This is a genomic window from Actinomyces slackii (genome assembly GCF_900637295.1).
Classification (GTDB): Bacteria; Actinomycetota; Actinomycetes; order Actinomycetales; family Actinomycetaceae; genus Actinomyces; species Actinomyces slackii.
This window is the reverse complement of the sequence record NZ_LR134363.1, coordinates 2,936,146-3,049,382: the sequence shown is the minus strand read 5'-3', so window position 1 is coordinate 3,049,382 and position 113,237 is coordinate 2,936,146. Positions and strand designations below refer to the sequence as shown.

Here is a 113,237-nt window from a genome sequence, read left to right as displayed (position 1 = left end):
AGCCCTTGGCCGGATCGCCGGTCAGGAAGGTGCGGTCCAGGCCCAGCTCGCAGGCCAGACGCAGGGCCTCGAACTCGACCTCCCGGTTGATGATCTTGTCCGTGCCGATGCCGGGGTGGCGGTAGAGGTACTCCTTGTCGCCCACCGTGAAGTGGCAGGACAGGTTGGTGATCCCCTGCTTGAGCGGGTAGAGGTCGCGGATCTCCGTCTTGGGGCAGCCCAGGGCCGAGGCGATGTTGTCCAGGGACTCGGAGTCCACGTTCTCCAAGAACAGGGGGTCGAACCCGCGCAGCTCGTCCAGGGAGTCGAACTCGTTGATGACGCCGTCGGGGTAGCGGCGGATGACCATGTCGAGCTCCTTGACATGGTCGATGTAGATCGCCTCCCAGAGCTTGGGCGGGGTCTCGGGAAGGTGGTAGACCTCCTCCAGGATGCGCCGGAAGGTCGCGGAGAAGGCGCGGTCGAAGTAGACGTGCCCGAGCATGGTCCAGGCGTCGCGCCCGCCGATCTGGGCGCCGGTGATGCGCCCGCCCGCCCCGGTGATCAGGCACCACTCCTCGGTGGGGCCCTCGACGTACTGGGCCGAGTAGTAGGCCTTGTGGACGTGGGAGTCGAAGGGGTTGACCGTGAAGTAGTCATCCGAGGAGCACACGTAGGTGTTGCCCAGGGCCTGGCGCACCACCCACAGCGAGCCGTTGTTGTTGCGGTTGGTGTAGTCGTCATTGACCACGATCCTCACGCCGAGCCTCTCGGCCAGGTAGAAGAAGTACTCCTTCTTGTAGCCCACCACGACGGTGATGTCGGTGATCCCGGCCTCCTGGAGCTGGCGGATCTGCCGCTCGACCAGGACCTCGCCGCGCACGCGCAGGATGCCCTTGGGGCGCTCGTAGGAGATGGGGGCGAATCGCTGGGACAGGCCGGCGGCCATGATGATGGCGTTGTCGACCCGGTAGGGCTCCAGCGCGGCCCGACCGGCCTCGGTCAGCCGGCGCTCGGCGAGATGGCCCAGGGCCTCGCACTCGCGCACCGCGGTGTTGACCGCTCCCAGGGACATCCCGGTGGCGGTGTGGAGCTCGCGCTGGGTCAGGGCGCTCCCGGCCCTCAGCAGGGCGTAGAGGATGTCGAATTGGGGCTGGGTCAACTGGGGTGTCTGGGCAGGCTGAGTCGGCTGGGCCGGCTGGGCCGGCTGGGCCGGCTGGGCCGGCTGGGCCGGCACGGTGGGCTCAGCCGCGGACCCTGAGGGGGCGGCTGCGGGCATGTCGGGCATGGGATCATCGCCTGTTCACTGAAGATGCCTTCACGGTCGTGTTCGAGAATAGCACCAAGCGGTCGTTGCGTGAACATGTGGGGATGTGTCCTGCCCCTCCCTCGAGGGATCAGTCCGCATCGGGGGGCCGGGGACCGGCCTGCGGCGACGGGGCGTCGTCGTCGGGGCCCCGGGTCAGGCCGGCCGAGTCGACGACGAGGTTGAGGAGGGCGACCTCCTCGGCCAGCGTGCGCGTCTCATCCTCCAGGCGGCTGATCTCCATGGACAGGTGGAGCGTCACCCCCAGCAGCAGGAAGATCGCCAGGACGAAGAGCAGGTTGGAGGGGACCTCGAAGCCCAGGAGGGCCGCGGCCATGCCCAGCAGCTGGGGCACCGCCGCCAGGAGGGTGATCGTCAGCCCGATGACGACCCACAGGGCCGCGTACTTCTCCCGCAGCCGGCCCGAGCGCAGCAGGGCGACGATGAGGATCATGGAGGCGACCATGACCGCAAGGATGAACAGGGTGGTGGGCATCGCTCAGCCTTCGTCGGTGGTGGGCGGGACGGGGTCGGCGGCCTGCCGCCTGGAGGCCGGTCGGCGTGTCAGGGAGACCAGCAGGGCGAACATGGAGCGCACCAGGTAGACCGCGGCCTTGACCGGGTTGTTCGAGGGCGTGCCCGCCTGGCGCGCGCGCATGGAGACCCCCACCTGCCTGACGCGCAGCCCCGAGCGCACGGCGATGACCAGGGAGTCGATGGTGTCGCCCAGGTACTCGGCCGGGTAGTGCAGGCAGTACTGGTCGATGGCCCGACGGTCGGCCGCCCGGAACCCGCTGGTGACATCCGTCAGGCGCGTGCCGCTGATGCGCCCCACGATCGCGGCCACCATGACCATGGCCCACCGGCGCGGGCCGCGCACCCGGTAGGCGCCGGCCTCGGCGAAGCGCGCCCCGATGGAGATATTGGCATGCTCCAGCCCCGCCAGGACCCGCTCGATGTCCCGCGGATCGTGCTGGCCGTCGGCGTCGACCTGGATGGCGCGGTCATAGCCGAAGCGCTGGGCGTACTTGTAGCCCGCGCGCATCGCCCCGCCCACGCCCAGGTTGTAGGGCAGGACCAGCACCAGGGCCCCGGCGGCGCGGGCCCGCGCCGCCGTGGCGTCGCGCGAGCCGTCGTCGACCACGAGCAGGTCGAAGCCCGGGACCGTGGCTCGCAGCTCCTCGATGGTGCCGGCGATCGCCGCCTCCTCGTTCCAGGCAGGCATGATGACCAGTGTCCTGGGCGGCGTGGAGGCCATGGTGCTCCTCGGGTTGACGACGGGGACATCATAGGGCGGCACAGCGCCCCCTCAGCGCTCCCTCAGCGTCTGCCTCGTTCCAGCAGGCCCAGGAGGTACTGGCCGTAACCGGACTTGACCAGGGGCTCGGCGCGCTGGCGCAGGCCGTCGTCGTCGATGAAGCCCATGCGCCAGGCCACCTCCTCGGGGGCCCCGATCTTCATCCCCTGACGGGCCTCGACCGTGCGCACGAAGCTCGTGGCATCCGCCAGGGAGTCGAAGGTCCCGGTGTCCAGCCACGCCGTGCCCCGGGGCAGGACCTCGACACTCAGGCGGCCTGCCTCCAGGTAGGTGCGGTTGACGTCGGTGATCTCGTACTCCCCCCGGGCCGAGGGCTCCAGGTTCTTGGCGATCTCGACGACGTCGTTGTCGTAGAAGTACAGGCCGGGCACGGCGTAGTCGGACTTGGGGCGGGCCGGCTTCTCCTCGATGGAGATGGCCTTGAAGTCCGCATCGAACTCCACCACGCCGTAGGCGGTGGGATCGGCCACCTGGTAGGCGTAGACCACGCCTCCCTCGGGGCTGGTGTGGCGGCGCAGCTGGGTGCCCATGCCCGGGCCGTAGAAGATGTTGTCGCCCAGGACCAGGGCGGCGGACTCCTCGCCGATGAAATCGGCCCCCAGCACGAAGGCCTGGGCCAGGCCGTTGGGCACCTCCTGGACGGTGTAGGACAGGGACACCCCCAGCTGTGAGCCATCGCCCAGCAGCCGGTGGAAGCTGGGGGCGTCATGGGGGGTGGTGATGACGAGGACGTCCTGGATGCCCGCCAGCATGAGCGTGGACAGCGGGTAGTAGATCATCGGCTTGTCGTAGACCGGCACCAGCTGCTTGGAGGTGCCCAGGGTGATCGGGTTGAGTCGCGTGCCGGAGCCCCCGGCCAGGATGATGCCTCGCATGGGCCATAGTGTGACGCATGCGGCCTCATAACGTGAATCGTGGGATCTCACCATGGGGCGCCGCAGGGGCGGGCTGTACGGTGAGAGCCCATGAGGCGCCTCGACCCGGCCCGTCAGCGCTATGACTGGGGCTCGACCACCGCAATCCCCGACTTCATCGGGATCGCCGGGGACGGTGAGCCCTGGGCGGAGGCCTGGTACGGGGCGCATCCCGCCGGCCCCACCCGGGTCCTGCCCGGGCCCGACGACGCCGGCCCGGGGGCCGCCCCGACCCTGGCCGCCATGCTGGATCGCGATCCCCAGCGCCTCCTGGGCGAGGACGTCATCCGCCGCTTCGGGGCCCAGCTGCCCTTCCTGCTCAAGATCATCGCCCCTCGCCAGGCCCTGTCCCTCCAGGTCCACCCCAGCCTGGAGCAGGCCATGGAGGGCTACGCCCTGGAGAGCGCCTCGGGCATCCCCCTGGACAGCGCCGAGCGCAACTACAAGGACCCCAATCACAAGCCCGAGATGGTCATGGCCCTGACCCGCTTCGACGCCGTGGCCGGGTTCCGGGCCCCGCGCCGCGTGGCCGAGGTGCTGGGGGAGCTGCACTCGCCCCTGGCCCGGCGCATGCGCCGCACCCTGCGCCTCAACCCCACCCGCTTCGGCATCCGGCAGGTCTTCACCGACCTGGTCTCCCACGCCACCCGCCCCACCGCCGAGGAGATCGACTCGCTGGTCCTGGAGATCGCCGCCCGCCATGAGGCCGGGGCCTCGCCCTCGCCGCGCGCCGACGCCAACGCCCTGGAGATGGCGCGCACCTTCCCCGGGGACCCGGGCGTGGCCGCAGGACTGCTGCTCAACCCGGTCACCCTCCATCCCGGCGAGGTGCTCTTCGCGCCCGCGGGCTGCGTGCACGCCTACATCTCCGGCCTGGGGGTGGAGGTGATGGCATCGTCTGACAATGTGCTGCGCGCGGGGCTGACCACCAAGCGCATCGATGTCCCCGAGATGCTCGCCTGCGTGGACTACGTGGCCGCGCCGCCCGTCAGGCCCGCGCCGGAGTACCTGGCGCATGGCACGCGGGCCTACTACGCGCCGGTGGACGACTTCGAGCTCATGGTCACCTCGGTGGCGCCCCAGGACGGCTCGCTGACCATTCCCGGCCGCGGGCCGCGCATCATCCTCGCCGTGGAGGGGGCGGCGGTCCTGTCCACCTCGGAGGGCGGCCTGGAGCTGGCCCAGGGCCAGGCGGTCTTCGTCGGCGCCCACGAGCGCCTCGTCACCGCCTCCGGCCACGGCACCCTCATCCAGGCCGACGTGCCCTGACCCCCGAACCCCAGCGCCCTGACTCCACGCTCATGCCCCGGGCTGGGGAGGCGGGCGCGCGCGGGGGAGTCGGGGCGCTCAGCAGCCCTCCTGGCGGGCGGCCAGGGCCGCGCGCTCGCGGCTGGTGCCCGGCGCCAGGATGACGGCGCAGCGGCCCTGGCCCCATGCGCCCAGCACCTCGCGCAGTGCCCCGGCGCGGTCCTGGCGGCGCACCAGGACCGCGCGGGCGCGGCCGGCATGCTCGGCGCGTCCGGCTGGTCCGGCTGGTCCGGCTGGTCCGGCTGGTCCGGCTGGTCCGGCTGGTCCGGCACTGCCGGCCGGATCGGCTGCTCGGGCCGCATCGGCCCCGCCGGCATCCACCAGGCCGTCCAGCAGCTCCGCCCGCGTGAGCGAGCTGAGGCTCCCATCCGGGGCGAGGCGGGTCAGGGCCCGGTCATGGGGCTGGGCCGGGGCGGGGGAGTAGGAGTCGGGCTGGGACATGAGGTCGGCTGCGCCGTCGAGCACCAGAGGGGGCAGCCGGCCGGGCCAGCGCACGGCCAGGGAGTCCTGCGGGCACAGGGCCTGGGCCTCGGCGCTGGGGCAGAGCTCCTCGGGCGTGAAGGCCATGGACAGGCCCGGGACGATCCCCGCCTCGGCGAGCAGGGGCCCGCTGCCGAGGATCACCTCCCGGCCCGCCAGCCAGGCGCCGCAGGCCCAGGCCACGGTGCGCCAGTGGAGCGGGGCTCCCAGGTGCAGGCCCTGCGGAGGTTGCGACTCGGTGTCGATGAGCCCTGCTGTCTTGGACAGCCACATCGCCAGCACGTGGCCGGTCAGCTCGATGCGCTCGGAGTCGCTATACCACACCAGGCGCGGGCGATGAGAATCATCGGCGCCCAGCAGGCGGGTGAGGGGGTCGGTGGGCATGCGGGAATTGAACCAGATCGACAGAAATCACGGAGCCGACCGGCCGGTCGCCGCGCGCGCCACGGGGTCCTGGGACACGTCTCACATCGGTGTAATTATGCCGGAATCCCGTGATTCCAAGGGTTGTCAGGTTCACTGCGGCCTCCTCCCAGCAGATTTGTAGGAAGTTGCCATATGGTCTGATCCAGACCGAGATCTCCGCGGAATGTCAAGGAACGGTGTCGATGATCACGAGAGGGTCAACTTTCCCTCTCCGGCTTGACTGGGCGGTCTCACACGCATGTAATTCTTCTGGTAATAACGTCGAACTGAAGGGAGGCCGATATGTGGAACATCCTCGGCGAGGGACCACTGACGCGCCCCGAGGAGCCTGACACCGACGCGCTGCTCCTCCTCTTCGGCGGTGGCGACGACCTCGATGAGGGCCCTCTGGCATGGCAGGAGCGCGCCCTGTGCGCCCAGACCGACCCGGAGGCATTCTTCCCCGAGAAGGGCGGCTCGACCCGTGAGGCCAAGCGGGTCTGCGCCACCTGCGAGGTCCGCGAGGAGTGCTTGGAGTACGCCCTGGCCAACGATGAGCGCTTCGGCATCTGGGGCGGTCTGTCGGAGCGTGAGCGCCGCAAGCTCAAGCGTCGCGCCGTATGAATCGTGCAGGCTCCATCGGGGGAGTCGATCACATCGGAGCCCTGGCTGTTGTCGTGACAGCCGGGGCTACCCCATTTCTGGCTGACACTCTGCGCGGCCTGGCCGCCCAGAGCCGGGCCCCGGAGGTCGTCCTCATCGTCGACGTCGCCTCACGGGCCAACGGCCTGGGCGACGGCACGCCCATCGAGGAGCTGGTCGAGGCCGCCGGGCTGGACGCCGTCAGCGCCGTGCGCATCGTGCGCTCGGGCGAGGCCTCGACCTTCGGCGACGCCGTGGCCAGGGGCCTGGAGTCCTACTCCGCCCTCATCGCCTCGGGCAACAGGCATCGCGCAGCCGATGGCCCCGCCGGCATGGCGACCCGTAGGCGCCGCAGCAGCGGGCCGGGCCCCATCACCGGCCCCACCGGGGCCATGTCCCCGATCACCACCCACGAGCGCCAGCTGGTGGCCGAGATCGTCGACGGCGCCGAGGCCACCGGCCAGGGGCTGTGGCTCTGGCTCCTCCACGACGACTCCGCCCCCGAGCCCGACTGTCTCCAGGCGCTGCTGACCGCGGCGGCCAACGCCCGCTCGGTGGGCATCGTGGGGCCCAAGCAGGTGGACTGGGACAACCCCTCCCAGCTCCTGGAGGTGGGGCTGCGCGCCACCTCCTCGGCCCGGCGGGCCAATGACATCGTCCCCGGCGAGGTCGACCAGGGCCAGTACGACGACCGCAGCGACGTCCTGGCCGTGGGCACCGCGGGCGCCCTCATCGCGCGCTCGGTGTGGGAGGAGCTGGGCGGAACCGCGCCCTGGCTGGGGCCCTTCGGCGATGGGCTGGAGCTCTCCCGGGCGGCGCGCCTGGCCGGCTACCGCGTCGTCGTCGAGCCGGGGGCCGTGATCCGCCACCGCCGCGCCGGCTACCTGGGCCTGCGCGCCGCGCGCCACCAGGACGCCCAGGGCGAGGCCGCCCCGGCCACCCGCCTGCCCAGCCCCGACCCCGAGCGCTCCTACCGCGCCCGCCGGGTGGCCCAGCTGACCAACTGGGCGGCCTTCTCCACGCGCCCCGTGGCCATGCTCCTGGGCTGGTTCCTCGTGCTCGGCGTCGCCCGGGCGACCTGGCGGCTGGCCTCCAAGGCGGCCGGACTGGCGAGCGACGAGATGTCGGCGGCCCTGGCCCTGGCCGGCCGCTCCTCCCTCATCCGTGCCGGCAGGCGGCGCCTGGCCCAGCACACCGGGGCTCCGCGCTCAGCGCTGAGCCGCCTCTACGTCTCCGCCTCGGAGATCCGCGCCGTGCGGCGAGACCGGGTGCGCCAGGAGCGCGAGCGCATCGCCCGGGCCAAGGCCCCCAGCGAGCTGGAGCTGCGCGAGCTGGCGGGACTGGCCCGATCCCGGCGCCGCACCCTGGCCGGACTCATGGTCCTGGCCCTGATCGTGGCCGGCGCCGGCATGTCCCACCTCATCCTGACCCGCAGCGTCGCCGGCGGGGCCCTGACCGAGCTGGGCACCTGGCACCAGTCCTGGTCGGCCGCCTGGAGCAGCTGGCTGCCCACCGGTGACGGCCGCCCCGGCGGGCCCACGCCCCTGCTGGCGATCCTGGCCGGCCTCATGGCCCTGGCGGCGCTGGTGGGCATGGGCTCGACCACCCTGGTCAAGATCCTCCTGCTCGCCGCCATCCCACTGGCCGTTCTGGGCGCCTGGTTCGCCGCGGGGACCATCACCCGGCGCGTGGCGCTGCGAGCCTGGGCGGCCCTGGCCTGGGGCCTGGCCCCCACCGGCCTGCTGGCCCTGGGGCAGGGGCGCCTGGCCCCGCTCCTGGTGCACCTCGTCCTGCCCTGGGCGCTGCTGGCCCTGGCCAGGGCCCAGGGCGTCGACCGCCGCGACGTCGTGGTCTCCGGTCTCGTGGGTGCCCACCTGCTCACCGACGCCGAGCGCGCCGAGCTGGACCGCTTCGCCGACGACCGCATCGAGGACCTCGCCCACCTGGACGAGGAGCCGGATGAGGACGTCGAGAGCGGCGAGCAGGCTGGCAGTGCTGACAGTGCCGGCAGTGCTGGCAGGGCCGCCGCCAAGGCCTCCCCGGCGCCGGACTCGCCCGCCCCGGCTGACCCGGCTGACTCAGCTGACTCAGCTGACTCAGCTGAGGCTGCCGACCAGGCCCCGGAGGAGACGGCTGGCGCCTCCCCGGCCTCGGGGACGCACCGGAGCCCCGCCGAGCACGGCGCGCCGAACGCCTCCCAGCCGAGCCACGGCCCCGGCTCGGCGGCCGCGGCCGCCCTGGCAGGACTGCTCCTGTCCGTCGTCGTGGCCGCCGCCCCCGCCACGGCGCCCATCCTCCTGCTGGTCCTGGCCGCCGTGGCCCTGCTCTCGCGACGCAGGCTGCGGCTGGTGCTGACCGCGGCACCGATCCTGGCCACCGCCGCCCCCGCCTGGTCCCAGGCCGCGGTGCTGGCGCGCCAGCACGGCTGGGTCGACGCCCTGCGCCTGATCCTGGCCGACGCCGGTGCGCCCCTGGCCGCCTCCACGCCCTCCAGCATCGACCTGCTCCTGGGGTCCCCGGGGGACCTGGACGCGCTTATCCCCGGGGGCACCATCGTGGCCGTGATCGCCAAGGCACTCCTGGTGCTCGTGCCCCTGGTGGGGCTGGCCGGCCTGCTCATCCCCGGCTCCGCGGGCGCGCGCGCCCGCACCGGCATCCTCCTGGCCCTGGGCGGACTGGCCCTGGCTGCGCTGAGCGTCCGGGTGGTCACGGCCGTGGGCACCGCCGTCGACGGCGCGGGCACCGTCCTGGTCACCGGCTGGGCCGGCACCGGCCTGTCCCTGAGCATCGCCGGCTTCCTCCTGGCCGCCCTGGCCGCCGCCGACGCCGCCCTGGCCCAGTCCTACCGGCTGCCCTCGCGGCTGCGGCGCCCCGTCCTGGCGGCGGCCTGCGCCGTGGCCCTCCTGGGGCCCGGGCTGATCGGAGCCACCTGGGCGGCCCAGGCCTCCCCGCAGGGCGATCCCCAGATCATGGCCCTGAGGCCGGGGACCCAGCAGATCCCGCTGATCGGCTCCCAGATCCAGTCCTCGCCCGCCCAGGGCAGGGTCCTCATCCTCGCCTCCACGCCCCAGGGCCTGAGCGTGTCGGTGTGGCGGGGCGCAGGCGTCCAGATGAGCGACGCCCTGCCGGCCGTCCACCACGCCCAACTGCTCGATCGGGCCGGCGCAGCCCTGCGAGGCCTCAACCCACCCAGCGCGCCGGCAGCCCTGGAGCTCCAGGACGAGGCCGACGCCTCGCTCACCGGCCTGGTCGGCCGGGTCACCGCGGGGCAGGACGAGGACGCCGCCCAGGCCCTGGCCGAGCACGGCATCGCCGTCATCGTGCTGCGCAACGCCTCCGGTGACGAGGTCACCGCCGATGCGCGAGCGGCCCTGGCCTCCACCCCCGGCCTGGAGCAGCTGGCCCGCACCGGCACCGGCACCGCCTGGCGCGTGGTGCCCGCCAACGGGGCCATCCGCGAGCCCGCGAGGCTGCGCCTCGTTGAGGACGGCGCCAGCACCACCCTGGCCTGGACCGGTCAGTCCTCCACCACCGTCACCATCCCCGCGGGCGGCCAGGGGCGCAGCCTCGTCCTGGCCGAGCGCGCCGATCGCGGCTGGCGGGCCACCCTCAACGGCCGGCCCCTGGAGCCGGCCACGGCCCAGGACCTGGACGGCACGTGGAAGCAGGCCTTCACCCTGCCCGCCCAGGGTGGAGAGCTTCGGATCACTCACGCCTCGACCAGCGCCGTCGTCCACACGCGAGTGATCTGGGCCGTCTGGGCGCTGACGCTCATCGCGGCCCTGCCACTGCGCCGCGGGAAGGATGCCGCATGACCCGGTCCCACGAGCACGCCGCTGAGCCCGCCGACTCCGCCGAGACTGCCGGCCCCGTCCCCCGGGCGCCGCAGACCGGCCAGGGGCCTGCCGGCTCCCAGGCGGATGAGGCGCAGGCCGCGGCTGCGCCCTCGGACGGTGAGCAGGGCATCGGGCGCGGAGACGCACCCGCCCCCGGGGATGACCCTGACCTCGAGCTCGGAGCCGGCGACCATGAGGGGACCGAAGACCCTGAGCACGGCGGGACGGGAGTCCCGGCCGCTGACCTGGAGCTCTCCGCGCCGGCCGATGAGGGCGCCGAGGCGGACGGTCCGGATCGTGCCGCAGCCGATTCGCCGGATGAGGGTCCCGGGGACGAGCAGGCCAGTCAGCCCGAGCCCGGCGCCTCCGGTGACACCGGAGCCTCCCGGAGCCGGGGCCCGCGCAGGCCCCGCCGGCGCCCGTCGCGCCCCCGCACCTGGCGGTCCCTGGCTCGCCGATCCACCGCGGTGACCACCGCCCTGCTTCTGACAGCCGCTGCCACCGGACTGGTCCTGTGGGGCAGGAGCGCCCCGGCCGCCCCCGCCGCGCCGGTCGAGGCGCTCAGCGTCGTGGAGTCCGGGGGCACCGCTGTCTACGCCTGTCAGGCCGCGCCCAAGAACACCCTGGCCGTCGTCGATGCGGGCGAGACGACCTCGCACACGGTCATCACCCCGGTCGGGCAGGCCGCAGAGGCCACATGGGGGCAGGAGGCGCTGGATGCGGGCGCCACCACCTCCATGGACACGGCCTCCGGCGGCGTGCTGACCATCGAGTCGGCGGGGGAGCGGGCCGCCAGCGCCGCCGGGGTCGTCACCTCCCTGACCCCGGGCGGTGAGCTGCGGGGCCTGAGCGCCGCGCCCTGCACCCAGCCCCAGTCCGTGGCCTGGATCGTCGGCGGATCAGCGGCCCTGGGCGCCTCGGCCGAGTTGCGCCTGGAGAACCCCGGGGTGACCTCGGTGACCGTCAAGGTCGCCCTCTACGGCTCCTCGGGCCGCCTGTCACTGCCGAGCAACGGCGAGGTGACGATCTCCGCGGGCAAGGCCGCCTCCATGCTGCTGGAGAGCGGCGACAGCCAGGATGAGCGCCTGGCCCTGTCCATCGAGGCTGAGGGCGGCTCCGTGGTCCCCGCGCTGGCGACCGAGTCCCTGGAGGGCGAGACGCCCGCCGGGGTGGACCTCATCACCCCGGGGGCGGGCCCGTCCACCGACAGCCTCATCCCCGGCGTCGAGATCGTCGAGGGCGGGGCCCAGGGCGATGCGACCTCCGGGACCGGGGCCGCCTCGGGGGAGGCCTCGGTGGTGCGCGTGGCCAACCCCCACTCCGAGGCCGCCACGGTGAGCGTGACCATGGTGGGGCCCGACGGCGCCTCCCCCCTTCCCGGCGCCCAGGACGTCGCCATCGACCCCGGCTCGGTCTTCGACATCTCCCTGCGGGGCGTGGCCCCGGGGGCCTATGGCGTGCGGGTGACCTCCGATATGCCGGTGGCCTCAGGCGTGCGCCTGGTGCGCACCGCCGCGGAGTACCCCGCCCGCTCCGGCGTCCTCATGCGCGACAAGGCCTGGATCCAGCCGGCGGCCCCTGACGCGGTTGCCCACGGCGTCCTGTCCATCCCCCGATCCGGGGGGCTGACCTCGACGGTGTCGCTGTCCAACAGCGGCGCCAGGCGCACCGTGAGGCTCGCCGATGTTGCCGGGTCCTGGCACCAGGATGTCGTGGTGCCCGCCTCCAGGACGGTCGCCGTCGAGGTGCCCACGCAGGTCAGCGCGGTGACCCTGAGCGCCGAGGGCGGGACCGAGGGCCTGGGCGCAGCCACTGTGGTGACGGCCCAGGCCGCGCAGGCCACGGCCGGCACGCTCATCTCCGTGGTCCCAGCCGTGCCCGACGCCTCCTCGGGGGAGCGCAAGCAGATCATCCTGAACTGAGTCCCATCCCGCAGGCGCGTCGGCCTTGGGCGGCAGTGGGGGCCTGGCCGCTCAGGGGCGGGAGTCGGGGTCGATCTCCTCGGGACGGCGGCCCAGCATGAGGGCCACCTGCTCAATCACCACGTGGCGCACCAGCTCGGAGAGCTCCTGGGCGTCAGCGGCGCGGGAGGTCACGGGACGGCGGTAGATGATGACCCGGGCAGGCAGACCCGCCCGGGGCTCGGCGGCGAATCCCCGCCCCAGCACCACGGACCCCTCCCACGGGGCCGGATCGGAGGGGGGCACCTCCTCCACGGCGAACTGGACCTCCTCGACCTGCGGCCAGTGAAGCGCCAGATCCTGGGCGGTGGCCACGACCATGTCGTCGAAGCGCTCGGCCCGGGTGCGCCAGCCGGGCAGGCTCGGGGGCAGGACCGGCCCTCGCAGGCCCCTGCCGTGCCGATCCCGCCTGCGCCGTCTGGGAGCGCCCCGCCCCGAGGCGGCGGAATGGTACAGGTCGGTCACAGTGGCCAGCGTAGGCCGACTTTGCCCACGTGAGGAGCAGCGGCACGGTAGCCTGCGGGCGTGAGAAGAGTCCGACACTGCCGCAGGCCCGGTTGCGAGCTGCCCGCCGTGGCCACCCTGACCTCCGTGTACGCGGACTCCACGATCGTGCTGGGGCCGCTGGCCACCGAGGCCCAGCCCGAGGCCTATGACCTGTGCGAGAAGCATGTCAACTCCTTCACCGCCCCGCGCGGCTGGCAGATCATCCGCCTGGCCACGGACTTCGCCCCGGCGCCGCCCAGCGAGGATGACCTGCTCGCCCTGGCCGACGCCGTGCGCGAGGCCTCCCGCGCCCCCCGGCCGGCCCCCATGCCGGCGGAGCACCGGCCCCGCCCCGGCGGGGTCATGCCCGGCCCGGTCACGGCCCCGCTTCCGCCGCCCCCCGAGATCGCCGAGGGCGAGGTCCTTCGCCGCGGGCACCTGCGCGTCCTCAAGGGCGACAAGGAGTAGCGCCCCGCGCCCCTGACGCCGAGGTAGACATCTTCCGCCGAGGTAGACGGTGAATGCGTCTACCTCGGCGGAAAACGTCTACCTCGGCAGGTGGGGGGGAGGCGGGTGCTGCGGCGGGTGCGTCGACGGGGGCTAGGCGCGGATGCGGGTGCTCTCGGCGCGCACGGCGTCCTCCAACTGGCGATCCCGGAGCTCTAGGAGCAGCTCCCGGTTGCGGCGCTCGACCATGACGGCGGCCAGGAAGCGCTCGGGATGCGTGCCCGCCGGAGGCGGGGGAGAGACGTACTCGGCCATGTAGGACGCCAGCTCGGCCCCCAGGCGCTGGCGATGGACCGGCGCCATGGATGAGGTCCGCTGCAGGAAGGTGCGCACGTGCAGGGACAGGGCGCCGGGCATGCGGCGCAGATCCGACTCCTTCGCCCAGGCGGCGAGCTCGGGGGGCATGATGAGGGGGATGCTCCTGGCAGCGCCATGGCGGATCCTCACCACATAGGTCCCTGCCAGGAGATCCCCCAGGCGCTTGCCGCGCTTGGTCACTGCGCACACCAGGAGAGCCAGCGCCGGGCTGATGATCCAGATCTCGACCAGGCCCACCAGGACGCGCACCAGGCAATGGCGCAGGTTGACCGTCCCGCCATCATCGCGCACCACCCGGGTGCCGGTCACCAGGCGCCCGGCACTGCGGCCCTTGCTGAAGTACTCCACCGCCAGGGGGATCAGCAGGAACCATGCCAGGGCGCACAGAGCCATGAGGGTGGCGCCCTCGGCGTCGTTCAGGCCCAGCCTGATTCCCACAACCATGGCGGTGATGCCGGCGAGGTAGAGACCGGTGCCGTAGATGCTGTAGTCGATGATCCCTGACAGCAGGCGCGAGGCCACGGTGGCCGGCACCACGTCCAAGGCGACGGCCTCGCCGGTGATCATGAGGTCCCTCTCGATCCTCCGCTCGGAGGAGGGGGGTGCGTGTGTCACCATGGCAAACTCCCTGTGTGGATCTTGATGCTTTCTCCGCGGCTCATCGCGATCAGTGGGACCGCCTGGACCGGCTGGCCTCGCAGCGACGACTGACCGGCGAGCAGGCCGATGAGCTCGTGGTCCTCTACCGCGCCTGCGCCAGGCACCTGTCGCGGGTGCGCACAGCGGCTCCCGATCCGCAGCTGGTGGCCGAACTCTCCACGCGTGTGGCGGGCGCCCGGGCCAGGCTGACGGGGAGCAGGGAGACGAGCCTGGGAAGCGGGCTGCGCTTCATCACTCACGCCATGCCTGCGGCGCTGTATCGGATCCGCTGGTGGACGGTGGGAGTCATGGTGGCCGAGATCGCCCTGGCCGTGGTGGTGGGGGTGTGGACCCTGCACCATCCTGCGGCCATGGCGGCGCTGGGCAGTCCCAGCCAGCTCGAGGAGTACGCCAACGAGGCCTTCGAGGCCTACTACTCCACCTATGACGCCCCCGACTTCGCCGCCCAGGTGTGGACCAACAATGCCCGCATCGCCGCGCTGTGCGTGGCCAGCGGCATCACCGGCATCCTGCCGGTCTACATCCTGGTGCAGAACGCCGTCGTACTGGGGCAGGCCGGCGCCATCATGGCCCACCACGGGCTCTTCGGCCACTTCCTGGCCCTCATCTCCCCCCACGGACTGCTGGAGCTGACCTGCATCTTCGTTGCCGGCGCGGCGGGCCTGCGACTGTTCTGGACCATGCTCGTGCCCGGCCCCCGCTCCCGCGGCGCCGCCCTGGCCACCGAGGGCCGCGCCCTGATCACCGTGGCCGCCTCCCTGACAGGAGCGCTGGCACTGGCCGGGATCATCGAGGCCTTCATCACCCCGGCCCCCATCCCGTGGGCGGTCAAGATCGTCGTCGGCGCCCTGGCCCTGGCGCTGCTGTGGGCCTACACCCTGATCCTGGGGGGCCGCGCCGTGCGCGAGGGCGAGACCGGTGACCTGTCCGAGGAGGAGGCCGGATACACCGCCCCCGAGGCCGGCTAGGCCCCCGGGATGGCACAGGCGATCGGCGCCGCGGCTGCCTCCGCTCACAGTCGACCCGCCGCCTTGAGATCGAGATAGGCATCGGCCAGCGCCGGGGCCAGGCCCTGATCATTGGCCTCAACCACCTCCACGCCGTTGCGGCGCAGCCGACTGCGCAGCGCGTCGACCTCCACCCGCTCGCGCTCGGCAGCAGCCGCCACATACACCGATTCCGCGTTGTCGCGCCGGGCGCGCAGATCATCCAGCTCCGAGTCCAGGGCCGAGGCCAGCACCACGGTGTGGCGGCGGGCCAGCGCCGACAGGCTGCGCAGCATGGCAGCATCAGCGCCTCCGCCGTCCAGGGCCGAGATCACCACCACCAGCGCGCGCTGGGAGAGCTGCGAGTGGGTCAGGGAGGCCACCTGCGTCCAGTCCAGCTCCACCAGGCGGGGCTCGAGAGGCGCCAAGGAGTCTGCCAGGGCGCTCATCAGCGCCGGGCCGGACTGGCCGCGGACCTGGGCCCGGACCTCGTAGTCCAGGGCCAGCACATCGACCCGGTCACCGGCGTGGGAGGCCAGAGCGCTCAGCAGGAGGGTCGCCTCGATCTGGGAGTCCAGTCGGGGCGCCTGTCCCAGGCGGGCCGCGGCCAGGCGCCCGGTGTCCATGATGATCAGCACCCGCCTGTCGCGCTCAGGGCGCCAGGTGCGCACCACCACCTCCCCGCGCCGGGCGCTGGAGCGCCAGTCGATGGAGCGCACGTCATCGCCCACCACGTACTCGCGCAGGGAGTCGAACTCCGTCCCGGCACCGCGCACCATGACGGCGCTGCGCCCATCCATCTCCCGGAGTCGGGCCAGGCGCGAGGGCAGGTGGCGACGCGAGTGGAAGGGCGGCAGAACGCGCACATGCGCCGGCGCCCAGACATTGGCCTGGCGCCCGGCCAGGCCCAGGGGGCCCAGTGAGCGCAGCGTCACCGGGCCGGCACTGCGGTCCCCGCGCCTCCAGGGCCTCAAGGTGGTGCTGTGCCGCCGTCGCTGCCCCGGCGGCAGGGTCAGGGAGCCGCGCTCGCCGCTGGCCCCCGCGCTCGGCGGCCAGGCATCGCGCAGCACCAGGCGGGCCGTGCGCCTGCCGGCATTGGTCACAGTGAGGGTCGTGGTGGTCGACTCGCCCAAGCGCACGGACCGGGCCACCCGGCGCTCGGCCTGCATGCTGCGCACGGAGGGCGCCGCCAGGGCATCGCCCACCGCGAGCAGGACCACCACCCCCGTCCAGGCCATGACTGTTGAGGGCCGGGGGACCAGCATGACCAGGGGGATGCCGGCGAGCATCACCCATAGGATGCGCATGGTCGCGAACATGCAGTGCCTCTCAGGGAATGACCGCGCCTCAGCGCGGCACCGGCACCGAGCGCAGAACCGACTCGATGATCGACTGGGTGGTGATGCCCTCCATCTCGGCCTCGGCCCGCAGCTGGATCCGATGGCGCAGGGCCGGCAGGGCCAGTGCCTTGATGTCATCGGGCGTGACGAAGGAGCGGCCCGCCAGCCAGGCCCAGGCTCGTGCCGTGGCCAGCAGGGCGGTGGCGCCTCGCGGTGAGACCCCCAGGGCCACCGAGGGCATCGAGCGCGTGGCCCGCACCAGGTCGACCACATAGGCCAGTACCTCAGGGGAGGCCCCCACGGTGCGCACCTGGGCGCGGGCGGCGGCCAGGTCCTGGGGGCCGGCCACGGCAGCCAGTCCCGCCGCGGGCAGATCCCGAGGGTCGAATCCCCCAGCATGGCGGGACAGGACCTCGATCTCCTGGGCCCGCTCGGGCAGCGGCAGGACCAGCTTGAGCAGGAAGCGGTCCAGCTGGGCCTCGGGCAGCGGATAGGTGCCCTCGTACTCCACCGGGTTCTGGGTGGCGATGACCATGAAGGGCTCTGGCAGCGGGAGCGGCTGCCCGTCGACCGACACCTGGCGCTCCTCCATGGCCTCCAGCAGGGCGGCCTGCGTCTTGGGCGGGGTGCGGTTGATCTCGTCGGCCAGGAGCAGGTTGGTGAAGACCGGCCCCTCCTTGAAGGAGAACTCCGCCGTGCGCGCGTCGTAGACCAGGGAGCCGGTCAGATCGCCGGGCATGAGGTCGGGAGTGAACTGGACCCGCTTGGTCTCCACGTTCAGGGCGGTGGCCAGGGAGCGCACCAGGAGCGTCTTGGCCACGCCCGGCACGCCCTCCAGGAGCGCGTGCCCGCCCGCCAGCATGGCGATGACCAGGCCGGTGACCGCCGCATCCTGACCGACGACGGACTTGCCCACCTCCGAGCGCACCGCGACCAGGCGCTCGCGGGGATCGACGGCGGGGCCGGCGGTGGCCTCGGGGCCGCCCCCGGGCGCGCCGGGGGCGAAGGAGCCTGCCGGCGCCGCGGTGCCGGCAGCCGCCCCGGGCTCGGGCCCGGGGTGATGCCCGACGGCGTGGCCGGCGTGCCCGCCCGGGCCTGGCTGGTGCGCCTGGGGCTGGTCGGCGGTGCTGCGTTCATCCATGGGCGTGAACCTCGCTCTCGAGTTGGTCGAGTTCAACGGCCAGTGCCGCCAGGGCATGGTCGTTGGGTGGAATGGGGCCATCCAGAACAGCCGCGACGGCGGGCCGGGGTCGGCCCGAGGCGGAGGCCACGGCGTTGAGCAGATCGTCCCTGCTCGCCGCCGATCCCATGCCCAGGGTGCGCGCCAGGCGGATGGCGGTGGCCCGGCGCAGGGCCTGGGCGGCGCGCTCGCGGTCGGCGGCACGGCGGTAGAGGCGGCCGCGGGCGATCGTGGTCTCCGAGGATCGCACGACGGTGGGCAGCGGCTCGGTGATGATCGGGCCGAACCTGCGCCCCCGGATGATGGCGGTCACCAGGGCGGCCAGGCACAGGTGGAGCATGAGCACCGGCAGCCATGGCGGGGTGAGGGGGCTGTTCCACACACTCTCCGCCGAGGAGGCCCGTGCGGCGTCGAGCCAGACGAGCTCCTCGTGGTGCCCCAGCGCCCTGATGGCCAGGGCGGCGTGACCCTCGTCCGCGAGGCGCTCATTGGTCACCAGGGTGGCATCGGCGATGACCCGCAGGGTCCCTCCGCCGGGAAGGGGCTCGACGGCGTAGGCGTAGCTGCCCGCGGGCAGCGGGAAGCATCCGATGGCCTCAGGGGACTGGTCGGTGGACAGCGAGCCCCGGCTGGAGGCGATGGTCTGGGCCGCTGAGGCGTCCTCATCGGCGCACTGCGCCTCGGTGGGGGTGGACTCCGGGAGGGAGGAGCCGGTTGGGGAGAGCCGGGACAGTCCCGTGAGATCCGAGTAGAGCGTCCCCACGACGGTCACGTCGCCCTTGGCTTCGGCCAGGCGCTCGCGATCGGTCTGGCTGAGCGCGGAGGGGTTGATCACCGCCACGCTGGAGCCGCGCTTCGCCGCCTGGATGGCCTGGTCGACACTGCTGGCGCTTGAGACCGAGATGCCCTCGTGGCCGAGGAGCTCGGCCACGGCCATGGCGCCGTCGCTCTTGGGGTTGTCAATGGCCATCGGGATGCTCGAGGTCCGAGGGGTCGCCCAAATGCCGATGAGCGCGCTGATCAGAAGGGCGAGAAGGGCCAGTGCCGTGGGGCGCCAGGAGCGCAGGCGGCTTCTCAGGCGCCCACCGGCGGCCTGGGCGGTGCTCATGCCCCGGCCCTCGCGGACAGGTGGTGCCGGGAGGCGGACCGGGCGGCCCGGGTCACGCGCTGGGCCAGGTCTCGCATCCACTCATCCTGCTCGTGCCCGGCGAGCACATCGCCGTAGCGCACGGAGTCGAAGAGCGCGGCGGCCTGGCGCAGGTCGAGGATGACCTCGCCCGCCGGCAGGCCCTCAGCGGCCAGGCCAACCGACTCCAGGGCGGTCATGCCCGGGTACTCCTCGATGATCCCGTGCTCGTCCAGGGAGCGGATGATGGCGCGGAAGCGCTCGATCACGGCCGTGGCGTAGTCCTGGCGCTGAGCCGCCTGATCCGCGGCCAGGGCCAGAGCGGCGGCGTCCCTATCATCGGAGAAGAGCTCGTCGCCGGGGCGCGCGGCCCGCCTGGGGACGGTCAGGCGGCGCAGAAGGAGGACCAGGGCGGCGATGATGAGGGTTGCGCTCAGCGTGACGATCACCACCGAGACCCAGGGCGAGACCCCGGGGATCGCGGTGCTGGCATCGGCGTGCTTGAGGATCCACTCCCACAGGCGCTCCAGCAGATTGGGCGGCTCGCGGTAGATCGGACGGGCCAGCTCCTCGCGCGCGGCCCTGCGCGCCTCATCCGCCCCTGGCGTGGCAGGGGCCTCCAGGGCGGGCATGCGGCTGAGCGTGATCACCATGCCTTCAGGCCCCGGCCGCCCTGCGCAGCTCGATGTCCAGGCCCTCGGAGCGCATGCGCACGTCGGTGTAGGTCAGGGCGACAACCGCCGCCGAGAAGGGCAGGACGAAGGCGGAGATCACGGAGCCGACGAAGGCGGCCAGGGCGTAGCCCGCCGCCGCGAACTCGGGCTGGATGGCGGTGATCACGCCGATGACTCCTCCGATCATCCCGCTGAGCAGGCTCAGGGTGAAGGACACGATGAGCCAGGCCAGGATCTGGATGCCCAGCACGCGCCAGAAGTATCCCCGGGTCAGTGCCCACGAGCGGCGGATCCCCTCGATCACGCCGATGTTCTCCAGGATGAGGGCCGCCGGGGCCAGGCACAGCCTGCAGGTCACGGCCAGGATGGCGATGGAGCCCAGGGCGATGCCCAGCAGCAGGATGAGCAGGAAGCCCACCAGGGAGTCGGCCTCCCCGGCGAGCATCGCCAGCGGGATCATGACCGCCGCGGCGCCCGCCATGATGAGGAGCTGGATGAGGGTGATGAGCAGTGTCTGGCCGATCAGCGCTGGGACCCGACTGCGGGTGCGCTCCCAGATCTCCCCGGCGGAGGCCACGCGGCCGAGAATCATGCGGGACACGGCCACGATGAGCAGGCCGGTGAGGATCGCGGCGGCCAGTCCGTTGAGCAGCCCCGACGCGAAGTTGGCCGCGCCCTGGTCCACGAGGAGGCTCTGCAGCTCCCGGAGTGACTCCGCCTCTGAGGTGCCGCCGGCGGGGTAATCGATCAGGGGGTTCGAGCGGCTGGTCAGGAGGTAGGTGATGAGCGCGGAGGCCATGCCCATGGCCGCCATGACCACCAGCGAGGGGAGGAACATGGCGCGCGGGTTGGCGCGCATGGCCTCGAAGGCGCCCGCGATGATCTCCCCGATGCTCAGGGGGCGCAGCGGGATGATCCCCGGGCGCGGGTCGCCCAGGACGCCCGGGCCGTAGGGCCGGAAGCCCGCGCCGGGGTACGGACCCGGCGATGGCTGCTGCGCCCCGGGCGGCGGGTACTGGCCGGGGGGTGGCGTGCCGTAGGCGCCGTACTGCGGCTGATGCTGCGGTGAGGGGACCTCGTGGGCGCCGGGGGCGCTGCCCTCACTGGGGGGCTGCCAGCCAGTACTCTCGTTGCTCATGGGGCCATGCTGGCATGAGCGTGGGGGCCCCTCCTCCCTCTGCGGGAGGAGAATCGCGTGGGCCTGGGCGTGGAGGAGGGGTGCCGAGCAGTGCTGCTCAGCATATTTTCAGATATCACATAGTCTCCGTCGAGGAAACTATGGGACCCTGACAAAGGGCCGTTAGAAATTGTGAACGCCACCCCAGTGTCAAAGTGGACCCCCAAAGCGCCTTCTCGTGCCAAGATATGCCCATGAGCACGCGCATTCTTGTCGTCGATGACGATGCATCCCTGGCCGAGATGATCGGCATCATGCTGGAGTCGGAGAACTACACCCCGACCCTGTGTCATGACGGGGCCCAGGCACTGGAGACCTTCCGCGGGGTCAACCCCGACCTGGTCCTGCTGGACCTCATGCTTCCCGGACTCGACGGCGTCGAGATCTGCAAGCTCATCCGAGCCGAGTCCGATGTGCCGATCATCATGCTCACCGCGCGCACCGACACCCAGGATGTGGTGGCCGGGCTGGAGGCCGGGGCGGATGACTACGTCACCAAGCCCTTCAAGTCCAAGGAGCTGCTGGCCCGCGTCTCGACGCGACTGCGCCGCACCAACCCCGGGGCCGCTGAGCACGTGCGAGCCGGCGATCTGGACATCGACGTCGCCGGTCACCAGGTCAAGCGCGGCGAGACCTCCATCGCCCTGACCCCCCTGGAGTTCGAGCTGCTGGTGACCCTGGCCCGCTCGCCGTGGAAGGTCTTCACCCGCGAGGAGCTGCTCAGCCAGGTCTGGGGCTACCAGCACCCGGCTGACACCCGCCTGGTCAACGTTCACGTCCAGCGCCTGCGGGCCAAGATTGAGAAGGACCCCGAGCGTCCCGCGATCGTCGTGACCGTGCGCGGCGTGGGCTACCGGGTCGGGGAGTCCTCCTGAGGCGCGGCGCCGCCTGCCTCGCCGTCGACCGGTGCTGACTCCTGAGTCGTGATGAGCCCGACGCGTGATCCTGTGGCCAGGGCGCAGAGACGGCTGGGCCGTCCCCTGCCCCTGCCCGGCTTCCTGCGCCGCAGCCTTGAGCTGCGCATGGTGTTCGCCGCCACGGTGATCGGCCTGCTGCTCGTCGCCCTGCTGCTGTTCTTCGTCACCAGCCGCATCAGCTCCGAGGTCTTCGAGGACCAGCGCGACGTCGTCCTGCGCGACGCCCAGTCGCGCTTCTCGGCGGCGCAAAGGGAGTTCGACGCCAATGCGGCCGTGACCGTCGATGAGGTCAATGCCGTGGCCCAGGCGCAGATCAACTCCATCAAGGACTCCATGGCGGGCTCCGGCGGGGTGGGGATCATCATGGAGCGCAGCCAGCGCGAGACCTCGCCCACGGTGGCCAACAACCTCAAGTCCGACACCGATCTCAACTACCTCATCACCCCCGAGCTGCGCGAGCGCGTCGAGACGGACAAGGGCGGGGGCCAGTACTGGCAGTCCGTGGCCGTGCCCGATTCCGAGGGGGGCACCGATCCGGGCATCGTGGTGGGCTCGCGCATGAACCTTCCCCGGGCGGGGGAGTACGAGGTCTACCTCATCTACTCCCTGGAGTCCCAGCAGAGCATCGTCTCCCTGTCCTCGCGCAACATCACCATCGGCAGCCTGGGATTCCTGGCCATGATCATCCTGGTGGTCTGGGCCATCACCCGCTGGGTGCTCTCGCCCGTGCGGCACACGGCCAGGGCGGCCGAGCGCCTGGCCTCGGGGGAGCTGGGGGAGCGCCTGAGCGTGCAGGGCGAGGATGAGATCTCCACCCTGGCCCAGTCCTTCAACCATATGGCGGCCTCCCTGGAGGACCAGATCGAGCGCCTGGAGTCCCTGTCCAAGGTCCAGCGGCTCTTCGTCTCCGACGTCTCCCACGAGCTGCGCACCCCGCTGGCATCGATCCGCCTGGCCGCCGAGCAGATCGACGACGCCCGCGAGGAGATCTCCGACCCCTTCGCCCTTCGCAGCATCGAGGTGCTCTCCAACTCCGTGGACCGCTTCGAGAAGATGCTCACCGACCTGCTCGACATCTCCCGGATCGACTCCGGCAATGTCAAGCTCCGCCTGGAGACCATCGACCTGGCGGAGGTGGTCGAGACCGTCATCGAGACCACCATGTTCCACTTCAAGGCCACCGGGACCACGCTGCGCCTGCATATGCCCGACACCCCCGCCGTCGCCGAGGTCGATGTCACCCGGGTGGAGAGGATCGTGCGCAACCTCGTGGTCAACGCCCTGGAGCACGGCGAGGGCAAGCCCCTGGACGTGACCCTGGCCGTCGACGAGGACGCCGTGGCCGTGCGGGTGCGCGATCATGGCATCGGCATGAGCCCGGACGTCGTGGCCAAGGTCTTCGACCGCTTCTACCGCGCCGACCCCTCGCGCCAGCGGAGCCTGGGCGGGACGGGCCTGGGGCTGTCGATCTCGATGGAGGACGCCATCCTTCACGGCGGCAGGCTGGCGGCCTGGGGGTGGCCGGCGGCAGGATCCTCCTTCCTGCTGGTGCTGCCGCGGGAGCAGGGGCCGGACGGCGCCCCGGGGAAGCTGCGCGGCCCCGGCCCCCTGGACCTCATTCCCGAGGATGCTCCCGCGGTCGCCCGAGCCGGGGCGGCCGACGCCCCCGGCGAGCACGGCACCGCCTCCCTGGTCAGTCCTCTGGGCCCGGCCCCGGCGACGCGCCGCGCGCGTCAGACGGTGGTGCTGGGCGACATCCCCCTGGCCGGCGAGGTCATCAGCCCGGCGGCCGCGGACAAGGAGCGCGAGACCGACCGCGTCGTCGTGCGCCTCCCTGGGGACAGATCCTCGACTCGGACCCCTGCCGAGGCCGCGGAGGAGGCGCGATGGCGATGAGACCGGCCGCTCATATGCCGCGCCGTCGTGCCCTGGGTCTGGCCTGCCTGGGAGCGGGGGCCGCCCTGCTGGGCGGGTGCACCGCCTTGCCCCGTTCGGGGGCGGTCCAGCAGTCGACCATCGCGCCCACCGACTCCGATGCCCTCATCGAGACCGCCCCGGGGCCGACCCCCAATGCCAGCCCCGAGCAGATCGTCTACGGCTTCCTGCGGGCGGTCAGCGCAGGCTTCTCCGATGACTTCGCCACCGCCCGCCAGTTCCTCACCGGTCAGGCGGTGGAGCAGTGGCAGCCCATGGCGGCCGTGCAGGTCTACTCCGGCACCAGTGAGCCCCAGGTCGTCAAATCCGCCGATGGCTCGGTGACGGTCTCGGCCGGCAGCATCGGCCGGCGCGATGCCGACGGCGTCTTCATCCTCTCGACCAAGGACGCCGTCCACGAGACCTCCTTCACCCTGGCCACCACGGCCGACTCTCAGTGGAGGATCGTGGGCCTGGATGCCGGCATCCTGCTGCCGCTGACGCAGCTGACTCAGCACTTCGCCTCCTACCGCCTGGCCTTCCTGTCGCGCGACCACGAGCGCTGCATCCCGGAGATCCGCTGGTATCCGCGCAAGAGCCCGGCGCGTGACCTGCTGGCCGGGCTCATCGGCGGGCCCTCGGAGTGGCTGGCCCCGGGCGTGACCACCGCCCTGTCCTCCTTCTCCTCCCTGGAGGGCGAGGGGGTGACCATTGACACCGCCTCGGCCGTGGCCACCGTTCGCCTCAGCGCCGATGCCGATCCCGGCAGCGCCAAGCGCGGCCTCCTGGTGGCCCAGATCAAGGAGACGCTGATCCAGCTCAATGAGGTCGAGGACGTCCGGGTCCTGGCCGGCGCCCAGGACCTGGGGCGTCCCGCCGACCTCGCCCCGCTGGTGCCGGAGATCGGCAGACCGGTGGGGATGGCCCAGGGCAACGTGGTGCGGGGCACCGGGACGACCCGCGACACCCTGGCCACGGCCCAGGCCCTGGGAACCGCTCAGTGCCGCCATCCCGCGCTGGGGGCCGATGGCAGCGTCTACACCCTGTCCGCCTCGAGCCTGCTGCACCTGGCCCCCGGGGGGACGGCGGCCAGCGCCATCCTGTCCGTGGGCGAGCCCACCGCCGATGCCGGGGGCCTGGGCGCACCGATCGTGGACCGTCACGGCTGGGCCTGGCTCATGGCCGAGGGCTGGCTGACAGCGGTTGATGCGGCGGGTCAGAAGGTCTACCCCACGGCATCGTGGCTCTCGGGCCAGGGCATCGAGGCCTTCGACCTGTCGGTGGAGTCCGAGCGGATCGTGGTGCGCATGGACGGCGGATCGGTGAGCCTGGCGGTGATCCTGCGCGACGACGACGGCCGGCCAACAGGGCTGGGCGTGGCCCGCGAGATGCGCCATGCCGGCGGTCCGGGGACCTCCGGGATCTTCTGGTGCTCGCCGAGCTCGGTGGGCACCCTGGCCGCGCCGGAGGAGGACGGGGGCATCCCCAGCGTTCGCATCGTCACGGTGGGCGGCATCGAGCCCAAGAAGAGCGTCGGGGTGCCCGGCGCTCAGACCGTCATCGCCAACCGATCGGACGGCACCTTCCTGCTGCACGACTCCTCGGGGCAGATCCTGCACAGCCCGGGCGCCACATGGAGGGTCCTGACCACAGAGGTCACCGACCTGTCCTTCCCCCTGCCCTGATCGCGACGCGTCGGGCATGACTCGTCCCGGCTCGCGGTCATCATGCGAGCCGGGACGCGCTCACGGGCCCTGGCGGCAGGCCTCAGATCACCTGGGCGTCCAGCCGGATCACGCCGTAGGTCCAGCCGTGGCGGTGGTAGACCGCGCAGGGCTGCTTGGTGGACTTCTCGATGAACAGGTAGAAGGGGTGCCCCACCAGCTCCATCTGGTAGAGGGCCTCATCGACCGTCATCTCGTGGGCCGTGTGGAGCTTCTGGCGCACGATGACGGGGGAGTCCCCGAGCTGGGACTCCACGGCGACGCCGTGCTGCGTCGGCGGGGCGGGGGAGTCCTCGATGGGGGCGTCGTCGGTGTCGGGGACAGGAGCGGGGGCGGGGGCGGCGGTGCCGGCCTGGTCAGCGGGGTCGGGCACGGTCACCGAGTAGCGGCGGTGATCCTTCTTGCGGTCCCGCGCCCGGCGCAGGCGCTCGGTCAGCTTGCCCATGGCGATGTCGAAGGCGGCGAAGCGATCGGAGGAGGATGCCTCCGCGCGGATGACCGGCCCCTTGGAGATCACGGTGATCTCCACGCGCTCGGCGGTGTCCGCCTGGCGCGGGTTGCGCTCGTGGGTGACCTCGACCTCGACGCGCTGGACGCGCGGGTCGTACTGCTCGACCTTGACTGCCTTGTCCTCGACGTAGTCACGCAGGCGGGAGCTGATCTCCGCGTTGCGGCCGACGACGGTGATGTCCATGGTGAACCTCATTTCTGGTGCTGGAACAGCCCTGGAACCGGGCTTGATGGGGGATGCGCCCGCCGCATCTGGCAGCGGAGCCTGGAAGGGTGGGGACCACCTCCTTAGCCTCCGTCTGGGTGCTGATGCGCCGGTGAGGACGACCTCGTCCTCTGGCGGCATCCGCTGTGCGTTGTACCACATAAGTTACACCATCAAGGCAGGTCACGCCCGTTTTGCGGGGGGACTGATCGCCGGTGGCGGACATGCCCGCTCACCTGATGCCCAACCGTTGTTCACGCCTCGATGCGAGCTCTCTGCCAGCCATGCGCGGTCGTGCGCCGGTCGTGCGCAGGCCGTGCGCCGGCGGGGTCGCGGCCAGGGCCAGGGCCCCCAGGACCGAGGCCCCCTGGCGGCGCAGCGCCTCATGGCAGGAGCCCAGCGTGGCGCCGGTGGTCACGACGTCGTCGACGATGAGCGCCTCCAGGCCCCGGACATCGGCCAGGACCCGGGGAGCGCGGGCTCGGTTGACCCGCCTGCCGCGCGCCGAGCGCCCGGACTGGTGCGCGCCGCCGGCCAGGGGTCGCCTGAGGATGTCCGCGCTGAGGACCAGGCGGGCCTGCGGGTGCTGCTCGCTCCACTGGGCCGCCACCGCGCGCGCGACGGCGTCGGCCAGGCGGGCGGCCACAAGCCGCCCGCGCAGGCGGCGCAGCGGGCCCGAGGGGGCCGGGACCACCAGGAGAGCGCCGGTGCTCCCCGACGGCTCGGGCACCGCGGCGGGAGGGTGGAGGCTCGCCCAGGCCCGGCCCAGCGCCTGACCGGCCTGGGACATGATGGCGTCGAGGTCCTCGCGCGCTCCGCTCTTCCAGGCCAGGACCAGGTGGCGCACCGCCCCGGCGTAGGTCGCGCCGGCCAGCACCGGCAGGTCGCCGGCGGCCTCGGCGTGGTCAACGGGGTGGGGATCGGCCCCCAGGGCGGCGCGGCACTGCGGGCAGATCGCGGTGTCCCAGCGCCCGCAACCCGCGCAGACCACCGGCAGGACCAGGCCCAGGGGGCCGGCCCCAGGGCGGGGCCGCGCTGCGCTGAACCCGCTGGGCTCGCCGAGCCCGATGAGCCCACTGAGTGCGCTGGGCTCGCTGGGCCCGGGGTGGTCGGGGGTCTGGGAGGGCTCAGTGGTCCGGGGGCGGGCGGTGCTCATGGGCCCAGGGTGGCCCCGGGGGCGCGTCCAGGCGCGTCGGAGGGGACCGCCGTCCACAGCCGGCGCCGCGTCGTCGTCCCATGGGCGGGCTGTGGGCACGGGCGGCACGCGTAAGCCCGGATGCGAGGCGGATCCGGGGAGGATGCGCCCGAGGCGCGGAGGAGGTCCTGCGCGCAGGGAGGAATCTCCGGGGCGGCGCGCCGGTGTCCACTAGAGTATGACGAGCCTGGGCTCGAATGAGCCCGGCCCATCATGACGGATGTCCCAAGGGAGTTAGCAGCGTGTCGATCGTCGACAGGATCCTTCGCATCGGCGAGGGGCGCACCCTCAAGAAGCTCGAGAACATCGCCAGGCGCGTGGAGTCCCTGGCCGATAACTACAGCGAGTTCACCGACGAGGAGCTCCGGGAGATGACCGATGAGCTCAAGGAGCGCTACGAGGACGGCGAGACCCTCGACCAGCTGCTGCCCGAGGCCTTCGCCACGGTGGTCGAGGCGGCCGATCGCGTCCTGGGCATGCGGCCCTATCACGTCCAGATCATGGGCGGGGCGGCCCTCCACCTGGGCAACATCGCCGAGATGAAGACCGGTGAGGGCAAGACCCTCGTGGCCACCATGCCCTCCTACCTGCGCGCCCTGACTGGCGATGGCGTCCATGTGGTCACCGTCAACGACTACCTGGCCGAGTACCAGTCCGACCTCATGGGGCGCGTCCATCGCTTCCTGGGCCTGACCACCGGCTGCATCCTGACCGGGCAGACCCCCGCCGAGCGCCGCAAGCAGTACGCCTGCGACATCACCTACGGCACCAACAACGAGTTCGGCTTCGACTACCTGCGCGACAACATGGCCCAGCGCACCGAGGACCTGGTCCAGCGCGGCCACGCCTTCGTCATCGTCGATGAGGTCGACTCCATCCTCATCGACGAGGCCCGCACGCCGCTCATCATCTCCGGGCCCGCCTCCGGGGACGTCAACAAGTGGTACAAGGAGTTCTCCACCATCGCCACGCGGCTGCGCCCCGGCAAGGACTACGAGGTCGACGAGAAGAAGCGCACCGTGGGCGTGCTGGCCCCCGGCATCGAGAGGGTCGAGGACTACCTGGGCATCGAGAACCTCTACGAGTCGGAGAACACCCCGCTCATCGGCTTCCTCAACAACGCCATCAAGGCCAAGGAGCTCTTCCACCTCGACAAGGACTACATCGTGCGCGACGGCGAGGTCCTCATCGTCGACGAGCACACCGGGCGCGTCCTGCCCGGGCGTCGCTACAACGAGGGCATGCACCAGGCAATCGAGGCCAAGGAGCGCGTGGAGATCAAGGCCGAGAACCAGACCCTGGCCACCATCACCCTGCAGAACTACTTCCGGCTCTACCCCGAGGGCTCGCGCTCGGGCATGACCGGCACGGCCGAGACCGAGGCCGCCGAGTTCGCAGGCACCTACAAGATCGGGGTCGTGCCCATCCCCACCAACCGGCCCATGATCCGCGTCGACCAGCCCGACCTGGTCTACACCACGGTCAAGGCCAAGCTGGAGGCGGTGGTCGACGACATCGCCGAGCGCCATGAGGCCGGCCAGCCCGTGCTGGTGGGAACCACCAGCGTGGAGAAGTCCGAGGTGCTCTCCGCCCTTCTCAATGAGCGCGGCATCCGCCACGAGGTCCTCAACGCCAAGCAGCACGCCCGTGAGGCGGCCGTGGTCGCCCTGGCCGGGCGCAAGGGGGCCGTGACCGTGGCCACCAACATGGCCGGTCGAGGCACCGACATCATGCTGGGCGGCAACGCCGAGCACATCGCCGTGACCGCCCTGAAGGAGGCCGGGCTGGACCCCGAGGAGGACGCCGAGGCCTACGACAGGGCCTGGCCCGAGGCCCTGGAGGCCGCCAAGGAGGCCTGCCGGGCCGAGCACGATGAGGTCGTCGAACTGGGCGGCCTCTACGTCCTGGGGACCGAGCGCCACGAGTCGCGCCGCATCGACAACCAGCTGCGAGGGCGCTCCGGGCGTCAGGGCGACCCGGGGGAGTCGCGCTTCTACCTGTCCATGGAGGACGACCTCATGCGCATGTTCGCCTCCGGGCTGGCCCAGCGCATCATGGCCTCGGGCGCCTACCCCGACGACGTCCCCCTGGAGTCCAAGATCGTCACCCGCGGCATCGCCAGCGCCCAGCGCCAGGTCGAGTCGCGCAACTACGACATCCGCAAGAACGTCCTGAAGTACGACGATGTCATGACCGAGCAGCGCGAGAAGGTCTACTCCGAGCGCCGCCGCGTGCTCGACGGCGAGGACCTGGAGCCCCAGATCGAGACCTTCCGCGCCCAGGCGGTGGCCTCCATCGTGGCCGCGCGCACCGCGGAGGGGCGCCCCGACCAGTGGGACCTGGACGCCCTGTGGGCGGACCTGGGCCACCTCTACCCGGTGGGCCTGGAGCAGGATGAGCTCGTCGAGGCCCTGGGAGGCCCCGACGCTCTGACCACCGACAGCCTGACCAGCGAGCTCAGCGAGGACGCGGCCGTGGCCTACGAGGAGGCCGAGGCCCGTATCGAGGCCAATGCCGTGGCCCGCGCCCAGCTCGGCGAGGAGCCCATGCGCACCCTGGAGCGGCGCATCCTGCTGGCGGTGGTGGACAAGCGCTGGCGCGAGCACCTCTACGAGATGGACTACCTCAAGGAGGGCATCGGCCTGCGGGCCATGGCCCAGCGCGACCCCCTCGTGGAGTACGCCAACGAGGGCGCCCACATGTTCAAGGCGATGATGGAGGGCATCCGCGAGGAGACCGTTGAGCAGATCTTCGCCAACGCCGCGCGATTCGACGACGCCGCCAAGCGCGCCGAGGACAGCGGCACCCAGGGAGCGGCCCAGGCCGTGACCGGGCGGGCCGATGGCACCGCCGCGGCCGGCATCCGCCCGGGCGCCGCCGCCGGTGGGTCGGTGCTCGGCGACACCGGCCAGGCCTCCCTGAGCCGGACCGCCGGGCGCATGCGCTACTCGGGTCCTGACCAGGACGGCGCGCCGGCCTCCGGCGATGCTCAGCGCGGCCGGGGCGCGGCTCAGGCCGATGCTCCCGCAGGCGCCAACCGGGCCGAGCGCCGCATGGCCAAGAAGCGCCGTCGCTGAGACGGCACTGCCGCTGACGGCCCGGCTCCTCTGAGCGACACGGCCCGCCACCGCACGGTGGCGGGCCGTGTCGCTCAGAGGAGCCGGGCCCGTCCTGGTGGCCGGAGCCCGCCGGCGGTGCGCAGGCCGTCGGCGGGCGGGCCGCTCAGGCGATATCGAGACTGGCCAGGACCCAGCGCCCGCGCACCTGCTCCAGGCGCGCCGCGGCCGCGCGAATGCGCCCGCCCGCCTCCATGAGGACGGTCGCCTCATAGGCGCCCGAGAGGGTCGGCTCGGCTCGCACCTTGCGCATCCTGGGGCGAGAGCCTCGGGGGCCGGGCCCCAGGATCCGGGCGGCGAGGCCGGCTCGCCTGGACAGTGCCTCGAACAGCGCGGGCGTGGTCCAGCGCGTGAGATGGTCCACCGGGCGAAGGCCGATCAGCACCTCGGCCGCCGCCAGGACGATCGTGCCGGCGCTGCGCGCCGGATCGGAGCCTTCCCGCGGGGCCGGGGCCGTCGTGGCCTGGGGGGAGCCCGACGACGCCCGGGCGGGCGCCCGCCGCGTCGCGCCATGGGCCGTATCGGCGGCGGTGCGGCGGGGCGGGGCCCCAGGCGCTGCCAGTCCGGGCGTGAAATGGAGACGATCGTCGTCCTGGCCGGCCGGGCGCGATGCCGCGGTGGCGGTGCGCCGATCCACGGGGCGCCCGCCCGCCCGCCGGCCCCGTCCCGCAGGCCCGGCGGGGGAGGGGCGGGAGGGACTGGGATGCGTGGTCGCGGACGGCCTGCGCGCAGTGCGCGGTCGTGAGGCTGCGGGGTCGGCGAGCGTGGTCATGTCTGCTCCTGAAGTCGGGTGTCTCGGTGATGGTCAGTGGTGGGCCTGGCTGCCCGGATCGGCGGTGGGGTCCTCGGCGAACCCGTCGGGGAGCCGCAGTGCGGTTCCCGGCTCGATGAGGCCGGGGTTGTCCCCGATGGTCTGGGAATTGGCCCGGTAGAGCTCGGGCCACGCCTGGGCGATCTCGGCATCGCCTACGCCGGGGGCCAGGTGCTCGGCCGTGATCGACCACAGCGACTCCCCGGGGCCAACGGTGTGGGAGGGCTGGGAGTGCGAGCGCCGCGGCTCGCCCGGCCCGCCCGACTCTGCCCCGGTGCGAGCGGGATCGGATTGGCCGGCGGGCGGCTGCTCCGGAGGCTGCTCCGGTGACTGAGCGACGGGAGGCTCGGACTGGGCCGAGGATGTGGGCTGCCATCCCAGATCGTCGTCGGCCCGCTGCTGAGCGGCCAGGGCCGGGGAGGAGGACAGGCCGATGACAAGGGCCCCGGCCACGATGCGGCGCACCAGCGGTGCGCCCCACTGCTCCAGGAGACGGCCGGTGGCCCCGTGGCGGTCTCGGCGGGGCAGGGCGCTGAGGGCCACAAGCGCGGAGATCAGATGCCACAGCGCCGCCAGGGCGCCGGCGCCACTGAGCAGGGCGACCACGGCGCTGGAGAGCTGTCCCATGCCCCACCAGGCGGTGGGCGTGGCCGCCAGGTCCCGGGCCGCTGCCTGAGCGGCCAGGCCGAGCACGGCACTGAGCGCGCCCGAGGCCAGGGCGATTCCCAGGAGGCAGGCCAGGGCCCGCCCCCGTGACGAAGGGCTAGATGCTGTCGATGATCCCATGCCAATCTCCATCGTCGTTGATGTTGTTTGGTGTCTATAGATGTACTACAGAAGGCGCGAGGCTGTCAACAGGTGCGGAAAGTGGTTCGAGTAGTCGTCCTGGTGCGCCGGGCAGGGACCCCGGCGCGGATGCGGGTGGACCGGTGGCGATGAGTGTGCTGGGCTTGCGCCATGGACTGGGAAGCGCTTCTGGCTGACGTTGAGAGCCGTTTCGAGGCTGAGCGCCGCGCTGAGCTCGTGGCCCACAGCGCCGAGCTCGCCGAGGCGGAGAGCGCCTCCGTGGCCGTGGGGGACCGCCTGCGGGCGGCCGTGGGCTCGCGCCTCCACCTGCGCACCCGTGCGGGAGTGCCGGTCGAGGGAGTGCTGCTGCGAGCCGAGCCCGCCTATGCGCTGATTGATGAGGGTGACGGGCTGCGGGCCATCGTGCCAGTGGGAGCGATCGCCACCCTCGCGGCGCTGCCCGGCCCGGCTCCCGCCGATCGGGGCCACCGACCCGGGATGGGGGCCCTGCTGCGCGAGCTGGCCCGACGAGGAGTGCGGGTCAGGCTCATTCTGGCGGCCGGGGAGGTGGTCGGGAGGATCGTGAGGGTCGGCTCGGACCATCTGGACGTCGTCGTCGGCGCTCAGGAGGACGCGCAGGGCCTGTACGGCGGCCGGGCGCGCAACTCCCGAGGTCGCGGCGCGATGGCCGCGACCGTCATGCTCGAGGCCATCGAGGCGATCAGGTCTCGATGACGCCGGGCTGGGGAGTCAGTCCTCCTCGGGGAGGCTGCCCGCAGCCACCATGGCGCGGGTCGAGGCGAGCTGGCGCTGGATGTACTCCTCCAGCGCCTGGTCCTCGATGCGCCAGAGCTTGCGAGCGCCGACCTGGATGGCTGGCAGGTCCCCGGAGCGGATGAGAGCGCGCACGGCCTGCGCGGAGAGCTGGAGCTGCTCGGAGACGTCGGCGATGGTGAGGAATCGTGCGGTCATGACACGATCATCCCACCGCTTCGCCAAAACCGCCATACCTAAACGAGTCTGTGGATAATCTTGTCTCTCCAAGTCGTACGGACCATGCCCTATGGTCCCTGACCTGTGGAGATCGAGGAGGATCCCCATGAGCACATCGCGTCGCGCCGCACCCAGGCGCTCCCAGTCCCCAGCACCGGCCTCTGCCCGCTGGCGCAGGCCGGCCTGGAAGGACCCCCGGCTCTCCGGCGGCATCGCACTGGTGGGGGCCGCGGTGGCCCTGGGCGGCTGGGCGGTCGCCGCCGCAGCTGACACCACCGACGTCTACGTCCTGAGCCAGGATGTGGCGCCCGGCACCGATCTGACCGCTGACGGGGTGCTCACCCTGGTCGCCTCCCACCCCGGCACAGGGGCCTACGTTGAGGCGGGCTCCCTGCCGCAGGGGGCCGTGGCCACGCGGTCGATGACCGCTGGCGAGCTGCTGCCCCGCTCGGCCATCGGCTCGGCGCAGGACCTGGGCCTGCGCGCCGTGGTGCTCGACGTCGCCGCCACCCTGCCCTCGACCACGGGGACCGGGGACTATGTGGACCTGTGGCTCCTGCCGGATGAGGGCGTCAGGGGCGATGAGGCGCAGTCCGGCGCGGTCATGGTGGCTCAGGGACTGGTCATCGCCAAGGTCGGTGAGGCCAGCACCGGGCTGCTGGGAGGCCCCAGCACCGGAGTGGAGGTGCGCGTCCCGCAGGACTCCCTCGATGAGGTGCTCGGCGCGGTGGCCAAGGATGGCGCCCTGGTGCTGGTGCCCACGGGGCAGGAGGCCCCCTGATGACCGGGGTCGGCATCCTGCTGGCGCTCAGCGGTGAGGACGCCCAGATCCTGCGGGCCCTCAACCAGCCGGGAAGCGGGATGAGCGTCGTGCGCAGATGCGCCGATCTTCCCGAGCTCCTCTCAGCGGGCATGGCCGGACTGGCCTCGATCGTCGTCATGGACACGGGCTTTGAGGAGATCGACCGCACCGTTCTGGAGCGCCTGGACAGGGCCGGCCTGCGCGGCCTGCTCCTGGTGGACAGCCATGACCAGGAGCGATGGCGCTCCACCGGATGGCCGGTGGAGCGTCGGGATGCTGACCCGGCGCGGATCCGCGCGGTGCTCCAGGCGCTCATCCGCCAGCCCCCTCAGGCCACCGGGCCCCGGTCTCATGCCCCCGAGGCTCCTCCGGCTCCCGGGTTCGGTGATCCCGGCCGGGCCGGGCCCATCGCCGGTGGGCCCGCCGAGCCGTGGCAGGCGCCGGCGCCCGGTCCCGAGCGCGGTCCGGCGGGGCCGGGGGCACCTGGCGGCGGGACGCCTGAGCCCGCTGGGGCCAGCACGGCCGAGCAGACCGCGTGGCTGGAGGAGCTGTGGCAGATGCCCGCCGCCGAGCCGGGCCTGCCGGGCTCCGGGGCCAGTCCGGTCGGCCCGGATGACCCGGCCGCTCCGGCTGCCCCGGCGATGGGCCCGGCTCATCTCGAGGATCGGTCTGCCGGGCCATGGCCCGCCCCTCAGGCACCGGGGGAGCCTGAGGGACGACTGGTCGTGGTGTGGGGAACTCACGGGGCGCCGGGGCGCTCGACCATCGCCGCCTCACTGGCTCACGGCCTGGCGCGCGTGGGCGGCGCCATCCTCGTGGATGCCGATATCGAGGCCCCCTGCCTGGTCCAGCTCCTCGGCCTGCCCGACGACTCCTCGGCCCTGGCCGGTGCCGCGCGCCTGGCCACCCACGGGCGCCTGGATCGCGAGGGCCTGGCCAAGCTGCTCATCCCGGTGGCCCAGGATGTCCACCTCCTGGCCGGGCTGGGGCGGGCGGGGCGCTGGCGCGAGCTGCCGCCGGCCTCCATGAAGGAGCTCTGGCTCCAGTGCCGGCGGATGACCGCCTGGACGGTGGTGGACGTGGCCGGGGGCCTGATCGACGACGATGTCGACGACTTCACCCTGGAGCCCGGGCGCGGGGCGGTGGCGGCCGAGCTGCTGGCGCATGCCGATGTCGTGGTCGTCGTCGGTGGGGCCGATCCCATCGGTGTGCGCCGGCTCCTCCAACTCGTGGGCGATCTGCATGCCGAGGCCGTCCCGCCTGGGCGCATGGAGGTGGTGGTCAACCGAGTGCGGGCCTCAGCGGCCGGGCCCTCGCCCCAGGAGGCTGTTCGCGAGGCCATGGGACGGTTCGGCGGGATCAGCGACATCACCCTGCTTCCCGAGGACTGGTCGGCTGCCGACCGCTGCCTGCTGGAGGGGGCGAGCGTCCTGGGGGCGGCGCCCACCAGTGCCCTGGGCCGGGCGCTGGCCGAGCTCGTCGACCGGATCGATCCGAGTGCCGCGGCGGTGGAGCTGACCCGCCGCAAGCGCCGTCGTCGCCAGAGGCGGGACGCGGCGCGGGACCGGCGCGCCAGGGGCTCCCAGCAGGGGCAGCCCGTCCAGCGCAGGGGACGGCGGGCCACGGCGGATCCGGGGCGCCACGGCAGGCGGGCCCGCCATGGCGCCGACGCGCCTCCTCCGCCCCCGCCGCCACCGGGCTGACCGCCGCCTTGCCCTGGCGCCGAGATCGACATTTCCCGCCGAGATCGACACCGACGACGTCGACCTCGGCGGAAAATGTCGATCTCGGCGCAGGTGGGGCGCACACTTGGGGCATGCGCATCTATCTGCCCGCCACGGCCGCCGATCTGCGTGCCGAGGCCATCTCCGCCCGCCACGCCCACGCCGCCACCCAGGCCCTGGCCAGGGCGCTGCCTGAGGAGGATGAGGAGGGCCTGGAGGTCTCGGCCTCCCTGTGCGCCGCCGACGCCTCCGTGATGCTGCTGGCCGAGCCCGGCGCTGAGGGGCTGGCGGACCGGCGCCTGGTGATCGCCGCCGATGTGGACGACCAGGTGGTGGGCGAGCTCGCCGTTGACGAGGAGACCCTGCCGGGGACTGTGGCGGTGGGCGCCCCGGTGGCCTGGGAGGAGGTGGCCGCGATCCTGGTTGACGATCCTCAGGCGGAGGAGGACGTGCGGGCGGCCCGTACCGGGGACGAGGAGGCCTTCGAGCGGGCCGCCGAGGCGGATCTGCTGTGGTACGACGTCGTCGAGCGCCAGGCCCTGGCCCACGAGCTGGGGGTCTGATGGGCCTCGACGGGCCTGCCTCGCCCGGCGCCGCCAGCGGCCCCGTCACGAGCCGGTGATGGCCAGGGTTGAGCCGCCCTGGTCGGTGCGGCGCACAGTGATGCGGTCCGGGATCTGCTCGCGCAGCTCGGCGACATGGGAGACGAGGCCGACGGTCCGTCCGCCTTGGCGCAGTTGGTCGATCTGCGCCATGACCGCGCTCAGGGTGGCGGGATCGAGAGTGCCGAAGCCCTCGTCGATGAACAGGGTGTCGAGACTGACCCCGCCGGACTCGGCGCTCACCACGTCGGCCAGCGCCAGTGCCAGCGACAGTGAGACGTAGAAGGTCTCCCCGCCGGACAGGGTCTTGGGGTCACGGGCGCGCCCCCGGCCGTGCTCGTCGAGGTGATCGACGACGGCGAGCCCCAGGCCCTTGCGGTGGGCGCGGGACCCGGACTCGTCATCGACTCGGATGAGCTCGTAGCGCCCCGAGGAGATCTGGGTCAGGCGCTCATTGGCGAAGACCAGGACCTCCTCGAAGCGGCTGAGCAGCACCCAGGAGGACAGTGGCGTGCTCGCCGGATTGTTGCCCCTGGCCAGGTCGGCCACGTTCAGGAGGGTCGCGGCATCTCCGATGACTGCTTCATAGTCCCCCGCCGCAGCGGCGACCGCGGCCGCCGCTGCCTCCACCTGGCGATGGGCCTCTTCGGCCCGGGATGCGACGTCGGCCGCCTGGCGGAGCGTGGTCGTGGCGGCATCATGGGCCTCGCGCGCCGCGGGCAGGGGGTCCTGGTGATCCTCCGACAGGGCGGCGATTCGTGGGGCGGCCAACTCCTGGGCGACGCGCGTGCGCTGCGCAGCGGCCTCGGTCACCGCCTTCCTCAGTGAGTCCAGCTCGCCCGCCGCAAGGGCGGCCTCGCGGGCCGCGCTCTGGCATGCGAATCCCTCGCTCCTCAGTGCGGACATCGCCTCGTGGAGGGCCTGCTCCGCATCCTCGAAGGCTCCTCGGGCCTTGGACACGGCGCCCGCGACGCTGTGGGCCTCGGCTGCTGCCAGGCGCAGGTCCTGGCGGCGCGCGGCGATTGACGGCCAGTGTCCGCGGGCATCCTGGCAGGCGGCGAGGTCGGCGTCGTGGGCCTCGCGCATGGCCTTGACCCGCTCGGCCACCTCCGCCATGCGGGCCTGAAGGCGGGACTGCTCCTCGCGCAGGGATCGCGCCCGGTCCTCATGCTGCCTCAGGAGTGCGCGCAGACTACTCAGCGAGGCGGCGCGCTCACGGGCCTGCCTCAGCGCGGCCCGCGCCTGGGCGAGAGCGGCGGCAGCCTCCTCGGGGGAGGCGCCCTCGGCCTCCCGCTCGGCCCGGTCTCGGGCGTGCTCGGCGGCGTCGTGCTCGCGGCGGGCGAGGTCCAGGGCGTCCGCCGCGGACCTGGAGGCCTCCTCGGCGGCCTCGATATCCGCCCGAGTGGTGGGCCCATCGCTCGCGATGGTGGCGGGGGAGGGGTGCTCGGTGGCGCCGCAGACCGGACAGGGCTCGCCGTCGCGGAGCTCACCTGCCAGGGTCCCGGAGGTGGAGGAGATCCAGGAGCTTCGGGTGGCCAGGACCCGCTGAGCGGCCTCGCGGGCGTGCTCGGCGGCTGCCAGCAGGGCATCCTTCCTGGCCGCCGCCTGCTTAAGGAGCGAGGGAACCGAGCGCGCCGCCTTATCACGGGAGGCAGCCGCCTCCTCGGCTGCGACAAGGCCATCGATCCGGGCTCCTGCCTCCTGCGCCCCCTCGACCTGTCCACGGAGGCGCTCCGCCTCCTGGGGCCAGGTGACGGTGAGCTCCTCGTCAATGGCCTTGACGCGTGCCTGCATCGGCCCCAGCGAGGCGTGAAGCTCCTCCGCCTCGGATCGCCGCTCGGACAGGCCCGCCTCGATGCGCGCCAGGGCGACCAGCTCCCCCTCCTCCTGGGCGAGGCCGGCGGCCAGCTCCTCCAGGGCGGTGGGCGCCTCGATGCCCGCTCCCGCCTCAGGGCCTCCTGGAGCGGACGGGCCATGCGGTACGGCACCTGCGCCCGGCGCTGGGGCGGGATCCGCCGGCCCGTGGGGCTCGTCGCTGCGCATCGCCTCCCCCAGTCGCTGCCATGCCGCCTCGGTCTGGGCGAGCAGGGGCGCTGCGGCGTCCGCGGTCCGCAGGTGCAGGGCTGCCACATGCGCGGGGGCATCGTCGTCGGGCCCGCCCAGGCGAGCCCGCAGTGCCTGCAGCGCCTTCCCGGCCGTGGAGGAGGCGCGGCAGGCCGCGTCCAGTGCGGGCACCACCCGGGCGGCGCGCTCGGCGACCTCCAGGCGCGCGGCGCTTTCGGCGTCCTGCTCCTGCCGCTTGGCGAGCTCGGCCTGCTCGGCCAGGAGCTCGGCCCGCCGCTCGAGCGCCGCATGCGTGCTGTGCGCGGCATCCAGCGCCTCTCGGGCGCCTCGCTCCTGCTCGGCGGCGGTCGCACGGCGCTGACCCGCCTCCTCCACGCGCGCGGCGGAGGCCTCCTGGAGGGCCTGCGCCGACTGGCGCATCGCGGTCGGGTCGGGCGCTGCCTGGCGCGGCATGAGCGCCTCGGTGGTCTCCCCGGCGAGTCCGACGGCCTGGGTCTGGGGCAGAGCGGCGAGCTGCGCGCCTGCCGAGGCCAGGGCGGCACGAGCCGCCTCGACCCGCTTGCGCTCGGCGCCCGCGTCCTCGGCGAGCTGCTGCTCGATCCGCTGGTAGAGGCCGGTGCCGAAGACGTCGCGCAGAAGCTCCTGGCGCTCGGCGGAGGGGGAGCGCAGGAAGCGGGCGAACTTCCCCTGGGGGAGCACCACGGTCTGCGTGAACTGCTCCCTGCTCAGGCCCACGGCGCGGGTGATCTCCGCCCCGGCCTCCTCGGCGCGCGTGACCGGATCATCGAGGGCATCGCCGTGGACTGAGGACAGGCGCCAGAGCTTGACGGTGGCTCCCTGGGTGGTGGTCCCGGTCCCGCGCTTCTTGGCGCGCTCGTAGGCGGGGGTGCGCCGCACGCGGTAGATGCCCGAGCCCGTGGAGAACACGAGCTCGACGACGCTGGCCACCTCCGGGGAGGCGAGGGTGGAGCGGATGCGGTCCTTGGAGGAGTCCTCCGAGTCCGCCACGGAGCCGTACAGGGCGAAGACGATGGCATCGATGATCGTGGTCTTCCCCGAGCCGGTTGGTCCGGTGAGCAGGAAGCGCCCCGAGTCGCCGAAGGCGTCGAAGTCGATCCGCTCGGTGCCCGGGTAGGGCCCGATCGCGGTCATGGTCAGCGAGTGGATCCTCATCGCGCGCTCCTTGTGGCCGCCCGGCGCCCGTGGTGGTCAGCGCGCGCGGCCTCGTAGGCGCGGCGCAGGACTGCCAGCTCATCCTCATGGGCGCGCCGGCCCGTGACGTCCTCCAGGAAGGCGGCGGTGACGCTCATGGGGTCGATGGCGGAGGTGACGGTGACCCGCTCGCGCTGCGGACGCGGGGGCGCCTCGTGGCTGAAGGCCAGAAGGGTGGGAAAGCGCTCCTTGAGCGTGGCCAGCGCGCCGGGTGGGCGCTCACCGGTGAGGATCACCCGCACCCAGGCCCCGACGGCCCCGTCATGAGCCGGGGACAGGAGCTCGTCCATGGTGCCCCGCACAGTGGTCACGCGATGGGTGAGAGGCACCGGCACGCGCTCCAGGGACTCCACGCCGCTGGGCCCGAGACTCACGATGGTGGAGGACTTGGCCCCGGTGTCATCGAAGGAGAAGGGCAGAGGGGAGCCGCTGTAGACCAGGCGCGGTCCGGGCGCGCCGCCTGGACCGGCGGGGCGCGCGAGCTCCTGGGGACGGTGGAGGTGGCCCAGGGCGACGTAGTCCAGGCCGCCGCTGGCCCCGGCATGCTCCGATCCGCCGAGGCTCGTGAACACGCCCGCCGGCACGGAGTCGACGCCCCCCACGCGGATGTCGCGCTCGGAATCGCTGGCCTGACCGCCGACGACGAAGGCGTGGGCCATGAGCAGGCTGGGCAGGCGGGTGGTCCGGCCCGTCCGCAGCCGCACCAGGTCCGGTGCCACGAGCCGCAGCGCGGCTGAGACGACGGCCTCGTGGGAGCGGGGCAGTGGGGCGGTGCGGCCGGGGAGGTCGTCAGCCTGAGCGCCGTCGAGACCCTCGCCGTCGGCCTCAGGGGTGATCCGCTCACCGAGGCGCTGGGCGAGCAGGGGAGGGAGGGACTCCCGTGCGGCATCCGGATCCAGGTAGGGCAGGGCGTGGACGATGAGGGCATCGCGGCCATCGGCGTCGGGCAGGAGGATGCCGCGGTCCAGGCTCTGCACGCGGGCCCGAATGGTCAGTCCCTCGCGCAGCAGGTCCGCGCCGAACCCCAGGCGCCGGGCGGAGTCGTGATTGCCGGGGGTCAGGACCACGCGGGTGCGATCGGACAGGCGCCGCAGCGTGTCATCCAGGAGCCGGACGGACTCGGTGGGCGGGATGGCACGGTCGTACACATCCCCGGAGATGACCACCGCGTCGATGCTCTCCGCGGCGACCAGCTCGACGAGGTGGTCGGCGAAGGCGGCGTGGGCGTCGTCGAGCACCCGGCCGTGGAAGGTCCGGCCCAGGTGCCAGTCCGAGGTGTGCAGGATCCGCATGGCCTCACCCTCTCACAGGGCGCCGACACGAATTCCGCCCCGTGACGCCGCGCCCTGAGGCTCGCGCCAGGGAACCGCGCACGGCGCGCGGGAGTCAGGCGGCGATGGTGCCCGAGGCCACCAGGCCGACGATGACCAGGCCCAGGATGACGCGATAGATGAGGAAGGAGGTGAACTTGTTGGAGGAGACGAACTTCAGCAGCCAGGCGATGGTCGCGTAGGCCACGATGCCCGAGACCACGGTGGCGATGATCGTGGCCGACCATCCCACGGTGGCGCCGATCTCGTCGGCGGAGGTCACCGCCTGCTGGAGGCCGGCGGCCACCAGGGCGGGGATGCCCATGAAGAAGGACAGGCGCGTGGCCGTCACGCGGTCGAAGCGCAGGAACAGTCCCGCTGAGATCGTGGCCCCCGAGCGGGAGATGCCGGGAAGGACCGGGGCCAGGGCCTGGAAGCAGCCGATGATGAGGGCGTCCTTGATCGTCACGTCCCGCATGCCCTTGGTCAGGTTGGTCTGACGGTCGGCCAGCCACATGACGGCCGACCAGATGATGAGGGCGCCGGCGATGATCCACAGGGACCGGGCGGTGACCTCGATGAAGTCCTCCAGGAGCAGGCCCACCACGGCCACGGGGATCGAGCCCAGGATCACGCCCCAGCCCAGGGTGTAGTCCGGGTCGCTGCGCTCGGGCTTGGAGACCAGGCCCTTGCACCAGGCCACGGCGATCCGCACGATGTCGCCCCAGAAGTAGATGACGGCCGCCAGGATCGCGCCGATCTGGATGACCGCCGTGAAGGCGGTCATCCCCGCCGAGTCGATCTCATAGCCCAGGAGCTTCTCCACGATGTTGAGATGGCCGGTGGAGGACACGGGCAGGAACTCGGTGATGCCCTCGACGATGCCGAGGATGACGGCGTGCAGCCAGTTCAATGGAACTCCCAGAGGTTGAGCGGGACGGGTGGGGCGGGTGGCCCGGGTGGCAGGCTACCGGCGCCGGGGTCGCCAGAACATGCCGGTGGAGCATCCTCGGCTGTGGCACCGCCCTCAGAGCATGGCGCGGCGGCAGGTGGGAGGGTCGGGCACAACCAGACGCAGTCAGTCCGTCAGTCCGTCTCCGTGCCCAGGTGCTCCATGACAGCGCCGTGCAGCAGGGTGTTGGAGGCCACCGCATTGCCGCCGAAGGGCCCGGCCTGCCAGCTCAGCGAGGTGAAGGTGCCGCCCGCCTCGGTGACGATGGGAACCAGTGCCGCCATGTCGTAGAGCTCCAGCTCGGGCTCGGCGGCCAGGTCGACGGCGCCCTCGGCCAGGAGCATGTAGGACCAGAAGTCGCCATAGGCGCGGGTGCGCCAGCAGGCCTGCATGAGGCCCAGCATCCCGCGCAGCCGCTTGGCCGTGGCCCAGCCCGACAGGGAGGAGTAGGACAGGGAGGCATCGGCCAGGTGGGAGACCCGGGAGACCGACAGGCGGCGCGCGGAGCTCAGGGAGCGGCCCGTCCAGGCGCCGCCGCCCTTGACCGCCCACCAGCGGCGCGTCATCGCCGGGGCGGAGACCAGGCCGACGACGACCTGGCCGTCCTCGACCAGCGCGATGAGCGTGGCCCACACCGGGACTCCCCGCACGAAGTTCTTGGTGCCGTCGATCGGGTCGATGACCCACTGCCTGGGGGAGCGGCCAGTGGTGGGCATCTCCTCGCCCAGTACTGAGTCGCGGCCCCGGGCCCGCCCCAGGTGCTCGCGGATGGCGCGCTCGGCCTCCCGGTCCGCCTCGGTGACCGGGGTCAGGTCCGGCTTCGTCTCCACGGTGAAGTCCCGGGCGTCGAATCGGGCCTGGGTCAGGCGATCCACCTGGTCGGCGATCATGTGGGCCAGGTGGAGGTCGTCGCGCCACCGGCGCTCGGTGACCGGGGGCGTGGGGGCGGCGGTGTCGCTCATGACACCACGGTAGCGGGCGGGGGTGAGGCTGGCCCGCAGCCCGGGCGCAGATGGTGACCTGTTCTGTGTCCTTGTGTCCTTGCGTGTACAGGGGTACCCCGCGCTCGCCTGACTGATCGCCGTCGACCTCAGGAAGCAGCCATTGAGTAGGTCTCGCGTCCCAGCCAGCGGATCGTGCGCGACGTCGACGTCGATGAGAGCGCTGTCTCCGGCGAGCGAGGAGAGGGGCTCATCGGTGGGGCGGTCGAGGTCGGCCAGCGCTTCGCCGGTGGTCACTCCGGCAGGCGGTCCTCAGTAGGGTATCGCCCATGGTCAGCATGTCTGACGGGGCTGGATCGCCCTGCTCGATGAACTGCGTGTGCATGGGTCTACTCGCGGCCTGGGCTTTGCATGACGCCGAGGAGCTGGTGACGATGTCGCCCGCCTCTGCGCGCACGCTGCGGCGCCTGCCCCGGGCGGTTCCCATGACCGAGGGCTTGCGCGAGCGCGGCGTCTCCCAGGAGCATGTGACCCTGAGCATCGGCATCATGGCGGTGATCGTCACAGCAGTCAGCCGTCGGGGCATCCGCAGTGGCGGTGCTTCGCCCCTATTCCGGGGCGCTGTGCTCGCCTTCGGGGTTCACGGGCTGCTCCATATGGCTGGAGCCGCGGCTCTGCGCGGATATGCCACCGGCGTGGCAACCAGTCCCACCATCGTTCTGCCCTACTGGATCTGGGCGCGCCGTGGACTGTCCGATATCGACCGGAGTGCGGTTCTCGCCGCTCTGAGCGTGGTTCCACTGCTGTCCGTGGTTCACGGCGCAGCGCTGGCGGTCCTGGGAGAGCGCTCGGTACGCGGATGGCGGCAGGCCGGGGCGTGACGTTGGCCCGCTGTGCCCAACCCCACCATTACTGGAGGGGCCGGTGAGGAGGAAGGCGGTGGTCGGCGTCGTGCCTGACCCAAAGCGGGTTTGACGATCCGCGCGGGGTCAGCACTCAGGGTCGCGGGTGGCCGCAAGGCCGTCCCGCATGGAGTTTCCGAAGGGACTCACCGAAGTTGGCGCACCTGTTACCGCTTCGTTATTGTGGTGACCATGACACAGGACTGGGAAGATGACGAGCCCTCCGGCGGCATAAAGCGGGATGACGTCGTCGCCGCAGCCCTGGAGATCGGCGTGGACGCCTTCACCATGGGGAAGGTGGCCAAGCGACTGGGAGTGCAGCCCGCCGACCTGCGCCGGGCGGTGGCCTCTCGCGACGATCTCCTGGCCGCCTGCATGGAGCGCGTGGCCGCCGGCCTGCGGCTGCCTCGTACGGGGCTGGACTGGGCCGATCACCTGCGCTACCTGGCCGACTCCATCTGGACGATGCTGGAGCACTACCCCGGCCTGGACCACACGCTCATCGACATTCCCTGGGCCGGGGTCCCCTTCGCGCCCGCGGTCAAGCGCTCCCATACCGCGTTGGTTGAAGCGGGCCTGGCCGAGGCGGACGCCTACCTGGCCCTCGACCACCTGGTGGGCATCGTCCTGACCGCCCACCGCTCGGCGGCCGCCCTGCGCGGCCCCGCCGGACCCGGGCAGCGCGGCATCGATGCGGCGACCCAGGTGTGGGACGAGTACTACGGGCAGGACGGGGCGACCTTCGGGGTCGAGGGGGTCCAGGGCTTCGGCCCGCGCAGCAGCGATCTTGCCGCCCTCAGGCCCCAGGAGTCCTGGGCGGATGCGGCCTCCCTGGGAACCAAGATCGAGATTCTCATCGAGGGGCTGCGCGCCAGCACCGCGGTGATGGCCGCCGGCCCGGGCGCACACGGCGCCGCCTCAGCAGACTCCCCGCACGCAGCACAGGAAACGGAGCCACCTATGAACACCCTCGTCCTCGTCTTCCACCCCGACATCGAGAACTCTCGGGTCAACAAGGCCCTGGCGGCTCGGGCGGAGACTCTCGGCGGCGACATCACCGTGCGGTACATGTACGACATCTACCCCGACTTCACCATCGATGTGGAGGCCGAGCAGCAGGCGCTGCTGGCCGCCGACCGCATCGTGCTGCAGTACCCCATGTACTGGCTGTCCACCACCCCGCTGCTCAAGAAGTGGCTCGACGACGTGCTGACCTTCGGGTGGGCCTACGGGTCCACCGGCACCGCCCTTCACGGCAAGGAGCTCCTCCTGGCCGTCTCAGTGGGCGGGTCCGGCAGCGCCTACGGCCGTGAGGGCGCGCATATCTTCACGGTTCACGAGTTCCTGCGCCCCATGCAGGGCACCTCCCGGGTCATCGGCACCAAGTACATGGTGCCCTTCTTGTCGGTGGGCGCCCTGGAGATCACCGACGAGGCCATCGCCCAGCGCGCCGAGGACTACGCCGCCGTGCTCTCGGCGAGCAAGTTGCCGGTTCTCGATATCTTCGGCTGAGCGCCCGGCGCTCACGGGCGCGGATCAGGGTGCATCCCGCTCAACGGCAGCGGTCAAGGAGTTATTGGCGGCCACGCGCGAGTGCAGGGTGCGCCATGCCTCCGGGACCCTGGCCAGGTCCATCTCCAGGACTGCGCGCTCCCCGCCCAGTTCCATGGCGCGCTCGTAGTACCAGGACTTGTACTCCACAATCTCCAGGGCGCTGCGGAGCCGGTCGATCTGCTCCAGAATGTCCTGGCGTCGCTGCCTGAAGAGGACCAGGCGCTGGGGCAGCGTGGCATCACCCTCGGAGAGCCAGGACATGTACTGACGGATTCCCCTAATCGGCAAACCGGAGGTCTTGAGACAGACGATCATCTCCAGGGCCCCCAGATCCTCATCGGTCAGCCGCCTGTTTCCTCCGGTTGTGCGCGACAGCGTGGGCAGGAGGCCCTCCTTGTCGTAGTAGCGGATGGTGGAGGTGGCGATGCCCATTCTGCTGGCCGCCTCTCCGATGGTGTAGGTCATGCGCTTTCTCCGATCCTGGGGCTGCGCGGATGGGCGGATACGGGATCCTGTGAGGGAGGTCATGCGATCGCATATCGATTTGAACCTCACTTCAACGTTAATGATGGTCCCGCGGCGGGACAAGCACGCCCGGCACCAGTTGCGCTCATCGCGCTCCTGCGCCGCCTGCCACCGACCTATCGAGAGGATCCCTCATGGCCCAGGACGGCAACTACATCTTCGATCTCGACCCCTCCGTTGAGCGCCGCCACGTTAGCTTCGCCAACCGCTACGGCATCACCCTGGCAGCGGACCTCTATGTGCCTCGAGGAATCGGCGAAGAGGCCTCGCTCACCGGGGTCCTGGTCGGTTCCCCCTATGGTGCGGTCAAGGAGCAGGCCGCCGGCATCTACGCCAACGAGCTGGCCCGTCGGGGGTATGCCGCCCTGGCCTTCGACACCTCCTACAACGGCTACTCCGAGGGCAGCCCCCGGCACGTCTCGTCCACCGACGTCTTCGTGGAGGACTTCCACGCCGGCATCGACTACTTGGGCACCAGGTCCTTCGTGGACCGCCAGCGCCTGGGCGTGGTGGGCGTGTGCGCCTCCGGTGCCTTCGGCCTGACCGCCGCCCAGGTGGACCCGCGCATCAGGGCCGTGGTCAGCGTGTCCATGATCGACATCTCCGCCAACTTCCTGCCCCTGTACTCCGACGCCGAGGCCAGGCGCGCCGCTCTGGCCGACCTGGCCGAGCAGCGCTACCTGGACTTCGGCTCCCCCAGTCCGGCGATGGCCGCCATGGGCTCGCCCATGACCTTGAGCGAGGACAACCCCATGAGCGAGTTCGGCGCCTTCTACTGGAGGGAGACGGGGCATCATCACAACTCCACGACTCAGTTCACGGCCACCTCGAACCTGTCCTTCATGAACTTCCCCGAGCTGTCCCACCCCGACTGGATCGAGGTGCCGGTGCTCACCGTGGTGGGCGAGCAGGCCGCGACCCGTCCCCTGTCCGAGGCGATCCACGAGCGCCTGACCACCGACAAGCGCCTGCTCGTCGCCCCCGGGGCGGGGCACGTGGACCTCTACCACCGCATGGATCTCATCCCATTCGAGCAGATCGACGCCTTCCTGTCGGAGTCGCTGTCCCGGTGAGGCCGCTGGTCCGGGCCGGCGCCTCCTGCGGAGACCGCCCCGGACCTCGCCGTGCGGCACCAGGAGAGGCGAAGGAGTCATGAGAGCGATGGGACTCAAGGAGACATCCACCATCACCGTCCCGCCCACCCGGTCGAGGGGCATCCTGGTCGCGCTCATCGTGTTCAGCATGCTCATCGCCGCCTGCGTACCGCAGTCTCGACCGACCAACACCGATGAAAGACCTCAAGGGAGCACGATGACATCCTCGCCGTCGGGTACCTATGCCCCCGGAGCCTCCGGCGATCAGAGCGCAGAGGCAGGCGATATCCCCTACACCACTGAGGAGATCACTGCGAGCAGTGAGGGCCGCACCATCTGGGGCCGCGCCTATATCCCCGACACCCCGGGACCGCACCGCCTCGTCATCTTCGCCCATGAGTTGGGCACCAGTCATCGCACGGGGGAGGGGTACGCGGAGTACTTCGCCTCGCGGGGCATCGCCTACTACGTCTTCGACTTCCCCGGCGGCTCCATCTCGGGAAGTCGTTCCCAGGGCTCGACGACCGAGATGTCGGTGCTCACCGAGGCCCGGGACCTGGAGGCCGTCGTGCATGAGGCCCAGGGCTGGTCATGGGTGGACCAGGATCGAATCCTGCTGCATGGAGGGAGCCAGGGGGGCTTGGTGGCGGCCGTGACCGCCACCCGGATCCCCGATGAGATCGCCGGGATGGTTCTGGCCTATCCGGCCTTCATCATCCCCGATCAGTTGCACAGCGACTTCGCCAGCCTTGACGATGTGCCCCAGACCTTCCGCTATATCGACTGGATCGACGTCGGTCGCATCTACGCCGAGGACATGTGGGATTACGACGTCTACTCCGAGATCGGTGCCTACAGCGGCCCCGTACTGCTCCTCCACGGTGACCGCGACACCACGGTCCCGGCCAGTTACTCCGAGCGCGCTCACGAGGTCTACCCCAACTCGACCTACGAGGTGGTCCCGGGAGGCGGGCACGAGTTCTTCGGAGATGCCTTCGTGACAGCCGTCAAGGACATGGACGGATTCTTCGCCGACCTCGACCTCTATCAGCACTGATCCTGCCGGGTCGACCCTGGCCCTGCGAGGCGACGCCGAGCGGCGATGCTGTCATCGCACCGCACCGCGAGCGATTTGAATCAATCAACAACCCCGACTACAGGAGGAATGATGAAGACACTCGTCATCCTGGCCCACCCGCGCTTTGAGTCATCGCGCGTCAACCGGGCGCTGGCTGAAGCCGCCGAGGGCGAGCAGGGCGTCACCGTCCGCCGCCTTTACGAGCTCTACCCCGACGGCGTCATCGACGTCGAGGCCGAGCAGACTGCCGTGGAGGCCGCCGACCGGATCGTCCTGCAGTTCCCCATGTACTGGTACTCCTCGCCCTCCCTGCTCAAGCAGTGGCAGGACGACGTGCTCACCCACGGATGGGCCTACGGCTCGAAGGGCAAGGCCCTGGTGGGCAAGGCCCTGGTGGGCAAGGAGCTGCTCATCGCCGTGTCCCCGGGTGCCGAGGAGTACGGCCGCGAGGGCGCCTTCACCTACACGGTGACCGAGCTCCTGCGACCCTTCCAGGCCACGGCCAACCGGTGCAACCTCACCTACGTCGAGCCCTTCGCCACGATCGGCTCCATGAGGATCTCGGATGAGCAGCTCGCCGAGCGCGCCCGGCAGTACGCCGCCGCGCTCACCGCACCCCGCCCCGCACTGGATCGCCTGGGCTGAGACGGGCCCCAAGGGCCCGATGAAGGCTCGTCGGGGACGGCGATGGCCAACGATAGGCTGCCGGCGTGCTTGAGATCGTTGCCTATCAGGCGGGCTGGCGCCGTGAGCTCCTGGAGTTGTCGCTCAGGGCATGGGAGCCCGTCTTCCCGCAGACTGAGGCCGCAGTTCCCACCTTCGTCTTTCGCTCGTTCTATCCGGAGGGCTGGAGGGCGCGCCAGAGGGCCGACCTGTCCGCAGTGCTGGACCAGGAGAGTCAGGGCGTGGACGTGGCCGTGCTCGACGGCAGGCCAGTGGGCTGGGTCTGCACCCGTCTTCATCCCGAAGACCGCATGGCCGAGGTCTACGTCGTGGTCGTGGACCCCGCCTTCCAAGGCCAGGGGATCGGCCGCGCGCTCATGGAGCGCTCCATGGAGCGGGCGCGCAGCGCCGGGATGAGCATGGTCATGGTGGAGACCGGAGGCGATCCGGGGCACGCGCCTGCACGGGCCTCGTATGAGGCCCTCGGATTCCAGCGCTGGCCGGTGGCCCGCTACTTCAAGGACCTCTCTGAGGGATGACCGAGAGCGGAGAACAAGGACACGGTTCCCAGGAGATTAGGGAGCACGTCCACGCGACAGTTGATCAGGGGCGCAGGAAGACCTTGATGTCCTTGCGCTCATCCATCGCCCGGTAGCCTGCTCCGGCCTCCTCCAGGGGCAGGCGGGAGGTGAAGACCTTGCCGGGATTGATCTCCCCGGCCAGGATCCGCTCGATGAGATCGGGCAGGAAGCGGCGCACCGGGGCAGGCCCGCCCAGCAGACTCACCTCGGCGAAGAAGAGCGACTGCCCGTCCAGACTCACGCCATGGGAGACCCCCACATAGCCCACATGGCCGCCGGGTCGGCAGCTGGCGATGGCCTGCTCCATGGAGACCTGATTGCCCACGGCCTCGACCACGCCGTGGGCGCCGTATCCGCCGGTGAGCTCGCGCACTGTGGCGGCGCCCTCCTCGCCGCGCTCGGCGATGACGACGTCGGCCCCGAACTCGCGGGCCAGGGCCGCTCGGTCCTCGTGCCGGGAGAAGGCGATGACCTGCTCGGCGCCCAGCGCCTTGGCGGCCAGGACGGCCGACAGCCCCACGGCGCCGTCGCCGACCACCGCGATGGTCTTGCCGGGGCCCGCCTGGGCGGCCACCGCGCCGAACCAGCCGGTGCCCAGGACATCGGAGGCGGCCAGGAGGGAGGCGATGACATCCTCATCCTCGGGCTTACCGCCGGGAACCACGACGAGCGTGCCGTCGGCCTGGGGCACGCGCGTGTACTGGGCCTGGGTGTCGCCCATGAAGCCGCCGTTGGCGCAGCGCGACTGGAAGCCGTCCACGCAGATCTCGCAGGTGTTGTCGCTCAGGCAGAAGGAGCCGACGACGAAGTCCCCGGGCCTGACGTTGGTGACATCCCGGCCGACCTCGACGACGGTGCCCACGTACTCGTGGCCCATAGGGCGGCCGCCCTCGGGGAAGTCGGCGTCGATGCCCCGGTAGGGCCACAGGTCGGAGCCGCAGATGCAGGCGGCCTCGACCTTGAGGATGGCGTCGCCGGGATCCACGATGCTGGGGACCTGGCGGTCCTCGACGCGCACATCGCCAGGGCCGTGCATGACGACGCCGCGCATGGTGGTGGGTAGAGCAGGAGCAGAAGCGGCCACGGGACTTCCTCTCATCAGGATTCGTTGATGCGTGCCTGTGCATCCAGCCTACGCTCGGGCGGCACCGCCGCCCAGGCCCCGACAGCGCTCCGCGTCGGTGTTCTCCACGCGCTGAGCCTCGACGGGTCGCGCCGCGGGTCCGGCTCCTCGGCGCTCGTGCCCGGGCCGCGCCCCTCCCATCAGTGCCGATGAGAGGGGTCTCAGCCCCGGCCCCTCCGCCGGATCGCCTCCGGCTCAGTCTCGGTTCGCCTGGCCCGCCTCGTGAAGGGCGCGCATGCCCCCTGCGAGGTTGATGAGCTCGCCGCGGTAGCCGACGGCGCGCAGGGCCTCGATCGCCCGACGCGAGCGGACCCCGGCCGCGCAGACGACGACGGTGGGCCGCCCCTCATCCAGCTCGTCGGCGCGCTGGATGACCTCGCCCAGGGGGATGTGCCGGGCTCCGGGCAGCGGATCGAGCGCCACCTCGACCTCCTCGCGCACATCGAGCAGCGCCGGGGCGTGGGGACCGGCCAGCAGTGTTGCCAGCTCGGCGGGGCTGATCTCGTCGTATTCCATCGCGGGCGGGGCGGTGGGGCCTTGGATGTTGGGCGTCGCAGTGGATTGAGCGGATTCAGCGGTGCCGGGGCCTGTGGCGCCGGGCTCGCCGTGGGGGCGCGCTGCCGTTCCGGGCGCTGGGCAGCCATCCTCGTGCGGGACCAGAGCGGTGATGGTGGGGTGATCCCCGCACAGGGGGCAGTCCGGGTTGCGGGCCACGGCGACCTCCTGGATGCGCGCCCCCCAGACGTCGAGCATCTGGATCCTGCCGATGAGCGGTCTCCCCCCGCCCACGATGAGCTTGAGCGCCTCGGCGGCCTGCATGGTGCCGACGATCCCCGGCAGCACCCCCAGCACCCCGGCCTCCGCGCAGGAGGGCACTGAGCCCGGCGCCGGCGGCTGGGGGTGCAGGCAGCGGTAGCAGGGCCCCCGGCGCGCGTCGAAGACCCCCACCTGGCCATGGGAGCGCAGCACCGCGCCGTGGATGAGCGGAATGCCCATCAGCGCGGTGGCATCGGCCAGCAGGTATCGAGTGGGGAAGTTGTCGGTGCCATCGATGACCAGATCCCAGCCGTCCAGGAGCTCCAGCGCATTGTCCCCAGTGACCCGCATGCGCTGGGCGATCACCTCCACGCCCGGGTTGAGGCCGGTGATGGCGGTGGCGGCAGAGTCTGCCTTGGGCGTGCCCACCGCGGACGTGGTGTGGATGACCTGGCGCTGCAGGTTGCTGAGATCCACCTCGTCGTCGTCGATGATCCCGATGGTGCCCACGCCGGCCGCCGCCAGGTAGAGGCCCGCCGGCGATCCCAGGCCCCCGGCCCCCACCAGGAGGATGCGGGCCGCGCGGATGCGCTGCTGGCCCACCAGCCCGACCTCGGGGACCAGGGCGTTGCGGTGGTAGCGCTCCAGCTCCTGGCGGCTGAGGGGAGCCAGGCGCCTATCGGCGATGATCGGGGCCGCCGACTCCGCCGGCACCGCCCCGGATACGAGCCTGTCCCGGCCGCCCAGTCCTGCTATGCGCTCAGTGCTGGTCATGGTCCCCTCCCGGATGCTCGCTCATGCCTATATCCTGGTGCACCGGCCGGCCCAGGATGCGCACCTCGACGGCCTTGACCACTGCCCACAGCTGCTGGCCGGCCCTGACGCCCAGGTCGGCTACCGCTGCCGCGGTGATCGTGGCCCGCAGCGACTGCTCTCCCAGGGCGAGCTCGACCCCCACCAGGGCCCCGGCGCGCTCGATGCCCCGCACCTTGACGGCCAGGACGTTGCGGGGACTGCCGGTGGGTGGGCGGTGGTAGAGGGCCACGGCGTCGGGCGGCACGAGGGCCACTCCCGGGCCCCCGGCCTCCATTTCCGCCGTCTGCTCCTCATCCTGGGGGCGGCCATGCAGGAGCATCCCCGGGGCCAGTTCCAGGGCTGGGGCCTGCCGGGAGCCGGCCAGGCGGCCCGACAGGACGGTGGTGCCGGTCAGGCGCGCGGTGAAGTCCGTGGCCGGGGCGGTCAGCACGTGTGCGGCCGGGCCCCGCTCGACCACCCGCCCATGCTCCAGGACGACGATGTCGTCTGCCAGGGCGGCCACGTCGAGGACGTCGTGGGTGACCAGCACCGCGGTCAGCCCCCGGTCGCGGGCCCGGCGGGCGATGAGGGCGCGCACCTCCTGCCGGGCGCCCACATCCAGGGCCGCCATGGGCTCATCGAGCACCAGTGCCGCCGGGCCGGTCGCCAGCGCGCGGGCCAGGGCCACGCGGGCCGCCTGCCCACCGGAGAGCTCCGATCCGGGGCGCTCGGCCAGATGCCCGGCGCCCACGGCCTCCAGCTCGGCGCGGGCGCGACGGCGGGCCCGCGCCCTGCCCAGGCCCTGGCAGCGCGGCCCGAAGGCGACGTTCTCCAGGACCGACATGTGGGTGAACACTCCGGGGCTCTGGGCGAGCAGCGCCACGTCGCGCCGGCCCGCGGGCACGAAGGCCCCGGGGCCGTCCAGGACCCGGCCGCCCAGTCTCACGCTGCCGCCCGCGGCATCGAGCAGTCCGGCGACCACGGCGCACACCGTGGACTTGCCCGAGCCGTTGGGGCCGATCAGCGCCGTCGTGCATCCTGCGGCCACCGTCAGGTCGATGGCGATCCCGCGCTCCCGGTTGGAGAAGGAGACCTCCAGGTCCCGCCCCCTGCCCGCGGCCGCGGGCCCCCGTTGACTCTCCGGATGGTCCATGGGACCAACGGGATCCGGGTCCGGCTCGGGCGCGCCGGGAGCGGGCGGGCCTGCGGCGCCGTCGGCCCGGGGCGTCGCCACCAGCCGGTCCCAGCGCACCGTGGTGGCCCCCACCACCAGGAAGGACAGGCCGATGAGCACCACCGCCAGGGCCAGGGCGGTGGGGGTGTCCGACTCCCGCTCCAAGTAGATCGCCAGCGGCATCGTGCGAGTCACCCCCTGCCTGGAGCCGGCGAAAGCGATGGTGGCCCCGAACTCACCCAGGGCCCGCCCCAGGGCCAGGGCGGTGCCGCGCGCCAGTGCCGGGGCCACCAGGGGCAGGGTGATGCGCAGCAGCACCCGCCACGGCCCGGCGCCCAGGGTGCGGGCGATGTCCTCGGAGCGGGTGTCGCGGCTGCGCAGCGCCGCCTCCAGCGTGACCACCAGGTAGGGCATGGCCACGAAGACCTGGGCGACGATAACGGCGGTCGTGGAGAAAGCGATGGTCATTCCCCAGGCGTCCAGGTGGGCGCCCAGCAGGCCGCGCCGGCCCAGGGTGGCCAGCAGGGCGATGCCGGCCACCACCGGAGGCATGGTCATGGGCAGGACCGCCAGGATCCGGGCGATCCGCACCCCCGGCCAGGAGCGCGCCAGGAGCAGGGCGAGCGGCACCCCCAGGGCCACGCTGATCACGGTGGCGGCCAGGCAGGTGCGCACCGAGAGCCACAGGGCCTGCTGGGCGCTCGGAGAGGCCAGGAGCTGGGGGAGCTGCGGCCAGGCCACACGCGTCCCCATGCCCACCAGGGGCAGGACGATGGCACAGGCCCCCAGCGCCGCCAGGAGGACGACGGCTGCGGGCAGGGGCGCGCGCACCGCCCGTGAGCGCCTGAGGCGGGCGCCCGCGGGCCGTTGCGCGCCGGCGGATGACGTGGATGACAACGGTGACAAGAGCATGGGAGCTGGTGCGCTGCGGTAGGGCCGGCAGGAGGAGGCCTCCTGCCGGCCCCGCGGTCAGCCGGCCTTGGTGGTGCTGGCCGTGCCGGCAGGCGTGCTGCTCGCCGAGCCTGAGGCGCCGGCTGAGGCCCCGGGGGCTCCGAAGCCGTGCTCGGTCAGGACGGCCTGGCCCTCCTGGCTCAGGACGTAGTCGATGAAGACCCGCGCGCCCTCGGCGTTGGCGGGCTTGGCGGTGGGCGCGATCGGGTAGTGGTTGATGACGCCGCCGTCGGGGATCGAGATCGTCTCCACGCCCTTGGCTGCGGCCGCGTCGGTGGTGTAGACGATGCCGGCGTCGGCCTCCCCGCTCTCGACCTTCCCGCGCACGTCGGTGACCTTCTGCTCCTCGGAGACCGGGTCGAGGGTCACCCCCAGGGCCTGGGCGAGCTTGGCGGTGGCCTCACCGCAGGGGACCTCGGGGGCGCAGATGACCAGCTTGGCGTCCGTCAGGGAGGAGTCCAGGCCGGTGACGCCCGCGGGGTTGCCCTCAGGGACGATGAGGGTCAGGACATTGGTGGCGAACTCGGTGCTCTGGCCCACCAGGGACTGGTCGGTGGCGTCCTTCATCGTGGATTCGTTGGCGGTGGCCAGGACGTCGGCCGGGGCGCCGCCGGACAGGGAGGCCACCAGGTCCTGGGATCCCTGGAAGTCGAAGGTGATGCTCAGATCCGGGTTCTCCTTCTCGACGGCGGCGCCGATCTCCTGGAAGGCCCCCTGCAGGGAGGCTGCCGCGAAGACGGTGAGCTCGCCGCTGGCCGCCTGCGGCGCGGCTGAGCCCGCGCCGCTGGAGGATGAGTCGGTGGCCTGGGATGAGGAGCCCGCGCCGCAGGCGGCCAGAGCCAGGGCGGGGACGAGGGCGAGGGCTGACAGTGCGGTGCGTCGTGGCAGGCGCATGGCGGGTTCCTTTCATGAGTGGCGATTGCGAGGCCGATCCGCCGCCTGCGGCTCGGCCCCCCCGGGCGTCGTCCTCCGTCATGCCGGAGTGCATGGGTCGACGGCGCCGCCGCCAGGATAGATGAGAGATGCGCCACGAGACGTGGCAGGGCCCGCCCCGGATGGGCGGGCCCTGCCATGAGCTTGTTGGGGGTAGCGGATGCACCGAGGAAGCGAGAAGGACTGTGCCTCACGCCCCCTGGGAGGGGGCGGTGTCGTTGCTGCCCTGGTTGCCGGTGCCCTGGGTGTGGACCGGCTGCCAGCCGCGGCGGGTGCGGGCCGTGGCGGCCGACCCCTCCCGGGAGCGGTAGACCACATAGGGCCGCGAGACGTAGCCCACCGGCGCGGAGACGGCATGGACCAGCCGGGTGAAGGGCCAGATGGCCAGGAGCAGGAGGCCCGCCACCACGTGCATCTTGAAGGATAGGGGAACATCGGCCATGAGCTCGGGCTGGGGCTGGAAGGTCAGCACCGAGCGCAGCCAGGGGCTGATGGTCTCGCGGTAGTCATAGCCGTGGGCGTCGAAGAGCTGGTTGGACACCGTGGCGATGGTCCCCAGCAGCACCGGCACGATGAGGAAGCAGTACATGACCAGGTCGTTGCGGGTGGTGGCCAGGCGCACCGACTTGACCACCGCGCGCCGGTAGATGAGGCCCACCAGCCCCAGAATCGTCAGGACCGCGGCCAGCGTGCCCAGGTAGGTGGCGCCCAGGTGGTACAGGTGCTGGCTCACCCCCACGGCCTGGGTCCAGGATTTGGGGACTAAGAGCCCCACCACGTGCCCTCCGGCCACCATGAGGAAGCCCAGGTGGAACACCGGGGAGGAGGCGCGCAGCAGGCGCGACTCGTACCACTGCGAGGAGCGGGACGTCCACCCGAACTGGTCGGAGCGCCACCGCCAGATCATGCCGGCCCCCAGCAGGAACAGGCAGACATAGGGCAGGGCGACCCACAGCAGGTTCTGCTCAAGCGGGCTCATGACGGGACCTCCTGGACGGCGGGCTGCCCGATGCCGGGCATGACTGGGTGCTTGGCGGGCAGGGTCGGGAAGGGCAGGGTGTCGGTCACCCCCACGGTCTCGGTGGGCGGGCCGGCCGCCACCAGGGCCCGGATGCGCTCAGCGGTGGCCTCATCGATGCGCGGCAGGGTCATGGAGACCGCCTCGACCAGCAGCCCGTAGGGGGAGTCGGCGTCGGCCAGGGCCGAGCGCAGCACCTCGATGCCCTCCCGGTGGGAGGACAGCAGCGCGTCGGCCACCTCATCGCCGCTGCGGGCCGACAGCTCCAGGACCACCGGCAGGTAGTCGGGCAGCTCATCGCTGGTCATCTCGTAGCCGGCCGCCGCCAGGGCCTGCTTGAAGGCCAGGATGGCCGCCCCCCGGTGGCGGGTGTCGCCCACCGCGTAGTAGGTCAGGTACAGGCAGCAGCGCCGACGACGATCGAAGGTCTCCACATAGTGCTCGGCCATGGTCCGCTCCCCGCGCTCGCGGGCGATGGCCACGAACTCCTCCAGGGGCAGGGCCACCGCGGCGGGCAGCCCCGCCGGCCCCGCCAGCTCAGCCTCGACGGCGTCCAGGCGCGGGCCCAGCGTCCCCTCATCGGGGTAGTCCAGCAGCAGGGAGGCCGCCATATGCACGGTGGCTCGCTGGGCCGGCTCCAGATCGACCTGCGCCGGCGGCTCCAGGACCCGGGGGGCGCGGATGAAGGAGACCATCTCAGGGCTCCCGGGTGCGTGGGGCCGATGCGCCCGAGACCTTGACGGCGTCCCCCGCCCGGCCCACGGGGATCCCCATGGGCACGGTGTCGGAGTGGGCGATGGGCTCGGGCAGTCCCACCAGCGGCATCCCCGGGCCGGCGGCCGGCACCGGCTCGCGGCGCACCGTCGGCAGGGGCAGGGCCACGGGGGCGGATCCGCTCTGGCCGTGGAAGGAGGCGACATCGGGGTGGCAGCCGGACGGGGCGCCGTCCCCCAGGAGGAGGCGGACGTCGTCGGCCATGCCCTCCATGCCGCGGGGGACCTCCGGCTTGGCGGTGGGGATGACGTAGCGGTCGTCGTACTTGGCGATGGCCAGCAGGCGGTACATGGCCTCCAGCCTGGCGGCGTCCAGCCCCACGGAGGCGGCGATGGACGGGTCGGGCTCGCGCCCCAGGCGCACCTCGCGCATATGGGAGCGCATGGCCGCCAGGCGGCGCAGCACCAGCTCGACCGTGTTGGTCTCCCCGGCCGTGAACAGGCCCGCCAGGTACTCCAGGGGGATGCGCATCTCCGAGACGGCCGTCAGCAGGACCTTGTGGTCCTCCCCGTCCAGGCCGGCGGCGGCCAGCTCATCGACGATGGGCGACAACGGCGGGATGTACCAGACCATCGGCATGGTCCGGTACTCCGGGTGCAGGGGCAGGGCCACCTCATAGGTGTCGATGAGGTCCCAGACGGGGGAGGCCTGGGCGGCCTCGATCCAGGAGGCGGGCACGCCCTCGGCGCGGGCCGCGGCCACGACCTCGGGGTCGTGGGGGTCCAGGAGGATCTCGCGCTGCGCCATGTAGAGGTCCTGGGGGTCCTTGACGGCGGCGGCCTGGGAGACGCGGTCGGCGTCGTAGAGGAGGACGCCCAGGTAGCGCAGGCGGCCCACGCAGGTCTCCGAGCACACGGTGGGCTCGCCGATCTCCAGGCGCGGGTAGCACAGGGTGCACTTCTCGGCCTTGCCGGTGGCGTGGTTGAAGTAGACCTTTTTGTAGGGGCAGGCCGACACGCACATGCGCCAGCCGCGGCAGGCGTCCTGGTCCACCGGGACGATCCCGTCCTCGGTGCGCTTGTACATCGCGCCACTGGGGCAGGCCGCCACGCAGGTGGGGTTGAGGCAGTGCTCGCAGATGCGCGGCAGGTAGAACATGAAGACCGACTCGATATCGGTGCGCACCTTGTGGCTCATGCCCGCCAGCACCGGGTCCTGCGAGAGGGTCTCCATGGAGCCGCCCAGGTCGTCATCCCAGTTGGGGCCCCACTCGATGGTGGGCATGTACTCCCCGGTCAGCTGCGACTTGGCGCGGGCCACCGGGATAGTGGGGGAGTCCTTGGGGGCTGACAGCAGCCGGTCGTACTCGTAGGTCCAGGGCTCGTAGTAGTCCTCGACCGTGGGCATCTCCGGGTTGGCGAAGATGGTGGCCAGGCGGCGCAGCCGGCCCCCCGAGCGCGGGCGCAGCCGGCCCGAGGCCGTGCGCTCCCAGCCCCCGCGCCACGTGCCCTGGTCCTCCCAGGCGCGCGGGTAGCCCACGCCCGGGCGGGTCTCGACATTGTTGAACCACATGTACTCGGTGCCCTCGCGGTTGGTCCACGCCTGCTTGCAGGTCACTGAGCAGGTGTGGCAGCCGATGCACTTGTCGAGGTTCATCACCATCGCGATCTGGGCCATGACCTTCATCAGAACGTCACCTCCTGGTTGCTGCGACGGCGGATCAGCGTCACCTCGTCGCGGTTGTTGCCCGTGGGGCCGATGTAGTTGAAGGCGTAGGCCAACTGGCCGTAGCCGCCTGCGAAGTGGCTGGGCTTGAGCACGATGCGGGTCAGCGAGTTGTGCGTGCCCCCGCGCCGCCCGGAGCGCTCGGTCAGGGGCGTGTTCATCGTGCGCTCCTGGGCGTGGTGCATGAAGACCATGCCCTCGGGGATGCGGTGGGAGACGACGGCGCGGGCCGCCACGATGCCGTTGCGGTTGTAGGCCTCCACCCAGTCGTTGTCCGTGACCCCGACCTTGTCCGCGTCCTGGGGGCTCATCCAGATGGTCTGGCCGCCGCGCCCCAGGGTGAGCATGTGGAGGTTGTCGAAGTACTGGGAGTGGATCGCCCACTTGTTGTGCGCGGTGATGTAGCGCACCGCCACCTCCGCGGTCCCCTCCTGGGAGGTGCCCACCGCGCCGGGCGGCGCCTCGCCGTACAGGGCGTGGAAGTCCAGCGGCGGGCGGAAGACCGGGAGCGACTCGCCCATGTCCCGCATCCAGTCATGATCCAGGTAGTAGTGCATGCGGCCGGTCAGCGTGTGCCAGGGCTTGGCGTGCTCCACATTGACCACGAAGGCCGAGTAGCGCCGACCCCCGTGCTCCGAGCCGGACCACTCCGGGGAGGTGATGACCCCCTGCGGCTTGGTGCGCGTGTCCTGGAAGGTGATGATCTTGCCGGCCTCCTCGGCGGAGAGCTCGACCATGTCGGTGCCCGTGCGCGCCGAGAGGTCCTCCCAGCCCTGGGTGGAGATGCGGCCGTTGGTCGTGCCCGACAGTGTCAGGATCGCATCGGCCGCCCGGATGTCGGTGTCCAGCAGGGGCCGGCCGGCCGCCTGCCCGACGTCGAGCGTCCCGTGGTTGCGGGCCAGGCGCTCCACCTCGGGGCCGGGCTTGAGCATGATGCCCTTGCAGGGCAGGCCCAGCTTCTCGGCCAGGGGACCCAGGGAGTCGAACTTGGCCCGGATCTGGGTGTAGTCCCGCTCGGTGGGGATGAGCTTGGGCATGGTCACCCCCGGCACCCAGCCCTCGGGCAGGCCCGAGACATCCCCGTGCGCCATGGTCAGGGCGTCGGGGGTGTCGTGGTTGAGGGGGGCGGCCACGACGTCGGTCTGCGTGCCCAGGTAGGTGGGGGCCCAGGCGGAGATGAGGCCGGCCAGGGTCTGGAAGATCTGGAAGTCCGTGCGCGCCTCCCACGGCGGGTCGATGGCCGCGTTGAAGGAGTGGACGAAGGGGTGCATGTCGGTCGAGGAGATGTCGTGCTTCTCGTACCAGGTGGCCGCCGGCAGGACGACGTCGGAGTGCAGCGTCGAGGAGGTGTTGCGGAAGTCCGAGGTCCACAGCAGGTCCAGCTTGCCCTTGGGTGCCTCATCGCGCCAGGTCACCGAGGCGGGCCGGTCCTCAGGGGCGGCCTCGGTGGCGTTGACGTCGTTATCGGCGCCCAGCATGTGGCGCATGAAGAACTCCGTGCCCTTGGCCGAGGAGCCCAGCAGGTTGGTGCGCCAGTTGCAGACGATGCGCGGGAAGTTCTCCGGGGCGTCGGGGTCCTCGCAGGCGAAGCGCAGGGTGCCGGCCTGGAGCTCCTTGACGATGTAGTCCGCCGGGGACATCCCCTCCTCCTTGGCCTGCTGGCCCAGCAGCAGCGGGGAGCGGTTGAAGGTCGGGTAGGACGGGGTCCAGCCGCGCTTCATGGCCTCGACCATCGTGTCCGTCGTCGTCTTGCCCACCATGGAGCCCGGGTCCACCGGGGAGGCCAGGCGCTCGGCGGAGGTGGAGTCGTAGCGCCACTGGTCGGTGGTGATGTACCAGAAGCCGGTGGAGATCATCTGGCGGGCCGGGCGGTGCCAGTCCAGTGCGAAGGCGTACTGCTGGAAGCCGCAGATCGGGCGGACTTTCTCCTGCCCCACGTAGTGGGCCCAGCCCCCGCCGTTGACGCCCTGGGTGCCGCACATGGAGGTCAGCGCCAGGATCGTGCGATAGATCTGATCGGCGTGGTAGTAGTGGTTGATCCCGGCCCCCATGAGGATCTGGGAGCGGCCCCCTGACTCGACGGCGTTGAGCGCGAAGTCGCGCGCCACCCGGATCATGGCCGGGCCCGGCACGCCGGTGATCTCCGAGGCCCAGGCCGGGGTGGCGGGCACCGTGGCGTCCTGGTAGTCCTCGGGCCACTGGCCGGGGAGTCCGGGGCGCTTGACGGCGTACTGGGCCAGCAGCAGGTCGTAGACGGTGGTGACCAGGCGGTCGCCCACGCGGGTCACCGGCACGCCGCGGCGCACCGTGCCGCCCCCGACGCTTCCCTGGGGCGTGGAGGAGCCCGGCAGGTCGAAGCGGGGCAGCAGCACCTCGGCGGCCTGCACCGTGACCTCGGAGTCGTGGAGGTCCAGGATGCTCATCACCGGGTCCACGCCCTCCATGAGCAGGTTCCAGCGGCCCTCGCCCTCGGGGGTGAAGCGGTCGGCCAGCGTGCCCCCGGGGTCCATCGGGCCGTGCTTGCGGTCCCACACCAGGGGGCGGAACTCGTTCTTGGGGGCGTCAGGGGACACCCCGGCGATATCCGAGGCCGTCACGAAGCGCCCGGGCACGAATCCGGTGCCGTCCCGGGAGGGCTCCAGGCCGATGAGGAAGGGCGAGTCGGTGTGCCGGCGCATGTAGTCCAGGAAGAAGGGCTCCTGCTTGCCGACGTGGAACTCCTTGAGGATGACATGGCCCATGGCCTGGGCCAGGGCGCCGTCGGTGCCGGGGGCCACGCGCAGCCACTGGTCGGCGAACTTCGTGTTGTCGGCGAAGTCCGGGGAGACCGCCACGACCTTCTGGCCGTGATAGCGCGCCTCGGCCATGAAGTGGGCGTCCGGGGTTCGGGTGATGGGCAGGTTGGAGCCCCACATCATGAGGAACTGGGCGTTGTACCAGTCGCCGGCCTCGGGGACGTCGGTCTGGTCGCCGAAGACCTGCGGGGAGGAGGGGGGAAGGTCGGCGTACCAGTCGTAGAAGGAGAGCATGGTGGCGCCGATGAGCTCGTGGAGCCGGGCGCCGGCGCCGTAGGAGACCTGGGACATGGCCGGGATGACGGAGAAGCCGGCGATGCGGTCGGGCCCCCAGGTGCGGATCGTGTGCACATAGGCGGCCGCCACGATCTCCATGGCCTCATCCCAGCTGACGCGCACCATGCCGCCCTTGCCCCGGGCGGACTTGTAGGTCCGGGAGGTCGCCTCATCCCCGGTGACCTGGGCCCAGGCGGCCACCGCATCGCCGTCGTTGGCCGCCTTGGCAACGCGGAAGGCGTCCAGGAGGACCGAGCGCACATAGGGGTAGCGGATGCGCGTGGGGGAGTAGGTGTACCAGGAGAAGGCCGCGCCGCGCGGGCAGCCGCGGGGCTCGTACTCGGGCATGTCGGGGCCCGTCGTCGGGTAGTCGGTGACCTGCTTCTCCCAGGTGATGACGCCGTCGGAGACGTAGACCTCCCAGGCGCATGACCCGGTGCAGTTCACGCCGTGCGTGGAGTGGACCATCTTGTCGTGGCTCCAGCGGTGGCGGTAGAAGGTGTCGGAGTCGCGCCCGCCGGTCAGGAAGAGGCGCCGCGCGTCGGGGGAGGCCTGACCCCGGCGCAGATAGGAGCCCAGCGCCAGCAGCCCGGTGGCGTTCTCGACCTTGTGGTGGGGGCCCGGGACGATCCCCTCGGTGGGGCGAGATCCGGTGGAGGTGGACATCGATGCTCCTTGATGCGGTGCGCGGTGTGCGGATGATGACTGTGGCGCCCGGCGTGCGCGGCCGGGCGCTGGCGGCCCGGATCACCCGGGGCGGGCGGCTCCCGGCCTGGCGTAGCGGATCCAGGTGATGACCGCGCAGATGACGCAGAAGACGGCGCAGCTCCAGTAGAAGGTGGCGGCCTCCATGGCCGTCAGGGCCACCCCCACCAGGAAGGGGCCCAGGGCGGCGACGGCGGCGGTGAAGCCGATGGCCCCTCCGGCCTGGCGCTTGGGCATGATCATGGGCATCTGCTTGAAGGTCGAGGCATTGCCCACCCCGGCGAAGAAGAACATGGCCAGCATCCCCCACAGGAAGGGGGTGAAGTCGCCCGGCTCATCGGGGGCGGTCAGCTGGACCGCGCAGAAGCTGAAGGTGACGGCCATGCCGATGGCCGAGACCAGGGTCCACACCGCCCCGCCGAAGCGGTCGCACATGGGCCCCCAGGCGAAGCGCAGGAAGGAGCCGATGAGCGTTCCCAGGAAGGCGTAGGAGGCGCCCACGGGCAGGTCGGCGGCGGCGAAGTTGTCGCCCAGGGGGGAGGCGGCGCCGAAGTTGTTGTTGATGATCAGCGCCGTCTGGGCGGCGAATCCGGAGAACAGCCCGAAGGTCATGATGTAGATGACGGTCATGAGCCAGGTGTCGACATTGCCGAAGATGTCCAGCTGCTCCTTGATATTGGCCTTGACCGGGACGTCCTTGAGATAGATGAAGGCCAGAGCCGCGGCCACCAGCGCCCAGGGCAGGAAGAAGACCGTGGGGTTGACCACCATGGGGGCGCCCTCCTCGAAGGGCTCGACCCAGGTCAGGCCGAACAGGGAGATGCTCATGAGGAAGGGGGCGACCAGCTGGATGACGCTCATGCCCATATTGCCCAGGCCCCCCTGCAGGCCCAGGGCGGTGCCGACCAGGCGCTTGGGGAAGAAGAAGCCGGTGGACGGCATGTAGCCGGAGAAGGTCGCCGCGCCGATGCCGCAGGTGAAGGCCAGGGCCAGCAGCACCCAGAAGGGGGTCCGGGGGTTCTGCACCACGGTGAACCAGCCCAGCATGGGCAGGACGTAGAGCAGGGAGGAGAAGCCGATCATCTTGCGCGTGCCGATGGTGGCGGGCAGGAACATGTAGACCAGCCTGAGCAGACCGCAGGACAGGCCGGGCATGGAGGTCAGCCAGTAGAGCTGGTCCTTGGACAGGTCGAAGCCGATCTCGGCGAGCCTGGGGGCGATGGCGCTGGGGAGGAACCAGACGCTGAAGCCCAGCATGAGGGAGAAGGTGGTGATCGCCAGGGTGCGCCAGGCGATGGAGGCGGACCAGTTCTCCGGCTCCTCGGGATTCCACCCGGTCAGGACCCGACCGGAGGTGTTGAGCGTGGACATGAGGCTCCTGCGAGTCGGGGCGGTGTGGGTGCTCGGTGCGGGCCAGCCCGGCGGCGGTGCGGCGCGTCGGCCCGTCAGGATCATCATGCCGGTCCGCCGGGGAGTTGTGCGGGGGGTTGCCTCAGGCGCGGAATGATGGGGAAAAGTGTCATGCGACGGAAGCATGGATAAGGTATTTAAGTAACATGTGAATGTCTTAAATATCTGGATCGTGACCGGCCCCGCCCCGCATGGGGCGAGGGGTCCGCTTGACGGGCCGTCGACGACGATGAGGCTGCCGCCCCAGCAAGGGGCGAGGGCTACGGTTGCCCTATGACTGAGAATCCCGCTGCGCGGCCTGAAGGGGCGCTCGAGGCCCTGCCCGGGCGGCCGCGCGCTGAGGGCCCCGATGCTGAGAAGGGCCTGAAGCCCCTGCCCGCCCCCGTGGCCGGCGCCGTCATCACCGTCTCGGACCGCTGCGCCGAGGGTCGGCGCGAGGATCTCTCCGGGCCGCTGGCCGTGGAGCTGCTGGCCCGGCACGGCGTCATCGCCCCCGGGGTCGTGGTCGTGCCCGACGGCGTCGAGCCCGTGCGCGAGGCGATCGAGGCGGCCGTGGCCGGCGGGGCGCGCGTGGTGCTGACCACCGGCGGCACCGGGGTGACCCCCCGGGATCTGACCCCGGAGGGCACGGCCCCGCTGCTCCAGGCGCGCATGGAGGGCCTGGAGGCTCAGATCCGCGCCCATGGGCTGACCAAGACCCCGCTGGCCGGGCTCTCGCGCGGCCTGGTGGGCGTGACCTCCCGGGAGGCGCAGGGGGCCCTGGTGGTCAATGCCCCGGGCTCTCGGGGAGGGGTCAAGGACACGGTGGCGGTGATCGGCCCCCTGGTGCCCCACGTCCTGGAGCAGCTCGGCGGCGGCGACCACTGACCCCACCCGTCACTCCGCCAATTTGCGCGAGTTCGTACTTTTCCGGGCCCGGAAAAGTACGAACTCGCGCAAATTGGCGGAGTCAGCGGAGTCAGCGGAGTCAGGGGTTAGGGAGGGTGTCCCAGGCGCGGATCTCCTCCCAGGTGTCCAGGTCGGCCGCCGCGGCTCCCGGCCAGGCCAGGACGCGCACACTCAGGCCCCCCAGCGCGCGGCGCACCGCCGTGTCCCGCAGGGGCCTGCCGCCTGGGGCGACGGCGCGGGCCAGCGCCCCGGTGCGGTAGAGCCCCAGCAGGTACTGCACGTGGTCGCCGTGGCGCACGACGGCGCCCTCATGGCCCCCGGGCGCGGCCATGAGCTCGGCCAGCGCGGGCAGGACCCGCCAGGACTCGGGGGCATCGCAGGTCATCACCGCGGTCAGGGGCGCGGGCCCTCCTGCCGGCTGACCTGCCGGCGCTGGGCGGGCCAGGCGCTCCAGGCCGGCGGCGATCCCCGCGACCGGCCCGCCCAGGGGCGGGTCCTCCAGGGCGCGCAGGATGCCATCGGGCAGAGCGACGTCCGTGGGTGCCACCACGCAGATCCGCGCCGGACCTCCTGGCGAGCCGAGCCCGTCGAGCCCGTCGAGGCTGCCAAGGCCACTGAGGACGTGATCGAGCAGGCGGGCGCCGCGGGCCATGGCGTTGGGCTTGGAGGCCCCGCCCAGGCGGCGGGCCGTCCCCCCGGCCAGGACGACGACGTCGAATCCCCCCGCGGCGCCTCCAGACCCCGCAGGTCCCCCAGAACCGCCCGCCGGGGGCTCAGACGGGCTGCCAGCCGGGGAGCGGGCAGGCTCAGGCGCCATCGTCCGCCCTGCTGGCCCGGCCAGTCCCGCCGGCCTCGCCGGTCTCGCGGCTCCAGTCGCCTGAGCGGCCGCCGGACTTGGCCACCACCCGGGCGCCGCGCAGCTCGACCTCGCGGTCCACGCCCTTGACCATGTCGACGATCGCCAGGCCCGCCACCGTGGCCGCGGTCAGGGCCTCCATCTCCACCCCGGTGCGGTCGGCGGTTCGCACGCTCGCCTCGATGCGCACCCCCTCATCGGTGACCTCCAGGTCGAGGCGCGCCCCGTGCACGCCGATGACATGGGCCAGGGGCAGCAGGTCGGGAACCCGCTTGGCCGCGGCGATCCCGGCGATGCGCGCCACCGCCAGCACATCGCCCTTGGGGATCGAGCCGGCGCGCAGCGCCTGGACGATGGCCGGCGAGCAGGCCACGAAGGCCTCGGCCCGGGCCTGGCGCACCGTGGGGGCCTTGCCGGTGACATCGACCATGCGGGCCGCGCCGGACTCGTCCAGGTGCGTCAGGCGGATGCCATCGGCGGGGGGCTCCTGCTTCGCCCGGTGCTCCGGGGCCCGCTGGTCCCGGGGCTCCGGCTCGGGCTCGGCTCGACGGCGACGACGGCGCAGGCGGTTGACAATGCCCATGGGGCGGCTCCTCGTGGTCGTGCGATCAGGGCTGTGTGATCAGGCCCGTGTGATCAGGGTGCGGGGTCAGGGGATGGTCAGGGGGCGCGCGGGCGCGGAGAGGGCCAGCAGGTCCAGCTCATCCCCGATGGACACGGCCGCGGTGCCGGCCTCGACCACGGCCAGGGCCTGCGCGGCGGGCAGGGAGGCCACCAGGTGGGAGCCCGAGTCCAGGCGGTGCGTGGGGGCCACCCACAGATCCGCCTCCAGCGGCGCGGCGGCCCCCTGCCGGGGCGGCCCCGTAGTGCCCTCAGCGCCCTGCGGGGCGGGCACGAAGCGCACGGGCACATGCTGGCGCCGCCCGGAGGGCATGGGCCAGGCGGCCGCGGCTCGGGCCCGCAGTCGCGACCCCGGGGCCCAGCCTGAGCGACCGGTGCGGTCGGCGTGATCAGCCGGGTCAGGGCGGCCGACGGCGTCGTGGCCGCCCAGCCTGGCCAGCACCGGGGCGACGATCGTGGCGAAGGAGACCAGCACGCTGACCGGGTTGCCCGGCAGGCAGATCAGGGGGACCCGGCGGCCGTCCTTAGCGCGCACCCATCCGTGGGCCTGGGGCTTGCCCGGCTGCATGGCGACCTTGGCCAGGGTCAGGCTCACCGACGCGGAGGGCTCGCCCGCCAGCATGACCAGGGGGTCGAAGGCCCCGGCGGACACGCCCCCGGAGGTGATGATGACATCGGCTCCCTGCGCGGCCCGGTCCAGGCAGTCGGCCAGCTGTGGGGCGGTGTCGCCGCTGCGCGCCGTGGTGGTGCAGGCCCCGCCGTGCTCGGCCACCAGCCCGGCCAGAAGCAGGGAGTTGGAGTCCGGGATCGTCCCGGGGGCCAGGGCCTCCCCGGGGCCGCGCAGCTCGGCCCCGGTGGAGACCACGGCGACGCGCACCCGCGGGTGAACCATCACGCTGGACAGCCCCGTCGAGGCCAGGGCGGAGAGCGTCGCGGCCGACAGCAGCGTCCCGGCTGGAGCGACCGCCTCCCCGGCCCGCAGGTTCTCACCGGCCCGGCGCACATTGAGGCCCTGGCCCGCCTGCGCCCGGATCTCGACGCGCTCGGGCAGGGGCCCGGGTCCGGGGGACTGGTCGGTGTCCTCGACCTTGACCACGGCATCGGCTCCGGGCGGGAGCATCGCGCCGGTCATGATCCGCTGGGCTGTGCCGGGCTCAAGGGGGGAGGGGCCAACGCCGGCGGGCACATCCCCGGTCACGGGCAGGGTCAGGGGCGTGGCGGGGGTGGCGCCGGCGGTGTCCTTGGCGCGCAGGGCGTAGCCGTCCATGGCCGAGTTCGTCCAGGGCGGCACGTCCAGGGCGGCGACGGCCTCGCGCGCCAGGACCCGGCCGTGGGCGCGCTCCAGGGTCTCCTCGATGGGGGGCAGGGGGGCCAGGCCCTCCAGGACCTGGGCCACGTAGTTCTCCAGCTCAAGCATCTGCGGCATTCGCGCTCCTTCCCGCGGGGCTGGCGCGAGCATATCGGGACGCCTGCCGGGGCGCCGGTATGCTCCCAGCAGTCCCATCCGCCAGGAGAGCCCAAGGAGAGCCGTGAGCAGCACCGAGTCCCAGCCGGTCCCGGCCAGTGCGGCCAGTGCGGGCGGCCCATCCGGGCCCGCCCGTGTCCTTCGCGCCGAGGTCACCCACGAGCCCATCAGCGCCGAGGAGCTCGCCCAGCGGGTCCGTGACGCCGGGGCCGGCGCCGTGGTGACCTTCGCCGGCGTGGTGCGCGACCACGACCAGGGGCGCGGCGTGACCGGGATCGGCTACAGCGCCCACCCCAGCGCGGATCGGATCGTGGCCGATATCGCCCAGGAGGCGGCCGGGCGCCAGGGCGTGGCGGCCCTGGGACTGGTCCACCGGGTGGGCGACCTCGTGGTGGGGGACACGGCCCTGGCCGTCGCCGTGTCCGCCGCCCACCGCGCCGAGGCCTTCGCGACCTGCGGCCATCTGGTCGAGGAGGTCAAGAGGCGCCTGCCGGTGTGGAAGCGTCAGAGCTTCACCGACGGCAGCTCCCAGTGGAGCAACATCGCCTGAGCCCTGAGCCCTGAGCCCTGAGCCCTGAGCCCGCGGGCTCATCCCCCGGCGAAGGGGGGAAGGATGTCGACGGCGTCGCCCTGGGCCAGCGGGGTCAGGGAGTCGGCGGGCGTGGACAGGGAGTTGACCAGGTAGCTGCACACCGGGATGACCCGGGCCATCTCCAGGTCCCGGCCCGCCAACTGCTCGCGCAGACCCGCCATGGTGGTGCCGGCGGGCACCTCGATGCGCTCCTCGGGGCCTCCGGCGGCGTCTGCGGCGGCCGCGAAGTAGCGCAGGGTCAGGCTGATCGACGGCGCGGCGCCGGTCGGCCCGGTGGCTGAGGAAGTGGGCGCCGTGGGCACTGTGGGCACTGTGGGCACTGTGGGCACTGTGGGCATGGTGGCTCCCGATGGTCGTGCGGCTGCGCGGCTGGCAGGGGTGGACGGGGGTGCGAGGGCACGCCCGCCAGGCTCGATGATGAGGCCCAACCTACCCGACCTACCCACCCGACCTACCCGCCCAGCCTCGTGGGCGCGGAGACTATCGGGCGGGACTCAGCCCCCGATGGCGGACATGGTCCGGCCCGGCCGGGCGAAGCCGGAGTCCTCGGCCCCCGGCGCATCCGTGCCGTGCGCCAGCGGCTTGAGCCAAGTGGCGCCGGCCCAGATGCGGATGAGGGCGTCGTCGTCGGCCCCTTGGCGCATGGGGGTGCGCAGGTCGGTCTCCGTTGAGGAGAACAGGCAGGTCATGAGCCGGCCGTCAGCGGTGATGCGGGTGCGGTCGCAGTCCCCGCAGAAGGGGGCGGTCACCGAGGCGATGATCCCCACGCTGCCCGCCGGGTGGTCGGCGCCCTCGGCGACCCGCCACAGGGCGGCCGGGCGGCGGTCGGGCCGGCCGGCCTCGCTCAGCTCGAATCCGGCCTCCCGCAGCGCCTGGAGGATCTGGGCGGCGCCGACGACGTCCTGGGGCCTCCAGGTCTCGCGCGGCCCCAGCGGCATGTGCTCGATGAAGCGCAGCTGCCAGCCGCGGCGCAGGCACTGGCGCAGCAGCTCCGGGGCGCGCCGGGCCATGGCGCCCGGCATCGCCACCGCATTGATCTTGATGGGGCTCAGACCCGCCTCCTGCGCCCCGGCGATGCCGGCCAGGACGTCGTTAAGGCGGTGGCGCCGGGTGATGGCGGCGTAGTCCTCGGGGTCCAGGGAGTCCACCGAGACATTGACCCTGGCCAGGCCCGCCCGGCGCAGGCCCTGCGCCCGTCGCTCCAGGCCCAGGCCATTGGTGGTCAGGGCGATATCGGGCCTGCGCCCCGCGGGCGTGCGCAGCGCGGCCAGGGCGGACACGATCTCCTCCAGGTCGCGTCGCAGCAGGGGCTCCCCGCCGGTGATGCGGATGCGCTCGACCCCCAGGCGCTCGACGGCCAGGCGCCCCAGGCGGGCGAGCTCGGAGGTGGTCAGCAGGGAGGGGGTGGGCAGCCACTCCAGGCCCTGGGCGGGCATGCAGTAGGTGCAGCGCAGGTTGCAGCGGTCGGTGATGGACAGGCGCAGGTCGCGCACTGTGCGGCCGTGGCGGTCCACGAGCTCCTGGGGCACGGGGCCGTCCTGGGCGCCGGACGGGGGCTGACCGGCCCGCCACCGCGGCGCCGGCATGGGCAGGGCGGTGAGCCTGCCCGGGCCGGGGGCCACAGTGGCGGGAGGCGCAGTGGTCATGCTGTGAGGATAGTCAGTCCCGCGCCGCGCAAAAACCCCGCGGCGGGTGGTGGAGCCCGGCGAGTGGCTGAGCGGCTCCCCTGGGTACGGGCGGACAGCGGGGCTCAGGCGGTGCGCAGGATCTCGACGCGCGCGTAGCCCTCCGACTGCTCCAGCAGGGTGTGCTGGAAGGTGGCGGGCAGCTGGTCGATCTGGGCCAGCAGCGGGGTGGGCACGTGGGGCGCCACCAGGTCGAAGCCCTCGCCGACTCCCAGGGAGGAGGCGGCGCCGATGACGGCGGCGTGGCGCAGGCGGTGCGGGATGGCGCGAGCATCCAGGCTCAGGCGCTCCGAGGCGTGCTCGTGGCAGCCGCAGGAGTGGCCCGAGGAGGAGGTCTCAGTGATGGGGATGAGGTCGGGGCTCTCGGACATGATGGCTCCTTGATGGGTCGGGGCGCGAAGACTCGCGGTGAGGCAGACCTTAGTACCGCGGATGGGTGGATGGGGGGCTCGTCCGCTCAGGGCGAGTGCCGCCGGGCGGCCTTGGCCAGGCGGTGCCTGCCGGCTGGGCCGCGCGGCCTGCGCCCCGTGCCGCGCGATGGCGGGCGGCCGGCCGCGGGCGGGGCGCTCTTGGCCGGGTGGTCCGGCTTGGCTACGGTTCGACCTGTGAGCAACGAGCGGTCGCGCACCCGCATCGCCCCCCGGCTGGTGGTGCTGGCCCTGGGGGCGGCCTGCCTCCTGGCCGGGCTCGACGCCGCCCTGGTGCGCCTGAGCCTGCCGGCGCTGGTCACCGGCGCCGAGCTGGCGGCCCTGCACGGGCCCCTCATGCTCGTGGGCTTCCTGGGAACGGTCATCTCCCTGGAGCGCGCGGTGGCCGCCCGTGCGAGCTGGGCCTATGCGGCCCCCGCGGCCAGCGCGCTGGGCTGCCTGCTCCTGCTGGCGGGTGCGCCCCAGCCGGTGGGCCGGGCCCTGCTGGTCATCTCAGCCGCCGCGCTGTGCGCCATCTACCTGCGCGTCCATCGCCGCGCCCCGGCCCCGGCCGTGGATGTCGAGGCCATGGGCGCCCTGGCGCTGCTCCTGGGGAACCTGCTGTGGTTGCGCGGATTCCCCCTGGAGACGGTGGTGCCCCTGTGGCTGCTCCTGCCGACCCTGACCATCGTCGGCGAGCGCCTGGAGCTGGCGCGCGTGGCCTTCCTCGACCCCGCCGTCGAGGCCCTGGTGCGGGCCCTGTCCGCCGCTGCGGTCCTGGGGGCCTGCTTCATGGTGGTCTGGCCGACGGCGCGCCTGGCCACCGGCCCGGCGCTGGCGGGCCTGGCCGTGGTCATGGCCTATCACGACGTCGCCCGGCGCACGATCCGGGCCGACGGCGGGGTGCGATTCATGGCCGCCTCCATGCTGGCCGGCTACGCCTGGCTGGCCGTGGCGGGCCTGACCTGGTCCCTGTGGGGCTTCACCGGCCTGGCCGGGGCCGGGTACGAGATCATCGTCCATGCCATCGCCGTGGGCTACGCCTTCTCCATGATCCTGGCCCACGCCCCGGTGATCATCCCCGCCATCGTCCACCGCCGCCTGGCCTACCACCGGGCCATGTGGGTGCCCTACGCCCTCCTGCACGCCGGGATGGCGGTGCGCGTGGGCGGCCTCATCGCCGACTCGGCGGGCATCTGGCAGGCCGGCGGAGCCCTGGGCGTCGCCGCGATCCTCGTGTTCATGGCCCTGTCACTGACCCGGGTGGTGACCTCCGGGGGCATCGCCTCCCCGGGCGGGCGGCCGGGCGGCCCCCTGCCCGGAAGACGGGCCGCGGCTGGAGGAGCCCTATGAGCCCGCGCCCTGACCCTGAGGTGTCCGGGACCCGGCCACCGGCGTCGAGCCCCGAGCCCCGAGAGCGCCGCCCCGGTCGGCCCACCGGGCCCACTGGGTCCACTGGCTCCACTGGGTCCACCGGGCCCGCCGGGCATGCGCGACCATCCCGTCCGGCCCGTCCGGCCCTGCCCGGGCAGGCAGGCCGCAGGAGCCGGCGCGCCACCCAGGTGCGGCGCAACGCCTTCGTCGTGGCCTGGCTGGTCACCGCCGCCGTCCTGGCCGCCCTGGTGCTGGGCGGACCGCTGGGGCACCTGGGAACCTGGCTGCCGCTGCACGCCCTGCTGCTGGGCGGGATCGGCAGCGCCATCACCACCTGGTCGGCGCATTTCGCCGACACCCTCCTGCACCGCCCCGCCCTGGGCGGAGCAGCCCTCCTGGACGGCCGGCTGGCCGCCCACAGCCTGGGCACCGCCGCCGTCCTGACGGGGATCACCGCCGCCCACCAGGCCCTGGCACTGGTCGGCGCCGCCATCATCACGGCCCAGGCCGCGGCCGGGGTGGTGGCCATCATCGTGCAGTACCGCCGGGCCGTGGCCCCGCGCCTGGCGGCCCTGGCCCTCCACTACGCCGCCGCCCTGGTGCTCCTGGCCGTCGGAGCGGTCCTGGGCTACCTCATCTCCTGGGCCGACGACGCCGGGCGCGCCCCGCTGGCCGACATCCTCTACCTGGCCCACACCACCACGATGCTCCTGGGATTCGTGGGCGTGACCGTCCTGGGAACACTGACCGTCCTGTGGCCCACGATGCTGCGCACCCCGATGGAGCCCACGGCCCCGCGCTGGGCGGCCCGCTCCCTGGCCCCCCTCGTGGCAGGGGCCGCACTGGTGGCGGCATCGGGCCTGTGGCAGCCCCTGGCGGCCCTGGGGGCAGTCGTCTACCTTGCCGGTGCCATGGGGGTCCTGGTCCCGGCCTTCATCACCGCTCGGCGAGTGCCGCCCACCTCCTTCGCCACGGCCTCGGCCGCCGCCGCCATCGCCTGGTTCCTGTGCTCCACGGGCTACATCACCACCGGCATCACCCTGGCCGACTCCGCCGCCCAGGCCCGCGAGGCCATCCACGCTGCCCGCCTGGCGCTGGGGGCCGGCTTCGCCCTGCAGATCCTGGTGGCGGCGCTGAGCTACCTCACCCCGGTCATGCTCGGGGGAGGGCCGGCGATGACCCGCCGGACCAACGCCATCATGGACCGCTGGGCCGCCTACCGGGTCACCGCCGCCAACGCCTGCCTGGCCCTGGCCGTCACCCCCACCCTTCCCGTGGCCGTGCGGGCGACCGGCGGCATCCTCGCCGGGGCGATCACCGCCTACCTGCTGGTGGGCATGGCCCAGTGCGGGTGGGCCATCGCCGCCTCGCGCGCCCCGGGCGCTCGGGGCGCAGCGCCGCCCGGAGCGCCGCCGCAGCACTCCCATCATTCCCCGCACTCCCCGGCGCGCCGAGACGCCCAGTGCTGAGCGCGCCCCCACCCCACCACCTTGCGAACGGGACACCACGATGAGCAGCTCACCCCACTCAGCCCACAGCCCCGAGACCGGGCCCGACCAGGACGACCTGGACACCCGGCCCACGGGGATCGCCCGCCAGAGCGCGGACCGCAGTGCGCAGACCGGCGCCACCGGCGAGCCGCGGGACGCGGGCGGCGGCCGCGAGAACCACGGCGACCACGACAACCACGGCGACCATGACAACCAGGACGACGTGGACACCCGGCCCACGGGCGTGCCCAGTCCCCGCGGAGACAAGGCGCGCCAGGCCCGCACCGCCTCCGCGCCCCGCAGCGCGGTGACCGCCGGCACCGCGCCGGCCCTGGCGCGCCCCGATCGACGGGGCGCAGGCTCCGACTCCGACTCCACGGAAGGGCGCTCAGCCGACCGCCGCGGGGCCCTGCTGGGCATCCTGACCGCGGGGGCCGCCGTCGTCGCCGGCAGCGTCATGGCCGGCCAGGCGGGGGTGGGCGGGTCAGGCCCCAGCGGATCGGGGGAGGGCCGGGTCGCGGCCAGCGGCAAGACGGTGGAGGTGGAGATCACCGTCAAGGGCATGCGCTTCATCCCCGACACCGTGGAGGTGGCCCCCGGCGACCGGCTGGTCATCACCCTGTCCAACACCGCCGACCAGGTCCACGACCTGGTCCTGGAGACCGGGGCCCAGACCGGGCGCGTGGCCGCGGGAGCGCGCGCCACCTTGGACGCGGGCGTCGTCTCCGGGCCCATCGAGGGATGGTGCTCCATCGCCGGCCACCGCGCCCAGGGCATGGTCTTCCACATCACCACCGGCTCCTCGGCCCACTCCTCCCACGCCTCCCACACCGGCCAGGCGGGCCAGACCGGCGCCCAGGATGCCGTCGCCGACTACGAGGCCGAGCTGCCCAAGGGCTTCACCGCCGTCGACGCCGCACTGGCCCCCGCCCCGGACGCCTCGGGCGGGCCCGTGACCCACCGCCACACCCTGACCGTCACCGAGAAGGTCATGGAGGTCGGCGGCGGCGCCAGGCAGCGCCGCATGACCTACAACGGCCAGGTCCCCGGACCCGTGCTGCGCGGCAGCGTGGGGGACGCCTTCGAGATCACCCTGGTCAATGACGGCACCATGAGCCACTCCATCGACTTCCACGCGGGCATCACCCCGCCCGATGACGCCATGCGCTCCATCGACCCGGGGCAGAGCTTGGACTACCGCTTCACCGCCCGCCACTCGGGCATCTGGCTCTACCACTGCTCAACGGCCCCCATGAGCCTCCACCTGGCCTCCGGCATGCACGGCGCCGTCATCATCGACCCGCCCGGCCTGACCGCGGCGGACAAGGAGTTCCTCATCGTGGCCTCCGAGGTCTACCTGGGCCCTCAGGAGGGGGAGCCCAATGCGGAGAAGATCTCCGCCAAGGCCCCCGATCTCATGACTTTCAACGGGGTGGCCTTCCAGTACGCCCAGCGCCCCCTGACCGCCCGGGTGGGGGAGCGGATACGCTTCTGGGTGATGTCGGCCGGGCCCTCCCTGCCGACCTCCTTCCATATCGTGGGGCTGCAGTTCGACCAGGTCTTCGTCGAGGGTGCCTGGACCCTGGGGGGACCGCAGCGCATCGGGGAGCCCTGGTCCGGGGGCTCTCAGGCCCTGGGGCTGCATCCGGCGCAGGGAGGCTTCGTCGAGTGCGTCGCCCAGGAGCCGGGCAACTACGTGCTGGTCACCCACTCCTTCGCGGATATGGAGAAGGGCGCCAAGGGCATCCTGCGCATCACCGCCTGAGCGACCACCAGGGCGCTCGAAGGCCCTCCGACCCCGGGGAGCCGGGGCGGAGGGCCTGATGGGTGGATAGGGATGATGGCGGGGCGGCGGGCTCAGCTGGCCTTGGCGGTGGAGGTGACCTCGTGGAGCTGGAGCTGGCAGCCCTCGCCGGCCGAGCGGGCGATCCGCAGCGGAGCGGGCTCGGGCCCGTCCTGCGTGACGCGCTCGCGGCCGGTCTCGGCGGCCGAGCGCACGAAGCCCTCGTGCATGGCGCACACCAGGGGGTCGGGGGTGTGGCCGTGGGTGACGAGCGGACAGGAGCGCAGGATGACGTCCTCGCCCTTGACCTCGGGGGCGAAGCCCATCATGGCCAGGTAGGGCAGGAGGGACATGATGCGCTCGCGTGATCCGGCCGGGGTGATGGCGACGATCTGGGCGACGGCGGGGGTCAGCTCGGCCCAGCGGCGGCCGATCTCCAGGGCCGCGCTCTGGGCGGACTCGCCCTTGCCCAGCGTGTGTGCCACCGCATCCAGCAGGAGCAGGTAGGAATCAATGACCTGGCGGGGGTCGGGCGCGGTCGAGGAGTAGCGCAGGGCAGGGCGGCCGCGCTTTCCGGTGGGGCGGGTCGAGATGGTGACGAAGCCGGCGTCGACCAGGGAGTCCAGGTGCTCGCGCACCGTGTTGTGGTGGAGGTTGAGGGCACTGGCCACCTGGACGGCGGTCATGGACTCATCAGAGGCCTCAACCACCTCAAGGACTCGTCGTCGGGCGGCGGACAGGTCGGCTCGGGCGGACAGGTCTCCCAGCGCAGGGCGGGGGAACGTAGTGATACGGCTGTTGTGCATGACACGAAGATTATCGTTCTGATCCTTGTGGGAAAACCCAAAATCACGGGTAGTTGAATGCTGCAACTCGTCTGTTATTGGATGAGGTGTCCAATCAGCGGACGCCGGCGGCCGCTGATGGGTCAGTTTCCCTTGTGATGGCGCGGATCTATAGAGGGTGGGGTCTGAGGGTACCTGAGATGTATGTGAGATCCAACACTTATGGGTCCATGGAATTGTGACCATCGAGAGGGCGGACCCCCGGCGTGTCGGGTCAGCGCGCTGCCCGGTTCCGCGGGGCGGGGGTGACTTAGGGGCGGTACGACGGCGTTTTCCGGCCGCAGGCGATGCGTGGCCCGGTGGCGCTGCGCGTCGGGGCCCGGGCGTCAGCGCGGGGCCTGTTTGTGGGAATCAGGGACGGGTGGGGTCCTCGGCCGCCAGGGCGGGGGCCAGGAGTCGGCGGAAGGAGTCCAGGCGCTGCGATCGCTGATAAGTGTCCGGGGCGGCGGCCCGTGGGCCCTCGGGCGCCTCGGTGGCGCCTTCCGGAAGGGCGGGGGCGCCGGCCCACTCGTCGAGGGCGCAGTCCAGGGCGCCGGCCTCATGGCTGCAGCCGCGGGGGCAGTCCTGGGCGGCCTCGGCCAGGTCGGGGAAGCCGCGCAGCACCTCGGCGCTGCCCACATGGGCGACCCCGAATGAGCGCACGCCGGGGGTGTCGATGACCCAGCCGCCGTCGGGAAGCTGGAGTGCCTGGAGGCTGGTGGAGGTGTGCCGGCCGCGGCCGGTGACCTCGTTGACGCGGCCTGTGGCCCGATCGGCCCCGGGCACCAGGGCGTTGATGAGGGTGGACTTGCCGACCCCGGAATGGCCCACCAGCACCGAGGTTCGCCCGGTCAGGGCCGCGCGCACGGCCTCCACCCCGTCATGGGCGGCCCGCTCAGGCCGGGGAGAGTGCCCCAGGCGGGTGGAGTAGGCGCGCACCCCCAGGGGGCGGTAAAGGGACAGCAGGGGGGCGGCGTCGGCCAGGTCCGACTTGGTGAGCACGAGGATGGGCTCCATGCCGGCCTCGTAGGCGGCCACCAGGCAGCGGTCGATCATGCGGGGCCGCGGGGCGGGGTCGGCCACGGCGGTGACGATGACCAGGGCCTGGGCGTTGGCGACGATGGGGCGCTCGGCGCCGGCGGACCCGGTGGACCTGGTGGCCTCAGCGTCCTCGGCGCTGCGCCGCAGGAGGGTGGTGCGCTCCTCGATGCGCACCATCCGGGCCAGGGTGCCGTCCCGGCCGCTGACATCGCCGACGACGCCCACCCGGTCGCCCACCACCACCTTGCCCCGGCCGAGCTCGCGCGCCTTCATGGCGGTGATGTCGCCGCCGCCGTCGTCGGTCAGCGCGGGGTCCTCCAGGCGGATCCGGTAGTGGCCGCGGTCGATGCGGGTGACCATGCCGGGCATGGCGTCGGCGTGGGCGGGGCGCAGCTTGGTGCGGGGGCGCGAGCCCTTCGAGGGCCGCACGCGCACGCGGGGGTCGTCGGTGCCGATGTCGCGCCGGGCCATCACTGCCCCCTGGCTGTGGCGAGCATGCTGTCCCACAGGCCGGTGAAGCCCGGCAGGGTCTTGGAGGTGCACTCGACGTCGTCGAGCTCGACCCCCTCGATGGCCAGGCCGATGATGGCGGCGAAGGTGGCCATGCGGTGGTCGGCGTAGGAGCGCAGAAGCGCCCCGTGCAGGGTGGCGGGCTCGATGACCAGGGCGTCGGGCTCGGCCCGGGCCGAGCCGCCCAGGCGGGTGATCTCGGCGGCCAGGGCGGCCAGGCGGTCGGTCTCATGGCCGCGCAGGTGGGCGATGCCGCGCAGGCGGCTGGGATGGCCCTGGTGGGCAGCCAGTGCGGCTAGTGCCGCCACGGTGGGGGCGAGCTCGCCGACCTGGGACAGGTCGACGTCGATGCCGCGAAGGCGCCCGGTGCCGGTTGCCCGGACGGCGGTGCCGGCGCCCTGCGGCCCGGGAGGAGCCTCGAGCGCCCCGCCCATGGCCGGCAGGATACAGCGCCAGGCGTCCCCGGCCTGGGTGGTGGGGGCGGGCCAGTGCGGGACGGTGACCTGGCCGCCGGCCACGAGTGCGGCGGCCAGGAAGGGGCCGGCATTGGACAGGTCCGGCTCGATGGCGATCTCTCCGCCGTGGGGGCGGCCGGGGTGGACGGTCCAGGTGCGCGAGCCGTCGGGGAGGTCGGGGAGAGGGTCGGCCGGCTCGTCGACGACGACGCCCCTGTCTCGCAGGGAGGCGACGGTCATGGCCACATGCGGCAGGGAGGGCACCGGCCCGGTGGGGGTGATGGCGGCGCCGCCGGGCAGCAGGGGGGCGGCCAGCAGCAGGGCGGAGAGGAACTGGGAGGAGGCGGAGGAGTCGACGGGCAGGAGCAGGGGCGGGTGCGCCTCGCCCGGGCGGGCCTGCTCGGCGGGGGAGGGGGTGATGAGGGCGGGCAGGTGCCCGGGCCGCCCCTGATAGTCGACGGTTGCGCCCAGCGCGGTGATGGCCTCGAGCAGGGGGCCCAGGGGGCGGGCGCGGGCGGCCTCATCGCCGTCGAGAAGAACGGGGGCGTCGGCCAATGCGGCCAGTGGGGGGATGAAGCGCATGACGGTGCCGGCCAGGCCGCAGTCGATGCGGGCGGCCTGGCCGGGCTGCGCTGGGGCACGGCTGACGGGGAAGGGGAGGGGCGCGGGGGTCACCCGCAGGCGGGTGGGGGAGCCGGCCTCCTCGAAGCGCGCGCCGAGCGTGGTCAGGGCGGCGATCATCAGCTCGGTGTCGCGCGCGCGCAGCACGCCGGTGATGGTGCTCGGCTCGGCCGCGATGGCTGCCAGGACCAGCGCCCTGGCGGACAGCGACTTGGAGCCGGGAAGCTCCACCACGGCGTTGAGGGGCCCTGGGGCCGACGGCGCGGGCCAGGGCGGGGCGTCGAGCGAGGCATGGTGCACGGCCCGACTCTAACGGCCTGCGCCTGAGGGCGACCGGGCGACCCACGCGTCGTCCGGTCGCCTATTCATGCGTCATGATGCGGTGATGCGATGATGCTGTCATGCGTACGACCTTGGAGATCGACGATGGTGTTCTTGCGGTGGCGCGCGAACGCGCTCAGCGGGAGGGCATTTCTCTGGGCAGGGCCGTCTCCTACTACGCGGCCCGGGGAATCCGGGGTGAAAGCGCGGTGAGAGGATCACGCGGTGTCCCCGTCTTCGCTCCTCCATCGGGGCAAGAGGGACACACGGTGACCCTTGACCTCGTCGAGAGGTACCGCGATGGCGACGAGTGAGCGGGCGGTGCGTCTGCTTGACGCCAATGTGCTCGTGGCGTTGTCGCTCGCCAATCATGCGCATCATGCGATCGTCACGCTCGATGCTCGGATCTCGGCTTCATTGGCCAAGGCGGACCGCCGGTTCGTCGAGGTCATCCCCCTTGATTGACGGCCGGGGCCGGCCTGTTCATGGGTGTATGATCGGGCACTCCGCGGGTTTCTCGCGGTTCCACCTGTCTTCCGTAGGCTTGGCGGGTCCTGGCACGACGGCGTGCACCTGAGCCCTCATGCCTGACCGGTCTGCCCTCCAGGGCGGACAGGCCGCTCTGAGGTCAGCCCACCCCTGCCGGGTGGTTCGCGGGCTGGCCGGCCCCCAGAACATGACTGGTCCCAGAAAGGACGAACGATGATCACGGTACGCAGGATCATGGGCGTGGAGACCGAGTACGCCCTGGTCGATCGCGACGACCTGACCGCCGACCCCGACGGCCTCGCCCGCCGGCTCCTGTTCGCCTACGCCCGCCACGCCGCTGCCCAGGGCCAGCCGGCATCCCAGCATGTGCCGGCGGATACCGGGCGAGTCCTTCTGGAGGGCGCGGGCTGCCGCTTCGACTACTCCGGGGAGCTCCCCACCCGCGACGCCCGGGACGGGGCCGATCATGAGCTGCCCGCCGAGGCCCGCACGGAGGAGGAGGCGGGCGCCGTCCTGACGGGGACCGCCCTGACCAGCGCTGACCTGACCGGATCCGCCTCGGCCCGTCCCAGTCTGGCCGGCTCGCCCACCCGCTGGATCAGGCGGGTCAATGCCTTTGAGTCCCACTACTACCGGGGGTCGGCCAGCCACGCGGTCAACGGTGCCCGGCTGTATGTGGACCACACCCACCCCGAGTACTCCTCCCCTGAGGTCATCGGGCCCCGCCAGGCGGCCCTGTACGACATGGCCGGCGACCTGCTCATGCACCGCGCCGAGGCCGCACTGAGCCAGGAGCGGGGCTCGCGCATCCAGGTCATCAAGAACAACACCGACGGGCGCGGCTCCGCCTGGGGCGCCCACGAGAACTATGCCGTGGACCGGGAGGTGGACTGGGAGTTGCTGACCGCCGTCCTGCTCCCCTTCCTCGCCACCCGTCAGGTCATCGGCGGGTCCGGGCGGATCGGGCTGGGGCCCGAGAGCCAGGCCCCGGGCTTCCAGATCTTCCAGCGCGCCGACTACGTCGAGCAGGAGATCTCGCTCTACACCACGCGCGAGCGTCCCATCGTCAACACCCGCGACGAGGCCCATGCGGACCCGGCGCGCTGGCGGCGCCTGCACGTCATCACCTCCGACTCCTCGGTGCTGGCCGTGACCACCCTGCTGCGGATGGGCTCGATGGCGGCCCTGCTGTCCCTGGTGGAGGGCTACCCGCAGCGCGCCCGGGCGCTGGCGCAGCGATTGGCGCTGGCCGACCCGGTCGCCGCCCTGAAGGACTTCTCCCATGACCCCACTCTCCAGGCGCGCTGCCGCCTGGTGGAGGGAGGGAGCGCCTCGGCCCTGGAGATCCAGCGCGCCTTCCTCGACGAGATCCGAGTCGTGGCCGGGACGGGGGCTGATGAGGAGACCCAGGAGGTCCTGAGCCTGTGGGGCGAGGCCCTTGACGCCCTGGAGCGCGGCCCGCAGCACGCCGCCCATCTGGTGGAGTGGTGCGCCAAGCTGATGGTGCTGGAGCACCTGCGCTCGCGCTACGGCTGCGAGTGGGACGATCCGCGCCTGCGCGCTGCCGACCTGCGGTTCAGCGCCCTCGACCCAGCCGTCAGCCTGGCCGCGGCTCTGGAGCGCAACGGCACTGTGCGGCGCGTGGTGGAGGACGGCGCCGTGCGGCGAGCAGTGGAGAGCGCACCGGCTGACACCCGCGCCGGTGGCCGGGCCGCGCTGTTCGAGGCCTTCCCCGACCACGTCTGGGCGGCGGGCTGGACCTCCCTGGTCGTGGACACCGATGCCAGGAACCTGCTGCGCGTCAGCCTGCCCGATCCCGCCTACCCCACCACCGCCGACGTCGAGCGGGCGCTCGCCCAGGCCCGGGGGACCGGTGGCGGTGCCAGTCCTGATATCGCGGCCGTCCTGGGGGTGCTGGGGGTTGAGGTGCCCGAGGAGCCCACCATCTACGCCTGGGACGAGGGCTACTACGGGCAGGGCGACAGCGAGGAGGAGTGAGGGGGAGTAGGGCCGGCGTGCCGGTGGACGGCGCGTTGACCCGCTTGTTCGATTTCGGCGGGGTGGTGTGGTGATGCGGTTCATGCAACCGGGCTGTGTTCCGCCAGTGGACCCGGCCCATGGTGGCCAGCTCGAGGGCTTGGGTGGGCTTCCAGAGGCGCAGGGAGCCGATGAGCTCGGTCCTTGTAGAGCCCGTTGACTGGTTCGCTGTCTGGGCCAGGGCGCATGAATGTGAGTCGCTCACGGTAGCTTAGCGAGGCGGTAGGCGGTGGCCAGTTCATCCCAGTACGCCGGAGAGACATACTGAACTCCACAGTCGCTGTAATGGAATCAGGCCCTGTCGGCTTGGCTTCGAGCGGTGCAGGTGGAGGCCAGCGTATGCTCCAGGGACAGCAGCGCGCCAGTCCGGCAGTCCACCCAGCCCGACCACTGCTCAGACTGGATCCTCTCTTCAACGAGCTGCAGAGAGCAGGCCCTACAACTCGGGAGCGTAGGGTGTTATTCATGGGGGTTTGTTCGTGTTGTTAGTTGGTGCATCGGCCGTCTCGGGAGAGAATTGGGTTACCACACTCGATTCTCTTGGGGAGGCGGCCGATGCATTACGAGTCTACCACGGGGCTGTGCGATGAGGATATTGATGAGCTTGTCGGGCGCATCGGTGAGGTGCTCGAATCTCGGGGCCAGAGTCTATTGGGCTACTGCCTGGGGCTTAGGCAGCAGGTGGAGCTGACCTTGATTCTGGCGCGCCATAACATCTCCCAGGCCCTGGCCGCCGACATGTGCGGCATCTGCCAGCCCACCGTCTCCAGGATCTGGAGACGCATGGTGCCCCTGGCCACCCACGTGCTGGCCATGAGCGGGATCTGCCTGTCCCAGGCAGTGGCCCAGGGCAGCCTGCTGCTCGTTGATGGCACGCCGATCCCCACCGGCAACAGGCCCGCTGCCGGCAGGCAGGTCGAAAAGGCCAACTACTCGGGCAAGCACCATGCCCAGTGCCTGAATGTCCAGGTCGCCGCCACCACTGACGGCACTCTGGTGGCGGTCTCGGACCCGGTGCCCGGCTCACGCCACGACAGCGCCGCCTTGAGCCTGTGCGGCTGGGACACGATCCTCACCGGCGCCGATTGGATCGCCGATACCGCGTATACCGCTCATGGCGCACTGACCCCCATCAAGAAGACACCGGGCAGGGAACGCCTGGAATGGGAGAAAGAGTTCAACAGGGCCGTGTCATCCACGCGCGCCGCCATCGAGCACACCATCGCCACGCTGAAGAAATGGAAGATCCTATCCACCGGCTACCGCCACCGCCTGGCAGAGCTCCCCAGCATCATCACCCTGATCACCAAACTCGAACTCTACAGAACAGGCTGGTAACACCCACATGAATAACACCCGTACTACTGGGACATGCTCCGATGCACCTTGAGGAAGTAACTCGGAACGAAACCCGAACGTTTCATTCTTCGCTGGTGTGCGGCCACATCCGCGCCGACCGGCTGATGACCCACAAGCTCTACTGGTTACGGGCTGTCTCTTACCAGACCACCGACATATCGCGACCGATTATTATAAGCGATCCTCCTTAGCGACCAGCCCTGCCTCAGTCTCAGCCCAACCATAGCCTGATCCGACATCGCCAACAACCCACCTGACACAACTCTGCTGCTCCTCCAACAAGCGCTGTCGCTACGACCTCACAGCACTGTCAACTAACTCTGGCGAGAAAGCCTCACCGTGTATATGAATAGGATAGATCTCATCGCAATTTCACGCTCGCTTATTGCGACTGTCAGTTGAATTTACCTATGCAGTGAATGTTGAAATATGATGTAGTGATACAAGCCCAGCATCGCCCTCTTGAATTGGCGGCCAGAGCGGCCGTTTCAGCATTCAAAAAAAGCAGCTATGTTTGTTGGTACTGCCAAAAAACAAGTCAAGCCTAAGGTCGTTGTAGGGCGTCAGTGATCAGACTTGACTCGGATCAGCGATCCAGACTTTTTCCCGTCGTCGCAACAGACAGTCCAATTGTTGTCGCGTCATCTAGTCTCGGCGATGTGGGGCAGGGTTGACCCTGCATGCTGTGGATGTTACGGTGAAGACATGAACTCAACTACCGCATCTTCCAGACTGTTAATCCCATTAACGATCGCTACGTTTGTCGTTGGAACTGACACCTTCATCATCGCCGGACTCTTGAGTAACATTTCTAAGGATCTTGGTGTACCTCCGACTTCTGCAGCTCAATTGGTCACAGTCTTCAGTGCAGTGTTTGCCATTAGTGCGCCCGTTCTAGGTGCACTGACCGCTGGGTGGCGACGTGATACTACATTGACTTTCGGTCTGGCTGTCTTCATTGTTGGCAATATTTTAACGGCAATTGCTCCTACGTTCGCTGTTGCATTACTGTCTCGCATTGTTGCGGCTGCAGGTGCAAGTTTCATTACCCCTTCAGCGTCTGCGATTACTATCGCTACAATCCCGAAGGAGCGTCAAGGGCGGGCCCTGGCTCTTGTTATGGGTGGATTGACTACCGCGACTGCTATCGGAGTTCCGCTTGGTCTCGTGATTGGAGCTCTCAACTGGCGCTATACCCTCTGGTCGCTAGTGGTGCTTGGTACTATCTCTCTTGTTCTTATTCGTTCTAAAGTTCAGCCTGTTATGCTTCCTGCTGCCTCACTCAAAGATCGTTTACGCCCACTTTCCAACCTACGCATTCTTGCGGTTGTCGCAACAACTATCCTTGTAGTTGGTGCGAGCATGCAGCTTTTTACTTATGCACAGATTGTGTCTGGCGCGTCTGGAAAACTCCTTATTGTTTCTCTTGCTCTATTCGGTGTGTTCAATCTCATCGGTAACTTTACTGCAGGTAAGATCATCGATGTTCGCGGTCCCCTTATTTGCGTTCTAATCTGCATCATTGGACTTATCGGAAGTCTTGCAACCGCTGAATTTGGGTTCGCCGCGCACCTCACACCTCTTGTTCTTGCTATTAATGGGTTCTTTGTGGGCATGTTTACTGTCCCTCAGCAAGCACGTATTGTGAAGCTTGACCCAAACTCTGCTCCGCTTCTGCTAGGCTTGCTTTCGTCGGCAGTATATGTTGGTTTTGCTGTGGCAAGTTCAGTAGGTAAATTCATCATTGATGGCATTGGTGAGCAGTATGTAGGTTGGTTAGCGGCGACACTCCTTGTGATCCCTCTTGTCCTTACATTGACCGGGCGTAAAGCATGAGGGGCAACGGGGAGAGGCGGTCTTTGATCTCTCCAGCCCCACAGCTAGAGCCCCACGGCTAGAGTTTTTTGATCTCTTGTTAAGCAAGGTAAGGGTTTGTGTTTCACAGGAAGCAAGGAGAGTGCTGTATATTGAGCGCCAATATAGCGGTGATTTTCCCCGGTCGGTCGGGGCAACCAAAGACCCGGGATGGGCTGATGTATAGTTGAGTTAGATCCAAAGCTTTATTTGGAACGAATGGAGGTCGCAAGCGGCATACTCTAGGCTGGGATGTTTCTTTGATGTGCACTGAGGGAACAGCTTAGTAGTTTTGTCGTGCATCTGTAACTCTACCGACTATATTTGTCGTCAGCATGCTAATGTGGGAGAATCTTGCCAAGGCTGGCTTCACTCCTTGTGTCTTTGCGGGACACAGTCTCGGAGAATATTCAGCTCTTGTTGCGTCAGGAGCATTGTCCTTCGGGAAGGGGTAGAGCTCTTAGACAAGCGAGGTAGGTTTGTGGAGTCGTTGGGCTCCTCGTCAGGTAGCATGATGGCGGTTGTTGGAGCGCCATTACGCTTGCTCGAATCAACATGTGGTGTAATATCTGATTCTGGTCATGTAATTGAAATCGCCAATGACAATAGCGGCGATCAGGTCGTCCTTTCTGGAAGTGCAGACGCACTTACGGTGGAAAAGAAATATTATTTAACTCATGCTGGCATAAAGTGTATTGATCTCCGTCATTCCTGTCAGTGCCAATCTTGCAGACCTAGTGTCGTGAGTTGTTAATTCATTGGTAATAGTGGGTGAGGATTTCTTCGATCTGGTCGGCGGTCATGGTGCATGCGAAGGGTTAGGGGTGGTGTCGTAGCGTGGAAGCAACGCTCCTGATTGGTGGGGGTGTGATCGGAGGTGTTGGGGTGGGGCGGAGGAAGCTGTCCTTTGGTGATCGCTCGGAGATCGCTACGGGGACGAAGGCGGGCTGGTCGGTGCGTCGGATCGCCCGGCATCTGGGTCGGTGCCCGTCGGTGATCTCACGGGAGATCCGCCGGAACTCAACGAAGACGCGCGGGTACCAGGCTGTTGGCGCGGACGTGGCCGCGCAACGCCGCCGGGCCCGGCCCCAGCGGCGCAAGGTCGCTGCTGACCCGGTGCTCAAAGCGCGGGTGGACGCTGATCTGGCCGCGTCATGGACCCCGAACCAGATCTCGGGCCGCTTGCGTCTGGAGGCGGCAGACCCGACGGTGGAGCGTATGGCGAACTCTCCCGATGCCAAGGGCCGGACCATCTCCGGTGAGGCGATCTACCAGTACATCTACGCCCTGCCGCGCGGCGAGCTGGCCCGGCGCGGGATCATGCTGCCCTCCAAGCGGACCCGGCGCCGGCCCCGGAGCATCGGCCGTTCCCGGGGCGGTCCGATCGTCGCCATGGTGCCCTTGCCGGCGCGGCCAGGACGCTGATCAGCGCCGGGTGGCGGGGCACTGGGAAGGCGACCTGATCATCGGGAAGAATGTTGCCTCGTGCGCCGCGACCCTGGTGGAACGAGTGAGCGGGTTGGCCGGGCTACTGGCCCTGGCCTCCAAGCACGCCGAGCCCACCGCCGAGGCGGTGATCGAGTACTTCAACGAGCTACCAAAGATGATGCGAGCCTCTCTGGCCTGGGACCGGGGCAGCGAGATGGCCCAGCACGCCAGGATCACGCTGGCCACACAGATGCCGGTCTACTTCGCCGATCCCCACTCACCCTGGCAGCGACCCAGCAACGAGAACACCAACCGCCTCATCCGCGCCTACCTCCCCAAAGGCACCACCATCCCCGACCACCAGCCCTACCTGACCAGCATCGCCGAGGAGATCAACAACCGCCCCCGCCGCCGCCTGGGCTACCTCACCCCCACCGAAGCCTTCACCCGACTCCTCAACGATCAACCCCCCGTTGCTCCCACGCCTTGACACTGCCAGGGGGTGGCGGTTCCATTGCCGGGTCTAGGTGATGATGTCGTGAAGCGCCCGGGGTTTCGTTCCGTGGTCAGGACGCAACGGGCGCTGGGTCCTGCTGGTGAGTGTACTGGGCTTCGACTTCGGCCGGGGTGGTGTAGCAAAGCGCCTCATGCAACCGGGCTGTGTTCCACCAGTGGACCGGCCCATGGTGGCCAGCTCGACGGCCTGGGTGGACTGCCAGAGGCGCTGGGAGCCGATGAGCTCGGTCTTGTAAGAGTCCGTTGACTGTTCTGGGCCAGGGCGCTTGAGTGCGAGTCGCCCACGGAAGCCTGGCGAGGCGGTCACCCCAGCGGTGACCAGCGCATCCCAGTACGCCACACAGGCGTACTGAGCCCCGCGGTCGCTGTGATGAACCAGGCCCTGTCGGCTTCCAGTGGTGCCGGTGGAAGCCAGAGCATGCTCCAGGGCCAGCCCCGCCAGCGGCAGTGTGCAGGGACCCTGAGAGGGCCCACCCCACGATACGCCGGGAGCAGCAGGCATCGGTGATGAACGCGGTGCAGCACAACCCCGACAGCGTCCTGGCAACAGCGTCCTGATATAGGTGATGTCAGCGACCCACAGCTGATCAGGACGCTCTGGGCTGAACTGCCGCTGGACCAGGTCAGGGCGAGTATCGGGCTCACCGGCCCGGCCGGTGGTGACCGGCCCTGTGACCACGACGCACCCCCCGTGGCCCGGCGATGCGCATGAGCCGGGCTGTCTGATCGGCCGATCCGCCCAGCCAGCGCGGAGCATCGCCTGGCGCATCTTCCCCGCCCCGTAGACCCAGTCAGTTCTGCGCATGGATCGGCTTGATCTCAGGCAACAAGGCCTCAATTGCGCAGGGCCGGTCGAGGCGGGAGGGGACTTCGCGGCACGGTAGCCGCGGGAGGTGATGAACCCACACTCTTGTGGCACGCAGGGTGCGGCAGATGGCCTGACCCCCGGCCTGCTCACGATGCTCCTCGAGGACCGGATCACCTCCTCGTGGGCAGGTCGAGCTTTGCTGCGAAAAACGCCGAACCCCACCGCAGGATCTCGTTGGCGCGGCGCAGCTCGAGGCCCTCCCTGCGCAACCGACGCAGCCCCTACTGACTCCTCAGTAGCCGGCCCAGGGGCCCCACCGCGATCCATGTGCTGCGCTGCTTCCACCAGTTGCGCAGAGTGTGGGGCGAAATCCCGCCCGGGGCCTGGCCCACCGCGGTGCAGGCCGCCCAGCCCGAGCACTGCTCGGACTGGATTGTCTCCTCGATGAGCCCCAGGGGGCCCGGGCCTTGAACTCCGGGGTGTACTTCTGGGGCATGTTCCGATCCTCCTTGAGGAAGTAGCCCGCAACGAAACCCAAGGCGCTTCAGTGCCAGCCAACTACACCCAGGGCCTCGCGCACCGACACTGCCTGATCCTTGACATCCTGGCACAGGGCAGTCGGGCTAGTCGGGGGTCGGCGTGACAGGGGCTCCAGCCCATCAAAGTGTCACCACCAGATCCCCTCAAAGCCTCACCGATCCAGCACGATGGCTCCACAGCACCCATGCTCCCTCTGCCACTCCGCAGAAAAGTGGAGATCCTAGGGCCTGTTGTGAAAGTTGGGGGTGGTTGCGGCGTGGCGTGATGGGTGGGGTGAGGCCTCCGGGGTATCACGTGTGGTGTCAAGTCATCATGTGATCAAACCGGAGGCCTCAGATGGTGAGTGTAGATGCCTGTGCCCGCCATGACCTGACCGACGCCCAGTGGGAGCTGCTTGAGCCGCTGCTTCCGGCCCCGCCATCTCGTGGCAGGCCCCGCCGTTACGGGCTGCGGTCCATGATCGACGCCGTGCGCTGGCGCACCAGGGTCGGGGCTCCGTGGCGCGACGTGCCCGCCCGCTACGGGCCCTGGTGGAGGGCCTACGCCCTGTACCGGGCCTGGCAGGCCGACGGGACCTGGGAACGGATCGAGGCGGCCCTGGTCGCCAGGGCCGATGCCGCCGGGAAGATCGCCTGGCGGGTGTCGGTGGACTCCACCACCTGCCGGGCCCACGTGCACGCCGCCGGGGCCCGCAGGGACAGTGCCCTGCGGGTGGACGGTGAGCCCGCCGACCACGCGCTGGGGGCGTCCAGGGGCGGGTGGTCCACCAAGGTGCACGCTGCCGTGGACGCCCGGTGCGGCGTGCTGGCCCGCCTGCTCACCGCCGGCCAGGTCGGCGACTGCCCGATGATGGTCCCAGTCCTGGAGGCCATCGGGGTGGCCAGGACGGGTCCGGGCAGGCCCAGGAAGAGGCCCGAGAGGGTGCTGGCGGACAAGGCGTACTCATCACGGGCGAACCGCGCCTGGCTGGTCGCCCACCACATCCGGGCCACGATCCCCGTCAAGGCCGATCAGGCCGCCAACCGTGCGCGCCGCGGGTCGCGCGGCGGGCGCCCACCCGCCTTCGACCCCATCGCCTACAAGGACCGCAACACCGTCGAGCGCTGCTTTGGCCACCTCAAGCAGCACCGCGCCTTCGCCACCAGGTACGACAAGCTCGCCATGCGCTACCAGGCCACCACCCACATCGCCAGCATCAACCACTGGCTCAAACGACTTACATAACACGACCTAGCCGCCAACCCAATCAGCCTGCGCAAGCCAGAAGGGAAACATCCCTCCATGAAGTTGAACAGTCTTGCAACGCTGCGCCGGCTGTTGAAATGACGCAAATGGCGGCAGGGGCACGTGCGAAAGGAAGGATGAAGGAAGAAGCAACTAGTTGATCATACTTGAGTTCTGCACTATAGGGTATAGCTGAGTGATCCGCATAATGCCGCCAAAAAGAGAAGTGGAAGACAAAATTACCATAATGGTATATAACGAAAGTATAACGACTGTCGTGCACCGCTTGCTTTGGGTGCAGGGAAAATCTTAGTCTGTAGTAACAGCGGCCAGCCGCGATGACATTGGAGGTCAGACGAGGTTCTACATATGCTCAGCAACGAAAATACTCCGCATGCGTCACAACCTGAGTGATTGAGGGAGGTTCAATGGTAGTTGGGAAGACGAGTTCCGCGCAGGTGCAGAAACAGGAAGGGAATTAGCGATGAAAGTTTTCAATAGGGACTTTTTGGGGCGCACACATGGTCCGGATGGCCCATATGAAGTGAGCCGCGAAAAAATTCGCGACTATGCTATTGCAACCGGAGAAACAAACCCCATCTACTACGATGCTGCCGCGGCCCAGCATCTAGGATATGAGGACGTAATCGCACCTCCGAGTTTCATGGTGTGCCTTTTCTTTCGATATGGAGGATGGCCTTTGTATGATCCGGAATTTGGGAAGAAAAAGCAGCCAGTTTGTGTGCATCGAGCACAGAAGGTTAAGATCTATCGACAAATCATTCCTGGGGACGAACTGTGGCAAACCACGACCATCACTGACATTAGAGAAGTGTCGATTCATGATGAATTCACAATGCGACATGAGATTACCGACAATGACGGAAGACCTGTCGCCGAAGTAACCAATACCATTCTGTCTCGAAATATTGAAATCTAATCATATGACAGGAGGTTCGACAATGAGTTATGATGCAGTGCAAGTATCGGTCGGAGACGAAGTTCCGGAGCAGGAGATACGACTCCATAGAGTCGACCTGATGAGATACTGTGGAGCATGCGGTGACTTTACTGGGACACACTGGAACGAAAAGATTGCTAAAGAAGTCGGACTAACAAACGTCATATCCCATGGCACCCTTAACATCGCTACAGCTGTACGGGCAATAGCGGACTACTTTGGGCCTGCCATGGAGTTTATGGAGTATTCGGTATCGAACTTTTCAACCCCAGTCGTAGTACCGGACGACGAAAGAGGAGGGGGATTCCGAGTTTCCGGAAAAGTGGAATCGGTTGAACAAAACATGGTGACAATTCGTCTCTACGCAGCGCTTCCTGACACCGGAAAAGTCATGACCGGCGTGAGAGTGCACATGCGCATCTGTGGATAGACAGCGGGCCCGTAATAAGTAACGAATAGACCTCAGAAAGGAGTGACCAGAAATGGCACTAGAATTTCACTACAACGATTATTCCGCTAGCGATCCTAGGATGTGCCAGCAGCCAAGCGAACCGCTCATGCGAGAGATGCCAAAAGAGACGGACGTTATCATTGTAGGTGCTGGCCCTGCAGGAATGATTGCCGCTGCTCAGTTGTCCTACTTCCCTACGGTCTCAACACTTGTTGTAGAGAAAAGCCATGAGCCGCTTAAATATGGGCGTGCGGAAGGAATCCAGAAACGAACTGTAGAGACCTTTCAAGCGTTTGGATTCGCGGATCAACTTGTACAAGAATCCTATCAGATGACAGGAATGAATTTCTGGCGGCCGGACCCTGACGATGAGACAAGAATTGTGCGCGCCGCGGTCACTGAAGATGATCCAAGAAATCTCAGCGAATTTCCACATCTTATTTCGAACCAGCCAAGAGTACTTGCGTACTTCCAACAATACATGCAAAACGCGCCAAGACCCACATCTCCTTACTACGGAGTCAAATTTCTGAGGCTCGAGCATTCAGAACAAACTGATTTTCCTATCAGGGCTCATTTCGCAACTGAAGACGGCGAAGCTGAAAAGGTAGTCTATGCCAAATATCTGATAGGTGCGGACGGGGCACACTCATCAGTGCGGGCATCGATAGGCCGCGAACTCCAAGGGAATCAGGCCAATAGGGCTTGGGGAGTGCTCGCCGCTCTGGCTGACACAGACTTCCCTGACATCAGGATGAAATGTGCCATCCAGTCCAAATCCAGTGGAAGTCTCCTACTGATTCCACGAGAGGGTGGATATCTTTTCCGGATGTACGTTGATTTGGGCGATGTCACCGCAGAAAATCAGGACAGAATTAGGGCTACATCCGCTGACGAGAGCATTGCTAAAATTAATAGGATCCTAGCTCCTTATTCCATTGACGTGAAGCATGTGGCCTGGCACAGCGTCTATGAGGTGGCGCATCGAATTACCGACTCATTTGATGCTTGTGTCGGAGGGAGTAAAACACCTAACGTGTTCATTGCGGGAGACGCATGTCACACGCACTCAGCAAAAGCGGGGCAGGGAATGAACGTTTCGCTTCAAGACGGATTCAATATCGGATGGAAAATCGGGTATGTAGCATCCGGAATTGCGTCTAGTAGCATCCTAAACACCTACAACAGCGAACGTATGGAGGTTGCGCAGAATCTCATTGACTTTGATCGTGAATGGTATGGGCTTTTCGCAAAGAAAGTGGACGAGTTGCACACTCCTGAGGCACTCGAAGAGTACTACGTCAAGACAGCTGAGTTTCCCGCAGGATTCATGACAATGTACTCCCGGTCTATGCTGACGGCCAGCCAAACGCATCAATCAATCGCAACAGGGTACCCGATTGGAAAGCGGTTCAAGTCTCATGAGGTAGTAAGAGTGTGTGACATGAACACAGTTCATCTTGGACACCAGGCCACTGCGGATGGCCGCTGGCGTCTGTATGTGTTTGCTGATCGCCCTAACGGAAGGGGCCACAACGACAGGCTCGGTAAATTTGCGGATTGGCTAAGCGTTTCTTCAAGGTCGCCTTTGAACACATACAAGTCACAGACGTCCTATGACGATGATGCGCTTTTTGATGTGCACGTTGTTTACCCCCAGAATCATCGTGAACTGAACTTGCCGGACGTTCCTCAAGTATTTAAGCCTCGTGTTGGCAAGTATCGTCTGTCCAATCTCAATAAGGTGTACGCTTGCTCAACAAGTTTTGATGTGTTTAGCGAGGCTTGCGTTTCGGACGAGGGGGCCATTGTCGTAGTGAGGCCAGACCAGTATGTTGGGGCAGTTTTGCCCCTTGGTGATCCTGAGACACTAGCTGACTATCTGAAGCCAATTTTCGGCCAGGCTTCTAGTTGAAGAAGCACCCCGACTGAGTGATAGAAGGCGCTAGGGACAGCATTTTTAAGAGAAAGAACATTTCCAAGTGCAGACGCATCGCACAAAGGAGGAGTAGACCGCTAACGAAGAATAAGATTCATCCGATCATGCGCCTTCGAAAGAGGCAATCACCGACAGAGAGAGGACTGTAAGTCATGACCAAGCTAGACAGCAGCCAGCGCGCCGAACTCCACGACAAGGTGTGCGACATTCTAGAAGTCGACCCTGTTAAGGTAGCTGACGACACACTATTTGAAGATCTCGGAGCCGATTCGATGTTGGCACTTGAGATTCTTGCACTCCTGGATCGAGATTACAACCTGAACCTTGACAACAGCCTGCTCGCCGAGATGACGTGTATGAACAGTATTTATGCTATCGTAGATAAGCATGGCTGACTGCACACGATCTTTGGCTTGAGTTGAAATAATACTCGAGCCAGGAGGTAGCACACACTACAGCGGTGTGAAAGGTGAGCAGAGCAGGTGAAGTTTTGGAGTGCGACGGTCCTATTACATCCCATGCCGTGCACCTCTATATCGGCCGATGACAGTCTATGGATCTGTCGGCACACTTCATGATGCTCACTCTGGACCGCGTACTGAGAGGCCTAGGGACTGTGTAGAACTGGGGCTGTGTGTCGTAATTCCGATCCGGAGTAGATGGGCACAGAGAAAGGTTCTTTGACAGGAGGCCTCTTCGCAATCATTTAGAATACACAGTCCGAACACTACCTTTAGTTAGGCGGTCCATCTGGCTCGCGACGCCGCCGAAACCAAGGAAAGGCCAAGATGAATTCGAAAACGAGAGTTGTAGTAACCGGAATAGGTCCCGTTTCTCCGATCGGGACTGGCAAGGATGAGTATGCTGATGCGCTAATCAGCGGGTCCAGCGGTGCCTCAGAAATTAGTGCATTCTCTACAGATGGATTCGAACAGACTACCGCTTGCGAAGTAGCCAATCTGCCACGAGATCCGCAATTGGAACGCGCATCACAGTTCGCCGTGACCGCCGCCCTACTCGCAGTGGAAGACGCGCAGCTTTCTTCGGATCGGTTGAGTAGAGCGGCGACGGCAGTCTATGTTGGCACTACAGATGGAGAATCGCAGTGCCTTGATGCGATATCCGAACGTCTTTTGTCTGAAACGAAGCCGTCATGCATGGAGGCAATTCAGTCATTTCCTCTGAATCTTTCGAGAAGTGTCGTAAGTAGTCTCGGCTTAAAGGATGTCGAGTACATGACAATAGCTACCGCATGTAGCGCCGGAAACTACGCTGTGGGCGCAGGATATGACGCTATACGTTCTGGCGATGTCGAGCTTGCGATTGTTGGCGGTGCCGACGCACTATGTAGGAAGACTTTTACAGGATTCTATCGCCTTGGAACTGTCGCTCCCGAACGTTGCCAGCCGTTCGATCTTAACAGGAGAGGAATCCTTACAGCCGAAGGCGCTGGAATGATGGTGCTTGAATCTCTTGAGCATGCGGTTGCAAGAGGGGCTCACATCTACGCAGAAGTCGCGGGGTATGCGATCAACTGCGACGCTAAGCATCCTGTGGCTCCCGACGTGGAAGGGGTGAAGGCATGCATGAACAAGGCTTTGCAGCTTGCTGATATTCAGGCAGAGGAGGTTGATCTCATTTCGGCTCATGGAACTGGAACACGGTCCAATGATGTCAGTGAGTGCAACGCACTCATGAGCGTGTTTAATGGGCACTTACCTCCCGTCATTTCTATGAAATCGATGCTCGGACACACAATGGGCGCATCAAGCGCCTTGGCTGTCATCGGCTGCTTGCTTGCGATGGAAAACCAGGTGATTCCCCCAACCATCAACTTCGAGACGCCTGATCCTGAATGTCCTGTTGATTGTGTACCAAATAGGGCAAGGCAGGCACGTCTAGACGTGGTAATGAACGATGGATTGGCCTTCGGAGGAAACAACGCTGTTGTTTTGCTACGTCGTGTGAAACTTGATCGGCAATCAGCAGAATGAGATCGGAAGGTGTCATGAGTTTATCGTCGTCCGAGCCGCTCTATGTCTGGAACAGCAGTGTGGTGTCTAGGTTGGAGTGCTCTCTCAGTAGCTTGCGGAAGCTAGATAGTAGCGGGTTGCGCAGCGCAAAACAACATACGTTGTTCGATGCGCATGGCGAGCTGAATGAGCGAAGCATCCGTAATCTAGATAGGAGTAGCGCACTCCTGCTGAGTTCGGTGAAACGTCTTGGCAGTGATTGGAAGACAGGAGTTGTTCCTAAAGATCAGCTGGGAGTGATTGTCGGGACTTCGTTCGGTTCAATCTCGAGTACCGTGAACTTTACTCAAGACAGTTTTACTGAGTCCCGCCCCTATCTTGTTAATCCTGCAAAATTTCCAAACACAGTGATGAACTTTGCTGCAGCTCAGGCAGCGATCTGGAACGGCTTGAAGGGACCCAATGCGACTATTGCCGGAGGTGCTGGATCACTTTTCGTAGCAGCAACCTACGGGCAGCGGCTGATGCGCTCCGGTCAGGCTTCTGGTCTTGTTGTCGGAGTTTCTGAGGAATCGTCTCCTGAGCGTGATACGATAGAGTCCGCCGCAAGAGAACAGCACACAGAAATTATTGAGGGCGCCGCTAGTTTCTTGGTTACCCATAAGCCGAATGTTTTTGATCAATCGCGGCCACAGGCCGAGTTGCGTCTTTGGCGTCCCGTGCAAGCGGCTCGCCTGTCTGACTTGCAGTATTCGGTAGAGCGTTGGTTTAGGGACATCTCTTTGTCTCAGACGTCGGTTGGCGAACCCGCAGTGGTGACTGCGGTTGGTGAATCGGAGTTGTGTGATGCCGTCCTTGGTCACGTCGGAGTCGAGTTCGGCTCGAAACGGACCGTTAAGCTAGGCTGGGAGGGGTGCAGCTTAGGCGCTTGGGGTGGCGGCTTGGCGCTGTCTTTGGCGCTAGACAATCTGGCCGCGGACGAACCATGGCTTATAATCACTACCGACGAACTGCATCAGACCGTGACGGCTGCGCTGGTGTCTCCCGCCTGACGTCGATCATAGCCGTATGACAAGAGCTGCAGCGCAGGACATGAAGCAAGCAAGCGAAAGGAGGACTTAACAATGTCAATTGTAGCTGCTAATATTGCGTCGGAAGAACGGACAGGGAGATCAAAGCGCTACAGAGCGCAATTTAGTCCATCCCACGAGCTGTTTCGAGGCCACTACCCTGGCAATCCTATTGTGCCTGGAAACTTTATTCTTGCCACCTTCCTAGACGCATGTAGACATGGCGCTGCGGAAGCAGGAGCTACAAGCTGTCGAAGAATCAGATTTAGGAGAAGAATATCTCCAGGAGACAGTTTTGTGGTCGTTGTCGACGACAATGCGGGCGGCTGGACACATTGTGAAGCATTGCTGGATGGGAACATTGCCGCAAGCGCAGATATAACGCTTGGCAGCACGTATCGTCCTGAAGGATACGATCGGGTGGACCTATCCATGGTGTCCGCACATGAGGAGAACCTGGATAAGGAATTGGTCAGTAAGGTGAGACATAGGCATCCAATGCTGTTTGTAGAGAACGCTCCCAGCGATTCGGATCCTTACACCGTGAGCTATCGTTTCGGTCAATGTAGTCGCGAGAACTCACATCACGCCGTGCCCGTGCCCCTCCTCCTCGAATCGGCAGCTCAGAGTGCTATCCTGGTCCTTTCTGATCAGCCTTTCAGCTTTGGATTGCTCGCAGGGATTGAGCGCATAGATATTCTGTCAGAGATTCCCGAACAGTCAGTTGTCGAGTTTCGATTTCGGTCAACTCGCCATATTGGGAGGGCGGTTATCACCGACGTAGATGTATTTTCCAACAGCAGAAAGTGTGTGAAGGTGTCCCGGATGTTGATTGCCATAGATAGCATCGGAGGGTAATATGAAGCAAGCAGAAAGCCAAGGGCCTGTAGCGGTTGTCACCGGTGGCTCGAGAGGAATCGGGCGCGCTATTGTTCGTCATTTGTCTAATGTCGGATATAGCGGCGGATTTTGCTACCAGTCCGACACTGCAAGTGCTGATTCTACTCTGCAAGAGATTGGCGGCGACAGTTGGATTAGTCGCCAGGTAGATGTCAGGAACGCGGACAAGGTGAAGGCATTCGTCGACGAGGTCGCGCATAGGTACGGTCGGTTGGATCTAGCGGTACACTCGGCAGGCATTGTAGGCGATGCGCTCCTTCCAGCCATGTCTCCCGAGCTGTGGGAAAGCGTGGTACAAACCAATCTGACGGGTGCGTTCAATTTGTGTCGCGCAAGTAGTACGCAGATGATGCGGTCGAAAAGCGGGTCTATCGTCCTAGTAGGGTCCATAGTTGGTCGGGATGGCAACATCGGTCAGGCCAACTACAGCGCGTCGAAGGCAGGTCTGATCGGGCTCTGTAAGTCAGCTGCTGTGGAGCTAGCTAGATGGCAGATTAGGGTTAACGTTGTTGCGCCTGGGTTTATTGTTACTGACATGACAGAAGAACTGGTGGAACACAAGAAAGCCAGCTTTCTTGATCGAGTTCCGCTTAGAAGATTCGGACAGCCTGAGGACATAGCGAAGGCGGTGTTGTTTTTAGGAAGTTCGGCAAGCAGCTACATTACTCGGCAGACCATCTATGTAGACGGAGGAATGTTGGTATGATTGAGAAAGATGTCGTTTGGTACGCTTCAATACGAAGCCCATATTCTTGGCTTGCGTTAGAGCGTGCTGCACAAGACGGATGCAGCAGGCTGCTCGACGTGTCTACAATGAGAATGTTCTTTGAGCCTCAGAAGGGCACTCAAGAGCGCCTTGAAGCGGACGGTGTCAGATTTCACTATACACCTATGAGCAAGGCTAAGCACCTCTATATTCTTAGGGATGTTCGTCGGCTTGCTTTGAAGCACGGCATCGAGCGAATTACATGGCCGATCGACACAGCAGTCAATTGGGAGATAAGCACGGTGCTTTGCCAACAGGTGCTTGATGAAGATCAGAAGATGGGCAAGCGTCTGGTTATGGCCATCAGTCGGGCAAGGTGGACTAAGGGTCTCGACGTGGGTAGTGAATCGGAGTTGATGAGCGTGCTGGAGAGCGTTGGATCGCACCCTAGAGCTACGGATAGTACTCGGCACAATGTGCTCGACATGGTTGCGACACGGATGGACAAAGACGGTGTGTTTGGAGTTCCATTATTCAAGGTCGGACGCGAACCTTTTTGGGGCTATGACAGGCTGGATGACGCTGAGGCGTGCTACAGAGAACGGTGTCAGGAGGCCCAGCCACGATCGCTTGGTGACAGATCAACTGAACCGACTTCTCACGACGTATCTGCTGAAGGGCATGCTGGAGGATGCGGATAGAGAGTAGTACTATAGTTCAGCAACAACCATGAATCGGAGCAGCACAATGAAGATTCTTCTCATCGACAATTATGATTCCTACACCTACAATCTGTACCAGGTTCTTGCACGTTTTGGAGATGTGCAGGTGCTTAAAAACGATGATGACAGTCTGAGAGTCATGAATTTTAGCATGTTTCATGCGGTGGTCGTGTCGCCAGGTCCTGGCAATCCTGCTAACCTTGGAGATTTTGGTTATGCGTCCACTGTGTACAGCCTTCCCGAGCTCCCAGTGCTCGGAGTATGCCTTGGCCATCAGGGACTCGCTGTCGCTGCGCAGGGAAGGGTCGTAGAGGCTCCTGAGCCGCTCCATGGGTTTGTAGGAGGTATGGTGCACTATGGTGACCCGCTCTTCGCGGGTGTACCGCGTCGTTTTTCGGCTGTTAGATACCACTCTTTGTCAGTTAGCGAACCGGTCTCCGATGACATGAAGGTGATAGCACGGTCTGAAAGCGATGGACTGGTGATGGGCCTGCGACACCGTCGGCGTCCTCACTGGGGGGTTCAGTTTCATCCTGAGTCTGTTGCAACGACCTATGGCGAACAGATTATTGCTAATTTTTTAAATCTGGCGCTGGATTGGCTCGTTGATCATGGGAAGGTGGATAGTAAATTTCGTGACGATGAGTTAGTTCGCTACGCTAACGTATTACAGCTCTCTAGCAACGCGGATGGCGTTAAGCTGGCGGAGTTCTTTGACTGTATGTATGGAAATTGGGTTTGGCTAGATTGTGCCCGCGTTTCGAATGCGAACGCCAAATACTCATATTTTGTGCCTGCAGGAGTCTTGAGAAACGACCTAGTTCGTTATGATTCTGCTGAAGCCGATGTACTGACGATCGAGCGCGACGGATTGGTGAGAGAGAGGCTGCATACTGATGTATTTGGTTATTTAAAGAGCAAGTTGCGGCAGCCGAAGATTAGCAACATGAGTGCTATTCCCGGAACATTCAAAGGTGGCTACGTGGGGTATTTCGGTTATGAGATGAAGGCCAAGTGTGGCCTTAATGCATTTCACTCAGCATCGACTCCGGATTCTATCTGGGTGAAGAGCCTTAATTATGTGGTGTTGGATCACGTCGAAGACCGTGCCTACGCTGTCGAGATCGGCGACAGCGCAGACGGAGCAAGTTGGCCTGAGCAACTGCGTGACAGCTTTCAGGAGTGGAGCAGTAGGCTCGGGAAAGACAACACTGCGTCTGAGAGCGGAAGCACGACCGTTTCATGTTCTTCCGAGCTTCCCGATGACAATTTTGTTCGCAAGCTAGCACGGTCAAGAGATGACTATGTCGAGCAAATCTCAAAGATTAAGTCTGAACTCCACAAGGGGAACACCTATGAAGTATGCCTGACTAATATTCTTCATGCAGGCTATGATGATGATGCGAGTTTGCGGAAGTACTTTGAGCTCCGCGCCTCGAACCCAGCTCCGTATGCAGCGTTCCTTAAACTCGGCGGGCTTACGGTTTACTGCAGCTCGCCTGAGTGTTTTCTAACCGTGAGTTCCGACGGCGTGGTTAGAAGTCGTCCCATTAAAGGAACAGCTCCTCGTAGCCTTGACCCAGCTACCGACTCTAAGCGAAGAGAAGCGTTGGCAGCGGATAGAAAGACTGTTGCCGAGAATCTTATGATCGTCGATTTGGTGCGTAACGATCTGGGTCGCGTGTGTAAACCTGGCTCGGTTACGGTTCCCGACTATATGATGGTCGAGTCGTACGAGACAGTCCATCAGTTGGTGTCTACTATTCGCGGAGATATTCGTGACGATCGCGACACGATCGACGCCATCCAGGCAAGTTTTCCGCCTGGCTCGATGACAGGGGCACCAAAGGTGCGAACAACAGACATTATTGATCGCCTAGAGACTTCTGCTCGGGGGATTTACTCTGGTAGCATAGGTTACCTCTCGTACGATGGGGCGGCAGACCTGAACGTTGTTATTAGAACGGCAGTCGCCTACGATGATGAGATCGGGATAGGATCTGGAGGTGCGATTGTTCTTGACTCTGATCCGGACGAAGAGTATCGAGAGATGTTGTTGAAGGCCAAGGCACTGGTGAGAGTGTTCTTATAATCGACAATGCAGCCTGGTCGGCCGCATACGGCATTTACCGCACTGTGAAGCGACATCAAGGAGAGTAGACATGTCTGACAATTGCTACCTCAAGAGCCTAGTTGCTAGTGGCTGGAACACTAATGATTCCGTGCTGGAGGCACTCGCTGAGGCTGGTGTACCGCAACCGACTGAGGATTACCTCGCCGGAGCCTTTAGACAGGATACCTGGAGCAAGCTCGATCGTGTGTGCAAGTTGATGTCTGCTAACTTCGCTGAATGTAAGTTCGCGGACTCCGTACATTATGGCGCATTGTTGGTAACTTCGCCAAATCTTTTTGATGTACGGCCCAAGTTGCAAGAGTATGTGCGAAGTGATCAGACTGAGATTGTCGTACCTGACTTCGTAGATGAGCGTCTCGGAGAAGGAGTGAACAATGCTGACCTGGATTCACCGTGGACACTTTTTGCGACGGTTGTTTCCGACGCTGGGCTCGCCATGGGAAGTTACAACGACGTGGTGTCTGCTCACCAGGGAGTGTACTCCATTGATGGAGTGGATACTCGTAGGTTGATGACTCGCCAGCTTTGGTGCTCGCTCGTGTTGCAAAACTTGGTTTCTCCGGATTCTGAATTGCGTGCCCGCTGGACAAGCACTCTGTTCGTTGGTGAGGGTCTTGTTGACGGAAAGGTCGCATCTGGCACGGTTCTCCACGGCCAGGTTCGGCAGCGGCTAGGTAAGCCAACTCGAGGAAGTTCGCCAATGCGTGTTCGACCTGCTGTTCGGATTGCCGCCGCAAAGGCATAATAGAAGGCTGGTTTGTGAGCTTTAGGCGATGGCAACGTTTCGGGAGTCACAGTGTTGAAGGTAACCTCCTTTCGCATGGTTGAGGGGCGTGTGCGCAATTTTGATGGTCATCTAAGACGCTTGGGGCTTAATGGTTATCGCTCGAACAAGTTTCGAAACATGCTTAAGGCCAAGTGGGAGGTCCTCGAACGTCAAGGCGTACGCAGCTGCAACCCTATCGTCTATTGTTCGGACAGCGCTATTGAGCTTGATATGCGCCCCGATAGGCCTTTTTCTAGTAGCATTATCGTTGATGCGTGTGGACATTGTGACGAACGTGTTGCGCCGCTGGTCAAGGGGCCTGACTTAGCCTGGTTACGCTCTAGAATGACGATATCACATAAGCGTGGATGCGATGAGGGCCTCTTAGTTGACAAGCACGGGTTCGTCATCGAAGGCATATTTTCGAGTCTGCTTCTTGTAGCTGGCTCGGTGGTGACCATAGGACATCATCCTAGAGCTATGCGCTCCGTCACAGTCGAACAAGTTGCGGATATCGTTTCCGATAGTGGATTTCGAGTGGAGATAGAATCCGAAGGCTTCTCTATAGAGGAGTTATTAGGTACGGAGGTTTTATTTTTGAATGCTTTCTCTGGTGTTAGGTATGTCACCGAATGGAGTTTTTTTGATTGCGATAGTGATGTGACTGAGAATGTCAAGAGCTCTCTATCTTGTTCAATTGATGTATCGTGGTTAAATTCGCTCCTGTGGGAGCTTGCGGACAAGATTTAGTTGTGACTTCGGTTGTTTTCCTTTGCTACATCCGTTGTCCGCGGACATCTTCTTCGAGATATATGGAGGCCCCTTGGTTGATAATAAACGTGCAGAATACCCATCATTTTGGAGGGAGCTGCCGGCCGCTCAACAGCCTATTTACCCTGACACAGATGCGTTAAAGGCAGTCTTGACCGATTTGCGGTCGCGACCACCACTCGTATTTGGTGGAGAAGTCGATTCTCTTCGTAAATGCATGGCTGAGGCAGGGCGTGGACGTAGTTTTGTCCTTATGGGCGGCGACTGTGCCGAGTCCTTCTACGATAGCGTTGAAAGTATACGGCGTAAGGTCCAGACTATTCTTCAAATGGCTGCCGTTCTGACTTATGGTGCTTCCATGCCTGTTGTGAAGATTGGCCGTATCGCAGGTCAGTATGCTAAGCCTCGTAGCATTGATGTCGAGACTCGTGATGGTGTTAGTCTTCCTGTCTATCGCGGTGATTCCATAAATGGGTACGATTTCACAAGCGAGGCTCGTACGCCCGATCCTTCCCGTATGTTGGAAGCCTATCTACGGGCTGGAACTACATTAAACATTATACGTGCTTTTACGACAGGCGGATATGCAGACTTACGTAGAGTGCATTCTTGGAATCAGGGATTCACAAGTAATCCAGCATACATGCGCTTTGAGGACTTCGCAGACGAAATCGATCGCGCGATGCGGTTCATGGAAGCTGCAGGAGTCGATTTTGATACGCTACGTCAGGTGCACCTGTACGCTTCCCATGAGGCTTTGCAGTTGGAGTATGAAGATTCTATGGTTCGTAATGACTTCCTGTCGGGACAACGCTACTGTGCTAGCGGACATCTGCTGTGGATCGGTGAGCGGACCCGTAGCCCTGAACACGCCCATGTATCTTTTCTTTCTAGCGTTGTCAACCCAGTGGCTGTTAAGATTGGGCCTGCCACTAGTCCTCTCGAAGTTTCGTCGCTGATTGAGCGGCTCAACCCGGCGGGTGATCCGGGTCGTCTTACCTTCATAACTCGGATGGGTTCGAACCGTATTCGTGACGTTCTACCTAGGCTGATAGAAGCTGCAAGTGTTGACGGCCGTCCCGTTACCTGGATAGCTGACCCGATGCATGGCAACACGATCGTGTCCAGGGGTAATTACAAGACACGTCGCTTCGATGCGATCATAGACGAAGTCCGAGGTTTCTTTGAGGTTCACAAAGCGCTAGGCACGATTCCTGGCGGCATTCATATCGAGCTTACTGGTAATGACGTGACTGAAGTACTCGGCGGAGGCGCTCAGATCGGCGAAGCTAATCTGAGTGAGCGTTATGAGACGCTCGTCGACCCCAGGCTCAATCATGAACAATCGCTTGAGATGGCCTTCGAAGTTGCAGAGATGCTTCGCAACGAGTAAACCCCTCTGGTTTGCTGCGTGTTGGTAGTTCCCAGTAGGTAGTTTGTTAGCCGCAGTCTTGAGAGTGGAGAAAACTGTCTAAGAACCGGCGGTTGATGGACAGGGTATGCGATATGCGTCGGGCTTGACATGATGGCCCTTAGAAAGTTCTAGTGGTAGCGATGAACGGAGTTCGGTGGACTTGTGTGTATGTTAGCTGACAAGCAGTTTTAGCAACGACACAGTGTCTTGGTGCGGCCACTATGTTCGCGGATACAGGCGTCCTAACAAACTGTGAGATCATAAGAATTATTCTTAGCGATGCAGAGTTAGTTTTCTGTGTTTCCTTATTAAATCGGCGAGTCTGGGTCCAGGAAGCTGGGGACGCATCTGGTTCTGCGTGACCGTTCCACCTACAAGGCGCCTGCATTCAGCACGTTTCTCTTTGTGCATCCGTTCATCATGGGGCACTTTACGCTTCGACATGCTGACTGGTTATAGAGCGAACTGTTCACCACAAGTTACCTGCGTAGTTGTGAAGTAATGCTGAGTAGAAAACCGACATGTAAAAGCTTGGTTCTTTTTCGGCTCGTATGACTTCCTTTCTAGTATAAAAGAACTGGTGAAGGGATAAACATTATGCATGATAGACAAACCTACACAGTGAGGGCGTCAATGGGGTCCTTAGTGCTTCCTCAGGTGTCTGTCGCAGAGGCTCGTGGAAGCCTTTACGCTCAGCTCTATCCTGAAGAGATTTCCTACATGAGAACTGCACACAAAAAAAGAATTAGGGAATTTACTTCAGTGAGAGCTTGTGCAGAGATCGCTCTGGCGAAGCTTGGCTTCGATCGTGCGTCAATGGTGCCATGTGGAAATGGCGAACCTGTGTGGCCTTGCGGGATTGTAGGAAGTATGGGTGTTATTCATGGGGGTTTGTTCGTGTCGTTAGTTGGTGCATCGGCCGTCTCGGGAGAGAATTGGGTTACCACACTCGATTCTCTTGGGGAGGCGGCCGATGCATTACGAGTCTACCACGGGGCTGTGCGATGAGGATATCGATGAGCTTGTCGGGCGCATCGAAGAGGTGCTCGAATCTCGGGGCCAGAGTCTATTGGGCTACCGCCTGGGGCTCAGGCAGCAGGTGGAGTTGACCTTGATTCTGGCGCGCCATAACATCTCCCAGGCCCTGGCCGCCGACATGTGCGGCGTCTCCCAGCCCACCGTCTCCAGGATCTGGAGGCGCATGGTCCCCTTGCTGACCCATGTGCTGGCCATGAGTGGGATCTCTCTGTCCCAGGCAGTGGCTCAGGGCAGCCTGCTGCTCGTTGATGGCACGCCGATCCCCACTGGTAACAGGCCCGCAGCCGGCAGGCAGGTCGAGAAGGCCAACTACTCGGGCAAGCACCATGCCCAGTGCCTGAATGTCCAGGTCGCCGCCACCACCGACGCCACCCTGGTGGCGGTCTCGGACCCGGTGCCCGGCTCACGTCACGACAGCGCCGCCTTGAGCCTGTGCGGCTGGGACACGATCCTCACCGGCGCCGATTGGATCGCCGATACCGCATACACCGCTCATGGCGCACTGACCCCCATCAAGAAGACGCCGGGAAGAGATCGTCTGGAATGGGAGAAAGACTTCAACAGAGCCGTGTCATCCACGCGCGCCGCCATCGAGCACACCATCGCGACGCTGAAGAAATGGAAGATCCTATCCACCGGCTACCGCCACCGCCTGGCAGAGCTCCCCAGCATCATCACCCTGATCACCAAACTCGAACTCTACAGAACAGGCTGGTAACCCCCACATGAATAACACCCTATGACTCACAGAAACGGTTACCATGCTGCAGCCGTGGCACTGCGCCGGGAAGTCTCGACCATCGGGATAGATGCTGAAATAAATCGGCCATTGAAGGCTGGAGTTCTAAATAGGATAGCGTCGGCAAGAGAACTAGCGATGACAGCCAAGTTGAGTGTTTTAACTGATAGAGTTTTCGTAGATAGCCTACTTTTTAGTATAAAAGAGTCTGCATATAAAGCATGGTTTTCACTTGAGAAAAGTCGGCTGCGATTCAGGGATATTGAGGTGACTATTGACCTAGACGGAGACTTCGCGGTGCGTTTTCCTGTCGGATGTGGCGCTCTTCAACGTCAATTTTTTGGGAGTTGGGCAGCGGATCAGTATTTTCTTCTTACCGCTCTCTGCATAGATAGGGGTGCATGGAATGAGTGTCTATTACATACTTGTGGTTCCCAAGAGTAAAGGTGTTGAAGCTGTGTAATCGGTCGTCCAGACGGGTTTGGGGTGAGTGGTGTTTTTCGGACAGGGGAGGATTTTCGTCTTCCTTTGATTCGATAGGATGGAGCCATGTCAAGGGCGAAGTACTCTGAGGAGTTCAAGGAACAAGTGGTGCGCGAGGTGATCGACAAGGAGCGGTCGATAGCGTCGGTGGCGGCCTCCTATGGTCTGGTGGCTCAGACGGTGGGCAACTAGGTCGCTAAGCACAGGAAGGAGCACGCCACGGATCAGGAGAAGGAGGCAGCCGCGGAGGCGGCTGAGATCACTCGGCTTCGGCGCGAGGTCCGCGAGCTGCGTCAGGAGAACGAGTTCTTGAAAAAAGGTGTGCCACGAAGGGTGGGGTGCTGCATGCGTGTGTAGGTGATGCGGTGCTGTGCTTGAGGCTGCGTGAGAGATGAAGGGGTCTGGCCCTTCGGAGCCGCTGTGCGGGCGGAGGCTTCAAACCGCCGCATGCTGCGCGACTGGTGACGGGAGCGTGGTGAGCGATGTGGAAAAGGCGCCGGGTGTAGGCGTCAGGTGGGGATCAGGAAGACGAGCGCGAGCGAACCGCTGTTGACGTGTCGTTATTGAATAGGTGGCATCAGAACCGGGTGTTACTTTTTGGCCTGGGATGAGTCTGGCGGAGGGCCCGTATTGCTGGCCAGGCGGTGCCCGGCATGGAGGCGGCGTGAGCCTGATCTGCGGCTCTTGCGTGGAACGTGGGAAGGCATGCCTGGATACAGGCGCCCCAGTTGGGGTGGTGATAGGGAGAGTCTTGGAGCGGATGAACCGCAAGAGACGGAGTACCGTTGCTGGGCATGCTGGCGGACTGGCTCGTAGTAGTGAGGATGTCCTTGTAATGGGGGCGGAGCGAAGGGGCTGGGTCATTTTGTGGATCGCGGGTCGATCAACCAGGAGACTCTGGGAGGAATCGGATGAGCGGACTGCAGTCGCCATCAAGGAAACCGTTTGACATTCCGAAACAGGAGGTGTGGGAAGCGTATCTGAGAGTGAAGGCGAACAGGGGCGCACCGGGGGTGGATAACTGCTCGGTGGAGGATTTCGAGAAGGATCTGCGGGACAATCTGTACAAGATCTGGAACCGGATGTCCTCGGGGAGTTATTTCCCGCCGCCGGTACGGGCTGTGGAGATACCCAAGCCCAACGGTGGTGTGCGAGTGCTGGCAGTCCCCACGGTAGCGGACAGGGTTGCCCAGACGGTGGTTGCCAGGAGGCTGGAGGCAAGGGTCGAGCAGATCTTTCATCCGGACTCCTACGGCTACCGTCCGGGACGATCGGCTCTGGATGCTGTGGCGCAGTGCCGGAAGCGCTGCTGGCAGCGAGCCTGGGTGGTGGAGGTGGACATCGCGAAGTTCTTCGACGAGGTCGACCACGAGTTGATGCTCAAGGCTGTGGCCAAGCACGCGTGCGAGCCGTGGGTGAGGCTGTATGTGGCGCGGTGGTTGACCGCACCGTTGCAGTTGGCCGACGGCACCCTTGCTGCGCGCCGGCGGGGTACCCCGCAGGGCTCGGCGGTCAGTCCGGTTCTGGCGAACCTGTTTTTGCACTACGCGTTCGATGCCTGGATGGAGCGCAGCTTTCCATCCGTGCCGTTCGAGCGGTATGTCGATGACGCGGTGGTGCACTGCCTCACCCAGCGTCAGGCCCATCAGGTGCGCCAGGCGCTGGCCGACAGGTTGGCGCAGGTCGGGCTGCGGCTGCACCCGGACAAGACCCGGAACGTGTACTGCCCAACGACGAAACGGCGGGAGAAGCATCCCGTGACGTCGTTCGATTTTCTGGGCTACACCTTCCGAGCCCGAAGTGCGGTCGATCGGCAGGGCAGAATGTTCACCTCGTTCCTGCCCGCGATCAGCCCTAGCGCCTGCAAGCGGCTGGGTGCTCAGGTGCGGTCTTGGAGGTTGCACCTGCGCACCGGTCACACTCTGGCCGACCTGGCACGCAGGATCAACCCGATCGTGCGTGGGTGGATGCAGTACTACGGCGCGTTCTATCGCACCGCGATGTATCCACTCCTCAAGCGCATCAACGCCTACTTGGTGCGCTGGCTGCGCAAGAAGTACAAACGGTTGCGGACTTTCAAGAAGGCCAAGGCGGCCTGGAGGAGGGTCACCAAACAGTTTCCTTACCTCATGGCGCACTGGGTCTGGGTTCACTCCTTTTGGTGACCAGAAAATGACAAGAGCCGTGTAACGGGAGACTGTTACGCACGGTTCCGTGGGAGCCCGGGGGTGAGATTCCCCCGGGCTACCCGACCGGCCGCCTTCTTCGCGAAGAACGACCAGTGAGCCAGCGCTACGAGCTCATCAACCGCGAAGAAGGCAACTACCCGATCGCCTCGATGTGCCGCTGGTCGAGAGTGTCCCGATCGGGATACTACTCCTGGCGGGATAGACCACAGTCCCGCAGGGATATCAGGCGGCAGGAATTAGTCGCACTGATTGAGGCCGAGTTCGAGGCCTCGGACGGCACCTACGGGTACCGGCGTATTACCGCCCGTCTGGGGCGCCGGGGCGTGGTGGTGCACCATGACACTGTGCGCTGCCTCATGCGCCAGGCCGGTCTGGTGGCCGCGCAACCTCGCCGAAGGGCGCGCACCACCATCCCGGCGGCCGACCTGGAGGGGCGCCCGGATCTGGTGGAGCGGGACTTCACCGCCACTGCGCCAGGGACCAAGTGGGTCGGGGACATCACCCACTGTCCGCACCTGGGTGGGATTCGTCTATTTGGCCACTGTTCTGGACTGCGCCACGAAGAAAGTCGTGGGCTACGCCATGGCTGAACCGCATGCGCACCAGTCTGGCGTGTGAGGCTATTGATATGGCGGTGCGCAATTGCCCGCCGGTCAGAGGGACAACGATCTTCCACTCCGACCGGGGGTCGCAGTACACCTCCGAGAAATTCGCTGAGCACCTGGGCGCCCATGGTATTCGCCTGTCGGTGGGCAGGACCGGGGTGTGCTGGGACAATGCGTGGGCGGAGTCCTTCAATGCCACACTCAAGAACGAGAGGGTTCACCGGATGGTGTATCCCACACGGGACAAGGCCATGAATGATATTGCCTCATGGATCGAGCTGGTCTACAATCACACCCGACTGCATTCCTCTCTGGGATATCGCACCCCTAACGAAGTGGAACAAGAGCTCCTGGACCACAAGAAAGCAGCCTGACCAACACAACACACACAGTCCGAAAAACACCCAGCACTCCATACGGAAGTCCTCGATTATGGGGGCCAGTGTGGAGGTCTCGGCCTTGGCCCGCGCGGGCAGCAGGGCTCCCTCCGGACTCGGCGCCTTACCGCGCGTTGATCACAGCGCCTCCACAACGGCGTTCAGGCTCGCCGAAGGCCGCATGACGGCCGCGGCCATAGCGGCATCAGGGCGGTAGTACCCCCCGATATCCGCAGGTGAGCCCTGAACCGCCAGGAGCTCTGCCTGGATCGCCTCGTTGGCGGCCTCCAGCTGCTCGGCCACAGGCGCGAAGACCCGTGCCATCTCGGCGTCAGCCCCCTGGGCCGCCAGCTCCCGGGCCCAGTACAGGGCGAGCCAGGCATGAGAGCCACGGTTGTCCAGCCCGCCCAGGCGCCGCGCGGGGGAGCGGTCCTCCTCCAGTAGCGTCGTCGTCGCCGCATCAAGGGCATCGGCCAGAACCAGCGCCCGCGGCTTGCCGCAGGCCTGGCCCGCATGCCGCAAAGCCTCCGCCAGGGCCAGGAACTCCCCCAGGGAGTCCCAGCGCAGATAGTTCTCCTCCAGCAGCTGGCGCACATGCTTGGGGGCAGAGCCGCCCGCACCCGTCTCATAGAGACCACCGCCGTTCATCAGCGGCACCACCGAGAGCATCTTGGCGCTCGTGCCCAGCTCCAGGATCGGGAACAGGTCCGTCAGGTAGTCGCGCAGCACATTGCCGGTCACGCTGATGGTGTCCTGGCCGGCCCGAGCCCGCTCCAGGGACAGGCGCGCAGCCTCCACCGGGTCCAGGACGCGGATATCCAGGCCCTCAGTGTTCTCCTGGGCCAGATAGCGCTCAACCAGGCCGATGAGCACCGCATCATGCCCGCGCGAGGGGTCCAGCCAGAAGACGGCCGGCGCCCCCGTCGCCCGCGCCCGGGCCACCGCCAGGCGCACCCAGTCGCGGATCGACTCATCCTGAGTGGCGCAGGCCCGCCAGATATCCCCGGCCTCCACCTCATGGGACAGCAGCACGTCGCCCGGCTGGGAGCCCGTCCCATCGACCACCACGACCTCAACAGTGCCAGCCTGGGGGATGAGGAAGGTCTTGTCGTGGCTGCCGTACTCCTCGGCCTTGCGGGCCATGAGCCCCACATTGGGGACCGTGCCCATCGTGGTCGGGTCCAGGGCGCCGTGAGCCTTGCAGTCATCGATCGTCGCCTGATACACCCCCGCATAGGAGGAGTCCGGGATGATGGCCAGCGTGTCCGCCGTCGCGCCATCAGGACCCCACATCTTCCCCCCGGCGCGGATCATCGCGGGCATCGAGGCGTCCACGATGACATCGCTGGGCACGTGCAGGTTGGTGATCCCGCGGTCGGAGTCCACCATGGCCAGGCTCGGGCCCGACTCCAGCTCGGACCGGATCGCTGCGGCGATCGCCTCCCCGCCCTCGACCTCCTCCAGACCGGCCAGGATCGCTGCCAGGCCGTCCTCGGCCCGCAGGCCCGCCGCGGCCAGCGCCTGGCCGTGCTCGGCGAAGACCCCTGGCAGCAGGGCGCGCAGGGCGTGGCCGAAGATCAGGGGGTCTGAGACCTTCATCATGGTGGCCTTGAGGTGCACCGACAGCAGCACGCCCTCGGCCTTGGCCGCGGCGACCTGCTGAGCCAGGAAGGCGTCCAGGGCGGCGGCGCTCATGACGGAGGCGTCCAGGACCTCACCGGCGGTGACCGCCAGGGCCTCGCGCAGCACCACCGGCTCACCGTCCCGGGGGCGCAGGCGGATCGTCACCGTCCCGGCCTCGGGGATGACGACGCTGCGCTCGTTGTGGCGGAAGTCCCCGGCCTCCATCGTGGCCACGCGCGTGCGCGAGCCGGCCGACCACGCCCCCATCGAATGCGGGTGGGAGCGGGCATAGGCCTTGACCGCCCCCGGGGCCCGGCGATCGGAGTTGCCCTCGCGCAGCACCGGGTTGACGGCACTGCCCTTGACGGCGTCGTAGGCGGCGCGCGCCTCGCGCTCGGCGGACGAGGCCGGCTCATCGGGGTAGTCGGGGATGTCATGGCCCTGGGCCTGGAGCTCGGCGATGGCCTCCTTGAGCTGGGGCAGGGAGGCGGAGATGTTGGGGAGCTTGACGATGGTCGCGGTGGGGGAGTGGGTCAGTGCCCCCAGGCGGGCCAGGTCGTCCTCGGCCAGGCCGAAGGCCGCCAGGATGCGGCCGGACAGGGAGATGTCCGCGGTGCCCACGCGCACATCCGCGCGACGCGCGAAGCCCTGGATGATCGGAAGCAGCGAATGGGTCGCCAGCATGGGCGCCTCATCGGTCCAGGTGTAGACGATCTCCGACTCGACTGTCATGCGTGCTCCCTCGGTGCGTTCGGTGCGTTGCTGGTGATTGCTGGCGATACAGACGCGGCCGAGCCTAGCGGGCAGTCATGACGCGCGCACAACGCACAACACGGCCGGACGCGCCCACGCGGGTCACGCCCGGCGCATGCCCTGCCTCAGGCCGGGGCGACGCCGTAGCGGCGGCGCACGGCCAGATGCGCCGCCTCAATGGCCTCGCGCTGCTGGCGGGCGTTGCGCACCTGCCAGGCCAGGGAGGGGCGGCCCTGCCGGTCGACACCGGCCATGACCAGGCCCGCGCCCAGGGCCGCGCCCCGCAGCAGGCCAGACAGCGCCTCGCGCCTGGCGGCCCCCTTGAGGGTCCAGCCCGGATTGCCCACGATCGTCAGCGGCAGGTTGAGGGCCGCCAGCACGGCGGCGCTGGAGCGCGGCGCGCGCCCTGTGGCCAGGCCCAGGCCCGCCACCACGCTGACCGCCCCTGTGGCCCGGGTGAGCATGCGGGCATCCGAGGTCAGGATCGGGGGCAGGCCGACCCGCTCCAGGGTGGGGGTGACCCGCTTGAACTTGTCCACATGACGGCCCGGACGCACCATCGCATCGATCCCATCGACGATGAAGGGGGCGGCGAGCATCGGTCGGGTCGCAGCGCGCAGAAGATCCATGCCCCCATCCTGGCGCAATCGGCCCTCCTGGGCCAGGCTTTCGCGCAGGCCAGTCGCTGTTGGTGCGCCCAGGGGAGGGCCGGGGAATGAAAGGGCGGGGCGGGGACGTTGACCCGGGCGTGACAGCATCCACGATGACGCGCCTGCCCCGCGGGGCGCGATCCGCGCACGGCGCTGGCCATGCAGGCCATGCAGGCCACGCCGGCGCGCGCCATGGCGCCCGTGCCGCCCGCCCGTCAGCAGGACGGGCCGGTGGGGCTGCCCACCGCGGGCGCGCCGGCGGGCTAGGCTCATGGCTGATGACGGACACCGACGACCCCACCGACGCACTGGCCCTCGATGAGGCGATCGACCCCGACGGCACCGGCACCCTGGACCGGGCGCCCGTCGACGAGGACGAGGCCGCCCGCAGCGCCCGCTTCGAGGCCGAGGCCCTGCCCTACCTGGACCAGCTCTACGGTGCCGCCCTGCGCATGACCCGCAACCGGGCCGACGCCGAGGACCTGGTCCAGGACGTCTACGCCAAGGCCTTCGCCTCCTTCCACCAGTACCGGCCCGGCACCAACCTCAAGGCCTGGCTCTACCGGATCCTGACCAACACCTTCATCAACTCCTACCGCAAGAAGCAGCGCGAGCCCCAGCAGTCCGACGCCGACGCCGTCGAGGACTGGCAGCTCCACCGGGCCGCCTCCCACGACTCCGTGGGCCTGCCCAGCGCCGAGGCCCTGGCCCTGGACCAGCTGCCCGACGAGGAGATCAAGGCGGCCTTCGGCGAGCTGAGTGAGGACCGGCGCCTGGCGGTCTACCTGGCCGACGTCGAGGGCTTCGCCTACAAGGAGATCGCCGAGATCATGGACACGCCCATCGGCACCGTCATGTCCCGCCTGCACCGCGGGCGCCGTCAGCTGCGCGAGCTGCTGGCCGACCACGCCCGCTCACTGGGATACCTGGGCGCGGAGGAGGAGTGATGAGCGCCACCCCCGACTCCGAGTGCTCCTGCAGTGAGGCCCGGGCCCATCTGGAGGCCTTCCTCGACCACGAGTGCTCCGCCGACCTGACCGAGCGCCTGGCCCAGCACGTGGCCAGTTGCGACCACTGCTCCCGCCTCGCCGACGCCGAGACCCACCTGCGCCAGATCCTTCGCTCGCGCTGCGCCGAGCAGGCCCCCCCCGAGCTGCGCGCGCGGGTGCTGGGGCGACTGTCGATGATGCGGGTGACCTCCCAGGTGAGCGTGACCTCCTCCAGCGTGACCTCCTCCGCGGATGGCACGGTCACTCGCACGACGACGACCACGCGCTCCATCCGCATCGAGCGGGACTGAGGCCGGCCGGGGCGGGCCCGCCGCAGCGGCCCCGCCCCGCGGTGTGGGCACCCTCACCGGTGCGCAGCGGTCCGGCCGCTGGCCGGGGGCTCGCGGCGTGTGGGAGAATCGCCGTCGTTCCAGCCCCCTCGTGGGGCGTTTCTGACACGAGGAGGCAGTGATGTCCAAGCGCGGTCGTAAGCGTCGTGCACGCGCCAAGTCCAGCGCCAACCACGGCAAGCGTCCCAACGCCTGAGCCGGGTTCGCACGCGCCCACAGCAGAGATGGCGGCCGGTCACCCCAGGTGGCCGGCCGCCGTCGTCCTCCGATCCGACCAGGCGCGCGGTTCTGCTCAGCCTGCTCAGGCGGGGCGCTCCAGTCCGAGCCACTCGTACCAGCCGCGGTGAAGCACCAGCCATGCCAGCAGCCCATAGCCGGCCTGGCCGGGATGCGCCCCACCGGCCGCGGAGACATCGGCATTCCACTGCTCATGGTTGCGCAGCGGCTCGAACGCATCGACGAAGGGGATCTTGCGCCGCGCGCACACCTCATAGGCGGCCGTGGCCAGCTGGGCGACGGCATCAGGGTCCACGCCCCCCAGCGGGGGAGGCCCGACGACGAAACACTCGCGGTGATCCGAGGCCGCCGTGTCCAGGATATTGGCCAGGGCCAGGCGGGAGCGCGCATAGGACACGCCCGCGCGCACATCGGCCACGCCCAGGGCCACGACCAGGCGGTTGACCCTGGTGTGGGTGGTGCGGCGCGAGACCTCGGCCTGCCAGCGGTCGGCGAGCTGGGCGGTGGTCTCCCCGGGGACGGCCAGCGAGGTCCACAGGATGTCGGCCTCGCGCGGGGTCCGGGCCATCACCCGCCCGGTCCAGCCCAGGGCGCGGGCGTCGCCGTATCCGGCCACCAGCTCGTCCCCGATGAAGCTCAGCCTCGTCTCCTCCATGGCGTGCCTCCTCCTCCGTGCGGTGCTTAGACGCTACCGCGCCGGCGGCCCGCTGGCCCGTAAGCCCGCCGGTGCGGCGGATCAGGGCTCATGGCGCCCCATGGCCCGCGCGGCCGGGCGCTCAGTCGCGGGCGAAGGCCCTGGCGATGAGCTCGTCCTGCTGGGCCCGGTAGGCGCCGGCCGTGCCCACGGCGGGGGCGGCGGCCTCGGGGCGGGAGACCAGCTGGGGCAGGACCCCGCCGGTCAGCTCGGAGGAGAGGTTGAGGGCCAGGTAGGGCCACATGCCCTGATTGGCCGGCTCATCCTGGACCCACACCAGCTCGGCCCCCGCGAAGGGGGCCAGGGCGGCGCCGAGGGCCTCGTCGTCGAGCGGGTAGAGCTGCTCCAGGCGCACGATCGCC

Annotated in this window: 100 protein-coding genes and 3 pseudogenes (2 of these 103 only partly in view); 58 read left to right on the top strand and 45 right to left on the bottom strand. The window is 68.3% G+C overall.

The window, feature by feature from the left end:
• From EL266_RS12605 to rfbA, 4 genes are all read right to left on the bottom strand, one after another.
• Positions 1 to 1,258, bottom strand: partial view of a phosphotransferase gene (locus tag EL266_RS12605; protein ID WP_084500569.1) — the 5' portion only. Its footprint begins 683 nt before the window's first position; the window shows 1,258 of its 1,941 coding nt (coding positions 1–1,258); it begins with the start codon at positions 1,256 to 1,258; its stop codon lies off the left edge, out of view.
• A gap of 118 nt (positions 1,259 to 1,376) precedes the next feature.
• A complete protein-coding gene (locus tag EL266_RS12600; protein WP_026426526.1) occupies positions 1,377 to 1,781 on the bottom strand; it encodes a DUF2304 domain-containing protein in 405 nt (134 codons plus the stop codon).
• Between the two features lie 3 nt (positions 1,782 to 1,784).
• Positions 1,785 to 2,543 (bottom strand): glycosyltransferase family 2 protein, encoded by a 759-nt coding sequence (locus EL266_RS12595; protein WP_026426527.1) that lies wholly within the window; start codon positions 2,541 to 2,543, stop codon positions 1,785 to 1,787.
• 62 nt (positions 2,544 to 2,605) lie between these two features.
• Positions 2,606 to 3,478: a glucose-1-phosphate thymidylyltransferase RfbA gene (rfbA, locus tag EL266_RS12590; RefSeq protein ID WP_026426528.1), complete on the bottom strand. Its 873-nt coding sequence runs from the start codon at positions 3,476 to 3,478 to the stop codon at positions 2,606 to 2,608.
• 90 nt (positions 3,479 to 3,568) lie between these two features.
• Here rfbA and manA point away from each other — a divergent pair, with 90 nt between their 5' ends.
• A complete protein-coding gene (gene manA / locus EL266_RS12585) occupies positions 3,569 to 4,786 on the top strand; it encodes a mannose-6-phosphate isomerase, class I (protein ID WP_026426529.1) in 1,218 nt (405 codons plus the stop codon).
• Between the two features lie 78 nt (positions 4,787 to 4,864).
• Here the strand turns inward: manA and EL266_RS13465 are convergent, their stop codons facing one another.
• On the bottom strand, positions 4,865 to 5,689 hold the full coding sequence (locus EL266_RS13465; protein ID WP_026426530.1) for a TIGR03089 family protein: 825 nt from the start codon (positions 5,687 to 5,689) through the stop codon (positions 4,865 to 4,867).
• Between the two features lie 324 nt (positions 5,690 to 6,013).
• Here EL266_RS13465 and EL266_RS12575 point away from each other — a divergent pair, with 324 nt between their 5' ends.
• From EL266_RS12575 to EL266_RS12565, 3 genes are read left to right on the top strand one after another with little or no spacing between them, the layout of a single operon-like run.
• Positions 6,014 to 6,334, top strand: a complete 321-nt coding sequence (locus tag EL266_RS12575) for a WhiB family transcriptional regulator (protein ID WP_026426531.1) — start codon at positions 6,014 to 6,016, stop codon at positions 6,332 to 6,334.
• A gap of 53 nt (positions 6,335 to 6,387) precedes the next feature.
• Entirely contained in the window at positions 6,388 to 10,167 is a 3,780-nt protein-coding gene (locus tag EL266_RS12570) for a glycosyltransferase (protein ID WP_331852927.1), read from the top strand.
• A complete protein-coding gene (locus EL266_RS12565; RefSeq protein ID WP_084500543.1) occupies positions 10,164 to 12,110 on the top strand; it encodes a DUF5719 family protein in 1,947 nt (648 codons plus the stop codon). Before EL266_RS12570 ends, EL266_RS12565 begins: the two co-directional genes overlap by 4 nt.
• Before the next feature lie 51 nt (positions 12,111 to 12,161).
• Here the strand turns inward: EL266_RS12565 and EL266_RS12560 are convergent, their stop codons facing one another.
• Complete coding sequence (locus EL266_RS12560; RefSeq protein WP_026426534.1) at positions 12,162 to 12,614, bottom strand: metallopeptidase family protein; 453 nt, start codon at positions 12,612 to 12,614, stop codon at positions 12,162 to 12,164.
• A 60-nt stretch (positions 12,615 to 12,674) separates the two neighbouring features.
• On the opposite strand from EL266_RS12560, the gene EL266_RS12555 reads away from it, so the two are divergent.
• Positions 12,675 to 13,103, top strand: a complete 429-nt coding sequence (locus tag EL266_RS12555) for a DUF3499 domain-containing protein (RefSeq protein WP_026426535.1) — start codon at positions 12,675 to 12,677, stop codon at positions 13,101 to 13,103.
• A gap of 132 nt (positions 13,104 to 13,235) precedes the next feature.
• Here EL266_RS12555 and EL266_RS12550 read toward each other — a convergent pair whose 3' ends face one another.
• A complete protein-coding gene (locus EL266_RS12550; RefSeq protein WP_026426536.1) occupies positions 13,236 to 14,078 on the bottom strand; it encodes an RDD family protein in 843 nt (280 codons plus the stop codon).
• 14 nt (positions 14,079 to 14,092) lie between these two features.
• Between EL266_RS12550 and EL266_RS12545 the strand changes: the two genes are divergently transcribed.
• Entirely contained in the window at positions 14,093 to 15,088 is a 996-nt protein-coding gene (locus EL266_RS12545; protein WP_026426537.1) for a stage II sporulation protein M, read from the top strand.
• Between the two features lie 44 nt (positions 15,089 to 15,132).
• On the opposite strand, the gene EL266_RS12540 is transcribed toward EL266_RS12545, so the two are convergent.
• The 5 genes from EL266_RS12540 to EL266_RS12520 are packed head-to-tail and all read right to left on the bottom strand — an operon-like array spanning position 15,133 to position 20,564.
• Positions 15,133 to 16,425, bottom strand: a complete 1,293-nt coding sequence (locus EL266_RS12540; RefSeq protein WP_026426538.1) for a DUF58 domain-containing protein — start codon at positions 16,423 to 16,425, stop codon at positions 15,133 to 15,135.
• A gap of 28 nt (positions 16,426 to 16,453) precedes the next feature.
• Positions 16,454 to 17,587 carry an AAA family ATPase gene (locus EL266_RS12535; protein WP_232012040.1) on the bottom strand — a complete coding sequence of 378 codons (1,134 nt, stop codon included), beginning with the start codon at positions 17,585 to 17,587 and terminating at the stop codon, positions 16,454 to 16,456.
• Complete coding sequence (locus EL266_RS12530) at positions 17,580 to 18,734, bottom strand: DUF4350 domain-containing protein (protein WP_197719248.1); 1,155 nt, start codon at positions 18,732 to 18,734, stop codon at positions 17,580 to 17,582. Before EL266_RS12530 ends, EL266_RS12535 begins: the two co-directional genes overlap by 8 nt.
• Positions 18,731 to 19,405 carry a DUF4129 domain-containing protein gene (locus EL266_RS12525; protein WP_232012039.1) on the bottom strand — a complete coding sequence of 225 codons (675 nt, stop codon included), beginning with the start codon at positions 19,403 to 19,405 and terminating at the stop codon, positions 18,731 to 18,733. The genes EL266_RS12530 and EL266_RS12525 overlap by 4 nt, the downstream gene beginning before the upstream one ends.
• A 4-nt stretch (positions 19,406 to 19,409) precedes the next feature.
• The gene (locus tag EL266_RS12520; RefSeq protein WP_026426541.1) at positions 19,410 to 20,564 is read right to left on the bottom strand and encodes a glycerophosphoryl diester phosphodiesterase membrane domain-containing protein; all 1,155 of its coding nucleotides are present in this window, start codon (positions 20,562 to 20,564) and stop codon (positions 19,410 to 19,412) included.
• Between the two features lie 233 nt (positions 20,565 to 20,797).
• On the opposite strand from EL266_RS12520, the gene mtrA reads away from it, so the two are divergent.
• The 3 genes from mtrA to EL266_RS12505 are packed head-to-tail and all read left to right on the top strand — an operon-like array spanning position 20,798 to position 25,119.
• Positions 20,798 to 21,478, top strand: coding sequence for an MtrAB system response regulator MtrA (gene mtrA / locus EL266_RS12515; RefSeq protein WP_026426542.1), 681 nt, complete (start codon positions 20,798 to 20,800; stop codon positions 21,476 to 21,478).
• A 51-nt stretch (positions 21,479 to 21,529) separates the two neighbouring features.
• On the top strand, positions 21,530 to 23,416 hold the full coding sequence (gene mtrB / locus EL266_RS12510; protein WP_026426543.1) for an MtrAB system histidine kinase MtrB: 1,887 nt from the start codon (positions 21,530 to 21,532) through the stop codon (positions 23,414 to 23,416).
• Positions 23,407 to 25,119 carry a GerMN domain-containing protein gene (locus tag EL266_RS12505; RefSeq protein ID WP_051281009.1) on the top strand — a complete coding sequence of 571 codons (1,713 nt, stop codon included), beginning with the start codon at positions 23,407 to 23,409 and terminating at the stop codon, positions 25,117 to 25,119. Before mtrB ends, EL266_RS12505 begins: the two co-directional genes overlap by 10 nt.
• An 82-nt stretch (positions 25,120 to 25,201) precedes the next feature.
• On the opposite strand, the gene hpf is transcribed toward EL266_RS12505, so the two are convergent.
• Both hpf and EL266_RS12495 read right to left on the bottom strand, forming a co-directional pair.
• A complete protein-coding gene (gene hpf, locus EL266_RS12500; RefSeq protein ID WP_026426545.1) occupies positions 25,202 to 25,852 on the bottom strand; it encodes a ribosome hibernation-promoting factor, HPF/YfiA family in 651 nt (216 codons plus the stop codon).
• A gap of 253 nt (positions 25,853 to 26,105) precedes the next feature.
• A complete protein-coding gene (locus EL266_RS12495; RefSeq protein ID WP_051281010.1) occupies positions 26,106 to 27,029 on the bottom strand; it encodes a ComF family protein in 924 nt (307 codons plus the stop codon).
• Positions 27,030 to 27,310: 281 nt separating this feature from the next.
• Here EL266_RS12495 and secA point away from each other — a divergent pair, with 281 nt between their 5' ends.
• Complete coding sequence (gene secA / locus EL266_RS12490; protein ID WP_026426546.1) at positions 27,311 to 30,145, top strand: preprotein translocase subunit SecA; 2,835 nt, start codon at positions 27,311 to 27,313, stop codon at positions 30,143 to 30,145.
• 145 nt (positions 30,146 to 30,290) lie between these two features.
• Here secA and EL266_RS13460 read toward each other — a convergent pair whose 3' ends face one another.
• Together EL266_RS13460 and EL266_RS12480 are read right to left on the bottom strand one after the other, a co-directional pair.
• A complete protein-coding gene (locus tag EL266_RS13460; RefSeq protein ID WP_084500545.1) occupies positions 30,291 to 30,956 on the bottom strand; it encodes an Rv3235 family protein in 666 nt (221 codons plus the stop codon).
• Positions 30,957 to 30,989: 33 nt separating this feature from the next.
• Positions 30,990 to 31,781 (bottom strand): LysM peptidoglycan-binding domain-containing protein, encoded by a 792-nt coding sequence (locus EL266_RS12480; RefSeq protein WP_232012038.1) that lies wholly within the window; start codon positions 31,779 to 31,781, stop codon positions 30,990 to 30,992.
• Positions 31,782 to 31,952: 171 nt separating this feature from the next.
• Between EL266_RS12480 and EL266_RS12475 the strand changes: the two genes are divergently transcribed.
• Positions 31,953 to 32,516 carry a hypothetical protein gene (locus EL266_RS12475; protein ID WP_026426548.1) on the top strand — a complete coding sequence of 188 codons (564 nt, stop codon included), beginning with the start codon at positions 31,953 to 31,955 and terminating at the stop codon, positions 32,514 to 32,516.
• Between the two features lie 15 nt (positions 32,517 to 32,531).
• On the opposite strand, the gene EL266_RS12470 is transcribed toward EL266_RS12475, so the two are convergent.
• A complete protein-coding gene (locus EL266_RS12470; protein WP_026426549.1) occupies positions 32,532 to 32,753 on the bottom strand; it encodes a helix-turn-helix domain-containing protein in 222 nt (73 codons plus the stop codon).
• Positions 32,754 to 32,880: 127 nt separating this feature from the next.
• On the opposite strand from EL266_RS12470, the gene EL266_RS12465 reads away from it, so the two are divergent.
• The 3 genes from EL266_RS12465 to EL266_RS12455 all read left to right on the top strand — a co-directional run bounded on the left by EL266_RS12465 (position 32,881) and on the right by EL266_RS12455 (position 35,863).
• On the top strand, positions 32,881 to 33,555 hold the full coding sequence (locus EL266_RS12465; protein WP_034514704.1) for a hypothetical protein: 675 nt from the start codon (positions 32,881 to 32,883) through the stop codon (positions 33,553 to 33,555).
• Positions 33,555 to 35,279, top strand: coding sequence for a hypothetical protein (locus tag EL266_RS12460; protein ID WP_051281011.1), 1,725 nt, complete (start codon positions 33,555 to 33,557; stop codon positions 35,277 to 35,279). Before EL266_RS12465 ends, EL266_RS12460 begins: the two co-directional genes overlap by 1 nt.
• Positions 35,280 to 35,392: 113 nt before the next feature.
• Complete coding sequence (locus EL266_RS12455) at positions 35,393 to 35,863, top strand: DUF6912 family protein (RefSeq protein WP_026426551.1); 471 nt, start codon at positions 35,393 to 35,395, stop codon at positions 35,861 to 35,863.
• Positions 35,864 to 35,908: 45 nt separating this feature from the next.
• On the opposite strand, the gene EL266_RS13925 is transcribed toward EL266_RS12455, so the two are convergent.
• The 4 genes from EL266_RS13925 to EL266_RS12435 form a co-directional block, all read right to left on the bottom strand.
• Positions 35,909 to 39,139: an AAA family ATPase gene (locus tag EL266_RS13925; RefSeq protein WP_026426552.1), complete on the bottom strand. Its 3,231-nt coding sequence runs from the start codon at positions 39,137 to 39,139 to the stop codon at positions 35,909 to 35,911.
• Positions 39,136 to 40,470, bottom strand: coding sequence for a metallophosphoesterase family protein (locus EL266_RS12445; protein ID WP_026426553.1), 1,335 nt, complete (start codon positions 40,468 to 40,470; stop codon positions 39,136 to 39,138). Before EL266_RS12445 ends, EL266_RS13925 begins: the two co-directional genes overlap by 4 nt.
• Positions 40,471 to 40,564: 94 nt before the next feature.
• Entirely contained in the window at positions 40,565 to 41,401 is an 837-nt protein-coding gene (locus EL266_RS12440) for an undecaprenyl-diphosphate phosphatase (RefSeq protein ID WP_026426554.1), read from the bottom strand.
• Positions 41,402 to 41,574: 173 nt separating this feature from the next.
• Positions 41,575 to 42,402: an inositol monophosphatase family protein gene (locus EL266_RS12435; protein ID WP_026426555.1), complete on the bottom strand. Its 828-nt coding sequence runs from the start codon at positions 42,400 to 42,402 to the stop codon at positions 41,575 to 41,577.
• A 308-nt stretch (positions 42,403 to 42,710) separates the two neighbouring features.
• Here EL266_RS12435 and EL266_RS12430 point away from each other — a divergent pair, with 308 nt between their 5' ends.
• Both EL266_RS12430 and EL266_RS14000 read left to right on the top strand, forming a co-directional pair.
• Positions 42,711 to 43,262, top strand: coding sequence for an HXXEE domain-containing protein (locus EL266_RS12430; RefSeq protein WP_197719247.1), 552 nt, complete (start codon positions 42,711 to 42,713; stop codon positions 43,260 to 43,262).
• 213 nt (positions 43,263 to 43,475) lie between these two features.
• On the top strand, positions 43,476 to 44,795 hold the full coding sequence (locus EL266_RS14000) for an NAD(P)H-dependent oxidoreductase (RefSeq protein ID WP_331852926.1): 1,320 nt from the start codon (positions 43,476 to 43,478) through the stop codon (positions 44,793 to 44,795).
• Between the two features lie 24 nt (positions 44,796 to 44,819).
• On the opposite strand, the gene EL266_RS12420 is transcribed toward EL266_RS14000, so the two are convergent.
• Positions 44,820 to 45,302, bottom strand: coding sequence for a MerR family transcriptional regulator (locus EL266_RS12420; RefSeq protein WP_026426557.1), 483 nt, complete (start codon positions 45,300 to 45,302; stop codon positions 44,820 to 44,822).
• 194 nt (positions 45,303 to 45,496) lie between these two features.
• Here EL266_RS12420 and EL266_RS12415 point away from each other — a divergent pair, with 194 nt between their 5' ends.
• From EL266_RS12415 to EL266_RS12400, 4 genes are all read left to right on the top strand, one after another.
• Positions 45,497 to 46,435: an alpha/beta hydrolase gene (locus EL266_RS12415; RefSeq protein WP_026426558.1), complete on the top strand. Its 939-nt coding sequence runs from the start codon at positions 45,497 to 45,499 to the stop codon at positions 46,433 to 46,435.
• Positions 46,436 to 46,514: 79 nt separating this feature from the next.
• On the top strand, positions 46,515 to 47,513 hold the full coding sequence (locus EL266_RS12410) for an alpha/beta hydrolase family protein (RefSeq protein ID WP_084500547.1): 999 nt from the start codon (positions 46,515 to 46,517) through the stop codon (positions 47,511 to 47,513).
• Between the two features lie 111 nt (positions 47,514 to 47,624).
• Positions 47,625 to 48,179, top strand: a complete 555-nt coding sequence (locus EL266_RS12405; protein ID WP_026426559.1) for an NAD(P)H-dependent oxidoreductase — start codon at positions 47,625 to 47,627, stop codon at positions 48,177 to 48,179.
• A 65-nt stretch (positions 48,180 to 48,244) separates the two neighbouring features.
• The gene (locus EL266_RS12400; protein WP_026426560.1) at positions 48,245 to 48,736 is read left to right on the top strand and encodes a GNAT family N-acetyltransferase; all 492 of its coding nucleotides are present in this window, start codon (positions 48,245 to 48,247) and stop codon (positions 48,734 to 48,736) included.
• Positions 48,737 to 48,800: 64 nt separating this feature from the next.
• Here the strand turns inward: EL266_RS12400 and EL266_RS12395 are convergent, their stop codons facing one another.
• The 9 genes from EL266_RS12395 to EL266_RS12355 all read right to left on the bottom strand — a co-directional run bounded on the left by EL266_RS12395 (position 48,801) and on the right by EL266_RS12355 (position 63,114).
• A complete protein-coding gene (locus EL266_RS12395) occupies positions 48,801 to 49,829 on the bottom strand; it encodes a zinc-dependent alcohol dehydrogenase family protein (RefSeq protein ID WP_051281014.1) in 1,029 nt (342 codons plus the stop codon).
• 267 nt (positions 49,830 to 50,096) lie between these two features.
• Positions 50,097 to 51,431, bottom strand: a complete 1,335-nt coding sequence (moeB, locus tag EL266_RS12390; protein ID WP_084500548.1) for a molybdopterin-synthase adenylyltransferase MoeB — start codon at positions 51,429 to 51,431, stop codon at positions 50,097 to 50,099.
• Positions 51,418 to 53,538 (bottom strand): ABC transporter permease, encoded by a 2,121-nt coding sequence (locus tag EL266_RS12385; RefSeq protein WP_051281015.1) that lies wholly within the window; start codon positions 53,536 to 53,538, stop codon positions 51,418 to 51,420. The genes moeB and EL266_RS12385 overlap by 14 nt, the downstream gene beginning before the upstream one ends.
• A gap of 57 nt (positions 53,539 to 53,595) precedes the next feature.
• The gene (gene modA / locus EL266_RS12380) at positions 53,596 to 54,471 is read right to left on the bottom strand and encodes a molybdate ABC transporter substrate-binding protein (RefSeq protein ID WP_084500550.1); all 876 of its coding nucleotides are present in this window, start codon (positions 54,469 to 54,471) and stop codon (positions 53,596 to 53,598) included.
• A 229-nt stretch (positions 54,472 to 54,700) separates the two neighbouring features.
• Positions 54,701 to 55,489, bottom strand: a complete 789-nt coding sequence (gene narI, locus EL266_RS12375; RefSeq protein ID WP_026426563.1) for a respiratory nitrate reductase subunit gamma — start codon at positions 55,487 to 55,489, stop codon at positions 54,701 to 54,703.
• Positions 55,486 to 56,223, bottom strand: a complete 738-nt coding sequence (gene narJ, locus EL266_RS12370; RefSeq protein WP_026426564.1) for a nitrate reductase molybdenum cofactor assembly chaperone — start codon at positions 56,221 to 56,223, stop codon at positions 55,486 to 55,488. The genes narI and narJ overlap by 4 nt, the downstream gene beginning before the upstream one ends.
• A gap of 1 nt (position 56,224) precedes the next feature.
• Complete coding sequence (narH, locus tag EL266_RS12365) at positions 56,225 to 57,928, bottom strand: nitrate reductase subunit beta (protein WP_051281016.1); 1,704 nt, start codon at positions 57,926 to 57,928, stop codon at positions 56,225 to 56,227.
• Positions 57,928 to 61,704 carry a nitrate reductase subunit alpha gene (locus tag EL266_RS12360; RefSeq protein ID WP_026426565.1) on the bottom strand — a complete coding sequence of 1,259 codons (3,777 nt, stop codon included), beginning with the start codon at positions 61,702 to 61,704 and terminating at the stop codon, positions 57,928 to 57,930. Before EL266_RS12360 ends, narH begins: the two co-directional genes overlap by 1 nt.
• Before the next feature lie 81 nt (positions 61,705 to 61,785).
• Complete coding sequence (locus EL266_RS12355; RefSeq protein WP_026426566.1) at positions 61,786 to 63,114, bottom strand: MFS transporter; 1,329 nt, start codon at positions 63,112 to 63,114, stop codon at positions 61,786 to 61,788.
• A gap of 312 nt (positions 63,115 to 63,426) precedes the next feature.
• On the opposite strand from EL266_RS12355, the gene EL266_RS12350 reads away from it, so the two are divergent.
• Positions 63,427 to 64,020: a MogA/MoaB family molybdenum cofactor biosynthesis protein gene (locus EL266_RS12350; protein ID WP_051281017.1), complete on the top strand. Its 594-nt coding sequence runs from the start codon at positions 63,427 to 63,429 to the stop codon at positions 64,018 to 64,020.
• A 100-nt stretch (positions 64,021 to 64,120) separates the two neighbouring features.
• Here the strand turns inward: EL266_RS12350 and mobA are convergent, their stop codons facing one another.
• The 3 genes from mobA to EL266_RS12335 form a co-directional block, all read right to left on the bottom strand.
• Positions 64,121 to 64,858 (bottom strand): molybdenum cofactor guanylyltransferase, encoded by a 738-nt coding sequence (gene mobA, locus EL266_RS12345; protein WP_034514707.1) that lies wholly within the window; start codon positions 64,856 to 64,858, stop codon positions 64,121 to 64,123.
• Complete coding sequence (gene moaC / locus EL266_RS12340) at positions 64,848 to 65,327, bottom strand: cyclic pyranopterin monophosphate synthase MoaC (RefSeq protein ID WP_051281028.1); 480 nt, start codon at positions 65,325 to 65,327, stop codon at positions 64,848 to 64,850. Before moaC ends, mobA begins: the two co-directional genes overlap by 11 nt.
• A gap of 219 nt (positions 65,328 to 65,546) precedes the next feature.
• On the bottom strand, positions 65,547 to 66,944 hold the full coding sequence (locus EL266_RS12335) for a molybdopterin molybdotransferase MoeA (RefSeq protein WP_026426569.1): 1,398 nt from the start codon (positions 66,942 to 66,944) through the stop codon (positions 65,547 to 65,549).
• A gap of 103 nt (positions 66,945 to 67,047) precedes the next feature.
• Between EL266_RS12335 and EL266_RS12330 the strand changes: the two genes are divergently transcribed.
• Complete coding sequence (locus EL266_RS12330; protein ID WP_084500554.1) at positions 67,048 to 67,533, top strand: molybdenum cofactor biosynthesis protein MoaE; 486 nt, start codon at positions 67,048 to 67,050, stop codon at positions 67,531 to 67,533.
• A 38-nt stretch (positions 67,534 to 67,571) separates the two neighbouring features.
• Here the strand turns inward: EL266_RS12330 and EL266_RS12325 are convergent, their stop codons facing one another.
• The 3 genes from EL266_RS12325 to EL266_RS12315 all read right to left on the bottom strand — a co-directional run bounded on the left by EL266_RS12325 (position 67,572) and on the right by EL266_RS12315 (position 69,631).
• Positions 67,572 to 67,913 carry a MoaD/ThiS family protein gene (locus EL266_RS12325; RefSeq protein WP_084500556.1) on the bottom strand — a complete coding sequence of 114 codons (342 nt, stop codon included), beginning with the start codon at positions 67,911 to 67,913 and terminating at the stop codon, positions 67,572 to 67,574.
• 156 nt (positions 67,914 to 68,069) lie between these two features.
• Positions 68,070 to 69,221 carry a GTP 3',8-cyclase MoaA gene (gene moaA, locus EL266_RS12320; RefSeq protein WP_084500557.1) on the bottom strand — a complete coding sequence of 384 codons (1,152 nt, stop codon included), beginning with the start codon at positions 69,219 to 69,221 and terminating at the stop codon, positions 68,070 to 68,072.
• A gap of 104 nt (positions 69,222 to 69,325) precedes the next feature.
• Positions 69,326 to 69,631: a DUF2249 domain-containing protein gene (locus EL266_RS12315; protein WP_026426572.1), complete on the bottom strand. Its 306-nt coding sequence runs from the start codon at positions 69,629 to 69,631 to the stop codon at positions 69,326 to 69,328.
• A 234-nt stretch (positions 69,632 to 69,865) separates the two neighbouring features.
• Between EL266_RS12315 and EL266_RS12310 the strand changes: the two genes are divergently transcribed.
• From EL266_RS12310 to EL266_RS12300, 3 genes are read left to right on the top strand one after another with little or no spacing between them, the layout of a single operon-like run.
• Positions 69,866 to 71,020, top strand: coding sequence for a hypothetical protein (locus EL266_RS12310; protein WP_126412373.1), 1,155 nt, complete (start codon positions 69,866 to 69,868; stop codon positions 71,018 to 71,020).
• Entirely contained in the window at positions 71,017 to 72,510 is a 1,494-nt protein-coding gene (locus EL266_RS13920; RefSeq protein WP_169719938.1) for a hypothetical protein, read from the top strand. The genes EL266_RS12310 and EL266_RS13920 overlap by 4 nt, the downstream gene beginning before the upstream one ends.
• A gap of 40 nt (positions 72,511 to 72,550) precedes the next feature.
• Positions 72,551 to 74,296: a multicopper oxidase domain-containing protein gene (locus tag EL266_RS12300; protein ID WP_084500559.1), complete on the top strand. Its 1,746-nt coding sequence runs from the start codon at positions 72,551 to 72,553 to the stop codon at positions 74,294 to 74,296.
• Positions 74,297 to 74,388: 92 nt separating this feature from the next.
• Here EL266_RS12300 and EL266_RS12295 read toward each other — a convergent pair whose 3' ends face one another.
• From EL266_RS12295 to aroA, 3 genes are all read right to left on the bottom strand, one after another.
• Positions 74,389 to 75,120 (bottom strand): helix-turn-helix transcriptional regulator, encoded by a 732-nt coding sequence (locus EL266_RS12295; protein WP_084500561.1) that lies wholly within the window; start codon positions 75,118 to 75,120, stop codon positions 74,389 to 74,391.
• Between the two features lie 390 nt (positions 75,121 to 75,510).
• A complete protein-coding gene (gene rsgA / locus EL266_RS12290; protein ID WP_026426574.1) occupies positions 75,511 to 76,650 on the bottom strand; it encodes a ribosome small subunit-dependent GTPase A in 1,140 nt (379 codons plus the stop codon).
• Positions 76,650 to 78,065, bottom strand: a complete 1,416-nt coding sequence (gene aroA / locus EL266_RS12285; protein WP_026426575.1) for a 3-phosphoshikimate 1-carboxyvinyltransferase — start codon at positions 78,063 to 78,065, stop codon at positions 76,650 to 76,652. Before aroA ends, rsgA begins: the two co-directional genes overlap by 1 nt.
• A 101-nt stretch (positions 78,066 to 78,166) precedes the next feature.
• On the opposite strand from aroA, the gene EL266_RS13785 reads away from it, so the two are divergent.
• From EL266_RS13785 to EL266_RS13770, 9 genes and pseudogenes are all read left to right on the top strand, one after another.
• The gene (locus tag EL266_RS13785) at positions 78,167 to 78,400 is read left to right on the top strand and encodes a hypothetical protein (RefSeq protein WP_026426576.1); all 234 of its coding nucleotides are present in this window, start codon (positions 78,167 to 78,169) and stop codon (positions 78,398 to 78,400) included.
• A complete protein-coding gene (locus EL266_RS13535; protein ID WP_197719246.1) occupies positions 78,387 to 78,551 on the top strand; it encodes a hypothetical protein in 165 nt (54 codons plus the stop codon). Before EL266_RS13785 ends, EL266_RS13535 begins: the two co-directional genes overlap by 14 nt.
• Positions 78,552 to 78,788: 237 nt before the next feature.
• Positions 78,789 to 80,573 carry a proteasome accessory factor PafA2 family protein gene (locus EL266_RS12270; RefSeq protein ID WP_026426577.1) on the top strand — a complete coding sequence of 595 codons (1,785 nt, stop codon included), beginning with the start codon at positions 78,789 to 78,791 and terminating at the stop codon, positions 80,571 to 80,573.
• A gap of 594 nt (positions 80,574 to 81,167) precedes the next feature.
• On the top strand, positions 81,168 to 81,950 hold the full coding sequence (locus EL266_RS12265) for a transposase family protein (RefSeq protein WP_126412370.1): 783 nt from the start codon (positions 81,168 to 81,170) through the stop codon (positions 81,948 to 81,950).
• A 726-nt stretch (positions 81,951 to 82,676) separates the two neighbouring features.
• Positions 82,677 to 83,807: an MFS transporter gene (locus tag EL266_RS12260; RefSeq protein WP_084500940.1), complete on the top strand. Its 1,131-nt coding sequence runs from the start codon at positions 82,677 to 82,679 to the stop codon at positions 83,805 to 83,807.
• A 332-nt stretch (positions 83,808 to 84,139) separates the two neighbouring features.
• A pseudogene (locus EL266_RS14105) lies at positions 84,140 to 84,280 on the top strand (acyltransferase domain-containing protein); the annotation flags it as partial.
• Positions 84,281 to 84,662: 382 nt separating this feature from the next.
• Positions 84,663 to 84,785 (top strand): annotated as a pseudogene (locus tag EL266_RS13995) (hypothetical protein); the annotation flags it as partial.
• A gap of 99 nt (positions 84,786 to 84,884) precedes the next feature.
• Entirely contained in the window at positions 84,885 to 85,250 is a 366-nt protein-coding gene (locus tag EL266_RS13775) for a hypothetical protein (RefSeq protein WP_232012176.1), read from the top strand.
• 10 nt (positions 85,251 to 85,260) lie between these two features.
• Positions 85,261 to 85,743 carry an IS30 family transposase gene (locus EL266_RS13770; protein WP_232012036.1) on the top strand — a complete coding sequence of 161 codons (483 nt, stop codon included), beginning with the start codon at positions 85,261 to 85,263 and terminating at the stop codon, positions 85,741 to 85,743.
• A gap of 76 nt (positions 85,744 to 85,819) precedes the next feature.
• Here the strand turns inward: EL266_RS13770 and EL266_RS14100 are convergent.
• Positions 85,820 to 87,073 (bottom strand): annotated as a pseudogene (locus tag EL266_RS14100) (IS3 family transposase).
• Between the two features lie 380 nt (positions 87,074 to 87,453).
• Here EL266_RS14100 and EL266_RS12245 point away from each other — a divergent pair.
• The 21 genes from EL266_RS12245 (at position 87,454) to EL266_RS12150 (ending at position 107,576) form a co-directional block, all read left to right on the top strand.
• Complete coding sequence (locus EL266_RS12245; protein ID WP_026427344.1) at positions 87,454 to 88,341, top strand: IS5 family transposase; 888 nt, start codon at positions 87,454 to 87,456, stop codon at positions 88,339 to 88,341.
• Between the two features lie 484 nt (positions 88,342 to 88,825).
• On the top strand, positions 88,826 to 89,281 hold the full coding sequence (locus EL266_RS12240; RefSeq protein WP_084500908.1) for an FAS1-like dehydratase domain-containing protein: 456 nt from the start codon (positions 88,826 to 88,828) through the stop codon (positions 89,279 to 89,281).
• 22 nt (positions 89,282 to 89,303) lie between these two features.
• Positions 89,304 to 89,732, top strand: coding sequence for a MaoC/PaaZ C-terminal domain-containing protein (locus tag EL266_RS12235; RefSeq protein ID WP_169719962.1), 429 nt, complete (start codon positions 89,304 to 89,306; stop codon positions 89,730 to 89,732).
• A 52-nt stretch (positions 89,733 to 89,784) separates the two neighbouring features.
• Complete coding sequence (locus EL266_RS12230) at positions 89,785 to 91,668, top strand: FAD-dependent monooxygenase (protein ID WP_084500915.1); 1,884 nt, start codon at positions 89,785 to 89,787, stop codon at positions 91,666 to 91,668.
• Positions 91,669 to 91,844: 176 nt separating this feature from the next.
• Positions 91,845 to 92,087 carry an acyl carrier protein gene (locus EL266_RS12225; RefSeq protein ID WP_026427345.1) on the top strand — a complete coding sequence of 81 codons (243 nt, stop codon included), beginning with the start codon at positions 91,845 to 91,847 and terminating at the stop codon, positions 92,085 to 92,087.
• Positions 92,088 to 92,480: 393 nt separating this feature from the next.
• Entirely contained in the window at positions 92,481 to 93,686 is a 1,206-nt protein-coding gene (locus EL266_RS12220) for a beta-ketoacyl-[acyl-carrier-protein] synthase family protein (RefSeq protein ID WP_034515109.1), read from the top strand.
• A gap of 116 nt (positions 93,687 to 93,802) precedes the next feature.
• Positions 93,803 to 94,717, top strand: coding sequence for a beta-ketoacyl synthase N-terminal-like domain-containing protein (locus EL266_RS12215; RefSeq protein ID WP_169719963.1), 915 nt, complete (start codon positions 93,803 to 93,805; stop codon positions 94,715 to 94,717).
• Between the two features lie 315 nt (positions 94,718 to 95,032).
• Entirely contained in the window at positions 95,033 to 95,593 is a 561-nt protein-coding gene (locus tag EL266_RS12210) for a hypothetical protein (RefSeq protein ID WP_126412368.1), read from the top strand.
• Between the two features lies 1 nt (position 95,594).
• Positions 95,595 to 96,341 carry an SDR family oxidoreductase gene (locus EL266_RS12205; protein ID WP_051281308.1) on the top strand — a complete coding sequence of 249 codons (747 nt, stop codon included), beginning with the start codon at positions 95,595 to 95,597 and terminating at the stop codon, positions 96,339 to 96,341.
• A complete protein-coding gene (locus EL266_RS12200) occupies positions 96,338 to 97,042 on the top strand; it encodes a DsbA family protein (protein WP_084500914.1) in 705 nt (234 codons plus the stop codon). Before EL266_RS12205 ends, EL266_RS12200 begins: the two co-directional genes overlap by 4 nt.
• Before the next feature lie 46 nt (positions 97,043 to 97,088).
• The gene (pabB, locus tag EL266_RS12195) at positions 97,089 to 99,155 is read left to right on the top strand and encodes an aminodeoxychorismate synthase component I (RefSeq protein ID WP_034515110.1); all 2,067 of its coding nucleotides are present in this window, start codon (positions 97,089 to 97,091) and stop codon (positions 99,153 to 99,155) included.
• A 70-nt stretch (positions 99,156 to 99,225) separates the two neighbouring features.
• Positions 99,226 to 99,942, top strand: a complete 717-nt coding sequence (locus tag EL266_RS12190; RefSeq protein WP_126412364.1) for a hypothetical protein — start codon at positions 99,226 to 99,228, stop codon at positions 99,940 to 99,942.
• Positions 99,943 to 100,017: 75 nt separating this feature from the next.
• Complete coding sequence (locus EL266_RS12185) at positions 100,018 to 100,713, top strand: aminotransferase class IV (protein ID WP_126412362.1); 696 nt, start codon at positions 100,018 to 100,020, stop codon at positions 100,711 to 100,713.
• Positions 100,714 to 100,771: 58 nt separating this feature from the next.
• Positions 100,772 to 102,127, top strand: coding sequence for a class II 3-deoxy-7-phosphoheptulonate synthase (locus tag EL266_RS12180; RefSeq protein WP_197719317.1), 1,356 nt, complete (start codon positions 100,772 to 100,774; stop codon positions 102,125 to 102,127).
• A gap of 618 nt (positions 102,128 to 102,745) precedes the next feature.
• Positions 102,746 to 103,156, top strand: a complete 411-nt coding sequence (locus EL266_RS14095) for a hypothetical protein (protein WP_408608467.1) — start codon at positions 102,746 to 102,748, stop codon at positions 103,154 to 103,156.
• Complete coding sequence (locus EL266_RS12175; RefSeq protein ID WP_126412096.1) at positions 103,122 to 103,904, top strand: transposase family protein; 783 nt, start codon at positions 103,122 to 103,124, stop codon at positions 103,902 to 103,904. The genes EL266_RS14095 and EL266_RS12175 overlap by 35 nt, the downstream gene beginning before the upstream one ends.
• A 21-nt stretch (positions 103,905 to 103,925) precedes the next feature.
• Entirely contained in the window at positions 103,926 to 104,369 is a 444-nt protein-coding gene (locus tag EL266_RS14090; RefSeq protein ID WP_084500817.1) for a 4'-phosphopantetheinyl transferase superfamily protein, read from the top strand.
• Between the two features lie 105 nt (positions 104,370 to 104,474).
• On the top strand, positions 104,475 to 104,600 hold the full coding sequence (locus tag EL266_RS12165) for a transposase (RefSeq protein ID WP_084500815.1): 126 nt from the start codon (positions 104,475 to 104,477) through the stop codon (positions 104,598 to 104,600).
• A gap of 719 nt (positions 104,601 to 105,319) precedes the next feature.
• Positions 105,320 to 106,573 (top strand): group II intron reverse transcriptase/maturase, encoded by a 1,254-nt coding sequence (gene ltrA, locus EL266_RS12160; protein WP_026427101.1) that lies wholly within the window; start codon positions 105,320 to 105,322, stop codon positions 106,571 to 106,573.
• Between the two features lie 116 nt (positions 106,574 to 106,689).
• The gene (locus tag EL266_RS12155) at positions 106,690 to 107,187 is read left to right on the top strand and encodes an IS3 family transposase (RefSeq protein ID WP_126412360.1); all 498 of its coding nucleotides are present in this window, start codon (positions 106,690 to 106,692) and stop codon (positions 107,185 to 107,187) included.
• Between the two features lie 5 nt (positions 107,188 to 107,192).
• On the top strand, positions 107,193 to 107,576 hold the full coding sequence (locus EL266_RS12150; protein ID WP_126412358.1) for an integrase core domain-containing protein: 384 nt from the start codon (positions 107,193 to 107,195) through the stop codon (positions 107,574 to 107,576).
• Positions 107,577 to 107,717: 141 nt separating this feature from the next.
• Here EL266_RS12150 and EL266_RS12145 read toward each other — a convergent pair whose 3' ends face one another.
• Both EL266_RS12145 and EL266_RS12140 read right to left on the bottom strand, forming a co-directional pair.
• Positions 107,718 to 109,934 (bottom strand): NADP-dependent isocitrate dehydrogenase, encoded by a 2,217-nt coding sequence (locus EL266_RS12145; protein WP_026427100.1) that lies wholly within the window; start codon positions 109,932 to 109,934, stop codon positions 107,718 to 107,720.
• Positions 109,935 to 110,080: 146 nt separating this feature from the next.
• Positions 110,081 to 110,584, bottom strand: coding sequence for a DoxX family membrane protein (locus tag EL266_RS12140; RefSeq protein ID WP_026427099.1), 504 nt, complete (start codon positions 110,582 to 110,584; stop codon positions 110,081 to 110,083).
• Between the two features lie 299 nt (positions 110,585 to 110,883).
• Between EL266_RS12140 and EL266_RS12135 the strand changes: the two genes are divergently transcribed.
• The 3 genes from EL266_RS12135 (at position 110,884) to EL266_RS14085 (ending at position 112,140) form a co-directional block, all read left to right on the top strand.
• Complete coding sequence (locus EL266_RS12135) at positions 110,884 to 111,552, top strand: sigma-70 family RNA polymerase sigma factor (protein WP_026427098.1); 669 nt, start codon at positions 110,884 to 110,886, stop codon at positions 111,550 to 111,552.
• On the top strand, positions 111,552 to 111,905 hold the full coding sequence (gene rsrA / locus EL266_RS12130; RefSeq protein ID WP_034514952.1) for a mycothiol system anti-sigma-R factor: 354 nt from the start codon (positions 111,552 to 111,554) through the stop codon (positions 111,903 to 111,905). Before EL266_RS12135 ends, rsrA begins: the two co-directional genes overlap by 1 nt.
• 160 nt (positions 111,906 to 112,065) lie before the next feature.
• Positions 112,066 to 112,140 carry a 50S ribosomal protein bL37 gene (locus tag EL266_RS14085; protein WP_370538935.1) on the top strand — a complete coding sequence of 25 codons (75 nt, stop codon included), beginning with the start codon at positions 112,066 to 112,068 and terminating at the stop codon, positions 112,138 to 112,140.
• A gap of 105 nt (positions 112,141 to 112,245) precedes the next feature.
• On the opposite strand, the gene EL266_RS12125 is transcribed toward EL266_RS14085, so the two are convergent.
• A complete protein-coding gene (locus EL266_RS12125; RefSeq protein WP_026427097.1) occupies positions 112,246 to 112,836 on the bottom strand; it encodes a GDSL-type esterase/lipase family protein in 591 nt (196 codons plus the stop codon).
• Positions 112,837 to 112,957: 121 nt separating this feature from the next.
• Positions 112,958 to 113,237 carry the end of a multifunctional oxoglutarate decarboxylase/oxoglutarate dehydrogenase thiamine pyrophosphate-binding subunit/dihydrolipoyllysine-residue succinyltransferase subunit gene (locus EL266_RS12120; RefSeq protein ID WP_026427096.1) on the bottom strand. Its footprint extends 3,512 nt past the window's final position, so 280 of the gene's 3,792 nt are visible here — the last part of the coding sequence; its start codon lies off the right edge, out of view; its stop codon occupies positions 112,958 to 112,960.

Bases quoted from the DNA above. Each gene is read 5' to 3' on its own strand.
- EL266_RS12335 (WP_026426569.1), bottom strand. From the start codon at position 66,944: ATGCCGCAGATGCTTGAGCTGGAGAACTACGTGGCCCAGGTCCTGGAG.
- moaC (WP_051281028.1), bottom strand. From the start codon at position 65,327: ATGGTCGATGTCACCGGCAAGGCCCCCACGGTGCGCCAGGCCCGGGCC.
- EL266_RS12385 (WP_051281015.1), bottom strand. From the start codon at position 53,538: ATGCTCTTGTCACCGTTGTCATCCACGTCATCCGCCGGCGCGCAACGG.
- EL266_RS12295 (WP_084500561.1), bottom strand. From the start codon at position 75,120: ATGCACAACAGCCGTATCACTACGTTCCCCCGCCCTGCGCTGGGAGAC.
- EL266_RS12460 (WP_051281011.1), top strand. From the start codon at position 33,555: ATGACCGGGGTCGGCATCCTGCTGGCGCTCAGCGGTGAGGACGCCCAG.
- EL266_RS12520 (WP_026426541.1), bottom strand. From the start codon at position 20,564: ATGAGCAACGAGAGTACTGGCTGGCAGCCCCCCAGTGAGGGCAGCGCC.
- rsrA (WP_034514952.1), top strand. From the start codon at position 111,552: ATGAGCGCCACCCCCGACTCCGAGTGCTCCTGCAGTGAGGCCCGGGCC.
- EL266_RS12480 (WP_232012038.1), bottom strand. From the start codon at position 31,781: ATGGGATCATCGACAGCATCTAGCCCTTCGTCACGGGGGCGGGCCCTG.
- EL266_RS13925 (WP_026426552.1), bottom strand. From the start codon at position 39,139: ATGAGGATCCACTCGCTGACCATGACCGCGATCGGGCCCTACCCGGGC.
- rfbA (WP_026426528.1), bottom strand. From the start codon at position 3,478: ATGCGAGGCATCATCCTGGCCGGGGGCTCCGGCACGCGACTCAACCCG.
- EL266_RS13920 (WP_169719938.1), top strand. From the start codon at position 71,017: ATGAGCCCGCGCCCTGACCCTGAGGTGTCCGGGACCCGGCCACCGGCG.
- hpf (WP_026426545.1), bottom strand. From the start codon at position 25,852: ATGGACATCACCGTCGTCGGCCGCAACGCGGAGATCAGCTCCCGCCTG.
- mobA (WP_034514707.1), bottom strand. From the start codon at position 64,858: ATGGCGCCTGAGCCTGCCCGCTCCCCGGCTGGCAGCCCGTCTGAGCCC.
- mtrA (WP_026426542.1), top strand. From the start codon at position 20,798: ATGAGCACGCGCATTCTTGTCGTCGATGACGATGCATCCCTGGCCGAG.
- EL266_RS12350 (WP_051281017.1), top strand. From the start codon at position 63,427: ATGACTGAGAATCCCGCTGCGCGGCCTGAAGGGGCGCTCGAGGCCCTG.
- EL266_RS12175 (WP_126412096.1), top strand. From the start codon at position 103,122: ATGCATTACGAGTCTACCACGGGGCTGTGCGATGAGGATATCGATGAG.
- EL266_RS12600 (WP_026426526.1), bottom strand. From the start codon at position 1,781: ATGCCCACCACCCTGTTCATCCTTGCGGTCATGGTCGCCTCCATGATC.
- EL266_RS12445 (WP_026426553.1), bottom strand. From the start codon at position 40,470: ATGCGGATCCTGCACACCTCGGACTGGCACCTGGGCCGGACCTTCCAC.
- EL266_RS13785 (WP_026426576.1), top strand. From the start codon at position 78,167: ATGCGTACGACCTTGGAGATCGACGATGGTGTTCTTGCGGTGGCGCGC.
- EL266_RS12225 (WP_026427345.1), top strand. From the start codon at position 91,845: ATGACCAAGCTAGACAGCAGCCAGCGCGCCGAACTCCACGACAAGGTG.
- EL266_RS12535 (WP_232012040.1), bottom strand. From the start codon at position 17,587: ATGGATGAACGCAGCACCGCCGACCAGCCCCAGGCGCACCAGCCAGGC.
- EL266_RS13465 (WP_026426530.1), bottom strand. From the start codon at position 5,689: ATGCCCACCGACCCCCTCACCCGCCTGCTGGGCGCCGATGATTCTCAT.
- EL266_RS12185 (WP_126412362.1), top strand. From the start codon at position 100,018: ATGGTTGAGGGGCGTGTGCGCAATTTTGATGGTCATCTAAGACGCTTG.
- EL266_RS12410 (WP_084500547.1), top strand. From the start codon at position 46,515: ATGAGAGCGATGGGACTCAAGGAGACATCCACCATCACCGTCCCGCCC.
- narJ (WP_026426564.1), bottom strand. From the start codon at position 56,223: ATGGTCTCCTTCATCCGCGCCCCCCGGGTCCTGGAGCCGCCGGCGCAG.
- EL266_RS12525 (WP_232012039.1), bottom strand. From the start codon at position 19,405: ATGGTGATCACGCTCAGCCGCATGCCCGCCCTGGAGGCCCCTGCCACG.
- EL266_RS12505 (WP_051281009.1), top strand. From the start codon at position 23,407: ATGGCGATGAGACCGGCCGCTCATATGCCGCGCCGTCGTGCCCTGGGT.
- manA (WP_026426529.1), top strand. From the start codon at position 3,569: ATGAGGCGCCTCGACCCGGCCCGTCAGCGCTATGACTGGGGCTCGACC.
- moaA (WP_084500557.1), bottom strand. From the start codon at position 69,221: ATGACCACTGCGCCTCCCGCCACTGTGGCCCCCGGCCCGGGCAGGCTC.
- EL266_RS12235 (WP_169719962.1), top strand. From the start codon at position 89,304: ATGAGTTATGATGCAGTGCAAGTATCGGTCGGAGACGAAGTTCCGGAG.
- EL266_RS14000 (WP_331852926.1), top strand. From the start codon at position 43,476: ATGACACAGGACTGGGAAGATGACGAGCCCTCCGGCGGCATAAAGCGG.
- EL266_RS14095 (WP_408608467.1), top strand. From the start codon at position 102,746: ATGCATGATAGACAAACCTACACAGTGAGGGCGTCAATGGGGTCCTTA.
- EL266_RS12240 (WP_084500908.1), top strand. From the start codon at position 88,826: ATGAAAGTTTTCAATAGGGACTTTTTGGGGCGCACACATGGTCCGGAT.
- EL266_RS12140 (WP_026427099.1), bottom strand. From the start codon at position 110,584: ATGGATCTTCTGCGCGCTGCGACCCGACCGATGCTCGCCGCCCCCTTC.
- EL266_RS12200 (WP_084500914.1), top strand. From the start codon at position 96,338: ATGATTGAGAAAGATGTCGTTTGGTACGCTTCAATACGAAGCCCATAT.
- EL266_RS12265 (WP_126412370.1), top strand. From the start codon at position 81,168: ATGCATTACGAGTCTACCACGGGGCTGTGCGATGAGGATATTGATGAG.
- rsgA (WP_026426574.1), bottom strand. From the start codon at position 76,650: ATGGCCCGGCGCGACATCGGCACCGACGACCCCCGCGTGCGCGTGCGG.
- EL266_RS12475 (WP_026426548.1), top strand. From the start codon at position 31,953: ATGGACTGGGAAGCGCTTCTGGCTGACGTTGAGAGCCGTTTCGAGGCT.
- EL266_RS12145 (WP_026427100.1), bottom strand. From the start codon at position 109,934: ATGACAGTCGAGTCGGAGATCGTCTACACCTGGACCGATGAGGCGCCC.
- EL266_RS12550 (WP_026426536.1), bottom strand. From the start codon at position 14,078: ATGGTGACACACGCACCCCCCTCCTCCGAGCGGAGGATCGAGAGGGAC.
- EL266_RS12455 (WP_026426551.1), top strand. From the start codon at position 35,393: ATGCGCATCTATCTGCCCGCCACGGCCGCCGATCTGCGTGCCGAGGCC.
- EL266_RS12125 (WP_026427097.1), bottom strand. From the start codon at position 112,836: ATGGAGGAGACGAGGCTGAGCTTCATCGGGGACGAGCTGGTGGCCGGA.
- EL266_RS13460 (WP_084500545.1), bottom strand. From the start codon at position 30,956: ATGACCACGCTCGCCGACCCCGCAGCCTCACGACCGCGCACTGCGCGC.
- narH (WP_051281016.1), bottom strand. From the start codon at position 57,928: ATGAAGGTCATGGCCCAGATCGCGATGGTGATGAACCTCGACAAGTGC.
- EL266_RS12220 (WP_034515109.1), top strand. From the start codon at position 92,481: ATGAATTCGAAAACGAGAGTTGTAGTAACCGGAATAGGTCCCGTTTCT.
- EL266_RS12420 (WP_026426557.1), bottom strand. From the start codon at position 45,302: ATGACCTACACCATCGGAGAGGCGGCCAGCAGAATGGGCATCGCCACC.
- EL266_RS12260 (WP_084500940.1), top strand. From the start codon at position 82,677: ATGAACTCAACTACCGCATCTTCCAGACTGTTAATCCCATTAACGATC.
- EL266_RS12565 (WP_084500543.1), top strand. From the start codon at position 10,164: ATGACCCGGTCCCACGAGCACGCCGCTGAGCCCGCCGACTCCGCCGAG.
- EL266_RS12465 (WP_034514704.1), top strand. From the start codon at position 32,881: ATGAGCACATCGCGTCGCGCCGCACCCAGGCGCTCCCAGTCCCCAGCA.
- EL266_RS12315 (WP_026426572.1), bottom strand. From the start codon at position 69,631: ATGTCCGAGAGCCCCGACCTCATCCCCATCACTGAGACCTCCTCCTCG.
- EL266_RS12495 (WP_051281010.1), bottom strand. From the start codon at position 27,029: ATGAGCACCGCCCGCCCCCGGACCACTGAGCCCTCCCAGACCCCCGAC.
- EL266_RS12270 (WP_026426577.1), top strand. From the start codon at position 78,789: ATGATCACGGTACGCAGGATCATGGGCGTGGAGACCGAGTACGCCCTG.
- modA (WP_084500550.1), bottom strand. From the start codon at position 54,471: ATGCGCCTGCCACGACGCACCGCACTGTCAGCCCTCGCCCTCGTCCCC.
- EL266_RS12530 (WP_197719248.1), bottom strand. From the start codon at position 18,734: ATGAGCACCGCCCAGGCCGCCGGTGGGCGCCTGAGAAGCCGCCTGCGC.
- EL266_RS12165 (WP_084500815.1), top strand. From the start codon at position 104,475: ATGTCAAGGGCGAAGTACTCTGAGGAGTTCAAGGAACAAGTGGTGCGC.
- EL266_RS12325 (WP_084500556.1), bottom strand. From the start codon at position 67,913: ATGCCCACAGTGCCCACAGTGCCCACAGTGCCCACAGTGCCCACGGCG.
- EL266_RS12150 (WP_126412358.1), top strand. From the start codon at position 107,193: ATGCGCACCAGTCTGGCGTGTGAGGCTATTGATATGGCGGTGCGCAAT.
- moeB (WP_084500548.1), bottom strand. From the start codon at position 51,431: ATGACCAGCACTGAGCGCATAGCAGGACTGGGCGGCCGGGACAGGCTC.
- EL266_RS12355 (WP_026426566.1), bottom strand. From the start codon at position 63,114: ATGTCCACGCTCAACACCTCCGGTCGGGTCCTGACCGGGTGGAATCCC.
- ltrA (WP_026427101.1), top strand. From the start codon at position 105,320: ATGAGCGGACTGCAGTCGCCATCAAGGAAACCGTTTGACATTCCGAAA.
- mtrB (WP_026426543.1), top strand. From the start codon at position 21,530: ATGAGCCCGACGCGTGATCCTGTGGCCAGGGCGCAGAGACGGCTGGGC.
- EL266_RS12575 (WP_026426531.1), top strand. From the start codon at position 6,014: ATGTGGAACATCCTCGGCGAGGGACCACTGACGCGCCCCGAGGAGCCT.
- EL266_RS12415 (WP_026426558.1), top strand. From the start codon at position 45,497: ATGGCCCAGGACGGCAACTACATCTTCGATCTCGACCCCTCCGTTGAG.
- EL266_RS14090 (WP_084500817.1), top strand. From the start codon at position 103,926: ATGACTCACAGAAACGGTTACCATGCTGCAGCCGTGGCACTGCGCCGG.
- narI (WP_026426563.1), bottom strand. From the start codon at position 55,489: ATGAGCCCGCTTGAGCAGAACCTGCTGTGGGTCGCCCTGCCCTATGTC.
- EL266_RS12300 (WP_084500559.1), top strand. From the start codon at position 72,551: ATGAGCAGCTCACCCCACTCAGCCCACAGCCCCGAGACCGGGCCCGAC.
- EL266_RS12430 (WP_197719247.1), top strand. From the start codon at position 42,711: ATGGTCAGCATGTCTGACGGGGCTGGATCGCCCTGCTCGATGAACTGC.
- EL266_RS12395 (WP_051281014.1), bottom strand. From the start codon at position 49,829: ATGCGCGGCGTCGTCATGCACGGCCCTGGCGATGTGCGCGTCGAGGAC.
- EL266_RS12135 (WP_026427098.1), top strand. From the start codon at position 110,884: ATGACGGACACCGACGACCCCACCGACGCACTGGCCCTCGATGAGGCG.
- EL266_RS13535 (WP_197719246.1), top strand. From the start codon at position 78,387: ATGGCGACGAGTGAGCGGGCGGTGCGTCTGCTTGACGCCAATGTGCTC.
- pabB (WP_034515110.1), top strand. From the start codon at position 97,089: ATGAAGATTCTTCTCATCGACAATTATGATTCCTACACCTACAATCTG.
- EL266_RS12205 (WP_051281308.1), top strand. From the start codon at position 95,595: ATGAAGCAAGCAGAAAGCCAAGGGCCTGTAGCGGTTGTCACCGGTGGC.
- EL266_RS12540 (WP_026426538.1), bottom strand. From the start codon at position 16,425: ATGTTCGCGACCATGCGCATCCTATGGGTGATGCTCGCCGGCATCCCC.
- EL266_RS12470 (WP_026426549.1), bottom strand. From the start codon at position 32,753: ATGACCGCACGATTCCTCACCATCGCCGACGTCTCCGAGCAGCTCCAG.
- EL266_RS12190 (WP_126412364.1), top strand. From the start codon at position 99,226: ATGTCTGACAATTGCTACCTCAAGAGCCTAGTTGCTAGTGGCTGGAAC.
- EL266_RS12245 (WP_026427344.1), top strand. From the start codon at position 87,454: ATGGTGAGTGTAGATGCCTGTGCCCGCCATGACCTGACCGACGCCCAG.
- EL266_RS12435 (WP_026426555.1), bottom strand. From the start codon at position 42,402: ATGAGCGACACCGCCGCCCCCACGCCCCCGGTCACCGAGCGCCGGTGG.
- EL266_RS12230 (WP_084500915.1), top strand. From the start codon at position 89,785: ATGGCACTAGAATTTCACTACAACGATTATTCCGCTAGCGATCCTAGG.
- EL266_RS12360 (WP_026426565.1), bottom strand. From the start codon at position 61,704: ATGTCCACCTCCACCGGATCTCGCCCCACCGAGGGGATCGTCCCGGGC.
- EL266_RS12405 (WP_026426559.1), top strand. From the start codon at position 47,625: ATGAAGACACTCGTCATCCTGGCCCACCCGCGCTTTGAGTCATCGCGC.
- EL266_RS12595 (WP_026426527.1), bottom strand. From the start codon at position 2,543: ATGGCCTCCACGCCGCCCAGGACACTGGTCATCATGCCTGCCTGGAAC.